Here is a 114,153-nt window from a genome sequence, read left to right as displayed (position 1 = left end):
ACCAACATTCAGTTGATTGCCGTGGATCAGATTGCCGGTGGCGATGTGACGGGTACCACAATCGCCAGAACGGTGACCGTGGCCGCGACACCTGAGCAAATCGCTTCTTTGGCGCAGGCCCAGAACACCGGGCGACTGTCTCTGGCACTGGTTGGCGCAGAGGATGACACGATCGCCTCGGCGGTCGAAGTAAACCAACGGAAACTCCTGGGCTTGGGCGAAATCGAAGCTGCACCGGAACAGACCGAGGAAAAAGTCTGCACGATTCGAACCCGCCGGGGGGCCGAGGTTGCAGAAATTCCAATCCCCTGCACAAACTGATTGAAAACAGCGACTTAAGCTTGAGGGGCCGCGTGACGACGCGGCCCCGTTTTTTGTGATTGTTGCGCATTCTCCACATAAGGAACTGTCCGGAAACCATTGATTCTTGCAATAAATCCTGAACTCGCGCAGAGTATCGGCAAGAATGGGCGCAAGACCCTAAAACGAGGCGTGATCGGAGAGGCAGGTCACATGAAAATCAGTTCCTGGCTAAAGCCGACCCTGCTGGGGTTGGCAATTGTATTGAGCCCGGTCGGCGAGTCCGCCTGGGCCCAAAATCTTCGCGTGGTTAAGAAGGGCGTGGCAGAAATGCTGGAAGTGCCCATGAACCGCGCCGTTGTGGTGGAAAGCGATGAGCCTTTCGCCGAACTCAGCATCGCGAATGCGGGTATTGCGGACATTTCGTCTCTGTCGGATCGCACGATCTACGTGTTGGGCAAGTCACCTGGCCTTACGACGCTGACCCTTTTTGACGCGACCGGCAACCTGATCGCGAACGTCAAGGTTCGGGTCGCACCGGATGTCACCGAGTTCAAGGAACGTCTGCGCCAGATTCTGCCCGGTGAGCAAATCGAGGTTCGCACCGCCAACGACGGGATCGTACTGTCGGGAATTGTTTCCAGCTCAGCTCGTTTGGCGCGCGCGTTGGAACTGGCTGAGCGCTATGCGCCCGAGCGGGTTTCGAATCTGATGGGCGTTGGCGGTGTCCAGCAGGTCATGCTGAAGGTCCGCTTTGCCGAAATGGAGCGGTCCGTGCGGAAATCCCTGAGTTCATCTCTGGGCCTTGGCGGCCTTGGCGCTGGAGTGACGGCTGGAACCGGCACTTTGAGCAGTTCAGGCGCTTTGAATAACGCTTTGGGGCTATCATCATTCGGAGGACCTCCCGGTCTGGACGGGACGATTCCGGGTGTTAATGAGAACAACGGTGCAATTCTGTTTGGATTTGGCGTCGGTTCCACGCAAGTCAGACTCCTGCTGGAAGCACTGGAACAAAAGGGCGCCGTCAGAACATTGGCTGAACCGAATCTATCGGCCCTCTCCGGTCAAGAGGCCAGCTTCCTCGCCGGTGGTGAATTCCCGATCCCGATTGCACAGGAAGACAATACGATCACGGTCGAGTTCAAGCCGTTCGGTGTCGAAATGAAGTTCCGCCCACGCGTCGTCGATGGCGATGTGATCAATCTTGAACTGATAGCGGCCGTTTCGGAAATCGACCCGTCAAACAGTATTGTGATCGGTGGTCTGGAGCTTCCGGCATTTACGCGCCGCGAAAGCCAAACAACCGTTGAGATGCGGGACGGAGAGAGCTTTGCCATCGCCGGTCTGATCCGGGATGACTTCCTTGATAGCAACTCTCAGATCCCATGGCTCGGTGACGTGCCAGTTCTCGGCACGTTGTTCCGCAGTGCCAACTATCAGCGCAGTCAATCCGAGCTCGTGATCATCGTTACGGCACATCTTGTGTCTCCGACACGGGGAGAGGCGCTTGCCCTGCCCACGGATCGGGTCAAACCGCCGAGTGAAGCCGATTTGTTCCTGTTCGGACGCACAACCCGCACTGAGCGGCCGCGTAGCGGAGCAGCCTCGGACATCGCGAAACAGGATTTCAGCGGCTCTTACGGCTACGTGCTGGAATGATTGGGAGGAAGGCACCAATGCGAAAACTGATTGTCACGTTGGGTTTGACGGTCGCCATCACCGCCTGTTCACGTGAGGCGGGTTATCAGATCGACGCCGGCACGTTCGGCAACGCGACGCTGAACAACGCCCAGATTCATAACGGGCAACTGAGCTATGCCCAGATCCTCGGAGAGCGTTTCGCCAACGAGGTTCCGAATCAGATCAACTTTGCCTTTGACAGCGCACAACTGGATGCGACCGCTCAACAAATCCTGATCCAGCAGGCTGATTGGATCAGGCAGTTCCCCGAAGTTCGCTTCCGAGTCTATGGACACACCGACGCCGTGGGTTCCACCGGTTACAACAAAAGCCTCGGATTGCGCCGTGCACAGGCGGTCGTTGCATTCTTTGCAAGTCAGGGCATTTCGCGCTCCCGCCTCGAAGCCGTTGTTTCTTTTGGGGAAACTCGGCCACTGATCGCGACATCCGATCGCGAACGCCGCAACCGTCGCACCGTGACGGAAGTGTCCGGATTTGTTGATCGTCATCGCACTGTTCTCGACGGCAAATATGCCGAGGTTATTTACCGCGAATATGTCCAAAGTGCGCGAACCCGTACCGACATTCGCACTGAGCGCCGTGCGACCGCAACAGAACAACAATAAACTGAATTGGGCGGCATCGTCGCCCAATTCCCTACAATTGGTTCTTTTCGGCCCAAATCTCGCCCAACTTCCCAGCGACGTTGTCTCCACTAGGTGACCTGCGGCCAGAATTGACCGCATCTGGGCAACGGTGGGCTGGAACACGGAAAACGCTGTTCAATCAATCCGCCGCGCCTTCGCAAAGAGGATTATGGTTATGAGCAGCGTTACGCCGCCCCCTGAAACGAGCCCCATTCTGGCCTGTACGGTCAGCCGGGATGTTCAGAATTTCGATCTGCTGATCGAGGACATGGAAGCTGCCTTGGGGGAGCGATGGGGTGATCTCGGCTTTGCCGAGGCGCTGGCCTTTTTCGGCCAACCCGAGGCGGAAACGCTTGAATTCATTGCGCTTGCCATTGATGGCGAGGACGAAGACAACCTGGTTCTGATGAGCGAAATCATCACGCAGGCAAAATCCCGAAACATCAAGGTCGTCCTGATTGCCGAGGATGTTACCCCGGCATCCCTGCACCAGTTGCTGCGCAAAGGGGCGGACGAATTTGTCCCCTACCCGCTTCCGGAAAACGAGTTGCAGGAAGCGATCGACCGGCTCAACAAGCCTGAGCCCGCGCCGCAGGTTCAGCACAATACGGCACAACTGGCGTCGGGCGAATCGAAAGAGGGCGCCCTATTCGTTGTTCAGGGACTGGCAGGCGGTGTCGGGTCGACCACACTGGCCGTGAACCTGGCCTGGGAACTGGCCACCGTTTCGGAAAAGGACGCGCCCAGCGTCTGTTTGCTGGATCTGGATCTGCAATACGGATCGGTGTCGACCTATCTTGACCTGCCGCGCCGCGAGGCCGTGCTTGAAATGCTGTCGGAAACCGATGCCATGGACGAAGAGGTGTTTGGTCAGGGTTTGCTGAGCTTCGAAGACAAGCTTCAGGTCCTCACGGCACCGGCCGACATGGTGCCGCTGGACATTATTACTCCGGAAGATGTGCAGCGCGTGATCGATATGGCCCGCGCACATTTCGACTATGTTGTCGTGGACATGCCCAAGACTCTGGTGCACTGGTCGGAAACCGTGCTTCAGGCCGCGCATGTCTATTTTGCCCTGGTCGAACTGGACATGCGGTCGGCCCAGAACGCGCTTCGTCTGAAGCGCGCGCTGCAGGCCGAGGATCTGCCGTTCAACAAGCTGCGGTTTGCGATGAACCGGGCGCCGAAGTTTACCGACCTGAGCGGCAAGGCCCGGGTGAAACGCATGGGCGAAAGCCTTGGTATCTCTATCGATCTGCAACTGCCGGACGGAGGCAAGCAGGTTCTTCAGGGTGCCGATCACGGAACTCCCCTGGCGTCTTCGGCACCCAAGAATCCGCTGCGCCGGGAAATTGCAAAGCTCGCCCAGTCGCTGCACGCATTGGGCAGCAGCGACGCCGAAGCCGCATAACTCTAGCCCGAGGGGGAGCACGTGTTTTCACGCTACAAAAAACAATCGGCCGCTGAGCCAGTCGCCGAAAAAGCGAAGGCGGCGGCCGCCGCCGAAGCTGCTGCAGCCGCATCTGCTCCAAAACCAACTGTTTCGATGCGTAAACCGGTGCAACAGCGCCCGGCCGAGCCGAAGATGGCGGACCGCGATCGCAAGCGCAAAGAGCGTTTGGGCGAGATCAAGGTCGAGTTACATCGCGAATTGCTGGAAAATCTCAACCTTGCGGCCCTCGAGCATGCCGCCGAGGCCGAGTTGCGCACTGAGATCAGCTCGATCGCGAGCGAGATCCTCGAGCAGCGCGGCGTCATTCTAAACCGAGAGGATCGGACCCAGCTCAACAAAGAGCTGTACGATGAGGTGACGGGGCTTGGCCCGCTAGAGACTTTGCTCCGGGACGACTCGGTCAACGATATTCTCGTCAACGGCCCGCAGCAGATTTTTGTGGAACGGTTCGGCAAGCTGGAACTCAGCGACATCACGTTCAAGGACGAACGCCACCTGATGCGGATCATCGACAAGATCGTGTCCGCCGTGGGCCGTCGTGTCGATGAATCCAACCCTTACGTGGACGCCCGCCTCGCGGACGGCTCGCGTTTCAACGCGATGGTGCCGCCGATTGCGGTTGATGGCTCGCTCGTCTCGATCCGGAAATTCAAGAAGGACAAGCTGGGCATTGACGATCTGGTCAATTTCGGCGCCTTCACCGAAGAGATGGCCGCTTTTCTTCAGGCCGCCGTGGCCACGCGGCTGAACATTATCGTTTCGGGCGGTACCGGTTCGGGTAAAACCACCACGCTCAACGCGCTGTCGAGCTTCATCGACAACGCCGAGCGCATCCTGACCATTGAGGATACGGCGGAACTTCAGCTGCAGCAGACCCATGTGGGCCGGATGGAAAGCCGCCCGCCCAACGTGGAAGGCAAGGGTGAGGTCAGCCCGCGCGACTGTCTGAAAAACGCCCTGCGGATGCGCCCCGACCGCATCATCGTGGGTGAGACGCGTGGCGCTGAGGTGATCGACATGCTGCAGGCCATGAACACGGGCCACGACGGGTCGATGACCACGATCCACGCCAACTCGGCCCGCGACGGGATTTCGCGTCTTGAGAACATGATTGCGATGGCAGGCATCGAAATGCCCATCAAGGCCGTGCGCAGCCAGATCTCATCCGCTGTGAACCTGATCGTTCAGGCCAGCCGCTTGCAGGACGGCTCACGCCGCATGACCTCGGTGACCGAGATCACCGGCATGGAAGGCGATGTGATCTCGATGCAGGAAATCTTTCGTTTTCAACGCGTTGGCCTGACACCAGACAACAAGATCATCGGTCATTTCACCGCCACCGGCGTGCGCAGCCACTATTCCGAGCGCTTCCGCCTGTGGGGCTTCGATCTGCCGCCGACGATCTACGAACCTACAACCATGTAAGGCACGTGTTATGCAAATCAGCACCGAACCGCTTATCTACGGCCTTATATTTATCGGCGTCTACGCTTTGGTCGGCGGCATCTATCTGGTGGCGTTTGGGAAATCGATCAGCCTGAACAGCCGCGTCAACCGGCGTCTGGACATGCTCGACAAGGGCGCCGGACGCGAGCAGGTCCTGGAACAGCTGCGCAAGGAAATGCAGCAGCACATGAAGTCCAAGTCCATTCCGCTCTATTCGTTGCTCGCGGAAAAGGCGCAGAAGGCCGCAATCGCGTTCTCCCCGGCCCAGTTGATCATGATCATGGGGCTGCTGTCCGTTCTGGCCTTTGTGGGGCTGAGCATCGGTACCAGCGCCGACACGCCGATCCGGATCGCGATTTCATGCGCAATCGGCATTGGCGCGGTGTACATGTGGATCAACAACAAGGCCAAAAAGCGTATGGGCATGATCGAAGAGCAACTGCCGGACGCTGTTGAACTGATGGTGCGCTCGTTGCGCGTTGGACACCCGTTCGTCTCGGCGATCCAGATTGTCGCCAAGGAGGTCGAGGACCCGATCGCAACCGAGTTCGGCATCATCTCCGATGAAAGCGCCTATGGTCGTGACGTCGGTGAAGCCCTCAAGGAAATGGCCGAGCGTCTGGACATGCAGGACCTGCGCTTTCTTGCGGTTGCCGTCACGATCCAGCAACAATCGGGTGGTAACCTGGCTGAGGTTCTGGCCGGTCTGGCAAAGGTGATCCGCGCCCGCTTCCGTCTGTTCCGCCGGGTCAAGGCGATTACCGCCGAGGCACAGTGGTCGGGCAAGTTCCTGTCCGGTTTCCCGCTTGCCTGTCTGCTTTTCATCCTGGTTAACGACCCGAACTATTATGACGCCGTGCTTGACCACCCTTATTTCATCCCGGCCTGTTTCTTTGTCGGCATCATGCTGACCCTGAACCTGATCGTGATGCGCGTCCTGACCAACATCAAAGTCTGAGGAGATCAAGGTGGAGTTTCTGAACCAGATCAATGACTACCTGACCACTCACCTTGGCGAGTTCGGCCCCCTGATCGTGGTCGGCGTGCTCGGGCTGTTCATGATTTTGCTCACCATTCCGATGCTGCTGAATCAGCCGGAAGATCCGCTGAAAAAACTCAAGCGCAGCACGACCCCTACGAAGCAGACGAAAGATAAGAAAGAGCAACTGCGTCAGGCCGGACGCAACGAAAAGTTGCATCGCTTTGCGACTTTCCTTGAGCCTCAGGACGCCGATGAACTGTCGGCGATGCAGCTCAAGCTGCGCCAGGCCGGTTATCAATCCAAGGACGCCGTTCGGTTCTTTCACTTCGCCCAGTTCGCACTGGGGATCGCTGGGCTGTTGATCGGCGCCGCCTTTGTGACGATCTTGTCCGGCGGGCAGGAGTTGGACTCGACGCAAATCGCGGTTCGCGTTCTGGGGCCTGGGTGTGCCGGTTATCTGCTACCCAAATATTGGGTGACCCGTCGGGTTGCGACCCGAAAGGAAAACATCACCGCCGGATTTCCCGACGCGCTGGACATGATGCTGGTTTGTGTTGAGGCAGGCCAATCGCTGGATCAGGCCATCGTGCGTGTGGCCGCCGAATTGCACGCCTCGTATCCCGACATCGCCGAGGAGTTCGAAGTGGTGGCTTATGAACTGAAGGCGGGCAAGGAAAAGGACAAGGTGCTGCGCGACATGGGAACCCGTTGCGGCGTGCAGGACGTGTCGTCCTTTGTGACCGTGATGATCCAGTCGGCCACCTTTGGTACGTCGATCGCCGAAGCTCTGCGGGTTTACGCTGGCGAGATGCGCGATAAACGGGTGATGCGGGCCGAAGAAGCCGCGAACAAGTTGCCAACCAAAATGACACTTGCCACAATGATGCTGACGGTGCCGCCGCTGTTGATCATTCTCGTTGGACCTTCGGCAAAAGGCATCATGGATCTGGGCAACATGAGTAACTGACATATGTCCAAGCCGGGTAAGAGCAGACCCGCACGATTGAAAAAGATCGCCCAGGCCATCGCTGTTGTTGCAGCGGTGGCCTCTTGCACAACTGGACAATTGCCCGACAACCCGGATGCGCCCGGCGTCGATCTTCGCGGCAAGGGCGTGGACCCGGCCGAGGTGGGTCATCGCCTTGTGGCCGCTGGTGAATATGAAGTCGCGCTCGACGCATTTACCCGCGCCGCGCTGGATCAGGGGATGACCGCGGAAATCATGACCGGGATCGGCACCGCCAACCTCGGTCTCGGGCGTCTGGGACAGGCCGAGGAGATGCTGCGCCGCGCTGTCGAAGCGGACCCGGAGTGGCCCGAAGCCTGGAACAATCTGGGCGTTCTGCTGGTCGAGCAAAACGAAATCTCCGAGGCGGCGCAGGTGTTCCGCAGGGCCTATGCGCTGGACAATGGCGAAAGTGACGCAATTCGCGACAATTTACGGTTTGCGCTCGCAAAAATGGAAAATCCTGCTAATAATACTGTTCAAGAAGAAGACTATAAGTTGGTGCAACGCGGACAAGGCGAATACGTCATCCGCAAGACACCATGATCGAGGCAGAGCAGTAAAGGACGCACAAAATGCGCCATCCTATCCTGATTCCGGCTATGCTTGCAGGCGGGCTGATCTTGTCGGCTTGTGGACAGAACGGGGACGAAACCGTCGAACGCGCGTTCCAGGATGTGAACGTCATCGACGAAACCAACCTCAACGACGTGATGCTGACCGTGGCCGACCCGAACGAAGGGGTGGCCTATTTCCAGCGCACCGCAGCCCAACACCCCGAACGGGCCGATCTGCAGCGTGGCCTTGCCATCTCGATGACCCGCGCCAAACGCAATACCGAGGCCGTGGCAGCCTGGTCGAAGCTGACCAAAATGAAGGACGCCACCACCGAGGATCGGGTTGATCTGGCCAGTGCCCTGATCCGCAACAATGAATGGGATCGCGCCGAAGAGGTGCTGGACAGTATTCCCCCGACGCATGAGACGTTCAAACGTTATCGGCTGGAAGCGATGGTGGCCGATTCCAACAAACAGTGGAAACGCGCCGACTCGTTTTATGAAACGGCCGTGGGCCTGACCACGCGTCCGGCAAGCGTGATGAACAACTGGGGTTACTCCAAGCTGACCCGCGGCAACTATTCCGAGGCCGAGCGGCTCTTTACCGAGGCGATCCGGCAGGACAAATCCCTGTTCACCGCCAAGAACAATCTGGTGCTCGCCCGCAGCGCGCAGAACAACTACGCTCTCCCGGTGATCCCGATGAGTCAGGCCGAGCGGGCGCAATTGCTGCACACGATGGCGTTGTCGGCGATCAAGCAGGGGGACGTCTCCACCGGCAAGACGCTGCTGCGCGAGGCGATCGCGACCCATCCGCAGCATTTCGAAGAAGCATCCCGCTCGCTTCAGGCGCTGGAGAACGCGTAACCCATGGCAATACCTGCGGCGGCGGCACTGTGGTTCCTGCCATTCGTGCTGCCCATTTGCTTTTACGTGGCGTTCACCGACCTGCGTGAAATGAAGATCAAGAACCAGGCGGTCGTCGCGCTGGCCGTTGTTTATGTTGTTGTCGGTCTTGTCGTGTTCCCTCCGTGGAGCGGTGACTGGCCCTCAGGGATGATCGGCCCGTTCCCTGTCGCTTTGCCGGTCTATGTCCGGCAACTGATGCACCTGTTTGTTGTCCTGCTGATCGGCATCATCCTGAACGCGGCAGGCGCGGTCGGCGCCGGTGACGCCAAGTTCTCGGCAGCGGCCGCACCGTTCATCTGGACCGCCGATTTCCGTCTGCTTCTGGCCGTTCTGATGGCCACCCTGCTGGCGGCATTTGCAGCGCACCGGATCGCCAAGTTTACCCCGCTTCGGCGCATCGCGCCCGATTGGAAAAGCTGGGATGCGGGCAAGGCCTTTCCCATGGGCCTCACGCTGGGTGGATGCCTGGCTATATATTTGATTCTTGGCGCATTTTTCGGCTCATAGCCCGACTACCTCCTGCCCAGTCTCTGCCTTTCTGCTGCCACATTGCTGGGCCATGTTCTGCCCATGCGGGTGAAACCGCAGATCAGTGACGCGCAACACGAACCGACGAGCACCGCTCATGAACATGCAGACCAGCACCGTAATGGCCCCTCCCGCCCCGAAAGGGCTGGCGGAAATGCAGCTTCCTCTGGTGATGATGCGGGACATCCTGCTTAAGACCATTTTTCGCAAGACGGTGGACACGGTCACCGAGATTGCCGAGGCGGTCTGCCTGCCCTCGTCCGTTACGCAGGAACTGGTCGATATTGCCCGGGACCAGAAACTGATCGAGGCGACGGGCACGTTGAACGCCAACAGCGGCAACGAAATGGGGTATCAGTTGACCGATGCGGGCAAGGCGCGGGCGCTGGATGCGCTCAGCCAGTCGGAATATTTCGGCGCCATGCCTGTTCCACTGGATGTCTATCGCGAACAGGTCAAGCGCCAGTCGATCCGCAACATTCAGGTCACCCGCGACCAGCTGGTCAACGCGATGGGGCATCTGGTGCTGCCGGATGAACTGCTCGACCATCTCGGCCCCGCCGTCAGTGCCGGGCGTTCGATCCTAATGTATGGCCCCCCGGGCAACGGTAAATCCTCGATCTCGAACGGCATCCGCGACGCGCTTGGCGACAAGGTCTATGTGCCGCGGGCGATCGAATATGCCGGTCAGGTCATCACCGTCTATGACCCGATTGTGCACAACGCCATCGAACTGGAACCGGACGATCCGACCCAACTGCGCCGGCGCAAGCGGTTCGACACCCGTTACGTGATGTGCGAGCGGCCCACGGTGATCACCGGTGGTGAATTGTCGCTCTCGATGCTCGATCTGGTCTACAACCCCACCGCAAGGACCTATCAGGCGCCGCTGCAGTTGAAATCCACCGGCGGCATCTTCATCGTCGACGACCTTGGCCGTCAGGCAGAGCCGCCGCAGGCGCTGATCAACCGCTGGATCGTGCCGCTGGAAGAAAGCAAGGACATCCTGGGCCTGCAATCGGGCGAGAAATTCGAGGTGCCGTTCGACACGCTCGTGATCTTCTCGACCAACTTCCACCCGAATGAGATCTTCGACCAGGCCGCGCTGCGCCGGATCTTCTTCAAGATCAAGATCGACGGCCCCAATCAGGAGAACTTCCTGAAGATCTTCGCACTTGTGGCCCGCAAAAAGGGCATACCGCTGGACGAAAGCGCGCTGGTGCACCTGCTCAAGGTAAAATACCCAACGATCAACAACATATATGCCAACTATCAGCCGATCTTCCTGATCGAGCAGATGATCGCGATCTGTGAGTTTGAGGGCATCCCCTATCAGATGACCCCGGACCTGATCGACCGGGCCTGGGCGAACATGTTCGTGAAGGACGAAAAGATCGTCAAATGATCGGTGTTGCGGGCTGTGGCCGGATGGGCGCACCGATGCTGGGCGCCCTGTGCCGCGCCGGGTTTGACGCCAGGGGGTTCGACATCCGCCCGCCGCGCGAATTCGGCGCACTTTCCGAGCATATGACGGACGATGCGGCGGCCTTTGCCGCGGGTCTGGAAACCCTTCTGACCGTTGTGCGCGATGTCCCGCAGACCGAGGATGTGTTGTTCGGCGCACAGGGCTTTGTCCGCACCGCCTCATTGCGCCGCATCATTCTCTGCTCGACCCTGTCGCCGCGCTACGTGCTGGCCCTGCGCGCGCGGTTGCCGGAACAGATCACCCTGATCGACGCGCCCATGTCCGGCGCCCAGATCGCCGCCGAAGAGGCGCGCCTGTCCTTCATGCTGGGTGGCGAGGACTCGGATCTCGACGCCGCCCAGCCGCTGTTTGCCGCGATGGGATCGCATTTTCACCGCATGGGCGGCTTTGGTGCCGGGATGCAGGCCAAGGTGCTCAACAACCTTCTCGCCGCCTCGCACACCGCGATGACACGGCTGGTTCTGGATTGGGCGGAACAGGCGGGGCTGGATCAGCGCAAGCTGCTGGACCTGATCCACACCAGCTCGGGCCAGAACTGGTTCGCTTCCGGTTTCAATCAGATCGAATTCGCCCGTGACGGGATGGACGATGACAACACCATCGGCATCCTCGTGAAGGATGTGGAAAGCGCACTCGACGCCGCCCCGGAGGACGCCGACACCGCCCTGCCCCGCACGGTGCAGGCCCTCCTCAGAACTCTCGAGCCCTATCCTTCCTCTTCTTGAGACGATCCTTGCGGAGGCACGGGCCCGCCCCTTGGCCACTGCACACAACGCGACTTTTTTGGCGTCGCTTGTCTGAGCAGCGCAAAACCGGTTCCCACTTTGGCGCGACATGCACTAGGCTCGCGCCATGCCCGCCATTCCAGCGCAAATCACAAACTGGTTTTCTTCCAAGGGCTGGTCCATCCACCCCCACCAACAGGCCATGTTCGACCGGGCGGGCGATCCGGCAACGCTGCTCATCGCCCCCACCGGCGGCGGCAAGACCATGGCCGGGTTTCTGCCGACGCTGGCGGATCTGGCGGACGGTGCGCATGAGGGGTTGCATACGCTCTACGTCTCGCCGCTCAAGGCGCTGGCGGCGGATATCAAGCGCAACCTGCGCACCCCGGTGGACGAGATCGGCCTGCCCATCCGTATCGAGGACCGCACCGGCGACACTTCGGCGACGCAAAAGAAACGCCAGCGCGCCGACCCGCCCCACATCCTGCTGACCACGCCGGAGAGCCTGGCCCTGCTGACCTCATATGAGGACGCGCCGCGCATGTTCGCCGGGTTGCGGAGGGTGGTGGTCGACGAAATCCACGCGCTTGCCGAAAGCAAGCGGGGCGACCAGCTGATGCTGGCGCTCGCCCGGCTGCAAACCTTTTGCCCCGACCTGCGTCGCGTCGGCCTCTCGGCCACGGTCGAGGACCCGCAGGCCATTGCCCGGCTTCTGGCCAGACACCCCGACCCCTGCGACATCCTGCTGGCCGATCCCGGCCCCGATCCCGATATCGCGATGCTGGAGACCGAGGAGATGCCGCCCTGGTCCGGTGGCGGCGCGGCCTACTCCATCCCGGCGGTGCTGGACCAGGTTCGGCAACACAAAACGACGCTGATCTTCCACAACACCCGCGCGCAGGCCGAGATCTTTTTCCACAACCTGTGGCTCGCCAATGACGAGGGGCTGCCCATCGGCATCCATCACGGCTCGCTCGACCGGGGCCAGCGCGAGCGGGTCGAGGCGGCGATGGTGCGCGGCGATCTGCGGGCGATTGTTTGCACCGGCAGCCTCGATCTGGGGATCGACTGGGGCGATGTGGATCTGGTGATCCAGATCGGTGCGCCCAAGAACGTCAAGCGGCTGGTGCAGCGGATCGGGCGCGCCAATCACCGCTACAACGCACCGTCCAAGGCGCTTCTGGTGCCCGCCAACCGGTTCGAAGTGGTAGAATGTGTCGCCGCGCTTGAGGCGGTCAAGGCGCATGATCTGGACGGCGATCCGCGCGGGCGCGGGCCACGGGACGTGCTGTGCCAGCACATCCTGATCGCTGCTGCAGCCGGGCCGTTCGATGCCGATGCGCTTTACACCGAGATGACCTCGGCCGGGCCTTTCGCCGACCTGACACGTGACGAATTCGACGCCTGCCTCGATTTCTGCGCCACCGGCGGCTATGCCCTGCGCGCCTATGATCGGTGGCAGCGCCTGCAGCAGCGTCCCGACGGCCAATGGCAGCTACGCGACCCGCGCGCGGCGCAGCGGATACGGATGAATCTGGGCACCATTCAGGACACCGACACGCTCAAGGTCCGGCTCAGGCGCAACCGGGGCGGTAAGCCGCTGGGCGAGGTCGAGGAAGGCTTTGCCGCCTCGCTCACCCCCGGCGACACGTTCCTGATCGGCGGGCAGATCGTCCGTTACGAGGGTCTGCGCGAGATGGTGGTCGAGGTGACCCGCCGCGCCGACAAGAAACCCAAGATCGCCACCTTCATGGGCACGAAATTCGCCACCTCGACCCAGCTCAGCGCGCGCATTCTGGACATGTTCGCGCAAGAAGACTGGCCGCAATTGCCCCGCCACACCGCCGACTGGCTGGCGCTGCAGCGCGATGTCTCGCGCCTGCCCGAACGGGGCCGGCTGCTGATCGAGAGCTTTCCCCACGACGGGCGCGAACATGTCTGTGTCTACGGCTTTGCCGGGCGCAACGCGCAGCAGACGCTGGGCCTGTTGCTGACCAAGCGGATGGAGGAAACGGGGCTTGCCCCGCTGGGCTTTGTCGCCACCGATTACGCGACGCTGATCTGGGGGCTCGATGCTTTGACCGATCCGCGCCCGCTGTTTCAAATCGACGCGCTACGGCACGGGCTGGACAGCTGGCTGGCAGGCAACGCGGTGATGAAGCGCACCTTTCGCGCCAGCGCCGCCATCGCCGGGCTGATCGAGCGCAACACCGGTGGACAGCGCAAAAGCGGGCGGCAGGCGACGTTTTCCTCGGACATCCTCTATGACACCTTGCTGAAATACGACCCCGACCACCTGCTTATGCAGATCACCCGGACTGAGGCGATGCGCGGGCTGGTGGATTTTGGCCGGATCGAAGAGATGATCACCCGAGTTGGCGACCGGATCGATCTTATGCGGCTGGAACGGGTCTCGCCCTTGGCCGCGCCGCTGTTTCTGGAGGTGGGCAAGGTCCCGGTGAAAGGCGCCGCCGAAGAGCGATTGCTGGCCGAGGAAAGCGACCGCTTGCTGCGCGAGGCGGGGCTGAACCCGGTGTGATCCGCAAAACGCGGCTTGCATCGCGCGCGCGTCTGGGCGAATGAACATATCATGAACGGATATGCCTTTTCCTTTTCCGGCCAGCGCCTCTGCGCGATGGGTTCCGGCGCGCTCTGGTGGCCGGATCAGGCGCTGCTCTGCGTCTCGGACCTGCATCTGGGAAAATCCGAGCGTATGGTCCGCCGCGGCGGATCGGCCCTGCCCCCTTACGAAACCCGCGATACGCTGAACCGGCTGGCGGCAGATCTGGATCGCACGCAGCCGCAGACCGTGATCTGCCTGGGCGACAGTTTCGATGATCTCGGCGCGGCACTGAGCCTGCCGGAGCGGGACAGATTGCAGATCGCAGCGCTTCAGGCGGGGCGGAACTGGATCTGGATCGAGGGCAACCACGATCCGGGCCCGGTCGAGCTGGGTGGCACCCATCTGGCGGACGTCACCCGGTCGGGCCTGACCTTTCGCCACATCGCGCAGCCCGACGCGCAGCGGGAAATCTCGGGTCACTATCACCCGAAGGCGAGTGTGCAGACACGCGGCCGCGCAATCTCGCGGCCTGCCTTTCTGGTGGATGAGCAACGCATCATCCTGCCTGCCTACGGGACCTATACCGGCGGGCTGCGCAGCAGCGACGCGGCTTTGTCAGAGTTGATGGCACCGGGCGCGCTGGCCATTCTGACCGGCGCAGAACCAAGACCCGTGCCCATGCCGCGCTGACGACCCGGAGCCATTCCGATGGCCAATCTGGGGCCTTCAGATAACGCCCGCTTCTTCCAGAACCGGCCTGTACTTGCGGCTGACGGGCACCAGATCGCCGTTGATCAGGCGAATGTGGACCTTTCCTGCCTCACGCTCGACGCTTTCGATCGCGTCTTTGGTCACCCAATGTGACCGGTGGGTGCAGTGCCCTTTCACGGGGTCCATCTCGTCTATCGCGTCGCCAAACCGTGACCGGATGGTAATTGTGCCTTCGGTTGTCACCACGTCCACGTTGTGATCGCGGACCGTCAGGCGCAGAATCTGGCCGTCGAACGTATTTGGCAAACGCCGGCATAGCCTCGGGCGCGCAGGCGCGTCCTGGGGCACCACCGGTTGCAGTTCGACTTCGGGAAAGGCGCGTCGGAGCACCAGAAGCCCCATGGCGAAAAGCGCGCCGAATTGGGACACTGTCAGAACGCCCGGCGCCTCCACCCCGTGATGCGTATGGAGAATCCAGGTCACCAGCCACAGAGATGGCGTGAACAGCGCCACAATCAGAACGATGACAACCACGTCCAGAAGGGCCTGCCGAACCTGTGTGCAGTGGCTATGAACGAAATTGCCTGCCCAATGCGCGATCCCACATGCCAAAAGAATGACGAATGACCAAAACAGAAACCTCTTGAGGAAGGACAGTTCGATACCGCCGAAAGGATCGATCAAATGGGCGAGTAACGCGGCGAACAGGGTCCCCGGACCAATCAGTTTTGGATAGTGCGAACCTGTGAACTCTCTAAACTCTGCTCTCATGCACCAATACTTGTACTCACCTGCCACACGGGCAGCTTGCCACAGCACGCCGCCCGCGCTCAATATCCAGATCACAATTGAAGAAAAAGTGATTTAGATTCAATTAATCAGATGGTGGGCCGCCGCAAAAAACCCGTGTGAACATCAGGTGATGCGCCGATTGCTATCAGGTTGATACCTGACCAGACAGCCAAATGGCGCAAGCCGCACCCGGAGGCGCGGCCTGGCGAGGATTGTCAGGCGGTCAGGCCCTCGGGCTCGGGCAGGCCATTTGCACGGCAGCAGGCAGTCAGCGTGTTGGCCAGCAAGCAGGCAATCGTCATCGGACCGACACCGCCCGGGACCGGCGTGATTGCACCGGCAACGGCTGCGGCGCTTTCGTAATGCACGTCACCCACCAACCGGGTCTTGCCCTCGCCCTTTTCCGGTGCGTCGATGCGGTTGATACCCACGTCGATCACGGTGGCGCCTTCCTTGATCCAGTCACCCGGCACCATCTCGGGGCGGCCCACGGCGGCAACCACGATGTCGGCGCGACGCACCACATCGGGAAGGTCCTTGGTGCGCGAATGCGCAATGGTCACAGTGCAGCTGTCACCCAGCAGCAGCTGCGCCATCGGCTTGCCCACGATGTTCGACCGCCCGATTACCACGGCGTCGAGCCCCGACAGCGAGCCATGATGGTTGCGCAGCATCATCAGACAGCCCAGCGGCGTGCAGGGCACCATCGACTTCTGGCCGGTGCCCAGCAGGCCCACATTCGAGATATGGAACCCGTCCACATCCTTGGCCGGATCGATGGAGTTGATCACCAGATCCTCGTTCAGATGCTTGGGCAGCGGCAGCTGCACCAGGATGCCATGCACGGCGGGATCGTTGTTCAGCTTGTCGATCAGCGCCAGCAGGTCCGACTCAGAGGTGTCGGCATCCAGCTTGTGCTCGAACGAGTTCATGCCGACCTCGACGGTCATCTTGCCCTTGGAGCGCACATAGACCTGAGATGCCGGATCTTCGCCCACCAGCACCACGGCCAGACCCGGAGTGATGCCGTTCTCTTCCTTCAGCCGGGCGACATGATCCGTCACCTGACCCCGCACAGTGGCCGCAAAGGCCTTACCGTCGATAACTTGCGCTACCATCCTTGGTCCTTTCCCTCAAACCTCATAAGGCCCGGGCGCTGCTGCCGGGCCGGTCAATCGGGGTCGAGCACCCGCTCTTCGCGGGCGATCGACCAATCGATCAGAATGCGCCAAAGCCGTTCGGCCAGATCGGGGTCCATCCCCGTGGCATCCGCCTTGGCGCGGACGTTTCCAACCACCTCTTCCACCCGGGCCGGAATACGCGCGGGCAGGTCCTCGCCCGGTTTCAGCTCGGCGGCGCGGTCGATATAGCCCGCGCGCGTTACCAGCATTTCGATCAGCTGCCGGTCAAGCCTGTCGATCTGGACCCGCAATTCCTGCATCGAGGTACAGTCCTGCGGCGGTGTCAGAGGGGGCATGAGAATCTCCTGCGGCCCGGGGTTCCTCCCGGGCCACGGGATGTCGTATTTGGCGGCTTAGAACAAGCCCTCGATCTCACCTGCGTCGTTGAGGCAGATGCTCTCGGCGGCCGGTTTGCGGGGCAGACCGGGCATGGTCATGATCTCGCCGCAGACCACCACGATGAAACCGGCACCCGCGCTCAGGCGCACTTCACGCACCGGAACCGAGTGGCCCGTGGGTGCACCGCGCAGCGACGGATCGGTCGAGAACGAGTATTGCGTCTTGGCCATGCAGACCGGCAGGTTGCCGTAACCGGCGGCTTCCCAGTCCTTCAGCTGGTTGCGGATCTTGGCATCGGCCAGAACCTCGTCAGCGCGATAGATGCGCTTGGCGATGGTTTCGATCTTTTCGAACAGGGGCATCTCATCGGGGTAGATCGGCGCGAAGTTCGCGGTGCCGGCATCGGCGATTTCCACGACTTTCTTGGCCAGGTTTTCCGAACCTTCCGAGCCCAGCTCCCAGTGACGCGACAGAACCGCCTCGACCCCGTGATCGGCACAGTAGTCCTTGACCGCCTGCACTTCGGCATCGGTGTCGGTGACAAAGTGGTTGATGGCGACGACAACCGGCACGCCAAACGATTTCACGTTCTCAATGTGACGGCCCAGGTTGGCGCAGCCCGACTTCACGGCGTCGACGTTTTCCGCACCCAGATCGGCCTTGGCCACACCGCCATTCATCTTCATCGCGCGCACGGTGGCGACCAGCACCACGGCCGACGGGGCGATGCCGGCCTTGCGGCACTTGATGTTCATGAACTTCTCAGCACCCAGATCGGCACCAAAGCCGGCTTCGGTGACAACATAGTCAGCCACTTTCAGCGCGGTCTTGGTGGCGATGACCGAGTTACAGCCATGCGCGATGTTGGCAAACGGGCCACCGTGCACGAAGGCCGGGTTGTTTTCCAGCGTCTGCACCAGGTTCGGCTGCATTGCGTCTTTCAGCAGAACGGTCATCGCGCCTTCGGCCTTGATGTCGCGGCAGTAGACCGGTGTGCGGTCGCGGCGATAGGCCACAATGATGTCACCCAGACGCTTTTCCAGATCCTTAAGGTCGGTGGCCAGGCAGAGGATCGCCATGACTTCCGACGCCACGGTGATGTCATAGCCTGCTTCGCGCGGGAAACCGTTCGACACGCCACCCAACGAGCAGGTGATCTGACGCAGGGCGCGGTCGTTCATGTCGACCACACGGCGCCAGACGACGCGGCGCATGTCGATCTTCTGCTCGTTGCCCCAATAGATGTGGTTGTCGATCATCGCCGACAGCAGCGAGTGGGCGCTGGTGATGGCGTGGAAGTCGCCGGTGAAGTGCAGGTTCATCTCTTCCATCGGAACGACCTGCGCGTAACCGCCACCCGCGGCACCGCCCTTCATGCCGAAGTTCGGGCCCAGCGAGGCCTCGCGGATACAGATCATCGCGTTCTTGCCGATGCGGTTCAGACCGTCGCCCAGACCCACGGTGGTGGTGGTCTTGCCCTCGCCCGCAGGGGTCGGGTTGATCGCGGTCACCAGGATCAGCTTGCCGTCCTCGCGGCCCTGCACCGAGTTGATGAAGTCCTGGCTGACCTTCGCCTTGTCATGGCCATAGGGCAGCAGGTCGTCGCTGGAGATTCCCAGCTTGGCACCGATCTCCTGAATCGGCTTCTTGTTGGCCTCGCGGGCGATTTCGATGTCGGATTTGTAGCTCATTGGGCAGGGTCCCTGATAGAATTCCGTGCATACCGATGCACACGGGCATCGACGCTGTGACTTCATTAACGTCGCAAACCGATCGGAAGGCTATAGATTCCGACATAATCAAGCCGCGAAACGGCGTATGCCGAGAACAGACGTTTCAGATCGGAGACTGCACGCAGTTTATACGCAAATCACGGTGCCCATGGGCGCTGATCGGGTACAAAAAGCTCCATCCGGTCGCCGATGGCGAGCCCGCCGGGCCGTTCCACCCAGGCGGTAACCCCGCGCCGGTCGGTGGCAGAGGGCTTGAAGGCAGCACCATGGCCGGGCGATTCCTCCTCGACCTCGCGCCCCGGCAGAACGCAAGGGCGGTTTTCCATGTCGATGGTCAGTGTCACGCCGGACGGTCCCCGCAGGCGCGAGGCGGGCGGGACGTGGGTGAAATCGGGGATGCCCCTAACCACCACATTCGCCCCCACCAGCGCCGGGTCCAGCTCTTCCAGTTCCATCCCGGCGGCGATTTCGGTCAGTTCCTCATGCGACAGGATCGACAACTGCCTGACGTTCCGGATCTCGGTGCCTTCGGGATAGAGGTTGCGCACCCGCACGCATGAGGCGCGGTTGGTCCCCTCATGCCGTTCACCCGGCGCCCCGGCGAAGCCCAGGCTCAGACGCTCGACCGGCGTGGCGCGCAGCGAGCCCCCGGCGGCGACGTGGCCCAGCCAGACCACCTCGCCCGCGTATCCGCTTTCCCTCAGCACCGGCATCCCGTCCCTCCTGTCCGCTGCGGGGCGTTCCCCTGTTGTTGCCGACAGAAGACCCCGAACGCGGTTTCTTGACAAGGCTCTACTGGCGGGCGCCGTTCTTGGGCGTCAGGGTTTTCGCAAAGTGAAGAACAGCCTGCGGAAGGGAAACAGCACCGATCCGTCGGACCGCAAGGGATAGGCCTGGCGCATCCGCTCTTCGTAAGCCGCCGTCAGGTGCAGGCGTTCAACCTCGTCCAGAACCTCAAGATACGGGCGGGCAAAGGTGCTTTCGGTAAAGAGCCGCACAGGATGCCCATGCTCTGCCGCGGGCAGGTGCTGGTGATACTCGATTTCCCACAGGCGCGCCTCTCCTAACGGGGAGAGAAGCTCGAAATACTCTTCCGGAGCCATGACTTCGGATTGCTTGGCAAGGGGCCGGTCCTTGAAAAGCGCCGCGAACGCGTCCCGCCAGCCGGTGCTCGACGGGGCCGCCTGCTGATAGGGAACCTGAACCGCCAGAACGCCGCCCGGAGCCAATCCGGCCAGCAGGCGCGGGATCAGGGTTGGATGATCGGGCAGCCATTGCAGAACAGCGTTCGAGAACAGCAGCGCGGGCCGCCGATCCGGCTGCCACGTGGCGATATCCGCCTTTTCCAGCGCTGCATAAGCCCCTGTTTCCTTGGCCTTTTCCAACATGGCAGGAGAGCTGTCGACCCCGATCAGCCTGCGGTTCGGATAGCGCGCGCTCAGCGCTTCGCCCATGACGCCGGCGCCGCAGCCCAGATCGACCATCCCGCCTTCCGGCAGTGGCCCCACCGCGTTCATCAGGTCAATGGCGGGCTGCAGGCGCACCCCGGCAAACTTCGCGTATTGATCCGGGTTCCAGTCCTCTCGCGTCATCACATCCCCCTCACAACTTGCGCAGAATGACGATTACGCAAGAAAAAGGCCGGGCAAATCCCGGCCTTTCCTTATGGATCCCACAGCCTTCACGCGGTTGGTTCCGGCTCCATCCCGCCTTCGGGCGGCGACTTCTTGGGCTTGGTCTTGGGGATCGCGGTGACGCTGGGGGCGCTGCCCTCATCCGAGCTCTGATCCTCGTCATCGCCCGCACTCGGCGGCTCGCCATTCATCACCCGCTTGATCTCGTCCCCGGTCAGGGTCTCGTATTCCAGCAGGCCCTGCGCCAGACGCTCCCACTCCTCGCTCTTTTCGACGAGGATCTCGTGGGCGCGCTCATAGCCAGCCTGAATGAAACCCTTGACCTCTTCCTCGATCATCTCCTTGGTATGCGCCGACACCGAGAACCCGGCGGTGTTGCCCTGATAGCCCTCATGCGCCTCGGCATAGTCGATATTGCCGACCTTGTCCGACATGCCCCAGCGCATCACCATGGCCCGCGCCAACTGGCTGGCCTGCATAATGTCACCTGCGGGACCGTTCGAGACATGATCCTCGCCATACTTGATCACCTCGGCGGCCTTGCCCGCCATGGTCATGGCCAGCTTTTGCTCGCATTCGTCGCGGTGATAGTTGAGCTGATCCATTTCGGGCAAGCTGACAACCATACCCAGGGCGCCACCACGCGGGATGATGGTGGCCTTGTAGACCGGATCGCATAGCGGCAGCGTCATGCCCACAACCGCATGACCAGCCTCATGATAGGCGGTCTTTTCCTTCTGGTCCTGGGTCAGCACCATCGATCGGCGCTCGGCCCCCATCATCACCTTGTCCTTGGCGTTCTCGAAATCTTCCATGGTGACAAAGCGGCGGCCGACACGGGCGGCCATCAGTGCAGCCTCGTTCACGAGGTTCGCCAGATCGGCACCCGAGAAGCCGGGCGTACCACGCGCGATGATGCGCAGGTCCACATCGGGGCCCAGAGGAGTCTTGCGGGCATGCACGCCCAGGATCTTTTCGCGGCCCTTGATGTCGGGGTTGCCGACGGTCACCTGACGGTCGAACCGGCCCGGACGCAGCAGCGCGGGGTCCAGAACGTCCTTACGGTTGGTCGCTGCCAGAATGATCACGCCCTCATTGGCCTCGAACCCGTCCATCTCGACCAGCAACTGGTTGAGTGTCTGTTCGCGTTCGTCGTTACCGCCGCCATAACCGGCGCCACGATGGCGGCCAACAGCGTCGATCTCGTCGATGAACACGATACAGGGCGCGTTCTTTTTGGCCTGTTCGAACATGTCGCGGACACGGGACGCGCCGACACCCACGAACATTTCCACGAAGTCGGAACCCGAGATGGTGAAGAACGGCACACCCGCCTCACCCGCGATCGCACGCGCAAGCAGCGTCTTACCGGTGCCCGGAGGGCCCACCAGCAGCGCGCCCTTGGGGATCTTGCCACCAAGGCGCGAGAACTTCTGCGGGTTGCGCAGGAATTCCACGATCTCTTCCAGCTCTTCCTTGGCCTCGTCGATGCCCGCCACGTCGTCAAAGGTCACGCGGCCATGCTTTTCGGTCAGCATCTTGGCCTTGGACTTGCCAAAGCCCATCGCTCCGCCTTTGCCGCCGCCCTGCATCCGGTTCATGAAATAGACCCAGACACCGATCAGCAGCAGGAAGGGCAACAGCGTGATCAGGAAGGATTGGAACCCGGATTGCGTCTGTTTCTCGGCGCGGACGGGGATGTTCTTGTCGATCAGCAGCCGGGTCACCTCGGCATCGCCGGGCTTGATCGTCACATAGTCGCGGTTGTCGCTGGTCCGGTACCGGATCTGTTCGCCATCCAGCGTCACGTTCTTGACTTCACCCGCGTCTACGGCGCTGACGAATTCTGAATAGGTCTTCTCATGGCTCTGCAAAGTGCCGCCCGGTCCGCTGAACAGGTTGAACAGAGCGAGAATCAGCAGAAACAAGACGACCCAGAAGGCGATGTTGCGTGCGTTGCCCAAGGAAATACTCCCAAATCTTTCGGCATCGGAGGAAGTTGCCGGCTAGACAACTAAAATAGAGATGATTGAGGCAGGTTCAATGCGATAAAAGGGTTGCAAGGAACTCTTCCCATTCAACCAGCAGTCCCGTCTGCCAGCCATTCGCATATCCGGCGATGGGCGCGGCCAGCAAGTCCCCGTCTTTCCAAACCGCGGGCGAGGCGATCAGCGCGGCCTGAGGACGGCCCGTTGCGCGCCAGTCGGGCATCTGCGTCAAGCCCTCTTCGCCCAACGCGCGGACGGTTGCTCCCTGGATCGTAGGGCCAGTCAGGGTCCAACGGTTGTCCCAGGGCTGGTCAACCGGCCCAGCGATGTCGCGGATGGCGTTGTATTCACGGCAGAACCGCGCCTCATCGCCGGTCCGCAGGATCAGACAGCCGCCCAGCGCGCCTGCCCGCCCCGCATGCAGAGCGGTCAGAGCTTCCTGCACGGCGGCACGGCGCGGCGGATAGGTATGCCCGGCGATCCAGCCGGTGATTGCCAGCAGCAGGCGACGGGCGATTTCTTCGGGCAGGGCGGAAAACCCACGCAGGTTCAAAAGAACGTCACCTTCGTCCGGCCGGGCCAAATTCTGCGCGGATTTCAGCGTGTAGTGATCCAGCGCGTCCCGCGCCTGCGCCAGATTCTGCGCCACCGAGGCGAGCGACTCGGCCGTGATCCCCAGCGGACCGAGATGGGTCAGAGCCTCGCGTGCCTTGATTCGATCAAAGCGGGTATCCTGATTCGACGGGTCCTCGATCCAGTTCAGACCGCGCGCGCGCAGATGGTCGCGCAGCCGGGCGCGGGTGATCCCCAGCATCGGGCGCCAGAGTGTCACCCCGTCCTGCACCCGCCGCACGGGCATGGCCGACAACCCGGTGACACCGGCAGCGCGCCCAAGCCGCATCAGCACCGTTTCCGCCTGATCGTCCGCCGTGTGCCCCAGCGCCAGCAGAGTGATCCCGTTGCGCCTGGCCCATCCGGTCAGCAGGTGATACCGCGCCTGCCGCGCCTGATCCTGAAGGTTGCCGGACCCGTCCCAGCCCTCCCAGCGCAGGGTCTCATGTGCGATGCCCAGCCGCGCGGCCAAGGCAGCCACCTGTGCCGCCTCCTTTGCCGCCTCGGGGCGCAGGCCATGATCCACGGTTGCGGCAGAGATGGCGACACCCTCGCCGTTCAATACATCAACCAACAGATCAAGCAGCGCGATCGAATCTCCACCGCCCGAGACGGCGACGCCCAGCCGGCGCGGCAGCTCAGACGGCAACTGCGCGCGCAGATCGGCGCGCAGCCTGTCGGTCTCTTGCGTCAAGAACAGCCCAGCGCCGCCATTTCCCGGCTCGCCTCGGCGACCGCAGCCGATGCAGGAAAGCGCACGCCGACCTCGCCCAGCGTGATGCAGGCCTGATCGGTCTGACCCAGACGGCCCAGCGCGGCGCCAAGCTCATAAAGTGCTTCCGGCGCCACGGGACCCTCGGAATCGCCGGTGAAACTGGCCAGAAACGCCCGTGCCGCCTCGCGCGTATCGCCCAGCCCTTTCAGCGCGCGGCCGCGCTTTAGCTGAGCCTCGGGCGCCAGCGGGCTGCCGGGATACGAACTGTCGAACTGGCCGAACATCTCGGCGGCCCGGCTAAAATCGCCGTCGTCCAGCGCCTTGGAGGCCGCATCGAATTCGGCGCGTTCGCCGACGGCAAGCTCGCTGTCATCCACGGTCGGGGTCGCGGGTTCAATCGCCGGGGCCGTCGTCTGGGTGCCGGTTTCGCCGCCCAGCGTCGAGGTTTCGCCCAAAGTGCTGATGTCGCCACCTTCAAGCTCGACCAGACGGAACTCCAGATCGCCAATGCGGTTGGTGCCATCGGCCACGATCCGCTCGATCCGCTGGTTGAGCTGTTCGGTCTGGCTGGTCAGGCGTTGCAACTCAGCCTCGATGGCATCCACACGCTCGAGCACCGAACTGCCGGACAGGTTCGGAGACGGCGACCCGGTGGTCGAGAACTCACGCTTGAGCCGCTGGATTTCCACATGCAGGACAGTCAGCTCCTGCCGGATATCCGCCAGTGTCTGCTGATCCTGCGCCCGGGCCATACCAGCCGTTGCCACGGCCGCCGCCAGAACCAAAGCCGCAATGCGCATCATCTTACCCCGTGGTTGCACCCGTCAGAACCGTCACGGCGCGGCGGTTCTTGGCATAACATGCCTCTTCGCTGCAGATCTCGATGGGGCGCTCCTTGCCATAGGTCACGGTCTTGAGCCGGTTGCCCGCAACCCCGCGCGAAATCAGGAACTCGCGGGCGGCGTTGGCCCGGCGCGCGCCCAGCGCAAGGTTGTATTCCCGCGTGCCCTGCTCATCCGCGTGACCTTCGATGGTGGCGGTGAAATCGACATTCCGCAGCAGCCAGTCGGCCTGCCCTTGCAGGATCGTCTGCGCCTCGGCGGTCAGGGTGGACTGGTCGACCGAGAACAGCACCCGGTCACCGATGGCCTGCTGGAAATAGGCCGGAGAGGTCGGGTCGCTGGCCACGCCAGCCCCGGCGCCACCCGCGCCCGCTCCGCCAGCGCCTCCGCTGCCCCAGGCCGACGGGTCGGTGTTGGAACAGGCCGCCAGCGCCACCAGGGCGATGGGGGCCACGATCTTGCCCAATAGGTTCATCTCAATGCCTCACTCGTTCTTTTGTGTTCTGCGCCTGTTTCTACCACAGGCGCCGTCTCATGTGAACGCAGCCGTTGGGCCGCGCCGATCACTTCTGCCCCGTTCCCTACTGCAACGGAGACCATGCCGGGTCGCTGCCACCGTCCGGGGTACGGACCGGGCGCAGGTTGCGGCCCGAAATGTCCACGGAATAGAGCGCCGAGCGTCCGCTGGCGCCCTGGGTTTCACGGGTGAACATGATCACCCGGCCATTGGGCGCCCATGTCGGCCCCTCGTCCAGGAACGAGGCGGTCAGCAGCCGTTCCTCGCTGCCATCGGTGCGCATCACACCGATATGGAACCGGCCCTTGTTCTGTTTGGTAAAGGCAATGTAATCGCCACGCGGCGACCAGACCGGAGTGCCATAGCGGCCCTTGCCGAAGCTGATCCGCCGCGCTTCGCCACCCCGCGCGGGCATGATGTAAAGCTGCGGCGTGCCCGACCGGTCGCTTTCGAACACGATCTGGCTGCCGTCCGGCGAATAGCTGGGCGCGGTCTCGATCGAGGGCGCGTTGGTCAGGCGCGCGCTCTGGCCCGAGCCGATATTCATCGACCACAGATCGGTGTTGCCGCCCTGGGCCAGCGAATAGAGCACCGTCTGCCCGTCCGGCGAAAAGCGCGGCGCAAAGCTCATGGTGCCTTCCTGGCTCTGCAGGACGCGGCGCTGCACCCGGCCCACATCCAGCACGTAGATGCGCGGCGTACCGCTCTCGTAGCTGGTATAAAGCACCCGATCCCCGGTTGGCGAAAACCGCGGCGCCAGCACGATGGCCGAACTGTCGGTCAGGTACTGCACATTTGCGCCGTCGTAATCCATGATCGCCAGCCGCTTGCGCCGTTGGTTCTTGGGGCCGCTCTCGGACACAAAGGCCACCCGGCTGTCGAAATAACCGCTTTCGCCGGTGATCCGGCTATAGACCTGATCGGCCACCTTGTGCGCCATGCGCCGCCAGCCGTCGGTGGTGCCCGCGAATTGCAGCCCGTTGCCCAGTTCCGCACCCGAGAACACGTCCCAGATCCGGAACCGCACCGTCAGTTGGTTGCCCGAAACGTTCACCGCCCCGGTCACCAGCGCCTGCGCATTGATCGCCTTCCAGTCGGCGAACTGCACCGGCGCCTCGAAGCTGCTGACCTGACTGATATAGGCGTCCGAGCCGATCTCGCGGAACAGACCCGTGCCGCTGAGGTCGGCAGCCACGACGCGGGCCAGTTGCGCCGAATACTCGGCAGCCGCCGGGCTGTCGGGCACGAAGTTCGGAGCCGCAAACGGCAGCGGCTCGATCACGCCCTCGGTAATCTCGATCCGCAGCGGCTGGTTCTGCGCCTGGGCGGGGGCCACCAGCAGCGCCGTGCCCAGAAAGAGGCTGGTCAGAAATTTCATCATTTGATCCGCATCCTCTCGGGATTGAAGGTCATCTCAATATTCTGCCACTGACCGTATTTCTCGGTCGGCAGGTCGTATCCTTTGGCACCACAGCGAACGATGGCGCGGCGCGCGGCCTCAAAGGCCTGCTGCGCGGCTGCGGACGAGCCGCCCGAGCTTTCCAGCAGCCGCACGCTGTTGCTGATCGGTTTGCCGTCGGGCTGCATGGCGACGGACACCACAACGGTAGTGTTCAGCGCGTCCGTGGACAATGAGCCGACATTCCAACAGTTCGAAACCGCGATCCGCAGTGCGTCCTTTTCGCCACCGGTCAGGGGCGGGCCGCTGGGGGCCGGGGCCGCCTGCGCGCCGCCCAGGGCCTCGGCCAGCGCATCCTCAACCGCATCCTGCGTGTTGGGACTGGAGTCGGGTGGATCTTCCTGTTCAGCCGTCTGCACCGGCTCGGGCTTGGGCCGTGACGGGCGCGATTTTGGACGGGGCGAGCTTTGGGCCGCCGGATCGGGGCTTTCCTCTGCCTCGGTCACGATCTGGTCGGTCGCCTCTTTCTGCGCCGTCTCTTCCTGCTCGGGTTGCTGCTCTTCGGCGCCGTCCTCGGCCGAGACCGGAGGCGTGTCCACATCGTCGGGCTTCACATCGGGGGGCGGCGGTGCCACAGGCTGCGGCGCGACCCGGTCAGCGGGCCGGGGTTGCGGGCGCGGGCCCGGAGGCAGCAGCGCCACTTCCTCGGGGTCGGGCTGCTCCAGGGTGGGCGTGTCCTCGACCACCTCGGGATCCGGGGGCTCGGCAACCACTTCGGGCTGTGGTTCCGGCTCAGGTTCGGGCTGGGCCACGGGTTCGGGAGGCGCCTGTTCCGGCTCGGGCTCGGCGGGCGCCGGCACCGCGACCTGATCGTCCGGCTGCTCAGGTTGTTGCAGGTCCGAGGGCACATCCACAACCTCGGGCGCCTGTTTCGGCGCGGTCAGCGCTGCATATTCCTCAGCCGAAATCACCGACACATCCTGCACCTCGAACGGCAACGGCTCGGACCGGAAGGTACCGCCGAACAACGCCCATCCGACCAAGGTCACATGGAGGACGCCTGAGATCTTGGTGCCGGTCTGCAAACCGCTGCCTCACTCTCCGCCTTCGTCCAGCGTCGGCCCGCCGGTATCCGTCACAAGGCCTACATTCGAAAACCCGCCCGCGTTGAGCGCGCCCATGACCTGCATGACCTGCGCATAGGGAATGCCACCATCGGCACGCAGAAACACCCGGTCACTGCTCCGTTCTGCCGCAATCGCGCGCAGTTTTCCGATCAATTCCGCGCGAGCGACATCCGTCGTCTGGATCTGCACCCGGCCATCACCGGTCAACGTCACGGTCAGCGGTTCTTCACTGTCCGAGGGCAGCGCGTTTGCGGCGGTCTTGGGCAGATCCACCGGCACGCCCACGGTCAGCAGCGGAGCGGCCACCATGAAGATGATCAACAGCACGAGCATGACATCGACAAACGGCGTGACGTTGATCTCAGCCATCGGCTGCGCCCGGCCCCGCCGCCGCCCGCGCCTGCGGCCGTTATCCGCGCTCTGCTGTACCGCCGCGCCCATGGCTCAGCTGTCCAATTGCCGCGACAGGATGGTGGCGAACTCGTCGGCAAAGGCCTCGTACCCGCCCACGATCCGGTCACTGTCCGCGCTCAGCTTGTTGTAGAAGATCACCGCCGGGATCGCCGCCAGCAGGCCCAGACCGGTGGCCAGCAACGCCTCGGCAATCCCCGGCGCCACCACGGCCAGGTTGGTGTTCTGCTGCTCGGCAATCTCGATAAAGGCGTTCATGATGCCCCAGACGGTGCCGAAAAGCCCCACAAACGGCGCGGTCGAGCCCACCGTGGCCAGCACCGGCAGCCCCTTTTGCAGCCCCTCGGCCTCTTTCGCGATCGCCACATCCATCGACCGGTCGATCCGCGCCTGCGCGCCCGCGATCAGCCCGCCATCGGTCCGGTGCGAGCGCCGCCACTCGATCATTCCGGCGGCAAAGATCTTTTCCGAACTGCCATTTGGCTGCGGCCCAATCCGTTCGAACAGCTCATCCAGCGGGTTGCCCGACCAAAAGGATTCATCGAATACCTGCGCCTCGCCGCGCGCAGACCGATAGGTGATGAGCTTCTGAATGATGATCGACCACGCCCAGAACGACGCGGCCAGCAGCATCAGCATCACTAGTTTCACGACAAGGGTTGCACGGGCAAACAGCCCCCACATGGAGAAATCGATCTCCTGCGCCAGCGCCAGCGTTTCAGCTTCCATGACCTGCTCTTTGTTGCCTGACAGCCCATTGGTTCGGGCTTGTTTTGCGAAACGCTAACGTAGATCGGGGTGAAATGCCAACAGAACCACCCCTGCCGACAAAATTGTTACAGCAATGCGCGAATCTCTGCCGGAAGCCGCACCGGCTTGCCCTCGGCATTTATGCAGACGGCAGTGACAGTCGCCCGGAAGACCTCCGTATCCCCCCGCCGCACCAGTTGCGCCATGGTCAGGCGAGCGCCCGAAATCGCCGTCATCTCGGTCTCGATCACCAGCTCATCGTCGAATTTCGCGGTTGCAAGGTATTCCGCCTCGATCTTGCGCACGACCCAGACGATGCCCGCATCCCGCATCGCGTTCTGGTCATTGCCCAGTTGCCGCACCCAGTCCGAACGCGCCCGTTCGATATAGCGCAGGTAGTTGGCATGATAGACGATGCCCCCCATGTCGGTGTCTTCGTAATAGACCCGGACCGGGAAGACATGCTTCATCACGACTGCTCCTGACGGGCAAACAACCTGAGCGCATGAGAGCTGTCCCGCGCAGCCCCCGGCAGCACCGGATCATAGGCAGCCCGGATCAGCCCGGCAATGTCGGGCCGCAGGATCGTCGCCTCGCCCGCCACGGCCAACGGAGACTGAGTGCGGAACGCGGTATCGGACCACAGCAGGACGGTCTGCACGACCTGACTCAGCGCCAGTGTCTCGGCGGGCAACTTCGACATCTGCTCATCCATGCGCAGGAACACAAACGCCGCCTTGATCGCGCCATCCTCTTCGAACCGGAACACGCGGTACTGGTTGGCATCGGCCGCGATCAGACGCTTCACCAGCGGCTTGAGATCCGGGATCAGCCGGTCGAGATCGGGGACCTCGGGCAACTCGGCCCAATCGCGAAAGAAAAACACCATGCAATTGGCGCCCAGTTCCGGATCGGTCTCGGCCATCTTGTGCCCGGCGAGTGTCACCACCGCCTCGAAGGCGCCCTTGACCACCGACAGGGTCTGATCCTCGACCCCGAACACGATGGGCACGATCGGGCGCCCCCAGCGGGCAAACACGAACTCACCGCTTTCGCGGGTAAACAGGGCTTCGATCTCTTCCGGTGTCACGCGCAGATCTTCATCTTTTTCCAAATACTCCCGCCGGAGGCATAAAATCTCCGGCGCGCGGCTTCAACCAAACAGATCGCTCTGCCGCTTCGGCATCGGCAGCCCCAGATGCGCCCAGGCCTTCTGCGCCAGCATCCGCCCGCGCGGTGTGCGCTGGATCAGCCCCTGCTGCAACAGATAAGGCTCAATTACTTCCTCAAGCGAGTCCCGGCTTTCCGACAGCGCCGCCGACAACGTCTCGATCCCCACCGGGCCACCCGCGTAATTCTCGGCGATCAGCTTCAGATACCGCCGGTCGGCACCATCCAGCCCCAGATTGTCCACCCCCAGCCGCGTCAACGCCCCATCTGCCAGATCGCGAGTGATCCGCCCGTCGCCCTCGACCACGGCAAAATCCACCACCCGGCGCAGCAGCCGACCCGCGATCCGGGGCGTTCCCCGCGAGCGCCGCGCAATCTCGCGGGCGCCTTTGTCGTCGGCAGGCGCCCCCAGCTTGCGGGCATTGCGGGTGACGATCTCGTGCAACTCGTCGACCGTGTAGAACTGCAACCGGGTCGGGATGCCGAACCGGTCCCGCAGCGGCGTGGTCAGCAGGCCCATCCGGGTGGTCGCACCGACCAGCGTAAAGGGCTGCAACTCAATCCGCACGGTGCGCGCGGCAGGTCCCTCACCGATCACCAGATCCAGCTCGAAATCCTCCATCGCGGGATAGAGCACCTCTTCCACCGCCGGGTTCAGCCGGTGGATTTCGTCGATGAACAGCACATCGCGCGATTCCAGATTGGTCAGGATCGCCGCCAGATCACCGGCCTTGGCCAGCACCGGGCCGGACGTCATGCGGAAATTCACGCCCAACTCGCGCGCCATGATCTGCGCCAGCGTGGTCTTGCCCAGACCGGGCGGGCCATGAAACAGCGTGTGATCCATCGCCTCGCCGCGCTGGCGGGCGGACTGGATGAAGATACGCAGATTGGCCCGCGCCTCGGCCTGACCGATGAACTCATCGAGTCCTTGCGGGCGCAGCGCGCGGTCATGATCCTCGGGCAGCGGCTCAGGCCGGATGGTGGGATCGGCGTCGATCATTTCTCACTCAGCCTTTCGGAGCCAGCAGTTTCAGCGCGGCGCGGATCAGGTCCGCTTCACCTGCGTCGGGGAAAGTAGCGGCCGCCTCGGCCACGGCAGCGGCGGCCTCGGACGGACCATAGCCCAGATTGGACAGCGCCGACAGGGCACCCGCCGACGCGGCAGCCGCCCCGGAGGACGCCCTTGCCGCCGGCTTGCGGGCAGACGCCGGCGCGGCCTCGACCAGCTCGACCACCTCCAGCGCCGGGCCGTCCATCGCCTCGGCCACGGTGCCGCCCATTGCCATCACGCCGGGCGCCTTGTCCTTGAGGTCCAGCACGATCCGCTGCGCCGTCTTGGGGCCCACCCCTTTGGCCGCCTTGACCGAGGCCCAATCCCCCAGCGCAATCGCGCGGCTTACGCCATCGGGGCCCAGCGCGCCTAGAATAGCCAGCGAAACCTTGGCCCCCACCCCCTGCACCGAGCAGAGCAACCGGTGCCATTCTTTCTCGACCAGCGACAGAAAGCCGTAAAGCTGCATCAGATCCTCGCGCACCACCATGTCGGTGAACAGCGAGACGGCCTCACCCGGCCCGGGCAGTGCGGCCATCGTGCGGTCCGAGCAATAGACGATGTAGCCCACGCCGCGCACGTCGATCAGGATGTGGTCTGCCGTGCGGTAGTCCAGCCGTCCCGTCAGTTTACCGATCATGCCCGCACCTCTCTCACCCGCATCGGCGCTGCCCCGCCGTAATAGGAATGGCAGATGGCAATCGCCAGCGCATCCGCGGCGTCGGCCCCTTTCGGCTGACAGCCGGGCAGTTGCAGCTTGACCATGTGCAGAACCTGTTCCTTCTCGGCATGCCCGACACCCACAACCGTCTTCTTGACCCGGTTGGGCGCATATTCCCCCACCGGCAACCCCGCCTGTGCCAGCGTCAGCAGCGCCACGCCGCGCGCCTGACCCAGCTTGAGCGTGCCAGCGCCGTCCTTGTTCACGAAGGTCTGTTCGATGGCCGCCTGATCCGGCGCATGGGTTGCGATCACCTCGACGATCTGGTTGTGCAGCGACAGCAGCCGCTCCCCCAGATCATCACCATCGGAATGGCAATGCCCGTTGGCCACGTGACTCAATCGGCTGCCATGCGATTCGATGACGCCCCATCCCAGGGTTCTCAGCCCCGGATCAATGCCCAGAATCCGCATATATCGCCTCGGCCTGCTCGGGTTTTGTTGCCTTTTATTCGAACTAGCACGAAGCAAGAACATTTTCCAAGCGCTTTGACCTCACGCCCGAAAGCGACACGGCTGTCCAACCCGCGACATCAAGGGCGAAAAACGACCCAGAACTGCCTAGAAGCGACCGTTTGGAGAGTCCGATAATCACCAACATTTCAAAGGGGTTACAGTGTTTTCGAGCATTGCAGAAACTGCATAGGACACATGCAATTTTCGTTCTTGCGCGGGCAATCGGGCGTTACTAGATGGCCGTCAGATCGAGAGATCACACTGAAAACGCAAACCAGAAGGACACAGGATATGGCTGCACTGGACACCACCCGCCCCACCATTGGCTCGTTCGGCCTCTTTGGCCGTATCGGCGCAACTTTCGCATCGGTCGTGAACGCCGTTGTTGATTGGAACGACGCCCGCGCCACCCGCAACGCGCTGTCGGATCTGTCGGATCGCGAACTGGAAGATATCGGCCTGTGCCGTGGCGACATCGACGCCGTGGCCGAGGGCAAGCGCTGAGCAAAGCCACTCACTCTCCCTGCCCCACTCCTCCCTAAGGGGCAAACAGAAACGCCGCGTGTCTCATACACGCGGCGTTTTCTTTTGTCCGGTAGGAGGTAGGGTTAGGGCAGGAACGGTCCAATCTGCTCGGCGATCAGCGCCGACAGTGGATCGGCTTGCATCACCCAGGCACCGGCTTTCTCGACCGATGTTCCCTCGTTCAAACGTTCGACACGCTGATCGTAGGAAGTCGCACCCAGGGTCGCCAGCAAGAAGCCCTTGAACAGGAAGAAGGCGACAAGAGACAGCACCATCACCCTCAGCGGGGCAGCCGACCGGACCCGGCGGGGTTTCATCACCACCAGTCCGTCTGCACGCATCTGCGCGCGATACCCGCGTGTCATGGCACGATGCTTTTTGGTCAGACGCTGAATGCGCTGCTCAAAAGGCATCTGCCTGTTGGCCATGGTAGCCTCCATAACCGGTCCCTCCATAAAAACCTGATTGAGGCTACGTATGAAATGAGCCAAAACCAAGGCAAAAGATCGTTGATGTTGGCAAATTGGCCTAAATTGCGCCTTCTTTGTGCAAAACAAGCGTCGTCCATTCACCAATCATATTCCTAGCGTGCAGATTGGTTCCATTCTGGACATAAACGGACAATACGTCATCGGCTTGTTCGTTGAGAATCCCCGACAAAATCGCATATCCGCCCGGCCGCAGATTCTCTGTCAGATCCGGCGCCAGGGCGACCAGCGGGCCTTTCAGGATGTTGGCAAAGATCAAATCATAAGGCGCATGGGCCTTCAGATCGGGGTGATCAAAGCCGGCGGCCTCAAGGCACCGGACCGCACCGTCCATCCCGTTGGCGCGCAGGTTCGCCTCGGCCACATCGACGGCCACCTCGTCGATATCGCTGGCAAGAATGTCGCCCTGCCAGACCCGTGCCGCCGCCATCGCCAGCACCGCCGTGCCACATCCGATATCGGCCACTGTCCTGGCTTCGAACCCTTCCTCGATCAGCCGGTCAAGCGCCCGCAGGCATCCCAATGTGGTGCCGTGATGCCCGGTGCCAAAGGCCATCGCGGCCTCAATCAGCAGCGGGATGCGACCGTCGGGCAGTTTGTCAGCATCGTGACTGCCATAGACAAAGAACCGTCCGGCCTCGACCGGGGCCAATTCACGGCGCACATGGGCGACCCAGTCGGTTTCCGGCAGTTCCGAAACCACAAAGGGCTTCGCCCCGAATGCCGCCGCCAGAACCGCCAGCGCGGTTTCATCCGGGGTTTCGGTGAAATAACCGCCAACCTCCCACAGGCCCGAGCCGTCCTCGACCTCAAACACGCCGACACCGGTCGGCTCGGGCGTCAGACGTTCCATCGCCTCGCCAAGTCCTTCGGCAGCGGCCTTGCCGGTCAGTGTGGTCAGAGCGGTATAGGTGGGCATCAGCGTCTCCTGAATCTGTCCGCATGCGCGTAGGACCGGGAGGGCGCGAGGTCAAGCACCGGCAGGGCCTGCCGGCTCAGCGCGACCACATAGTGCCAGCCCCAGAGCGCGGCGGCGAGCCCGACCAGAACGCTGCACAGCGCCTGCGCATATATTACGCCCGGCGCGCCAAAGGCGGCAGCCGTCCACAATGCGACCGGCAGGGTCAGCGCCCCGTCGCGGAACCAGTTGGTCAGCGTCGCGCGGCGCGGGCGGCCCAGCGCATTGAACGCGGCGTTCGAAACAAAGAGCAAGGCGGCAAAGACAAAACCGCCCGCCCCCACCTGGGTAAAGGCCACCAACACCTCGGCAGAGGGGCCCTGCAGGGCAAACCCCCGCGCGATGCCCGGCCCCGCCGCCGCCAGGATGGCCCACATCACAAGCGTATACCCCAGCCCGAACAGAACCGCGTCGCGATAGGTGCACCGCACCCGTGCATAGTCCCGCGCGCCGTAATTCTGGCCGAAGATGCCGCCAATGGCGCCAGCCAGCGAGAAGATGCCTCCGAACGCCACCACCGTCAGCCGCCCGACGACGGCCCAGCCCGCCATCGCCTGATCCCCGAACTGTGCCATGACCGAGGTCAGGACATAGTTGCCGACAGGCGCGGCAAGCTGCGTCAGGATCGCGGGCACAGCGATGAGCAGGTAGGGTCTGAGGCTGCCCAGGCAATCCCGCCGCCGGGGCCGTGCCAGCAGGTCGTGCGGCACCGTGGCGAAATAGATCGCCATGCCGAGCATCACGAAACGAAACAGCACCACGCCCAGCGCCGCCCCATCGAGGCCCAGGCCCAGCCCGTAGATCAGGATCGGATCGATCACCAGCGCCACCCCGCCCGAGGTCAGCGTGACCGACATCGAACGCACCCCATCCCCTTCGGCCCGCAGCGCGCCATTGGCGATCATCGCGGCCGCCATGATGCCCAGCGAGGGCACCGTCATCGCCAGATACCGCGCCGCCAGCGCCGCCGTCTCGCCGGTGGCCCCCGACAAGGCCAGGATCTGGTGCCGGAAGATCAGGATCAGCAGGCCAACAGCGCTCTGGATCAGAAAGGCCAGCACCAGCGCCGAGGTCGCCTGCCGTCGGGCCAGTCTCCGCCGCCCCTGCCCGATCCCCTTCGAGATCAGGGCGGTAGCGGCGATCATCAGCCCGATCCCGGCGCTGACCGAAAGAAACTGGATAGCAAAGGCAAATCCGATCGCGGCCATCAGCCGGGGCTGTTCCAGCTTGGAAATCCAGAACAGGTTGGCCGCATCGACCAGAAAGACAAAGGTAATCCCGGTGGCCCCGGTCAGGGTCATGCGCACCACATGCCCCATGGTCGAGCCGGTCAGGAACCTGCCTTTTTCACTCATGCGCCCTCATTCCGCCGGGGCCGGAGCATATTTCGACAGAATGGTCTCGTTGCCCGGCTCGGGATGGCGCGGCACCAGCAGCGACAGGCCCAGCGAGATCAGCGCCATGGCAGCGGCCAGACCAAAGACGGCGCCGGGTGAGATCACCCAGAGCAGCCCCAGAAGCGCGGGCAGGAACACCGCCGCGATATGGTTGATGGTGAACGCCACCGCTGCGGTGGGTGCGATATCCGCCGGGTCGGCGATCTTCTGGAAATAGGTCTTGAGCGCCAGTGCCAGCGCAAACAGGATGTGGTCGATCACGTAAAGCACCGCTGCCAGCAGCACGCCCCAGCCGAACCAGTAGATCCCGCCATAGGCCGCAAAGACCAGCGCCAGCCCGGCATATTCAAAGATCAGCGTTCGCCGCTCGCCGAACCGGGCCACCGCCTTGCCCAGCAGGGGCGCCACGGTCATGTTGATCATCAGGTTGATCATGTAGAGCCCGGTGAGCTCGTGAACGTCGAACCCGAATTTCTCGACCATCATGAAGCCCGCAAAGACCACGAAGATCTGCCGCCGCGCACCCGCCATGAATTGCAGCAGGTAATAGAGCCAATAGCGGCGGCGCAGGATTAGCTTCTTGGTCTGCGGCGTGGGCGCGTCGAATTGCGGATAGGCCACCAGGCAGAAAACGGCCAGAAACAGGGTCAGACCCCCGGCCGCCATGAAGACGGTGTTATAGGCCAGATCGAACCGCTCCCATGTCAGCACGATCAGCCCGTAAATCACCAGCGTCGCGGCCGAGCCCATGGCCACCAGCCAGCCCAGGGTCTGCGGCGCCCGATCCTTGGGCAGCCATTGCAGCTGCAGCGACTGGTTCACCGTCTCATAGTAGTGAAAGCCGATTGAGCTGAAGAGCGTGACGAACAGCAACCCGCCAAGGCTCGGGAACCATGCGGTCACGGCGGTGGCGACCCCCAGCAGGGCCAGCGAAATCAGCCCCAGCACCTGCTCGCGCACGAAGATGATCACGGCGATCACGCCGACGGCCAGAAAGCCCGGGATCTCGCGCACGGTATGCAGCAGGCCGATATCCGCCCCGTCGAAATTCGCCACCTCGATGACGAAGTTGTTCAGCAGCGCGCTCCACGCGTTGAACGCAATCGGCATGGTCATCGCCATGACGAAAAGCAGCACGATGGGGCGCCGCCACAGGGGCAGGTTCTCTGCCTCCGACAGAGGGATCGGTTTCAACATGAGAGTCCTCTACGCCCATTGTGCCCACTTTGCGAGGGGAAAGGTGCCTGCGCACATCTGATCTGCATCAATGCGCAGGGCGGATCGCAAAGATATATCGCAATTCATGAATTGATACGGAGCACCACATGGATCTGATCAGCCTCGTCGAACGGATCGGAGAAGCCCCGACCGCCGCCCTGTTCGGTCTGGCGACCGGCATCACCTTCGGCGTGGCGGCACAGCGCTCGCGCTTTTGTCTCAGGGCCGCCACGGTGGAGTTTGCCCGGGGCCGGATGGAAGACAAGGTGGCGGTCTGGCTGCTGACCTTTTCGACGGCGCTGGTCTGGGTGCAGGCGACGCAGATGCTGGGGCTGATGGATGCGGCGGATGCGCGGATGATGGCGGTGCCGGGCAGCTGGTCCGGGGCGATCATCGGTGGGCTGATGTTCGGCACCGGCATGGTGCTCGCGCGCGGCTGCTCGGGGCGGCTGCTGGTGCTGGCGGCCACGGGCAACCTGCGCTCGGTGGTGTCCGGGTTGATCTTTGCGGTGGTGGCACAGATGAGCCTCTCGGGCCTGCTGTCGCCCGCCCGCGACCGGATCGCCGCGCTCTGGATCACTGAGGGCGGGCGCAACATGGACCTGCTCGCCGCAACCGGCCTGCCGCCTTATGCCGGTCTCGTCCTCGGCGCGCTGATCGCGGTGCTGGCCCTGGTGCTCGCCCGGCGCCACCGCATCGGCACGGCACGGCTGATCTTTGCCTCCGGTGTGGGGTTTGCCGTGGCACTGGGCTGGGTGCTGACCTACGCGCTGGCGCAGGTTGCCTTTGACCCGGTGCAGATCGAAAGCGCCACCTTTACCGGCCCGTCGGCGCACACGCTGATGTTCTTCCTCGACCGGGACGCGGTGCTGGAGTTCGACATCGGCCTGGTGCCCGGCGTCTTCATCGGCGCCATGCTCGCCGCCTGGTTTGCCGGAGAAATGAAGCTGCAGGCCTTCGACGGCCCGGTCACCATGCGCAAGGCAATGATCGGGGCCGCACTGATGGGCTTTGGCGGCATGCTAGCCGGCGGCTGCGCCATCGGCGCAGGCGTGACCGGCGGCTCGATCTTTGTCGGTACGGCATGGGCTGCCCTCTTCTTCATGTGGGTGGGCGCGATGCTGACCGACTTCCTGATCGACCAACGTTCCGAAGCTGTGACCGCCTGATGCTTCTTCTTGCTGAAAATACGCAAATAACCCCACTGTTACCGCAGGTGGTACCGGTCGGGCATCCGCCTCCGGCGGCCGTATTTGGAACGAGAAGAAGGTGCGAAGTCAGTAGAAACTCTGTGGGTCGATATCGACGCTCAGCCGCAAGTCGCCCTTGAGCCTGAGGGGCGCGATCCAGCGGGCAATCGCCTCTTGCAGCGGCACGCCCTTGGGCGCTTTGATCAGAAGACGCACGCGGTGGCGGCCCCGTATCCGGGCGATCGGGGCCGGGGCGGGGCCGAAAACCTGCGCCCCGATCTGGCGAAGTGGCGCGTCGTTGCGGGCCATGGCGTTGCCGAGATCAAAAACCGGGCCGACCTCGGGGCCCGACAGGATGATCCCCGCCATGCGGCCATAGGGCGGCACGCCCGCCACCTGCCGCTCGGCGGCTTCGGCCTTCCAGAACCCGATCTCGTCGCCGGATAGAATCGCGCGGATCACCGGGTGTTCGGGCTGGAAGGTCTGGAGCAGCGCCTGCCCCGGCCTCTCCGCCCGTCCCGCGCGCCCGGCCACCTGCCGCATCAGCTGAAACGTCCGCTCGGCCGCACGCAGATCCGAGCCCTGTAGCCCCAGATCGGCGTCAATCACTCCAACCAGCGTCAGCTTGGGGAAATTGTGCCCCTTGGCCACCAGTTGCGTGCCGATGATGATATCCGCCTCACCTTCGGCGATCTCCTCGATCTTGGCCTTGAGCGCGCGGGCCGAGCCGAACATGTCCGAACTCAGCACAGCGATGTTTGCATCCGGAAACGCAGCCCCTGCCTCTTCCGCCAGCCGTTCGATCCCCGGGCCGACCGGAGCCAACCTGCCCTCGGCCCCGCAAGACGGACAGGTCTCGGGCACCGGTTTGGTTTCGCCGCATTGATGGCACATGAGGCGCTTGAGGAACCGGTGCTCGACCATGCGCGCATCGCAATGATCGCAGCCGATCTGCTGCCCACAGGCGCGGCAGAGCGTCACCGGGGCATAGCCGCGCCGGTTGATGAACAGGAGCGCCTGTTCGCCCTTCTCCATCCGGTCCAGCACGGCGCGGCGCAGGGTCGGCGATATCCAGGTGCCCGCCTGCATCTGCTCGGCGCGCATGTCGATGGCTTTCATCTCAGGCAACACTGCCGCGCCGAACCGGGCCGTCAACTCCAGCCGGTCGTATTTACCCGCCTCAGCATTGGCCCAACTTTCAAGGGATGGCGTGGCGCTCGCCAGTATCACCTGCGACCCGCAGATCGCCGCCCGCAGCACCGCCATGTCACGGGCGTTGTAGAGCACGCCATCCTCCTGCTTGTAGGAAGTGTCGTGTTCCTCATCGACGATGATCAGGCCCAGATGGCGGAACGGCAGAAACAGGGCCGAGCGGGCGCCCACCACCAGTTGCGCATCACCCTGCCCCACCATGCGCCAGACCCGGCGGCGCTCGGTCATGGTGGCGCCCGAGTGCCACTCGGCAGGCCGCGCACCAAAGCGGGCCTCGACCCGGGTCAAAAACTCGGCGGTCAGCGCGATCTCGGGCAGCAGCACCAGCGCCTGTTTGCCCAGCCGCAGCGCCTCGGCCACCGCCTCCAGATAAACCTCGGTCTTGCCGGAGCCGGTCACGCCCTTGAGCAGGGTGGTCCCGTAACTGTCCGAGCGCATGGCCGCGCGCAGGGTGTCGGCAGCGGCGGTTTGATCTTCGGTCAGATCCTTGCCGCACAGGTCCGGGTCGAGTTGCGGGAAAGGCAGATCGCGGGGGCTGTCCTCTTCCCGCACGGCGCCCTGTTTCACCAACCCCTTGATGACCGAGGAGGTCACCCCGGCCATCTCGGCCAGTTCTTTCAGCGTGAACGCCAGCCCGCCAAAGTCGCGCAGCAGCTCCAGCACCCGGGCTCGGGCATCGGTCATCCGGTCTGGCGCGCAGTCGCCGAGCCGGTAGATCTTGCGCATCGACGGCGGATCACCCAGCCCCGGCGCGCGGGTGGCCAGCCGCAGCATGGCGGGCATCGGCGTCAGGGTGTAATCGGCGGCGCGGCCCAGGAATGCCCGCATCTCTTCCCGCATTGGCGCCACATCTAGAACCCGGATCACCGAGCGTATCTTGGCGCGGTCAAAATCGCCCCGGCCCGGCCCCCAGACCACACCCAGCACCTTGCGCGGTCCCAGCGGCACCTCGACAAAGGCGCCGGGGAAACAGCCGCCCTCGGGCGCCTTGTAGTCCAGCAACCGGTCCAGCGGCTGCGTCGTCAGCACCGCCACCAGTTCGCCGTGATCGAAAAATTCCGGATCGCTCACCTGTCACCTTTCATCGCCGGGGGTTTCGGCAGAGGTTCCTTTGAGGTAAAGGCAAGCGCGACAGAGGCCAACCCATCAAAGGACTGCCCCATGAAATTCTTCGTAGACACCGCCGAGATCGACGCGATTGCCGAGCTTAACGATCTGGGCATGGTGGACGGCGTGACCACCAACCCCTCGCTGATTCTGAAATCGGGCCGCGACATTCTGGAAGTGACCAAGGAGATCTGCGATCTGGTCGACGGACCGGTCTCGGCCGAGGTCGTGGCCACCGAGGCCGAGGACATGATCGCCGAGGGTCGCAAGCTGGCAAAGATCGCGCCGAATATCGCGGTCAAGGTACCGCTGACATGGGCGGGTCTGAAAGCCTGCAAAACGCTCACGGGCGAAGGCCAGATGGTGAACGTGACGCTCTGCTTCTCGGTCAATCAGGCGCTGCTGGCAGCCAAGGCTGGCGCGACCTTCATCTCGCCCTTCATCGGGCGGCTGGACGACATCAACCTCGACGGCATGGACCTGATCGCCGATATCCGTCAGGTCTACGACAATTACGGGTTCGAAACCGAGATTCTGGCCGCCTCGATCCGCAGCGTGAACCACGTGGCCGACAGTGCCCGCATCGGTGCCGATGTGATCACCGCACCGCCGGGCGTGATCAAGAAGCTGGCCGACCATCCGCTGACGGACAAGGGGCTGGACGCCTTCCTGTCGGATTGGGCCAAGACCGGTCAAAAGATTCTGTAACCGTCCGACACGCCCCGGAACCAAAGGGCGCAGGGCTCCCGCGCCCCAGACCGCCCGGCTTCGCCTGACGGTATAGGGACTTGGGCCCGGCAGCGCGCCAAGGGCGCGCTGCAGTACCGATTAACCGGATAGCATTTTTGCGCTCCCCGCTGCGCCGCCAGGCGCAGCGCCCGACCCAACTGCTGATGCCTGATCCTTGATCAGGCGACCGCAGGCGGGAGCGCCACCGGCCTCTCAAACGCCACAAACCCGTGGCCGGTTTTCGCCATCCGTCGCTTTTCACGAGTCAAACCCGTCAGGCCATGCTATAACTTTCGCAAAACCAATAATGGAACCGAGATGAGCAGCAGCCCCAAACTGGAAGACAGCCTGCGCGCGGCGATTCTGGCCAAACCCGATGCCGTGCTGGAAGACAAGGACCTGATGCAAGCGCTGGTGGCCGCCAATGAGCGGGCAATGGGCGCAAACATCATTGACCTGCGCGGTATCGCCATGGAGCGGCTCGAGGCGCGGTTCGACCGGCTCGAGGACACCCATCGCTCGGTCATCGCCGCAGCCTATGAGAACCTCGCCGGAACCAATCAGATCCACCGCGCGATCCTGAGCCTGCTGGAACCGACCGAGTTCGAACCGTTCCTGCGTCTGCTGGGCGGAGAGATCGCGGATATCCTGCGGGTGGACGTGATCACGCTGGTCCTGGAATCTGCACAGCACGATCCCGATCCGGCAGTGCAGCGGCTGCAAGGCGTGCTGACCGTGGCCGAGCCCGGCTTTATCGCGGCCTACCTCTCGAACCGAAACCCGGCGCGCCCGGTCACGCTGCGCCAGTTGCAGCAGGCCGAGGCCCGCATCTATGGCGACCGTGCCCCCCGCATCCGGTCCGAGGCCTGTCTGACGCTGGATCTGGGCCCGGGCCGCCTGCCGGGCATGCTGGTCATGGGCGCCGAAGACCCGCGTCATTTCTCACCGCAGCTCGGCACCGACCTCCTGTCCTTTTTCGCCGGCGTGTTCGAACGCTCGATGCGCCACTGGCTGTCGTGAGCCTGATCTCTCCGGCCTGCCGGGACGCGCTCCAGCACTGGCTGGAGAGCCAGAAGGCCCTGTCGGGCCATGCCGAAAACACCCTTGTCGCCTATCGCGGCGATGTCACCGATTTCCTGTCGTTCATGACGCTGCATCACGGCGCTCCGCACGGGCTGGCGGCGTTAGAACGGATCTCGGTCTCGGACATGCGCGCCTGGATGGCCCAGCAGCGCGGCGACGGTGTAGGCGCCCGGTCGCTTGCGCGCAAGCTGTCGGCGGTCAAGACCTTCTATCGCTGGCTGGCCGAGCGCGAGGGGTTCGAGCCCACCGCGGTCCTGTCGACCCGCGCGCCCAAGTTCCGCAAGAAACTCCCCCGCCCGCTGGCCGAGGACGCCGCCCGCGCCATGATCGACACGGTCGAGCTGCAATCCACAACCGACTGGGTCGCCGCGCGCGATGTCGCTGTGGTGACCCTACTCTATGGCTGCGGCCTGCGGATCTCCGAGGCGCTGTCGCTGACGGGTGCCGACGCGCCGCTGCCCGCATCACTGCGCATCATCGGCAAGGGCGGCAAGGAACGGGTGGTTCCGGTCATTCCGGTCGCACGGCAGGCCGTAGACAGCTATCTGCGCCTCTGCCCGCATCCCAAGGAGGCCCAATCGCCGCTCTTTCGCGGCGTGCGTGGCGGCGCGCTCAGCCCGCGCGCGATCCAGGGGGCCATGGCTAAGGCGCGGATGCAGCTTGGCCTGCCGTCATCGGCCACGCCGCACGCGATGCGGCACAGTTTTGCGACACATCTGCTGGCCGCCGGGGGCGATCTGCGCGCGATCCAGGAACTGCTGGGCCATGCGTCGCTCTCGACCACACAGGCCTATACGGCGGTGGATACCGCCCATCTTATGGATGTCTACAACCGCGCCCACCCCAAGGCTTGAGGCACCCGGCATTCCGCACCACAAATGGGTGCAGCAACAGTTTGCAGTTCGCGCGCTTTTCCGTCATGACAGGGCCATGACACCCCGGATCCAAGCGCTCTCTGTCCACCTGCTCACCGCTACCGGCGCCGTTTTCGCAATGCTGGCCATGCTGGCCGCCGTCGAATCCAAGTGGAGCCTGATGTTCCTGTGGCTGGTGGTGGCCTTCATGGTCGATGGCATCGACGGCCCGCTGGCGCGGCACTATCACGTCAAGAAGAACGCACCCGAGTTCGACGGCGTGCTGCTGGACCTGATCATCGACTACCTGACTTACGTCTTCATCCCGGCCTTCGCCCTGTTCAAATCGGGGCTGATGGATGGCTGGACCGGCTGGTTCGCGATCATCGTCATCACCTTTGCCAGCGCGATGTATTTCGCCGACACGCGGATGAAGACCAAGGACAACTCGTTTTCCGGCTTTCCCGGCTGCTGGAACATGCTGGTGCTGGTGATCTTCGCGCTGGAACCCAATTTCTGGATCAGCCTGGTGCTGGTCACCCTGCTGGCCATCGCCATGTTCCTGCCGCTGAAATTCATCCACCCGGTGCGGACCGAGCGCTGGCGAATGCTGTCGCTGCCGGTGGCCTTTGCCTGGACCTTCTTTGCCGGCTGGGCAGCCTGGGTCGATTTTCACCCCGAAAGCTGGGCCCATTGGGGTCTGGTGATCACCAGCCTCTATCTGACCGGCGCGGGCATCGCCCAGCAACTGATCCCGGAACGCGCACGCAGCAAACGCGCCGAAAAGGTCTGAACGCTCCGGTCAGAGGACGTCCTCGACCTCATGCTCCGTGCCGTTATGGGTAAAGCTGTCGCCAGCCTGCAACCCGGCCATCGCCTTGTAGATCGGGCTTTGGGTCGAGATACCCATGTAAGTCTCGCCATCCACGTCAAAGCGCGAGGTCGAGACGCACACGACTAACCTGCGATCGTCGAAGATGACAACGGCTCCGGGCCCCACGGTATCGGTCAGGCTGAAATCGGTGTTCTCGATCACGTCGATCTTGGCGTGATGCGCCTGCACCGGCGTGTCGAAGGCCGCCGCTAGATCGGCATTCTCGCGTGAGGCGGCGATGTCATCCTTGTCATGGCCTTCCCGGTCATCCAGCCGCGAGTCCTTCATGAAGGCTTCGTAATGGGCCTTGGCCGTGGCCAGTTCCTCGGCTTCAAGCGACATCAGGCCGTCATGGATGGCCTTTTTGCGGGCGGCGCGGTCTTGTTCGGAACTCATTCAATGGCGTCCTCAAATTCGATCTTCAGCATAGGTTGGGACGCAAAAGGCATAAATGCAATGGTTTTCGCGGCTCAGATGAGCAGACCGGCAGCGCCTTCGTGACGCAGCAGCGCCACCTTGGTCTCGATCCCACCGTCACCCGAAAAGCCACCCAGGCTGGTGGCGCCCAGCACCCGGTGGCAGGGGATGATGACCGGGATCGGGTTGCCGCCGCAGGCCTGACCCACCGATTGCGCGGAATACCCAAGCTCACTGGCAATATCGCCATAGGTCAGGGTGTCGCCGAAAGGGATCGCAAACATCGCATCGCAGACCCGGCGCTGCATCTCGGACCCGTTCACCCACAACGGCAGATCGAACTGGTGCAGCTGACCTGCACCATAGGCCCTGAGCTGCGCCGCCGCCTCCTGCAACAGCGGCGTGTCCGGTTCGTCATCCTCGCCCTCCCAGACCAGCCGGGTGATGGCCCCATCCTCTTCCAACAGGCCAAGGCGGCCAAACTGCGTATCGACTGCGATCATCGGCATGATCCCACGCTCGCAGACCATCGCGCGGCGTGCAAGCGTGCGTTTGCCGTCACCTCGATACATTCATATCAATTGTTGCCGCGATTGATCTTTGCACTTACCGTTGGCGCCGAAAACGCGACATCCGTGACTTTAGCAACAGAGATTTGGGATCATGCAGCCATATTCTTATCGCGTTTGCGGGGGGCTTTTGGTGCTTTCAGCAAGCGTGGCGTTCGCCGAAATTCCGCAGCCGGTCGACCAGATGGAGCTTATGCGCCGTCTCGATGAGGACCGGCTGAGTTGTTTCAACCACGCCTTCGAGGCCGGTGACGAGATAACCGAGGCAACTTATACGATGGCGCGCGGCGTCGGCGCGCGGGTGGCAGAGGGGCAATACTTCACCCGCCTGCCCCGCGCCGATCTGGCCGATACGGGCGACTGGGCCCAGCACGAGCCGCAGCGCGAGGGCGGCCCGCAGGCGCATTCCTGCATCTCCTGCCACTCGTCCCCGCTGGCCAACGGCGCCGGGCCGCTGGCGATGAACGTGGCCATCGACCCGCTGCATTCGGGTGAGCCGGGCCAGTTTCTGGAGCGCAACACCCTGCACCTGTTCGGCCTTGGCGCAGTGCAGCGGATCGCCGAGGAAATGACGCAGGAACTCAAGGCGCAAGAGGCGCTGGTGGCGGAACAGGCCTGTGCCAAACAGGAACCTGTCACTCTGGCGCTGACCGCCAAGGGCATTTCCTTTGGCGATCTTACGGCGACGCCAGATGCGCAGGGAGAAAGCTGCACGGGCCAGATCGACTATGAACAGCTCTACGGCGTTGCCGATGATCTGATCATCCGCGCCTTTGGCTGGAAAGGCACCCACATCACCTTGCGCAGTTTCGCCCGGGGTGCAGCCCATAACGAGATGGGCATGCAGGCTGTGGAACTGGTCGGCGACGCCGATGGCGATCATGATGGGGTCACGGGTGAACTCAGCATCGGCGATCTGACCGCCGTGACCCTCTACATGGCCGCCTTGGAACGCCCGACCTCGAAACTGGAACTGGCCGATCTGGGCCTGACGGAGCTCACCGACGACGAACGCGCGCGGATCGAGCGCGGCGAGGCGCGGCTGGCCGAGGCCGCCTGTACCTCATGCCATGTTCCGTCTTTGCAGCTTGAAAAGGCGGTCTTTTCCGAGCCCAGCGCCGTACCCGGTTTTGCCGAAGAGGAGTTGCCCAGCGGCGCTGACGCGCGGGCCTTGGGTCTCGACCCCGATCGCCCGCTCTGGTTCGACCTGACCAAGGATCAGCCCAATAACCGCATCACGCTCGCAAGTGGCGAAGAGGTTCTGCTCGGTGCCTTTGCCCCGTCCGGCGACCACGGCGCCACGGTCACCTGGTATTCCGATTTCCGCCGTCACGACATGGGTCCGGCACTGGCCGATCCGGTCGACGCCTATGGCATGGGCGCGTCGGTCTGGCCGACCCGATCGCTGGCGGGTGTGGGCTCCACCGGCCCATGGTTGCATAACGGCCACGCCACCACCCTGCGCGAGGCGATCCTGGCCCATGGCGGCGAGGCCGAGGCCAGCAAGGCCGCGTTTGCAGCCATGCCGGAGGATCAGCAGCAGGAACTGATCGCCTTCCTTGAAAACCTCGTGATCGAGAATTTCGACCCCGAGGAAGAGGATCACTGACCGCATCAGCTCCGATCCCGCGCCCACGCACGGGATCGGAACATGTTTAACCAAGCGCCGCGTCGCAGCGCCCGCAGACGCCGGGATGCGCGTGCCGCCCGACATCCGGCAGGATCTTCCAGCAACGCTGGCATTTCTCGCCTTCGGCCTTCTCGAACACGACGCCCACGCCTTCGACCTCGGGCAGGCGGAAGGCCTCGGCCGGGGCCGGGTCGCCGGTCAGGATCAGGCCTGAGGTGATGCACAGATCGTCCATGTCGATCTGACCCAGCAGCGCGCGGACATCCGCATCCTCGACATGCACCACCGGCGCGGCCTCAAGGCTCGACCCGATCACCTTGTCCCGGCGCTGGATTTCCAGCGCCGCCGTCACCACCCGGCGCACGCGGCGCACCCTGGCCACGTTTTCCTCGTTCAGCGGATTGCGCCAGCTGGCGGGCGTTTCCGGGATATCGACCAGATGCACCGAGCTCTCCTCACCCGGGAACCGCTCCAGCCACACCTCCTCCATGGTAAAGACCAGGATCGGCGCCAGCCAGGTGGTCAGCCGGTGGAACAGGATATCCAGAACCGAGCGCGCGGCCCGGCGGCGCGGGCTGTCGCCATCGCAATACAGAACGTCCTTGCGGATGTCGAAATAGAACGCCGACAGATCCACCGTGGCAAAGTTGAACACCGCGCTGAACACGCCCTGAAAGTCGAAATTGGCATAGCCCTTGCGCACCTGCTCATCCAGATCGACCAGCCGGCTCAGCACCCAGCGTTCAAGCGGCGGCATATCGGCGGGGTCCTCGATCCGGTCGGCCTCGGTGAAATCGGCCAGCGAACCCAGCATGAACCGCATGGTGTTGCGCAAACGGCGATAGCTGTCGGCGACCCCTTTCAGGATCTCCGGCCCGATCCGCTGGTCGGCGGTATAGTCGGTCTGTGCCACCCAGAGCCGCAGGATATCGGCACCGTACTGCTTGACGACCTCGTCGGGCACGATGGTGTTGCCGAGCGATTTGGACATCTTCATGCCCTTCTCGTCAAGCGTGAACCCATGCGTCACAACATTGCGATAGGGCGCACGCCCCTTGGTGCCGCAGGCCTGCAGCAGCGACGAGTGGAACCAGCCGCGGTGCTGGTCGGTGCCTTCCAGATAGACGTCGGCAATACCGTCCGGCGCACCGTCCTCACGGTCGCGCAGCACGAAGGCGTGGGTCGAGCCGCTGTCAAACCACACATCCAGCACGTCAAAGACCTGTTCCCAGTCGTCGGCGTTGTAGTCGTTGCCTAGGAACCGTTCCTTGGCCCCGTCCTCGTACCAGCAATCGGCGCCCTCCTGTTCAAAGGCCGCCTTGACGCGGGCATTCACCGCCGGATCACGCAGCAGGAAATCGGGATCGGTCGGCAACGCGCCCTTCCTGGTGAAACAGGTGAGCGGCACGCCCCAGGCCCGCTGACGCGACAGCACCCAGTCGGGCCGCGCCTCAATCATCGAGTGCAGGCGGTTGCGCCCGGTCCTGGGCGTCCATTTCACCAACTCGTCGATCGAGCGCAGGGCACGTTCGCGGATAGTATCGCCCATGCCGCCCATGCCATCGTCCAGCTTGCGGTCGACGCTGGCGAACCATTGCGGCGTGTTGCGGTAGATGATCGGCGCCTTGGACCGCCAGCTATGCGGGTAGGAATGCTTGATCTTGCCACGCGCCAGCAGCCCGCCAACCTCGGCCAGCTTGTCGATCACCGCCTTGTTGGCGTCACCCTCCCCGCCCTTGCGGGATAGGATGTAGGTGCCGCCAAAGAACGGCAGATCGGGGCGGAAAGAGCCATCGTCCATCACGTTATAGGTGATGACCTGTTCCAGCATGCCCAGATCGCGGTAGAGCTCGAATTCCTCCATCCCGTGGGACGGCGCGCAATGCACAAAGCCGGTGCCCTCGGTGTCGGTCACGAACTCGGCGGCGCGGAAGTCGCGGATATCGTCCCACTCGCCATTGCCGCCCTCGGCTCCGGCCAGCGGGTGCTGCAGTTTGACCTTCGCCAGGTCGTCCAGCGTCACATCGCACAAACGGCGGTACATGTCCGGCTGCAGCCGCGCACGCTTCATCACGTCATCGGCCAGATTGTCGGCCAGCAGATACCGCTCACCGATCCGGGCCCAGCATTCCTCAGGCCGCCCGATCACTTCGTAAAGGCCGTATGAGACACCCTCGCCATAGACCACCGCCTTGTTCGACGGGATGGTCCAGGGGGTGGTGGTCCAGATCACCACATGCGCGTTGTCCAGCGTCACGTCGCCGGTATCCACAACGCGGAACTTCACCCAGATGGTGAAGCTTTCCTTGTCGTGATACTCGACCTCGGCCTCGGCCAGCGCGGTTTTCTCGATGGGCGACCACATCACCGGTTTCGAACCCTGATAGAGCGTGCCGTTCATCAGGAACTTCATGAACTCATCCGCGATCACGGCCTCGGCGTGATAGTCCATGGTGATGTAGGGATCGGCCCAGTTGCCGGTAATGCCCAGACGCTTGAACTCGTCGCGCTGGATGTCGATCCAGCCCTCGGCGAATTTCCGGCATTCCTGACGGAAATCGACAACGTTCACCTCGTCCTTGTTCTTGCCCTTCTTGCGGTACTGTTCCTCGATCTTCCACTCGATGGGCAGGCCGTGGCAGTCCCAACCGGGCACATAGCGCGAGTCGTACCCCATCATCTGGTGCGAGCGCACCACCATGTCCTTGATGGTCTTGTTCAGCGCGTGACCGATATGCAGGTGACCGTTGGCGTAGGGGGGGCCGTCATGCAGGATGAACGGCGTGCGCGCTTCTTTTTCGCGCAGGCGGTCATAGACCCCGATCTTCTCCCACCGCTCCAGCCAGGCAGGCTCGCGCTTGGGCAGACCCGCGCGCATGGGGAAATCGGTTTTCGGCAGGTTCAGCGTGTCTTTGTAGTCAGGTGTTTCGGCGCACATGTCAGGCGTCCCTTGGATGATCTGGTCTTGATTGGATCGAAGCGGTCGGTGCGAAATATCCAACACCTTTGCCCGGCGTCTCGGTTGTTTCAGAGCGCCGGGGATATAATTCGAATAATGATGGCCAGCCGGTCAAACATAGCTGGCTTATAGGGTGCCTGTTTCTATTGGTCCAGAGCTTCCGATGGCTGCGGCGATTGGCGCATGAGCGCCCAGCGGTTCAGCCACGCCAGACCGGCCAGCGCCAGGCCCAGCGCCAGCAGCGAAAACACCCGGATCAGCCCGCCCAGACCGGATATGTCGATCAGAAACACCTTGGCCACGGCCAGCCCGATCACCGCCAACCCCGCCTTGCGCATCATGTCCGACTGACGCGCCAGGGACTGGTAGAACAGCAGCGCGCCGATCACCAGCAAGGTCATCGTATAGGTATAAAGCTCGGGCTGGGTGACGCCGTTGTCGACATACATACCCGCCGCACCCTGCCAGAAATGACGAATGGTCATGCCCAGCCAGAAGGCGGAGAGCGCCAAGACAGCGACCTGACAGGCCTGCTTTACCATCGGCTGCATGGACCGGATGCGCCAGACGGCGAGCCCGATGACCAGCGCCGGAAGCAGATAGGCCACGGTCAGCGTGTTGAAGAGTGGCGGGCCAAGCACCGGGGCGGCCCCGAACTCGACCAGCGGGTTGGCATCGGACAGGGCGGCCACCAGTGCCAGCACACCGATGAACCCGAACGCCGCCGCAAGGAACACGCGGACCGTCTTCATGGCACCGCCCAGTTCCAGCCGCTGCACCTGAGCAAAGGCAAGACCCAGCCAGATCACCGACGCCAGCCCCAGCCCCCAATGACTGTCTTCTGCGCCAACTTCTCCGATGCTCTCCAGCCACCGCAGGAGCAACAGTGACATGAGGATCCCGGCGGTCGACCACGCAGCACTTTCCAGCATCAGCCGTGCCATCGGCCGGTCCATCGGGCGTAGGAACCGCAGCGACAGGACAAAGCCCGCCAAAGTCCCGCAATAGGCCAGCAGCATTTCCGGCAGCGGCGCCCAGCTGGCCCAGTCCAGCCCCGGGTCCACCACCAGACGGAACCCCAGCGTCGCGATGCCTACCGCGATGAACCAGCTCATCGGCGGCAGTGAGAACTTGCGGTCCAGCGCAGCCGCCGCCGCCACGGTCACGGCCAAAGCCACGGTCAGGGCGGCGGAACTCAGCACGATGATGCAGGCAAAGGCAAGGCAGGACAGCGCCGACAGCGTCACCAGCGCCACCCGCATCCGATCGTCACCATCCACCCGCGCGAAACGCTCGGCCAGAACCACCATCAGCGCGCCCAGTGCGATCGCATGCAGCGCCCAGGGGTATGCCCCGATCACTTCGGCGGGCTGCCAGCTGATCTCAAGCACGATGGCCATTGCCGGAGCCAGCACGGCTGCCGCACCCGCCCAGACCGCCGCATAGTCTCCGCCTCGGAACGACCGCCACGCGGCCAGAACCGAAAGCAACGCCCCCAGCCCCACCAGAACCGTTACGGCCATCGGGTAATCGGCTTCGTTCGTCTCAGCATAGGTCCCCGCAAATCTGAGGTAGAGGACACCGTCAAAACCCTGATGGAACACCAGATACAGCAACCCCGCCGCCGGAAAGACCGTGACATCCTGCAACGCTCGCGCGTTGCTGGCCCATGTCATCAACGCAATTGCCAGCCCCGCCAGCAACAGCGATGTCAGCCAGAACATGGCCTCGGTATCTACCCAATGCGCACTGGCGAAACCGGTGCTGACCAGAACCGCGCCAAAGGCCAGCCGGGTGGGAAACTCGGGCCACGGATCGCCTTTCTTGCGACGGATCACCTCGGTTATCATCTGGCCCGCATGGTCCGGGATCAGGCTGCGGCCCGGTATCACGACTGCAGCCACGGCAATCGCCATCAGGTAGACCACGAAACCGGCACCGCTTGCGGGCCCCGCCCCAATCAACCCGGCCGCACTGTAAGCTCCGATCAATGTCAGCACCGAAATCCAGGCCCACCGGCGCACGGTGTCGATCCCGAGGCCAAGCAACGCGACGATCAGGAAATAGCCATAGAGCCAGGACGGATCCTCCGATGATCCGCCCACCAGAAACGGCGCGGCAAACGCGCCCATCAGTCCGACCGCGGCCAGCAGTGGCCCATGATACCAGCCCAGAACCAACCCGAGCAGAGCAATGGTAACCATCGCGCCCAGCGCCGTTTCGGGGCCGATCAGGTCGTACATCTGCCGCGCTGCGAGGATGCCGCCAAACAGGGTCACCAGCCCGGCGCCCGAAAACACCGATGGCAGATAGGCGGTGGCCGAGGTCTCATCGTCCCCGAACCGGCGGCGCACGACCTCGCCCGCGACGATCAGTACAGCGCCAAACGCCAAGGCGGCAGCAACCCGCGCCGCCGGAGGCAGCAGCCCGTTCTCAACCCCGTACTGCACCAGAAAGATACCCGCCAGCGCCAGGGACAGGGCGGAAACCGCATAAAACCAGTTCTCGCGGAACCACTTGCCCATGGCCTGCATCCGGTCCTGACGGAAGACGACAGCCCGTGGCGGAGATGGAGGAGCACCGCTCTCGCCTTCGGGATCCCGAGCGACCTCCTCGGTCGAAGCATCCGACGGCTTTGCCGCGCGCGCCCACGGCGCGGGTTTGCGAACCGTTTCGTCCGCCACAGGCTCTTGTCTGGCCGGTACCGAACGCCTTGTTTTCTCAGGCTGATCCGCCGTTTCATCCTGGGTCCGGACTTCCATATCCACACCCGCCAGCCGTTGTTCCAGATCGTCCACCCGCCGCCGCAGGCTGGACTGGCCCACCAGCAAAACGACAATCGTGACCGGAATTGCCAGTACAATCAGACCAATCAGAACAAGCACCGGTTCCACGGGCGACCTCCAGATGACTCGCCGGCGATGCTACCTTCTGATGCAACCGGCAAATAGTCCGGTATTCCGGACAGCACATTAAGGCATCAACCAGATCGTCGGCAGGCGCGCAACCAGCGCACCGCGTTACAAACCCGCAATCGGGGCCGCAATATCCGGTCTTGCCAGCATCAGCCAGATAATCCCCAGCACCGCGAGAAAGGCCGGAAAGCCACAAACAAACCACACGCGAAAAAGAGCGAAATACCTCGTCGGCAGGCCCGTGCCCTCAGCCACAGCTACCCGCGCCAGATCGCGCATCCGCAATTGGATCCACACCACCGGCAACCAGAACGCACCGGTGAAACCATAAAGCACGAGCGACCAGAGCAACCAGCCCTCGGTCAGGCTCCACCCCAGCCGCCAGGCCAGCAATGTGCCGGTGATGGGCTGCACGATCACGGCGGTGGTGATAAAAAGCAGATCGGCCAGAACCACGATCCCGGCGGTATGGGCGACGATCTGCGCGCTCCGGCTGCGATGCGCCATCAGCATGAAAAAGGCGATGCCCGCACCGGTGCCCAGCAGCACGCAGGCGCCGATCACATGCAGCCAGCGCAGGATCAGGTCGGGATCGGTCATCGGCTCTCCAGCATCTGATGGGCGACAAGCGACAGCATGAGCGCGGGCAGGATCTTGACCAGCGGCCCCAGCGGGTCGGCCCACAGCGCGGGCACCGCCCAGGTCGCGGCGATCAGATAGAGGAGCGCGACGGCGATCTGCGCCAGACAGGCCCGCGCCGCCCATGGCCGCCACAGCACCGCAGCGCCCAACGCGATATCCACCAGCGACCAGAAGATCACGCTCGCCACCGCCAGCGCCGCCGGCCAGCCCACCCCGGTCAAAAGCGCAGCGGCCTCTGGCAACCGGATCAACCCGAAAAGCCCCGAAAGCAGCCAGAACAGGCTGAGCATGGCGATCACCAGCGGCATCAGCAGCGACATCCGCGCCGCCAGCCGGTGCTCGCGCGCCGCAACAAGCTCCGCGTAAACCTGTGACAGAGGTGCCACACCCTGCCCGCTTGTCTGCCGGTAAGGTCCGGGATCGCCCAGAACACCGTCCTGCATCACGGTCAGCGCGGTGCTGCGCAGAGGCGAGCGCCAGCCCAACGCGCCAAGCCCATCGGCGCAGCGACCGATCAGCCACGTTGCCCATCGCGGCACCGCTACCGTTACCCGCGCCGGGGCGAATCCCAGCCAGCGGCGTGTCTCGGCCACGACCTCGGCCAGCGATTGCGGCTGGTCTTCGACAAGGTCATAGGTTCCTTCGGGCAGTTCCCCGCGCACCGCCGAAACAACCGCCCGGCACAGATCGTCCATACCCACGCATTGCACCGGGGTGCGCGGCATGGCCAGCGGCTGCAATACCGGCACCCCCGCCAGCATCCTCAGCAGCCCGGTGCCGCCATAAGCCGTCTGCCCGATCACCAGCCCCGGCCTGAGCACCCATAGCCGCGCACCGGACTCGCGCAAGGCGGCATCGCCTTCGGCCTTGGTGCGCATGAAGGCGGTATTGGCCGACGGCTCCGCCCCGATGGCCGAGATCTGAACGACAGCCACACCGCGCTGCGCACACGCCTGCCCCAATGCGGCGATGGCGTGATGATGCACCGCCGCAAGATCGTCCTGCCCGCCATCCTGCAACGCACCGGCGCAATTCACCACGACATCGACCGTGTCGAGATAGGCCCGCCACGCCCCGGTCCCGGTCATCTGGCGTAAATCGCCGTCGATGACCTCGATACCGGGCAGCACTCGGCTCGCCATCGACACATCGCGCGCAAGCCCCGTGACCCGATGCCCCCCGGCCACCAAAGCCCGCGCAACCGAAGCGCCGATAAATCCGTAAGCGCCCAGAATCAGCACATGTTTCGCTGCCGTCATGCCTTGCCCGTATCCCGTCCCATTCGCTGCCACTCTACGCGCAACCGGGCCGCTGACCAGACCGGACGGAAATTCTGCGACAATCGTCGCCGCTCATGGGTGAAACAGCGTCCCGACCGCATAGGCGATGGTCGCCGCCGCTCCACCGATCGCCAGTGTCTCGCCCCCGGACCGCCACCAGGGCGCTAGCGACCAGCGGCTTTTCAGCGCGCCGATGGCAAAGAACACGCCCACCGTCATCCAGACCGAAATCGCAAAGGCCCCATCGAGCCCCGCCAGAAACGGCAGCAGAGGGATCATCCCCGCGACCAGAAAGGCCAGAAACGTCGCCACCGCCGCCTTAATTGGACGCGGATCGACACTGCCGAGCCCATATTCGCCCTCAAGCATCAAACCGATCCAGTTCTCACGATTGGCGGTGATCGCATCGGTCGCTTCCTCCAGAACCGGGCCCGAGAGCCCCTTCTGCGCCAGGATCTCGCGCACTTCGCGCCGCTCGCCCTCGGGGTAGAGCGCGATGTGACGCTCCTCGATGGCACGGATGCGGCGGATATTGTCCAGCTCGGCCTTGGTGCCCGAATAATTCCCCGCCGCCATGGAAAACCCGTCGGCCAGCACATTGGCCAGCCCCAGCGCCACGATGACAAAGGGCGACAGCCCCGCCCCCGCAACGCCCGCGACAATGGCAAAGGTCGTGACCGAGCCGTCGATACCGCCATAGACCACGTCGCGCAGCACCCCGCGCCCGGGCGGGGCGTTGATCCTGCGGGCGACCTCCTGCTGGCTGTGGCCGTGATCGGTCATGGCTGGGCCCTCCTGCATCCGATCCTGCGCGATGCGGCGGGCAGCGGCCTTGCGTCAGATCAACCCTTGGAAAACAGCCCGGCCAGCGCCCGTTTCACGATGCCCCGAGTCGACGGCTTGTGGCGTTTCGAAAACGGCAGCGGACGGCAGACCTCCATCGCCGCCACGCCGACACGGGCGCTGAGCGCTCCGTTGACCAGCCCCTCGCCAAAGCGGCGCGAGAGCTTGCTGAGGATCGAGCCGCCCAGAACCGGCTCCAGCAGGTCATCGCCAACCGCCACGGCGCCGGTCGCCACCAGATGCACGAACACCGCCCGGGTCAGGCGCCAGCTGCCCAAGACCCCGGCCCGCCCGCCATAGATTTCCGCCACCCGGCGGATCATCCGCAGCGAGGCCGTCAGCGCCGTCACTACATCCGCCAGCGCCAGCGGCACCAGTGCGGTGACGGTGGCCACCTGCCGTGCCGCCGCCTCGACCTCGCGGCTGGCGGCTGCGTCAAGCGGCGCCAGCAACTCACCCTCGGCCAGCGCCAGCAGGGCGGCGGCATCGAATTGCTCGCCCGCCCGCTCGGCCAGCCGCTCGCGGCCCCAGCGGGTCTCATCCCGGCCCTTGTAGAAGGCGGTCAACCGGTCGGTGACGGCACGCGCCTGCGCCAGATCCTCGGCGGCCAGCGCCTCATCCGCCGCCTGCCGCAACCCGTCCACCCGCGACAGGCGCGCAACGGCGGCAATCTCGCGCAAGGCGATGATCAGCGCGACCAGCACCAGAGCACCGATCAGACCGGTGACGATCCACCCCAGGACCGGTGACCGTGCAACCAGCGCTGTGGCGAAATCCCACGCCGCGACCGAGACCGCCGCCCCGACCACCGCCAACGCCAGCCCCCAGAACCACTTGGCCAGCGCCGATGGCCGATGGGTGACAACCCGCGCAGCCGCCTGCATCGCCTGCCCCTGCGGCGGCGCCACATCGGGCACCGGCGGCGCCTCGGCCACGCTTTCGGCTGGCAGGTCATCGTCTTCGAGGTCGATCAGAACCGGGCCCTTGGCCATCCTCAGTCCTCCTTGCGCCAGACATAGGCAATGTCGGGCAGATTTTCTTCATTTTGGGCCCCGTCGCCCCGGGCAACTTCGCGGAACCCTTCGCGCAGATAGAAGCGCCGCGCGCCGGTGTTGGCCGCAAAGGTATGCAGCCGGAGGAGGTCACGCCCGGCCTTGGCCTCATCCAAGAGGCGTTTGCCAATCCCGCGCCTCTGCGCCCGGCCCGCCAGATACAGCGCGCAGACATGTTCGCCGTCGCGCGCCAGAAACCCGGCGACACCCGTGCCATTTTCGGCCACCGTCACCCATCCCCGATCGATCATCGTGCCGCAAAAGGCGATGGTCTCGGCCCGCGAATAGAGCTTGGGCATCCAGTCATTGTCGCGGGTGAAGGCGTACAGAATCTCTCCGGTGGCACCGGCATCCAGGCTGCGGGCGGGGCGCAACAGGACGCTCACAGCCGGTCTCCGATCAGAAACTGGGCGGCCCGGTCCAGCCGGATATGCGGCGGGCCATCGCCGGGGGCAAGGGTCAACGACGCAGGCGCAAAGGCCATGAAGCCGTAATCCGCATCCAGCCACCCCTCGGCCCCATCCCGCGCAGGCCCAAGCAGGTGCGACGGGTCCTCGGGCAGGGCTCCGGGGTAAAATGCCGCCTGCTTCCCGCTCTCCAACAGGCTGCCCCGCACACAGGGCAGGTCCTGCCCGTCATGAGCGCGAATCTCTTCGGTCGTGGCGCGCAAAGCCGCCAGAGACAGCGCCGCCGTCTCGGCCCCGGCAAAGCGGGCCCGGTCGCGGGCCTCGCGGGTCAGCGCCTCCATGATCGCGGTCAGGCGGGGATGCTGCAGGTGGTGCAGATGATCGGCCTTGGTGGCGGCAAACAGGATCTTCTCGACCCGCTTGCCCAGTAACAGCTGGCTCAGCCACGCATTCCGCCCCGGGCGAAACGCCGCAAGGATATCGACCATCGCCCGGCGCATATCCTCGACCGCCTTCGGCCCCTTGTGGATCGCCCCCAGCGCGTCCACCAGCACCACCTGCCGGTCGATGCGCGAGAAGTGGTCGCGGAAGAACGGTTTGACGACGCGCGACTTATAGGCCTCGAACCGCCGCTCCATCTCGCGGTGCAGCGTGCGGCGGCGCGAGGGCGCCTCGACCGGGATCGGTGCAAAGGTCAGCGCGGGCGACCCGGCCAGATCGCCGGGCAGCAGGAACCGGCCCGGGGTGCAGTCGTAATAGCCCCGCGCCCTGGCGGCCTTAAGGTAAGCGGCAAAACTTTTCGCCAGATCCTGAGCCAGCACCTCGTCATGCGAGGCGGTCGGGTCCACCTCGCGAACCCGGCCCATGAATTCCTGCGCCGTCTCGCGCCCGGCAATCCGCTCAAGCGTTTCCTTCGACCAATTGTCATAGCTCTTATCGAGCAGGGCCAGATCCAGCAGCCACTCCCCCGGATAATCCACGATATCCAGATGGACCGTTCGCGGCCCCTGCAACCCGCTCAGCAGGCCCGAAGGCCGCACCCTGAGCGACAGGCGCAGCTCCGACACCGCGCGAGTGCTGTCGGGCCAATGCGGCGCGGTCCCGGTCAGCGCCCCCAGATGCGCCTCGTAATCGAAACGCGGCACCGTGTCGTCGGGCTGAGGTTGAAGATACGCGGCCTCGATCCGCCCCTCCTGCGCCGCAACCAGTCCTGGCATCCGCCCCCGATCAAGCAGATTGGCCACCAGAGAGGTTATGAACACCGTCTTGCCGGATCGCGCCAGACCGGTGACACCAAGACGGATCACGGGCTCAAAGAATGTCCCGGAAATCGTGTCGCCCACGCTTTCGGCGCTGCGCACCAATGTGTCGGCGATGGAGGATATGACCAAACTGCTGCCCCTGATCGTTTGCCCCAAGATAGGCAGCGGCCAAAGAACTTGCCAGCCTCCCCGCACCTGACGCGGCTGCACCGGCTTTTTGCGAGGCTCTGCCTCGCGCTCCGGGATATTTGTGAACAGAAGAAGCAAGGTGCGTTCTGCCCTTCTTCTTCTGTTTAACAAAAATCCCGGGGGAGTCGCGGCTTGCCGCGGCGGGGGCAGCGCCCCCTTCCAGCGCTGGACTTGCAGGCAGCCACGCGATACCAGCGCCGCCATGCCACGTTATGCGTTGAAAGTCGAATATCAGGGGGCGCCCTTCGCGGGCTGGCAACGGCAGAAGGATCTGCCGTCGGTTCAGGGCGCCATCGAGGATGCGCTGGCGCGCCTCGAACCCGGGGCCCACACAATCGCGGCGGCGGGGCGGACCGATGCGGGCGTGCATGCGCTGGGTCAGGTGGCCCATTGCGATCTGGCCAAGGACTGGGACCCGTTCCGCCTGTCCGAAGCACTGAACTATCACCTGAAACCGCAGCCGGTGGCCATCGTCGCGGCGGCGCAGGTCGCCGAGGACTGGCACGCGCGGTTTTCGGCGGTCGAGCGTCAATACCTGTTCCGCATCCTGATGCGCCGGGCGCCCGCGACCCACGATCAGGGTCAGGTCTGGCGGATCAGTCACCGCCTGGACGCGGCAGCGATGCAACAGGCCGCCGACACACTGATCGGACGGCATGATTTCACCACCTTCCGCTCGTCCATCTGTCAGGCCGCGAGCCCGGTCAAGACGCTGGACGAGTTGCGGGTGGAGGAGGTGGCGGGCTTCTCGGGCCCCGAGATCCACTTCCACGTCCGCGCCCGGTCCTTCCTGCACAATCAGGTGCGCAGCTTTGTCGGCACGCTCGAACGGGTCGGCGCAGGCGCCTGGACGCCGGATGATGTCCGGGACGCGCTGCAAGCGGCGGATCGCGCCGCCTGCGGTCCGGTCTGCCCGCCGCAAGGCCTCTATCTGGCGCGGGTGGGGTATCCGGAACCGGTATTCAACTGATCAGAATGCCCGCAGCAACAGCCCCGTTGCAATGACCGCAATCAGCAGCCCGGCCAGAAGTTCGATCGCCGGGGCCAGAATGACCGCGTAGCGCGCCGCCGAGGCCGAGGCAAACAGCCCGCCGCGCAGCCCCAGAGACGTCCACCCCACCAGCGTAGTGACGGTTGCGGTGCCCAGCGCCATCGCAAAAGCGCCCGCGACCCCGATCAGGGCGATCCCCATCTGCCAGGTGAGGATCAACACGAACAGGGCCCCAGTACAGGGCCGCGCCGCGATGCTGGCGATCAGCACGACCGCCTCGCGCACCGAGCTTACCCGCGCAACATCCTCCGGCGCCGGCCCATGGGCGTGTCCGCAGCTTGAGCAGACCTCGGCATGATCGGGGCTATCGGTCCGCGCCGCGAACCCGCGCAGCGCCCGGACCATCAGCCAGATGCCGATGGCCGCGATTGCGCCGTAGCTGACCGGCGCCATCACCTGCTCGGTTGTCTCCACCAGCCGGGCGCGGGACAGCTCAAAGATCAGAACACCCGCATAAACCAGCACCACCGCCGTTACCGCCTGGCCGAGGCTGGACAGCAGGCTGATCAGCGTCAGGCGCAGAAACGGCACCCGCCGCCCCAGCCCGTAGCCGCCGATCAGCACCTTGCCGTGGCCCGGCCCGATGGCATGAAAGAACCCGTAGGCGAAACAGACCGACATCAACAGCGCCACCGCCTCGGGCTGCCCGGCCCGCACCGCACGCAGGGCGCGGGCGATCTGGTTCTGGAACTCGCGCTGCTCGCCTGCGGCCCAAAGTGCCAGTTGATCGAACCCGCCGCTGGCCCACAGCCAAAGCAACAGGGTAAAAGCCAGCGCGACCGGAACGATCAGGAACCGGGACATGAAATGCGGATCTCGGTGGCGAATTCGACGCCGATCAGGGGAATGTCGTTCTCTTCCAAGTCGGCATTGGCGTCGATCGTCAGCAGAAAGGCCTGCATCTCGGCCAGACGCGCGTCGATATCCGGCTCGATCCGTTCCAGCGCGCAGGACACCGGCCCCGACACGACGACCGGGCGGGCGACCTCATAGGCCGTGTAATAGCTCTCGTCATAGGCCTTGACCGACAGGTCGCTGGCGATGACCGGCTCCGCCGTCACCTCCCGCAGATGCGTCGTCACGATCCGGCCCGCTTCGACGGTGGCGGTCGGCTCCTGCGGGCCCGAGAGCGGCACGCGCAGGCCTTCATTCGCGACCACCAGATCGCCGTCATAGCCCTCGACCCATTGCGCATCGAACCCGGCGAGAGCCTTGACCTCCTCCCCGGTCAGAACCCCGTCGCCGTCCTGGTCGAGCCCCATGTCTTCGAGGATCAGCAGCGAGTAGAACTCGTCATAGGCCCAAGTCACCCGAACATGGGTCAGCCGGGCCTCATCGTCGAAGATCAGCTCGAACCCGGTGTCGATGAAGACATGCGGGTGGGCCACGGCCGAGAGGGGCAGGCAACAGGTCGCGAGGATGGGCAAGATGCGCATGGGGTGAAGATAAGCCGCGCAATCCGGATCGGCAATCGCAACCGGAGTATTGGCCGCAGAATCCCGCCGGTCCACAGACCCTTGCGCCGGGTCATCTAGCGCTTGAGCGGATGCAGAACCAGCGTCTGCAGGGCGGTGGCCACCGGCCCTCTGGTGTCATGCAGGATCGACTGCGACATCCCCACCCCGGTGCCGTGCCAATGCGACGCCGATTCCGACGCCAGCCAATTGCTTTCCGGCTCACGATGCACCTGCAGCGTCAGGTCGGTGTTCATGAAGCCCAGCCGCGTGGGCGGCTCGTTCCACGAGATCCCGTTGCCGCAATCGGCCAGCGCGCACATGGACTGGATCGGGGACGGCACCTCATCGGCCAGCAGGGGCGGCACCCGCATCCAGATGGTCTTGGGGCCGGGTTTCAGCTCCTGCCCCTTGGGATAGGCCATCTCAATGAAGTTCCCGAAGGCCGGTTTGTCATGCAGGCTGCCGATCAGCAGTGTCTCACCCTGTTCGGCATCCTCGAACCGCAGAGGCGTCACCGGCGCGGTCGGCACCTCGCCCAGCTCCTTGCGAGTCAGATGCATCGAGGTTGCGGCGATGCATAAGGTCCCGTCGAGGTCATGCACCTCAACCTTCGTGGTGGCCAGCGTCCTTGTGTTGCGGACGGTCTCGGACCTGACCCGCAGCCCGGCCAGAGGTAGCGGGCGCAGCACATCCAACGTCAGCCGGGTCAACATCTTGTCGGGGCCAACAGCGGCCTCGGCCGCACGCGCCACAAGACCAGTCACCGGCCCGGCATGGCAATGATCCACAGACCACGGGCCCCGCGCCGGATCGTTGCCCAGAAACAGCCCGTCCCGGGTTTCGGTGAAATAGGCCAGCCCGGTCATGCGCCTCAGACCTTCTCCTGCGTGTGTTTCTTCAACTCGGCCCGGGCCACCTGACGGCGGTGCACCGCATCGGGCCCATCGGCCAGCCGCAACGTGCGCACATGGGTCCAGGCGATGGCCAGCGGCGTGTCCTGACTGACACCCTGCCCGCCGAACATCTGCACCGCCTCGTCGATGACCTTCAGCGCCACGCGCGGCGCCACCACCTTGATCTGGCTGATCCAGGGCGCTGCTGCCCGCGCATCGCCCTGATCCATGTACCACGCGGCCTTGAGGCACAGCAGGCGGGCCATCTCGATCTCCATCCGGCACTCGGCGATGATGTCGTAATTCGCCCCCAACTGCGCCAGCTTCTTACCGAACGCCTCGCGCTGCATCGCGCGTTTGCACATGCGTTCCAGCGCGATCTCGGCCTGACCGATGGCGCGCATGCAATGATGGATGCGCCCCGGCCCCAGACGCCCCTGCGCGATCTCGAACCCGCGCCCCTCGCCCAGCAGGATGTTCTCAGCAGGCACGCGCACATCCGTGAACCGGATATGCATGTGCCCGTGCGGGGCGTCGTCGTGGCCATAAACCTCCATCGGGCGCAGCACCTCGATGCCCGGAGTATCGGCGGGCACCACGATCATCGACTGGCGCTTGTGCTTGGGCAGCTCCTCGCCGCCCGTCTTGACCATCACGATATAGACCTTGCAGCGCGGATCACCCGCGCCGGACGACCACCATTTCTCACCATTCAGAACATACTCATCCCCGTCCCGCACACAGGACATCGAGATATTGGTGGCGTCCGAGCTGGCCACATCCGGTTCGGTCATCAAATAGGCCGAGCGGATCTGACCCTCCAGAAGCGGCTTCAACCACTCGTCCTTCATCTTCTCCGAGCCGTAGCGTTCGAATACTTCCATATTGCCGGTATCGGGCGCCGAGCAGTTGAAGACCTCGGCCCCCAGCGGCGTCTTGCCCATCTCTTCGGCGAAATAGGCGTACTCGACCGTCGTCAGCCCGAACCCCTTGTCGCTGTCGGTCAGCCAGAAATTCCACAGCCCCTGCGCCTTGGCCCTCGCCTTCAACCCCTCAAGGATCTCCGTCTGCCGCTCGGTATATTGCCAGCGGTCCCCCTTGCCGATCTCGGCCTGGTATTCCTCCTCCAACGGCATGATCTCATCCCGCACCATCGCGGCCACCCGGTCGAGCAATTTGCGGTTCTCGTCCCGCATTCCGAAAGTCATGTTCATGAAAACGTCTCCCTTGCCCGCCGAACAGGGCTTTACCTTGGGCAAAAGGATGACTTAGCTGCGCCGGTAAAGTCCAGTTGCGTGACGGAACGTAACGCAGGGAATATGAGGGAGGGTCCAGTGGCATTACTGATCGATGGCGGGCTGTCGGGATGGATGACCGACGCAGAGATCGCGGGTCAGGTGCGCACGCAACTGCCCGGTGCGGATGTGCGCACACCGGATACGCTTGGCAACGTGGATGAGATCACCATGGTCGCGGTGGTCACGCTGCGCGACGGCCAACCCGCGAAGCTGCCGAACCTGCAACTGGTGCAAAAGCTGGGGGCAGGCGTCGAGACCATCGTGAAGCATCCGGCCCTGCCCGACCATGTCCGGGTCGCGCGGCTGAAACCCGATGCCCCGGCGCGCGAGATTGCCGAATGGTTCCTCGCCTACATCCTGCGCGCCCACCGCAACATGCCGGTTCACGAGGCTGAACAGGCGACATCAACCTGGACCCCGGTCGAGCCGCGCTACACCCCCGACACGGTGATTGGCGTTCTTGGGTTGGGCCATATCGGCGGCCGCACCGCGCGAATGCTACGGGATATCGGGTTTCAGGTGAAGGGCTGGAGCCGATCCCCCAAGGACATTGACGGCGTTGACTGCCGCCACGGTTACGACAGCCTGCCGGACCTGCTGGGCGCATGCGATCATGTCTGTGCGATCCTGCCGTCCACCCCGGAAACCGTGGGCCTGTTCAACGCGAACCTGCTCTCGGCCATGAAACCGGGCAACCAGTTGTTGAACGCGGGCCGCGGCGATCTGATCGACGAAACGGCACTGATGCAGGCGCTCGATGCCGGGACACCGGGCCATGCGGTGCTCGACGTGGTCAGCCAGGAGCCGCTGCCCGCCGACAACCCGCTCTGGTCGCACCCGCAGGTCACCATCACCCCGCATGTCTCGGGCTGGCATCTGGGCGACGCGCTCAAAGACGTGGCCGAGAACTACCGCCGGCTGACCGCAGGCGAGCCGCTGCTGCACGAGGTCGACCGCGCGCGCGGGTACTGATCCCTCAGCTCAGGTGACGGCCGAAGAAATCCATCGTCCGGGCCCAGGCGAGTTCCGCCGCCGCCGCGTCATAGCGGGGCGTGGTGTCGTTGTGGAACCCGTGGTTCACCTCGGGATAGAAATGTACCGAGAACGCTTTCTGGTTTGCCTTCAGCGCCTCGGAATAGGCGGGCCAGCCCGCATTGATGCGGTCGTCCAGCCCGGCATAGTGGATCATCAGCGGCGCCTCGATTGACGGCACATCTTCGGCCACCGGTTGCCGACCGTAGAATGGCACCGAACCGGCGAGATCGGGATAGGCGACCGCCAACGCGTTGCAGACCCCGCCGCCATAGCAGAACCCGACCGCCCCGACCTTGCCGGTCGACCCGTCATGGTCGCGCAGGAATTCGAACGCGGTAAAGAAATCCTCCATCAGCTTGCCGCCATCCAGCGTTTTCTGCATCGCGCGGCCTTCATCGTCGGTGCCGGGATACCCGCCAAGCGGCGTCAGCCCGTCCGGCCCAAAGGCCAGATACCCGGCCTTGGCGCAGCGGCGGACGACGTCCTCGATATAGGGGTTCAGCCCCCGGTTCTCGTGCACCACGAGTATGGCGGGCAGCGGTCCGGTCTGCCCCGCGGGCCGAGCCATCAGCCCCTTGATCTGCCCATGCCCGTTCGGGCTGTCGAACTCGGCGATTTCCGTTTCGATTTCGGGATCGTCCGGCGCCACCTGCTGGGCCAGCGCATAATCGGGCTGCAACTGCTCCAGCAGCATCGCCCCTGTCACCCCGGCAGCAGCATACCGCCCTGCCTGCGTGATGAATTCCCGTTTGGACAATGTTCCATGCACATAGCCGTCAAAGATTTCCAGAATGCGCTGGTCAAAGTCGCTCGCCGATTTCCGGCGCCCGGTGCGAGGATTCCCGTCCATGGTCAATCTCCCTGTTGCCCGTCAATTCTACCACGGGACGGCCGGAAACAGGGTAAATAATGCGGGAAGCAGGGGCAGTGGTCACTCAATGCCGCCCACCCGAAAACGGCAGGCCGCCGCCATGCCCGGCAGCGGCCGCTTCATCAAAACTCAGCCGATGAAATCGTTGTACCCGGCCTCGTCCATGTAGTCGTCCATCTGCGACAGGTCCGAGGCCTTGACCTTGAAGAACCACGCATCCCCCGTCGGGTCTTCATTGACCATGCCGGGGTTGTCGACCAGCACCTCGTTCACCTCGACGATCTCCCCGTCGAGCGGCGCCAGAATGTCCGAGGCCGCCTTGACCGACTCGATCACCACGATCTCGTCATCCTTGCTGACCTCGTCGCCCACATCCGGCAGTTCCACGAACACCACATCGCCCAATTGCTCGGCGGCATGGGCGGTGATCCCCACAGTCACCACATCGCCATCGGCCACCAGCCATTCGTGTTCCTCGGTATACTTCATGTCCCTCTTCCCCTTGGACTTCGCATTGATCTTTTGTGTTCAGCGGCAGCGGGCCACACGTTCCGGTCCCGCCCCCTGTACCGCAGGCTCAGGGCGTCAGCACCCAATTGCCGCTGGCATCCCGGCACCGGCGGGTGCGCACCTGGTTCGAGGCGTCGGCCCCTTTGGGCAGGATAAAGTGCTGAAGATGGGCGCAATTGTCCCGCATCTCACGCACCCGCACCGTGCCCTTGGCGCCGGTCGCCTCGTTCTGCCACTCCGCCTCCTGGCCCGCACTCGGCGCTCCGTCGGCAAACAGCGAATTCGAAGCCGCGTTCACCATCTCGAAATCCGCCGGGCTCAACCCCATTTCCGCGATGATTCGCGACAACGGCTTGGCCTCGGCCATAACAGCGGCCCCGGCCAGTGCCGACGCCGCCAAAACCGCAGTTATCAACCTTTTCATGACTGCCTCACCCATCTGAAATCCATTTACCGTCAAGGTTATACTGCCTGCCCCGGCTTATCCAAGCCCCGCACCGCAATCTTCAAATTATCCCGAACAAACCTATCCGGGCCTCGCCGCTAGGACCGCCCCGCCTTTGCCCCCATAGTGCCCCGGAAACGACAAGAGGCATCCGATGGCACATCCGACCTATTTCGCGCCCACCGGCGGGCATCCGGGGCAGGACCAACTGCTGACCGACCGCGCCATGTTCACAGAAGGCTATGCGGTGATCCCCAAGGGAACCATGCGCGATATCGTGACCAGCGCCCTGCCCTTCTGGGCCGGCACCCGGCTCTGGGTGCTGTCGCGCCCGCTCAGCGGATTTGCCGAGACGTTTTCGCAATATATCATGGAGGTGCAGCCCGGCGGCGGCAGCGACCGCCCCGAGACCGACCCGGCCGCCGAGGGCGTGCTGTTCGTCGTCGAGGGCGCGGTGACCCTGACCCTTGGCGGTGCGGACCATGTGCTGGAACCCGGCGGCTACGCCTATATCCCGGCGGGCAGCGACTGGAGCCTGCACAACCGCGCCGGTCCCGTGGCCCGCTTCCACTGGATCCGCAAGGCCTATGAGGCGGTGCCCGGCCTGGCCGCCCCCGACCCGATCATCACCAACGAACGCGACGTCGCCCCCATCCCGATGCCCGGCACCGAGGGCCGCTGGGCCACCACCCGCTTTGCCGATCCCGAAGACCTGCGCCACGACATGCATGTCAACATCGTCACCTTCGAGCCCGGCGGCGTGATCCCCTTTGCCGAGACCCACGTGATGGAACACGGGCTCTACGTGCTCGAAGGCAAGGCCGTCTACCGCCTCAATCAGGACTGGGTCGAGGTCGAGGCCGGCGACTACATGTGGCTCCGCGCCTTCTGCCCGCAGGCCTGCTACGCGGGCGGCCCGGGCCGGTTCCGCTACCTGCTCTACAAGGACGTGAACCGCCATATGCCGCTGTCGCTGGCGGGGCGGTGAACAGGCCCCCCAAGCTGCGGTGCGCCGAGTTGAGGGTTAAACCAGAGCCGACTTTGGGAAACCTCGAATCCTTGATAGGTCAAGCTATGGAGATCAAGGATCCAGACGAAAAGGCAGAGGCCCGAGCGGTCGGAATCTGGCTTGCCCGGGGTTTTGTCCTCACGCTGATCGGAGGTGTTCTTTGGGCCTTTCCAATTGGAAATCAGTGGGTTCGGTTTCTGGCAGCGGTCGTTGCGGTCGTCCTGACCATCCTTGCGTTTTCACTCGCAAGCCTGTCCGCAACGATAACCAGAAACATCGTTGGAAGACTCCTCAAACTTCACGCGCACCCGCGGATAGTATTCGGCATGGGGTTGGCCATCCTGGCCTGTTACATAGCTCTCATGATGGCGGTTTTTCTCTTTGGGACGTCCCTGTTCCCGGGCACCCCGTAATTCCACTCAAAGCTTACAGCCACGCCCTGAGCGCTACGGCGGCGTTCAAGTCAACGGATCGGAGGGGACGCAGAGGTCAGTTCGCCCGGATCGATTGCGGCGTGCGCTTCTCTCGCAAGAACCGGCTTCAACCGGGACCTCCAATCAGCAGATCGTCACTTCGCGACGAGATACGAAAGAACGCCGTTTGAATCCCTGACCAAAGCATTGCCGTTTTCGCTCGACACGTCTTCGCTTTGCCAGATGACGGACCCGTCCATCTCTCGCACCCGGTGCAGCGCGTCGGAAAGCTGCTCAACGCGGATGCTGGGGATCCATGACGCGTTCTGATCGAATTGACATTCAACCGCGGATCGAAACCCAACCTGCAGTCCCGCACGGCTGATCGACTGGGTGGCTTTCTCCGCACATTCTGATGGCAGGATGCTCCATTCGAACAGAGTGCGATAAAACTCCTCGGGATATTCGCCCACCCGCACGTGATAGGCTTCAGTGCCGAACTGTCTTTTCGGCGCAGGAAAGCCGTGCCGGGACAGGGAAATACCGGCAAGAGCTCCGTTCGGATCGCGCAAGAGGCAGTTGCGCCCCACACCCGGAACCTCGAACGGGGCTTTCTCGACAATGCCACCCAGGCCAACGGCCGTCTCGGCGGCTGAATCGACATCCTGCACTTCGACATAAGGAATCCAGCCGTGGAATTGCGCGCTATCGTTCTGCACGAATCCGGCCCCGGCCTCATCACTGCAAAGCGCCAGAATGAAGTCTCTCTCACCCCCGCCCCAGGCGAAATCCGTTGCGTGTTCGATCACATAGTGCCAGCCGGCAACCTTCTCATAGAATGATCGGGACCGGAGCGGATTGTCGGTGAACAGATCGTGCCAAACGATCCGGCCTGTCTTGTCTGAGGTCATCGCGTTTTCCCAAGGAACGCAGGATGGCTAACGTTCATCCGCTTTGCGTTCGTTGACCTGGGTCAATGATACCGGACACGGCGGAACGCAGCGGCCTCGCGCTCCCAGGAAGGCCGCCCGACATGGACGCCCCACGTCAGTGACGCGGCATCCAACCGCTCGCCGCTAGTCCTGCATCCACGGCAGACCCTCCGCCTTCCATCCGCTGATCTTGCCGCGATGGCCGCTCTCGTCTTTCTCACCCTCGAACCCGCTGCGAATATTGGTGCAATGCAGGTTTATCCCGCGAGACTGCATCTGCCGCGAAAACTCCTGCACCGCCATGAATGACCGATCACCGGTGCGGCACAGAAAGAAAAAGCGTTCGGGCATTTCCCCGATAAGCATTTCTTCCAGATCGGACAGAAACCCGAGGTTCGGGGCCATCTGCGGCCAAATCTTCCACTCCACACACAAAAGGCGGCGGTCGATCGAGGTCAGATCCGGCTTGCCGGAAAAGGACCATTCGGGCCGCGAACGGACGTCGACGACCACGGCGCTGCCTTGCGTTTTCAACCCGGCCCACGCCTCTTGCGGGGATACTTCATCAACAACACTGTTTTGAATTCCAAGCTTCGAAGACATTCCAGACTCCACCACTAATCTGCATTGCGCCTCGACATAGAGGGGGTATTCTGACCTACAAGCGACCTCACTTAACGGCTCCCGTCAACGTGATCACCCCGATAGGTCGAGCGCTTTTTCGCGACTTGACTATGTGAATTGAATTGCGGCTCCGAAAGCCGTCGGAGCCGCAGATTTCTTACCAAAAAACATGTTCGGATCAGCACTTTATTCGGTGATCACCGATACTAATAAACCAGAAGGCAATCCGCATTGCGCTTCTTGAAATCAGAATATCTGCTCCCCCGAACACGCGCGAATAAAATGAAATTGAGGTCACGTTTTTGTCTTTGAATAATTCCATGAGGGTCGGTGTTCCATCTCCTTGCCGCCTGAGCTGTCCCGCCACTCCACCAAGGCGCCCTTCGGAACACACCTGTCTACCGGGGCTTCTCAGACACCCCTTAATTTGTTCAAATCACTCCAATGGTTCGAGTCATTCGGGAAGTCACATTATGAAAACACGTAACGCATTTGCGGCACTGGCCGCCGTAACCGTCATCGCCATGCTCGGGGCAACCGTCGCCGCCGCGCAGGATCAGACCCGCACGGTTCACGTCCTCAGCCGCACCTGGGCGGTGACGCAGGTTTCCGAGGAACCGGTGATCTACCGCGCCACGCGCGACCGCAACAACCTCAACCCGTATGGGCCCCCGGCACGTCTGCGCACCACGCAGGCCATCGCCGCCATCCAAAAGGCCACCGGCTGCCGGGTGATCCGGTCCAGCATGTATCAGAACATCTCGGGCCAGTTCTTCTCGCAGGTCAGCTGCGGCTAACGCGAGCGGGAAACGGGCATTGAGGTCCCCCATCCCTCCTGCCATAGCTTGGCCATGAAACTCGCGATCAACGGATTCGGCCGCATCGGCCGCACGATCCTGCGGCAGCTTCTGGCCCTGCCGCAGGGCTCGGATGTCGAGCTGGTGCAGATCAACGACATCGCCCCGCTCGAAACCTGCGCCTATCTGTTCAAATACGACAGCACCTTTGGCCCTTATCCGGGCACGGTTCAAGCCGGGGACGAGGCGCTGGAAATCAATGGCCACACCATCCCGATGACCCACAGCCCCGACATGACCCGCGTGGATTTGTCCGGAATCGACGTGCTGCTCGACTGCACCGGGATCGCACGCAGCTCGGACGTGGCCAGCCGAGGCCTGACGGCGGGCGCAAGCAAAGTGCTGATCTCGGGCCCGTCCCCGGCGGCTGAGGTGACCATCGTGCTGGGCGCCAACGAGGATCAGCTGGGCAATGCCCGCATCGTCTCGAACGCGTCGTGCACCACCAATGGGCTGGCGCCGCTGGTCAAGGTGATCGACGGGATCGCGGGCATCGCCTCGGCCCACATGACCACGATCCATTGCTACACCAACAGCCAGCCGATGGTGGACGCCCCGCGCGGCGATCTCGCCCGCTCGCGCGCCGGCGCGCTGTCGATGGTGCCGACCACTTCCAGCGCCACCCACCTGATCGACACGGTACTGCCGCATCTGGCGGGCCGCATCTCCGGCGCCGCCGTGCGGGTGCCAACCGCCAGCGTGTCAGCGGTGGACCTGATCGTGCAACTGGAACGCGGCATGAGCGCCGAGAGCTTCGACACCGCGCTCCGCGATGCGGTAACCGCCTCTCCGGTTCTCGGCTGGACCGATCAGCCGCTGGTCTCCTCCGACCTGCGCACCCGCCCCGAGTCGCTGGTCATCGCCGGGCCGGAAACCCGCATGGTGGGCGAGAACCAGGTGCGGGTCTTCGGCTGGTACGACAATGAATGGGGGTTCTCGGCCCGCATGCTCGACGTCGCGCGCCTGATGGCACCGGACGTCTGAGGCGCTACCGCCCCGGCAAACTGCCCGAACCGTGACCGGCCATGCCGCCCGAGACCTCCTCGGTCGACTCATCCGCCAACTCCTCAGGCAGGACCAGGTTCAGCACGATGGCAATCAGCGCCGCAGGCAACAGACCGCTGGTCATCAGAATGCGCACGGTGTCGGGCAAATGCTGCACCGCGCCGGGCTCAAGCTGCAAACCCAGACCGATGGAGAGCGAAATGGCGAAGATCACCATGTTCCGCCGGTTCCAGTTCACATCCGACAGCATCGAGATACCGGCCGCCACCACCATGCCGAACATCACGATCACGCCGCCGCCCAGCACCTCGATGGGCACGGTGCGGATGATCGCACCAACCTTGGGCACCAGCCCGCACAGGATCAGGAACAGCGCGCCACAGGTCACCACATGGCGGCTCATCACCCCGGTCATGGCGATCAGGCCGACATTCTGGCTGAACGAGGTGTTCGGGAACGCCCCGAACAGGCCCGCGACAGCCGAACCCACACCATCCGCATAGGTCGCCCCCGCGATCTCGGTATCGGTGGCCTCGCGCCCCGCGCCACCCTTGGTGATACCCGAGACATCGCCCACGGTCTCGACCGCCGACACGAACGCCATCAGGCAGAACCCGATCACCGCCGCAGCCGAGAACTCGAACCCGTATTTGAACGGCACCGGCAGAGCGAACGCGGCGGCCCGGCCCCAACTGCTGCCGATGGCCTCAAAGGTCACCATGCCCACCATCAACGCATAGATGTAGCCGACGACCAGCCCGATCAGCACCGCCGAGACCGACAGCATCCCCTTGGTGAAGAACTTCAGCCCCAGCGTCGCCAGCACCACCACCAGCGCCGCCGACCAGTTGAGCAATGAGCCATATTCCGGCGTCCCGATCGCAGGCACGCCACCCGCGGCATACTGGATGCCCACCTTGACCAGCGCCAGACCGATCATGGTGACCACCAGCCCGGTCACCAGCGGCGGCAACGCGAAGCGGATCTTGCCGATCACCGCGCCGAGGCAGGCGTGAAACAGCCCGCCGATAATGACGCCCCCGAACAGCGCGCCCAGCGCATCGACACCCTTGCCCGCAACCAGCGGGATCATGATCGGCAGAAAGGCAAAGCTCGTGCCCTGCACGATAGGCAGCGCGGCGCCCACCGGCCCCACCGTGATGGTCTGCAACAGCGTGGCGACACCGGCAAACAGCATCGACATCTGGATCAGGTACAAAAGCTCCGGGAAATCCGGCGAGTTCGAGCCGAACCCGAACCCTGCGGCCCCCGCCACGATGATGGCGGGCGTCACGTTGGAAACGAACATCGCCAGTACATGCTGGATACCCAGCGGCACCGCCTTGTGCAGCGCAGGTGTGTAATTCGGATCGCGGAGCTGTTCCGGCGTTCCTATCGAAGTGTCGGCCATGATCTCACTGTCCTCCCTGTTGGATCTCATGGGGGTCTTGCCGCTTATTGCCCGGCGGCTTCATCTATTCGGCCACAACCTCATAAGGGTCGTCGAACCAAAACTCTTCCAGATTGGCGCCGCCACCGATCCGGTCCACCACCGCGAACAGGCCCGGCCCGTGCAGCGGCGTTAGCACCCCGTGCCAGGTGCCGCGATGATAGTTCACGACCTGCCCCGCTTCGGTGACAAAGGCGCGCGGGCGGCCCGGCCTGCCATCCTCATCCGGCGCCACGATCACCAGAAACGGCTGATGCGTCATCGGGATGAAGGCCTGGCTGCCCTCGGGGTGCCGCTCGACCATATCCAGCCGATAAGGCAGCACGCGCGGATTGGCGTTGAACAGGCTGATCCCGGCGCGGCCCTCGGCGAAATCCAGCGACGCGCGGTCGTGATAGCGGCCACACTGCCCCTGATTGATGATCTTGTCTGGCTCCCCGGCACAGTCGATCAGGTCTCCGTAAGGCGCAAAACCCGCCGCCGAGATCGGCTCAACGACAATCCGGCTCATGACGGCAGCAGGTCGCGCAATCGAAACGCGGCGATACGCTCGACCTGACGACAGGCCTCGGCAAATTCCGTGTCGCGGTCCTGATCGATCCGGCGCTGGAACGCGGCAAGGATCGAGGCCTTGTCATGATCCCGCACCGCGATGATGAAGGGAAAACCGAACTTCTCCGTGTAACGCTGATTAAGCGCGGTGAATGCCTCCCGCTCCTCATCCGTCAGCGCGTCGAGCCCGGCTGAGGCCTGCTCGGACGTACTCTCGGCCGTCAGCCGCTTTGCCTGCGCCAGCTTGCCCGCCAGATCCGGATGCGCAGTCAGCACGCCCAGCCGTTCGTCCCCGGAGGCCGACCGGAACATGCGCGCCAGCGCATTGTGCAACCCGCCAGCGGTGTCATGCGCGGGTCCGAGTTCCAATTCATAAGCCCGTTCGGCAATCCAGGCGGAATGCTCAAACACACCGCCATAGGCCGCCACAAACGCATCCCTGTCCATCTGCGACGGGCGCGGATGAGCAACCGGCGGATGCTCCGCCGCCCAATGCTCGGCAATCTGCAGCCGCGTGGCGAACCACACGTCCTGATGCCCCTGCGCATAGTCGAGAAAGCGCTTCAGCGCCATCACCCGCCCCGGACGCCCGATCAGGCGGCAATGCAGCCCAACCGACATCATCTTCGGCGCCCCCGCCTCGCCCTCGGCATAAAGCCCGTCGAACGTGTCCTTGAGATAGGCATAGAACTGATCGCCCGAGTTGAACCCCTGCGGCGTGGCAAAGCGCATGTCGTTGCAGTCGAGCGTGTAAGGCACGATCAACTGATCCCGCCCGCCCATCTGCACCCAAAAGGGCAGATCGTCCGCATAGGTATCGGCGATATAGTCGAACCCGCCCTCCTCGGCGGCCAGCCGCACCGTGTTGACAGAGCAGCGCCCGGTATACCAGCCGCGCGGGCGCTCCCCGACAACCTCGGTATGCAGCCGGATCGCCTCGTCCATATCGGCGCGTTCGTCCGCCTCGGCGGCGTCCTTGTACTCGATCCATTTCAGCCCGTGGGACGCGATCTCCCATCCGGCCTCCTTCATCGCCGCCACCTGATCCGGAGACCGCGCCAGCGCCGAGGCGACGCCGTAGACGGTGACGGGAATATCCTTCATCAGCCGGTGCAGCCGCCAGAACCCCGCCCGCGCGCCGTATTCATAGATAGATTCCATGTTCCAGTGCCGCTGACCGGGCCATTGCGCCGCGCCCACAATCTCGGACAGGAACGCCTCGGATGCCGCATCGCCATGCAGGATGCAGTTCTCGCCCCCCTCTTCATAGTTCAGCACGATCTGCACGGCGATCCTGGCACCGTTCGGCCAGCGCGCCTGCGGCGGCTGGGCGCCATAACCGATCATGTCGCGGGGATAGCGGGGGGGCTGCATGGTGGTGTCCGTCTCCGGGGTTGATGTGGTCCTGACGAGCAATAGCGCGTTTCGGACCGAAAGATTTTCAAATCAAACAGAACGCTGTTTCCGATTCTTCTTATAATCCCATAGAAACAGGACGCTCGGCTGAGAGTTTCAAAAACTTCCTGAGACTGTGTCAAATGGTTCGCGTTTGCCAAGCCGCGCCGCTTGCGGCACATCTGATGGCCAAGGCAGGAGGATTGGACCATGGCAGGATATCTGACGACCCACGTTCTGGACACCGCAACCGGCTTGCCCGCCGCGGGGATGAAGATCGTGCTCTATCGGCTCGAAGGCGAGAACCGGACCAAGCTGGCCGAGCGGGTGACCAACGACGACGGGCGAACCGACACCCCAATCCTGCCACAGGACGCGTTCCAAACCGGAGAATACGAGCTGGTGTTCTTCGCCGGGGACTACCTGCGCGCCGGGCCGCTGGATGCACCCGAGCCGCTGTTCCTCGACCAGATCCCCATCCGCTTCGGCATGTCGGACGCCGAGGCGCATTACCACGTGCCCCTGCTGCTCTCGCCCTACGGCTATTCCACTTACCGAGGCAGCTGAACCGGGCCAACAGGGGCTCCCGCCCGTCGGACTGGCCTGAAAGGCCAGCCTCCCGTTGGGCCCGGCGCCGCGCCTTGCAGGCGCGGCGGGGTTGCGCCCACGCTCATCGTACCGCCCTATGGAGCAGCCCCCGCCGGGCCCGTCAGGGCCCGGCGCCCGGCCCAACGCTGTACGGCGCCCGCAAGGCGCAAACAGAGGCGGGAGCGCCCCGGCCCCTCAGCCCGCCTGCTTTTCCGCCTCGCGCACGGACACGCCGATGCGGGCGGTCATGAACTCCATGAACAGCCGCGTTTTCGGGTCCTGATGCCTGCGATGTGTATAAAGACACGCCATCTGCACCGGCACCGGCGGTGTCTGCGTGGCCACCGGCACCAGGCTCCCGGATTTCAGATGCGCTGCGATCTCGAACACCGGCTTCAGCACGATGCCCTGCCCCGACAGCGCCCAATCCGTCAGCACGTCTCCGTCGTCGCATTCGAACTGGCCCGAGACCGCAAAGCGTTTCGGCCCGTCCGCCGTCTGCAACACCCACTGGAACTCGGTCGCGCCGGGAAAGCGCAGGTTTAGGCACTCGTGACCATCGGCGATCAGTGCCTCCCCCGACTCGGGCATGCCCCGCCGTTCGACATAACCCGGCGCCGCGCACAGCACCCGCTGGCAATCGGCGATCTTGCGGATGCGCAGGGTACTGTCCTCGGGCTGGCCGATGAAGAACGCCAGATCCAGCCCCTCGGTCGTCAGATCCACCGAGCGGTCTGTCAGCCGCAACCGCACGTCGATCTCGGGATATTCCGCCAGAAACTCCGGCACTTGCGGCGCCAGCAACCGCCGCCCGACCCCGAAGGGGGCCGCCACGAACAGCGAGCCGCGCGGCGCCTCGGTCAGGTGCATCACCTTGGCCTCGGCGTCATCCACCGCCTCAAGCACCGCCACCGCGCCGGGATAAAAGGCCTGCCCCTGCTCGGTCGGCGTCAGGTTGCGCGTGGTACGTTGGAACAGCCGCACGCTCAGATGATCCTCAAGCTGCGAAATGCGCGCCGAGGTCACCGCCGGCGAGATCCGCAGATCGCGCCCGGCGGCGGACATGCTGCCCAGCTCGTAGACCCGGACAAAGGTGCGTATGTTGTCGAGATAGGACATCTTTTCGGAAATTTTTGATACAGCTTGGCAATATACGGGAATACCGAAGAAAACCCAGCTTGCCTAGTGTGGCGCCAATCAAGCGGAGACTGCCCCTATGTACGACCTTGCCGCCTTCTGGGACTGGATCGCCTTTGCGGTGCGCTGGCTGCACGTGATCACGGCGATCGCCTGGATCGGATCGTCCTTCTATTTCATCGCGCTGGACCTGGGCCTGCGCCAAGCCCCCGATCTGCCGCCCGGTGCTCATGGCGAGGAATGGCAGGTGCATGGCGGCGGCTTCTATCACATCCGCAAATACCTGGTGGCGCCCGAGCAGATGCCCGAGCATCTGACCTGGTTCAAATGGGAGAGCTATGCGACCTGGCTGAGCGGCGCCGCGCTTTTGATGATCGTCTACTGGGTGGGCGGCGAACTCTATCTGATCGACGCTTCCAAGGCCGATCTGGCGCTGTGGCAGGGCATCCTGATCTCGGCCGCTTCGCTGACCATCGGCTGGCTGGTCTACGACTTCCTGTGCAAATCGGGCCTGGGCGAACGCCCGACCCTGCTGATGGTGCTGCTCTTCGTGCTGCTGGTCATCATGGGCTGGGGCTACAACCAGATCTTCACCGGCCGCGCCATGATGCTGCATCTGGGTGCCTTCACCGCGACGATCATGACCGCAAACGTGTTCTTCATCATCATGCCGAACCAGCGCGTCGTGGTCGACGACCTCAAGGCCGGGCGCACGCCCGACCCGAAATACGGCAAGATTGCCAAGCTGCGCTCGACCCACAACAACTACCTGACGCTGCCGGTGGTGTTCCTGATGCTCTCCAACCACTACCCGCTGGCCTTCGCCACCGAGTACAACTGGATCATCGCCAGCCTCGTCTTCCTGATGGGCGTGACCATCCGGCACTATTTCAACTCGATGCACGCCCGCACCGGCAACCCCACCTGGACCTGGCTGGCCACCGCACTGCTGTTTCTCGCCATCATCTGGCTGTCCACGGCGCCGATGCACCAGACCCTGGAAGAGGCCGAGGCGCAGCCCCTGACCGCTTACGAACAGCGCTATGCCGCAGCCCCCGGCTTTTCCGAGGCGCATGACGTGGTGCTGGGCCGCTGCTCGATGTGCCACGCGCGCGAGCCGGTGTGGGAAGGCATGCTCTGGGCGCCCAAGGGCGTGCTCCTGGAAACCGAGGCCGACGTTGCCCGCAACGCGCAGGCGATCTATCTGCAGGCCGGCATCAGCCACGCGATGCCACCCGCCAACGTGACCTTCATGGAACCCGAAGACCGCGCCGCCATCATCCGATGGTTCCGGGGCGCAAACGGCTGACCGCTGCGGCCCCCCACCTGACCCCGTGACCCAAGATAGGCGCCAAGGCTCTTTTCATCCCGGCGCCCGGATGATCTAACTGACGGATATTGAGCCGCGAGTCAGTTGCGCGGCAGCGGATATTCGCGAGTTGGGGCAGTTTGGAGCCGTGCCATGACATCGAAAAGGCCGTGGAATGCCTTGAAGCGCGGGCTGTTCATAATCTGCGTTCTGGCATTGGCTGACTCGGCAGGCGCACTGGAAACAACCCTGTCCACGCCCGGCGCATCCAGCGACCTGCGGGACCGGATCGCCGAGACCTCCTCGGTCCTGACCGCCGAGGCGCGCGGCCTCGAAACCCCGCTCGAACTGTTGTCGGCGTCGCTCTCCGATTACCGGACACTGGTGCAGATCCTCTATGACGAAGGGTATTTCAGCCCGGTCGTCAGCATCCGCCTCGACGGGCGCGAGGCCGCCAATATCGACCCGCTCAACTCACCCGCGCAGGTGAACCGGATCGACATCGCGGTACAGACCGGCCCGGCCTTCCGTTTCGGCACCGCCCGGATTGCACCGCTGGCACGCGGCACCGAGCTTCCGGACGGGTTTGCCCGTGGCGCCCCCGCCAATACCAGCATCATTCAGGACGCCGCGCGCGCCGGAGTGCTGGGCTGGAAGAATGTGGGCCACGCCAAGGCCGATATCGGCGACCAGAGGATCACCGCCCGCCACAGCCAGGCGACGCTGGACACCGATATCGAGCTTCTGCCGGGTCCAAAACTGACCTTCGGCAGGATGTTCATACAGGGCGACAGCGACGTGCGCGCCCGGTCCATCGAACGCATCGCGGGCTTTCCCACGGGCGAGGTCTATTCGCCGGACAAGGTGCAACGGGTGGGCACCCGCCTGCGCCGGACCGGCACGTTCAGCGTGGTTTCGCTGCAGGAACGCGAAACCCCCAACCCCGACGGCTCGCTGGATTTCGATGCCACCTTCGAGGACATGCCCAAAAGGCGGTTCACCTTCGGGGTCGAAATCTCATCGCGCGAGGGGCTGGATGTCAGCACCACGTGGCTGCACCGCAATCTCTTTGGCGGTGCCGAACGGCTGCGGTTCGAGGCTAGCATACGCAATATCGGCGGGACCGAGGATATCGACGGCCGCATCGGTCTGCGTCTGGATCAGCCCGACCGGCTGGGACCGGATGACAGCACCTTCTACGTCGCCGAGATCGAGCGCCGCAACCGCACCCATTACAACGTCACCCGCGCCGCACTGGGCTATGGTGCGCGCCGCACCTTTTCCGACCGGCTCTATGCCGAGGCATCGGTGGCCTTCGCCTACGCGGATGCCGACGACGCCTATGGCGAGGGGCGCAAGTTCCGCTACCTGGTGTTGCCGCTGCGCTCGGAATGGGATGAGCGCGACAGCAAGGTCAGCGCCACGCGCGGCTTCTACCTGGACGCGCAGGCACAGCCGTTCCTTGGCCTCTCCGACAGCGACTCGGGCCTGCGCCTCTATCTGGACGGGCGCGGCTATTGGGATATCGGCACCGCCGGGCGACTGGTTCTGGCCGGGCGGGTGCAGGTCGGCTCGGTCATCGGACCATCGGCGGACAATGTCAGCCCCGATTTCCTGTTCTTCTCGGGCGGCGCCGGAACCGTGCGCGGTCAGGCCTTCGAAAGCCTCGGCATCCCCGTGAACGGCCAGACCGCCGGCGGGCGCTCGTTTCTCGGCCTCTCTGCCGAGGTACGCGGCCGCGTGACCGATGCGCTGTCGCTGGTGGGGTTCTATGACTACGGCGCGGTGGACAGCTCCTCGTTCGTCAGCGGCGATTCCGCCCATCATTCCGGCGCCGGTCTGGGCGTCCGCTACGATCTGGGCGGCTTCGGCCCGCTGCGCTTCGATCTGGCCTATCCGGTGCAGGGCCCGGATGATGACGGGCTGCAATTCTATATCGGCATAGGACAGGCCTTCTGATGCGGCGCGCGGCTCTCCCCCTTGTGATGGTCGCCATGACCGGAGCCTTTCCGGCAGGCGTGCAAGCGCAGGACAGCGGCGGCCTGCTGGTCGATTTCCTCGAAAGCAACCTGTCGGGCGAAAACCGCAACATCAAGGTGCGCGGGCTGTCCGGCGCGCTCAGCTCGCAGGCCACCATCGAGCAGATCACCGTGGCCGATGACGAGGGCATCTGGCTGACCATCAACAACGCGGAACTGGACTGGAACCGTCTCGGTCTGCTGCGCGGGCGGTTCTCGGTCAACGCGCTGACGGCCGAGGAAATCCTGATCGACCGCCCCCCCGGCGTGACCACGACCGACGAACCGCTGCCGACGCCCGAGGCACAGCCGTTCCAGCTGCCCGAACTGCCGGTGGCGGTCGAACTGGGCGAGATCCGGGTGGACAGGCTGGCGCTTGGCGAGCCGCTGATCGGCCTGGCCGCCGAACTGGAGGTCAACGGCGCCCTGTCGCTGGCCGATGGCGCGCTGGATACCGATCTGGGCGTGACCCGTCTGGACCGCCCCGGCGACGCGATCACGCTCAAGGCCCAGTTCCAGAACGAAGGCAGCCAGATCGGGCTCGATCTGCAAGTGGCCGAGGATTCCGGCGGCCTGATCTCGACGGCCCTGAAGCTGCCCGGCCAGCCACCGCTGCTGCTGTCGGCCAAGGGATCCGGGCCGATCACCGATTTCACCGCCGACATTTCGCTGATCAGCGAGGATACCGAGCGGGTCACCGGTCAGGTCCGCCTGCGCGAGGCCGAAATCCCCGGCGGCGAAACCGCCGCCAAGGGCATCGCCTTCACCGCCGATCTGGGCGGCGATGTCACCCCGTTCCTGACGCAGGAGTTCGTCCCCTTCTTCGGCGTCCGCACCCGGCTCTATCTCGACGGGCGCAGCGACCCGGACGGCCGGCTGGAGGTCTCCGCGTTCGAGGTCACCTCGAACGCCCTGCGGCTGAAAGGCGAACTGGCGCTCGCAGCTAACGGCGATCTGGAAAAGGCCGCGCTGCAGGGCCGTATCCTGCCCCCGGATGGCAAGCGTGTGGTGCTGCCGGCGGGCGACGGAAACACTACACTGGCGGCGGCACAGGTCTCGGCGCTCTTCGACCAGACAAACGGCAATATCTGGGACCTCAGCCTGACTGCCGACGGGCTTGAAACGCCAAACCTGCAACTGGACCGGGCCCGGCTGACCGCGCAAGGGGTACTGGAACAGGGCGCAACTCCCCAGCTCGAGGGCGACCTGCAATCGGTGCTCGACGGGCTCGTCTTTGCCGACCCGGCCCTGAACCAGGCGGTCGGTCGCCGCATCACGCTCGACGGGCTGTTCGGCCTGCGCCAGGACAACGCGCTAGAGCTTTCCGGCTTCGAACTGGTGGGCTCGGACTATACGATCAGCGCCGATGCCGTGATCGACGGGCTGAACAGCGGCTTCGACATGGATGGCACTGTGGCGCTGCTGGCCTCGGACCTGTTCCGCTTTTCCGGCCTCGCGCAGATGGATCTGGCCGGGGCCGTGTCGGCGGAACTGACCGGCAGCGGCGCGCCACTGGGCGGCAGCTTCGACGGCCAGCTCTCGGTCCAAGGCCGCGATCTGGCCACCGGGCGCGCCGATATCGACCCGCTGATCACCGGCGAAACCACGATCTTTCTGGACGCAGTCCGCGACGAACAGGGCCTGACCATCCGCAAGGCGACGCTCGACGGCACCGCCCTCAAGGCCGAGGCCTCGGCCAAGGCGTCCAGCCCCGCTGGCGTCCTGACGCTGGACGGCTCCGCCAAGGTCGACGCGCCGGATCTGGCGGTTTTCTCGGCACTGGCCGGGCAGGATCTGGGCGGCACCCTTCAGGCCTCGGTCGAGGGCAAGGGTGCGGTCGAGACGCTGGAATTCGACGCCCAGGCCGAGATCACCGGACGCGACCTGAAAACCGGCATGGCCGAGATCGACCCGCTGATTTCGGGCCGCACCACCATCTCGCTCGACGCCGCCCGGACGCCCACACGAATCATCCTGCGCAAGGCGATCCTCAACGGCACCGCACTCAATGCCGATGTGGCCGCAACCGTGACCGACCCCGAAGGCTCCCCCTCGGTCGAAGGCCGCGCCACAATCGACGCGCCCGACCTGTCGCCGTTCTCGGCGCTCGCCGGGCAGGATCTGGGCGGCGCCATTCAGGCCTCGGTCGAAGGCAAGGGCACGGTCGAGACGCTGGAATTCGACGCCCGGGCCGAAATCACCGGACGCGACCTGAGAACCGGCATGGTCGAGATCGACCCGCTGATCTCGGGCCGCACCACCATCTCGCTCGACGCCGCCCGAACGGCCACCCAGATCATCCTGCGCAAGGCCATCCTCAACGGCACCGCGCTCAAGGCTGATGTGGCCGCAACCGTGACCGACCCCGAAGGCTCCCCCTCGGTCGAAGGCCGCGCCAAGATCGACGCCCCCGACCTGTCGCTGTTCTCCGCACTGGCGGGGCGCGAACTGGGCGGCGCCGTCAGCGCCGATGCGGATGGGCGCGGCGCGGTCGAAGGGCGGGTCTTCGACCTGCGCCTGAACATGGATGCCACCGACCTGCAAAGCGGTCTCGCCCAAGTCGACCGCCTGATCGAAGGCCACACGACACTCACACTCGATGCCGCCAACGATCAAAGCGGGCTGAATGTCCGCAATTTCGCCCTGAACGGCGCCGCGCTGACGGCGCAGGCGCGCGGTTTGCTGAGCCAACAGGAGGGCGTGCTGAACTTCTCTGCCGCGCTGGATGAGCTGTCGCGCATTTCAACCAGTGTCTCGGGACCGCTGCAACTCACCGGCAACGTCTCGCCCACCAGATCCGGGTACGAGGGCGATCTGCGCCTCGAAGGCCCCGACAGCTCCTACGCCAATCTGGTGGGACACGTGAACACCGATGGCACCGCCGATCTGGATTTCGACGCCCGGATGGACCGTTTGGAACGCTTCGTGCCCGATTTTCCCGGGACCATCACCGCCACCGGCAACGCCAAGCGAAATGACGGCATCTGGACCATCGACACCAGCGCCAGGGGCCCTGCCGAGATCGACACCACCGTGGGCGGCACCTTCGACGAGGGCACAGGCGAGGCCGATGTGACGGCAAAGGGCACGATCAACCTCGGGGTGGCGAACAAATACATCTCGCCCAACAAGATCGGCGGCACCGCCCGCTTCGATCTCGCCCTGCGCGGCACACCCGGTCTGGATGCGGTCAGCGGCACGATCACCACCTCGGGAACGGCGATGGCCATCCCCGGCGCGGGGCAGACCATCGAGGGGATCGGCGGCACCGTCACGCTGGCAAACAGCCGGGCCACTATCGCGCTGAACGGCGGGCTGCGCGCAGGCGGCGGGTTCACGGTCGCCGGTCCGGTCGACCTGACGCCGCCCTTCAACGGCCAGATCACCACCACGCTGAACGAGCTGATCCTGACCGACCAGATCCTCTACGAAACCTCGCTCAACGGCCAGATCGTGATGTCCGGCCCGCTGGCGGGCAACAGCACGCTGGCAGGGCAGATCCGCTTCGGCGAAACCAATATCAACCTCGCCGCCGCCACCGGCGCGGTCGGCGCTGCCCCGATCCCGCCGATCCGCCATGTAGGTGAGCCCCGTCCGGTCTATGTCACGCGTGAGCGGGCCAAGCTGGTCGACACCGGCAACGGCAAGGGCAAACAGTCGCGGATCGCGCTGGATATTTCGCTGCTGGCGCCACAGCAGGTCTTCGTGCGCGGGCGCGGCCTGAATGCCGAACTGGGCGGAAACATTCGCATCCGCGGCACCACCGCCGCGGTCGTACCTTCGGGCCAGATCGAGCTGATCCGCGGTGTCTTCAACATTCTGGGCCGCAGGCTGGACCTGACCCGGGGCACCGTCACGCTACAGGGCGACCTGACGCCCTATGTCGATTTCGCCTCGACCAACAGCACCTCGGAAGGCACCGCCACGATCTCCATCGAAGGTCCTCTGGACGGCCCCGAGGTTAAGGTAACCTCCGACCCCGAACGCCCGTCGGAAGAGGCGCTGGCCCTCCTGCTCTTCGGCAACCAGTTCACCGAGCTTTCGCCCTTCGTCATCGCCCAGATGGCCGCGTCACTAGCGCAGCTCAGCGGCGTGGGCGGGGATTCGACCAAGGGTCTGCGCGACTCCACCGGCGCCGACACCATTGACGTCGGCGCGGATTCGGGCGGCGCGGGCCGGCTCGGTGCCGGGGCCTATCTGGGCGAGAACCTCTACACCGATTTCACCGTCAACACCCAGGGCGATACCGAGGTGAACCTGAACCTGGACGTGACCGACAATTTCACCCTCAAGGGCACCGTGGACGGAACCGGCAGCACGGGTCTGGGCATCTTCTTCGAGCGGGATTACTGACAGGCCACGGGTGGCTAACGGCGGATGCCGATGGGGCGGCCGATCTGGGGCGCGGGCTCCAGCCCGTTGTGGTCCTTCAGCATCCGCGCCAGCCGCGCCACGGCCCAGTCCGGATACGGGGCCGAGCGTCCGGTATCGTGGCTGACATTCATGAACAACCCCTCCTGCGTGGCACAGAGCGCACCGTCCGCTTCCGCAAACATCTGCGCAAAGTAATGCCCCCGCTTGTGATCGTGATCGAGCAGCCGGATATGGTAATTGAACCGCTCGCCCTGCCGCACCTCGCGCAGGAACTGCAGGTGCGACTGCAGGATATAAGGCCCCTGCCCGGAATGCGTGACCATATCGCCGCCCATGCCCAGATGGTCGGTCAGCATCACCTCGAACGCCATATCGAACGCGACACCGTAATAGCCCACATTCATGTGGCCGTTATAGTCGATCCACTCCGGCCTCACGTCGAAACCGGGCACCACCACGGGTGCCGGATAAGGGCCGTCATGGCCGCCGGGCGGGGTCTGGGTCATCGCTCCCTCCTGTCGTTCACCGTCAGCTTGCCCGTCTCGTAGGCGGTGTCCAGAGGCACCAAAGAAAAAGGCGGCCCCATTGGGACCGCCTCAACAACGTTCATCGCCAGCGCGTCTATTCTGCCGCGATGGCCTCGACCTTTTCCACCCGGATCGCCGAGAACTTGAACTCGGGGATCTTGCCATAGGGGTCGATGGCCGGGTTGGTCAGGATATTCGCCGCCGCCTCGACATAGGCGAACGGGATAAACACCATATTCTCGGCAATCGCCCGGTCGGCCCGCGCCATGATCTCGATCGAGCCCCGCCGCGTGGTCAGCCGCACCATGTCGCCAGGCTCGATCCCCATCAGCTTGAGCGTCCGGGGGTTCATCGAACAGTTCGCTTCCGGCTCGACGGCATCCAGAACGTTGGACCGGCGGGTCATCGACCCGGTGTGCCAATGTTCCAGCTGACGCCCCGTGGTGGCGATCATCGGATACTCGTCATCCGGCGCCTCATCCGGCGGGATCACGCTGGCCGGCGTGAACTTCGCCCGCCCCCCCGCGCGCGGGAACCCGTCCCCGAACACGATCGCCTGACCGGGATCGGTCTCGCTCAGCGACGGATAGGTGATGGTCTCGGTCTCCAGCCGCTCCCAGGTGATGTTGTCGAGCGATTCCATCGTCAGCTTCATCTCGGCAAAGACCTGGGACACATCCGTGTACTCCCAGTTCAGCCCGATCCGCTGCGCCAGCTCGACCGTGATCGCCCAATCCTCGCGCGCCTCGCCCGGAGGTGCCACCGCGGGCCGCACCCGCTGCACCTGACGGTTGGTGTTCGACACCGTGCCGTTCTTTTCATAGAGCGCCGAGGCCGGCAGGATGATGTCGGCATAGTTTGCCGTCTCGGTCAGGAAGATGTCCTGAACGATCATCAGATCCAGCTTGGCCAGCGCCTCACGCGCGTGACCCACATCCGGATCGGACATCGCCGGGTTTTCGCCAAGAATATACATGCCCTTGATATTGCGGGCATAAATCTGGTCGATGATCTCGGTGACGGTCAGGCCTTTCTCGTTCGAGAAATCCTCCGACCCCCAGACAGAGTTGAACTGAGCGCGAATACCGTCATCGGTGACCGATTTGTAATCCGGCAGGAACATCGGGATCAGGCCCGCATCGGACGCGCCCTGCACGTTGTTCTGCCCCCGCAGCGGATGCAGACCCGCACCCGGTTTGCCGACATTGCCGGTCATCAGCGCAAGGCTGATCAGGCAGCGCGAATTGTCAGTGCCGTGGATATGCTGCGACACGCCCATGCCCCAGAAGATCAGACCGGCCTCGGCATTCGCAAAGATACGGGCCACGCGGCGCAGCTGATCCGGTTCGATGCCGCAAATCTCGGACATCTTCTCGGGCGTGAAGGCGCGCAGGTGCTCTTTCTCGGCCTCCCAGTTCTCGGTCCAGCGGTGGATATACTGGCTGTCATACAGCTCTTCCTCGACGATCACGTTCATGATCGCGTTCAGCATCGAGACATCGGCACCCGGCCGGAACTGCAGCATCTCGGTGGCGAATTTGCGCATGCCGACGCCGCGCGGGTCCATCACGATCAGCTTGCCGCCGCGCTTGGTGAACTGCTTGAAGAAGGTGGCCGCAACCGGGTGGTTTTCGATCGGGTTGGCCCCGATGATGATCGCCACATCCGCGTTTTCGATCTCGTTGAACGTCGCGGTCACCGCGCCCGAACCCACATTCTCGATCAGCGCCGCCACCGAAGAGGCATGGCACAGGCGGGTGCAGTGGTCGACATTGTTATGCTTGAACCCCTGCCGGATGAACTTCTGGAACAGATACGCTTCTTCGTTGGTGCACTTGGCCGAGCCAAAGCCCGCAACGCTGCGCGGGTCTTCGTCCCTCAGCGCCGTGAGCTTGGTGGCGGCCAGATCCATCGCCTCTTCCCAGGTCGCTTCGCGGAAATGGGTCGACAGATCGCCCGGATCGACGTTCAACCCCTTCTCAGGCGCATCCTCGCGCCGGATCAGCGGCTTGGTCAGGCGATGCGGGTGGTGAATGTAGTCAAAACCGAACCGGCCCTTGACGCACAGGCGGCCTTCGTTCGCGGGGCCGTTGATGCCCTCGACATACTTCACCTTGCCATCCTTGACCTTCAGCGAGACTTTGCAACCCACGCCGCAAAACGGGCAGACGCTCTCGGTCTCGGAATCGTAATCCTTGCTGTCGCCAAGTTGCCGATCGTCAAGCACCGTGGCAGGCATCAGAGCACCGGTCGGACAGGCCTGAACACATTCGCCGCAAGCGACACAGCTCGAGGCCCCCATCGGATCGTTCTGATCGAACACCACCTGCGCGGTATGCCCGCGACCGGCCATGCCGATCACGTCATTCACCTGCACATCACGGCAGGCGCGGACGCAGAGGTTGCAGTTGATGCAGGCATCCAGATTGACGCGCATCGCCACGTGGCTGTCATCCAGCAGCGGGATTTTCTCGGGCTCCTTCGCCGGGAATCGGCTCTCCGAGACGTTATTAATCCCGGCCATGTCCCAGAAATGGCTCGACGCGTCATGCGGCTGCTCGGGCTGATCCGCCACCAGCAGTTCCATCACCATCGCGCGCGACTTCTCGGCGCGGTCGGTGTCGGTCTTGACCACCATCCCGTCCACCGCCGGGCGGATGCACGAGGCGACCAGCGTGCGCTCACCCTCGACCTCGACCATACAGGCCCGGCAGTTGCCATCGGGCGTGTAACCCGGCGCAGGCTTGTGACACAGATGCGGGATCACCAGACCCCGGCCATTGGCCGCTTCCCAGATCGTGGTGCCCTCGGGCACGGTGACGTCATCGCCGTTCAAGCTGAAGGTGACGGTCTTGGTTGGGCTTGCATCAAGCATGGCGCACCTCCGTGGCGAACGTGAAAATGAGGGCGGCGCCCGGCCCGAGGGGTGGGCGAGAAGCGCCCGCCCCATGGGGGCGGGTCGGGCGCTGCCCGGCGGTACCCGCCGGGCTAGAGATCGGATCGAAGCGCATCCTCAGATCTCCTCCGCAAAATGCTTCATCACCAGCCGGATCGGGTTCGGCGCTGCCTGCCCCAGACCGCAGATCGAGGCATCACCCATGACCTGACACAGATCCTCCAGCAGGTCCTGATCCCAGCGCTCGGCCTCCATCAGCTTGACCGCCTTTTCACACCCCGCCCGGCAGGGCGTACACTGGCCACAGCTTTCGTCCTCGAAAAACCGCAGCATGTTCAGCGCCGCATCGCGGGCGGTGTCCTGATCGGACAGAACCACCACGGCGGCGGAGCCGATAAACGTGCCCAGCGGCTGCAACGTGTCAAAGTCGAGCGGGACGTCGTCGATCGAAGCAGGGAGAAGACCCGACGACGGCCCGCCCGGCTGATACGCCTTGAACGCATGACCCTCGGCCATCCCTCCGGCGGCCTCGATCACATCCAGAATGGTCGAGCCTGCGGGCAGCAGGTAGACCCCCGGCTTCGCCACCCGGCCCGAGACCGAATAGCTGCGCAGACCGGTGCGGCCGTTCTTTTGAACGGAATTCAGAACCCCCGGGCCCTCCCGGCACACCTTGGCGACCCAATGGAGCGTCTCGACATTGTGCACGAGCGTCGGGCGATCAAAGACCCCCACCTGCGCCACAAACGGAGGACGGTGACGCGGCAGGCCCTTCTTGCCCTCGATCGACTCGATCATCGCGCTTTCTTCGCCGCAGATATAGGCACCGGCCCCCCGGCGCAGGTCGATATAGCCATTGGCGACGATACCGGCCTCTTCCAGCGCTGCGATCTCACGGCGCAGGATCTCCAGCACCGCCGGGTATTCGTCGCGCATGTAGATAAAGCAGGTCTCGGCCTCGACCGCCCAGGCGGCGATCAGCATGCCCTCTAGGAAGACATGCGGCGTGCGTTCCAGATAGTAGCGATCCTTGAAGGTGCCCGGCTCGCCTTCGTCACCATTCACGGCCAGATAGCGCGGACCATCGTTCATGCGGACAAAGCCCCATTTCTTGCCCGACGGGAAACCGGCCCCGCCGAGCCCCCGCAGCCCCGAGGCCAGAACCTGTTCCTGTACCTGCTCCCAATCGCCGCCCTCGCGCAGCTCTCTCAGCTTGGCATAGCCGCCATCCGCGGAATAACTGGCAAAATCCTCATACTCGGGCAGATGCGCATGGGTGTCCCCCACCGCGATGGCGGCATCGACCTTTTCCGGGGTCGCATGGTCGATATGATTGTGCCCGATCTCCAGCACCGGCGCGGTGTCGCACCGGCCCATGCAGGGCGCCCGCAGCACACGCACTTGTGAGGCATCCAGCCCCTCTTCCAGCGCCTTTTTCAACTGCTGGGCACCGGCCATCTCACACGACAGGGAATCACAGACCCGGATGGTCAGCGCGGGCGGCGGCACCTCATCCTCTTTCACCACGTCGAAATGGGCATAGAAGGTGGCGGTCTCATAGATCTCGGCCTGCCCGATCCGCATCTCGACCGCCAGCGCGGCGATGTGATCGGCGCTGATATGGCCATGGGCATCCTGAATCAGGTGCAGGAACTCGATCAGCAGGTCGCGCCGGCGCGGACGGTCGCCCAGCAGACGCTGCACTTCGGCCTGCGCCTCATCCGTGAACTGACGGCCCTTGGGCGTGCGCCGCCCCTTGCCTTTACCTGACTTCCAGACGCCCTTTGGCGCGCCTGATGGCTTGGTATCCAATGGTGCCATGATGCCCTCCGATTGAGATCCCCGTCTCTCATCAGCTCATCATATCGTCAAATCGCAAAACTCAATCGCACGATAACGACAAATTATCACCTTAAAGAGGATACCACACGCCGCAACGCCGCCACTGTCGGCAGCTCCGGATCGCGATCCAGGGTCGCCAGACAGATCGGTTTCGACACCTCCGGCTCGACCAGCGGCAACACCGTCGTCCCCGCCGGATCGCCCAGCGCTCGGATCAGCACGCGCGGCACCACCGCCGCGGCCAGCCCCTCGCGCGCCATCACCATGGCGGCGGTAAACCCGCTGGTCTCGGCCACCACGCGCGGATGCAGGCCCAGCTCGGCAAAGATACGGTCCAGAATGCGGCGGTTCTGCATCTGCGGCTCCAGCAGGCACAGCGGAAACTCGGCCACCCGGGCCCAGGGAATCGGGCCGGTCTCGTCGGTCATATGCGACGGCACCAGCAGGACGTAGCTCTCTTCATACAGCGGCTGCACATGCCGCAGATCGGTGCCGATACTGTCGCCATAGGTGATGCCCGCGTCGATCCTGCCATCGTCCAGACCCTGCTGGATCGCGGTCGAGGACATCGAATCGATCCGCGCCACGATCTTGGGATGCGCCTGATGCAACCGGCGCACCAGCCGCCCGGTAAAGGCCAGCGCCGTCGGGATCACCCCGAGGATAAGCGCGCCGGAGATCTCGCCCCGGATCGACGCGACCTCCTGCTCCAGCGCCTTGGTGTCGCCCAGAATGCGGCGGGCGCGTCGCACGATCATCTCGCCCTCTTCGGTCAGGCCCTGAAACCGGTTAGCGCGGCGCACGATGGACAGGCCCAGCCGATCCTCCAGATTGCGGATGCGCATCGAGAACGCAGGCTGCGAAATCCCGCATTCCTCGGCCGCCTTGGCGAAATGGCGATGCCGCGCCAGGGCGCTGAGCAGTTGCAGGTCACGCAGTTCGATCACTTGGGTAGTCCTCGGGCCGGGTCCGGCCTTACAATAGCGATGGCGGCACCGGACGAAACCCCTGTTGCCGCAGGGCGGCGAAGCCCGCCGTTGACAGAAATGCGATTCGCTCAATATCATTCGCATACTAACGAGATTGACCTTCGGGGGGAGATCGGACGTTTGCACTATTTCGCGCCGACCGAGTTGGACGAAGCACTGGACCGCCTGTCCGCGGGTCAGGTCCGGATCGTCGCCGGAGGCACCGATTTCTACCCCTCGCGCAGGGACGGCGCACCTCAGACCGACCTGCTGGACGTCACCCGCATCGCCGGGCTGAGCGGTATCACCCGCAACGACACCGGCTGGCGCATCGGCGCCGCAACCCGGTGGAGCGATATTGCCCAGGCCGATCTGCCCCGCGCCTTTGCCGGGCTTCAGGCCGCCGCGCGCGAGGTGGGTGGCATCCAGATCCAGAACGCCGGAACCGTGGCGGGCAACCTGTGCAACGCCTCGCCCGCTGCCGACGGGGTGCCGCCGCTCCTGACGCTCGGGGCGCAGGTCGAGGTCGCCTCGGCCAACGGTCTGCGCACCCTGCCCCTGACCGATTTCATCACCGGCGTGCGCCGCACCGCTCTGACCGGGGATGAGATGGTGACCGCGCTCGTGCTGCCCGAACCGCCCGCCGGGGCGGTCGGCAGCTTCGAAAAGCTGGGCGCGCGGCGATATCTGGTGATCTCGATCACGATGACGGCGGCTCTGATCGCGCTGGACGATACCGGGCGGATCGCGCACGCCCGGGTGGCGGTCGGCGCCTGCTCGGCAACCGCCCAGCGCCTGCACCACTTGGAGGCCGAGCTGATCGGGATGACACCCGACGCGGCGGTCGTGACCCCGAACCATCTTCATCCGCTCAGCCCGATCGACGATGTGCGGGCCAGCGGTGCCTACCGGCTGGACGCGGTGGCCGAGCAATGCCAGCGGGCCATCAAAACGGCGGGAGGGTCTGATGGACTGGCGGGTTGAAAACGACACTGTCGGCTTCTCGCTGAACGGCCACCCCGTCAGCCCCCGCCCCCGCGTGGGCGAACGCCTCTCCGAAACCCTGCGCGAACGGCTCGGGGCGCGCGACGTCAAGATTGGCTGCAATGCCGGTGATTGCGGCGCCTGCACCGTGCTGGTCGATGGCGATCCGGTCTGCGCCTGCCTGATGCCCGCGCATCAGGCCGAGGGACGCGCGGTCGAAACCCTGGCCGGGTTCATGCAGAACGATCCCCTGATGCAGCAACTGGCCGACAGCTTTCAGGCCCACGGGGCGGCGCAATGCGGGATCTGCACACCGGGCATGATGGTCGCCGCACTGGCCCTCCTGCGCCGCACGCCTGACCCAGACGAGCTCGCGGTCAAGGACGCCCTCGGAGGCGTGCTCTGCCGCTGCACCGGATACCGCAAGATCATCCGCGCGGTGATGGAGGTGGGAACCACTCCGCCGCCTCCCCCCACCGGAGAGGTCGGCGCCGCCATCCCGCGTCTGGACGGGCTGGCCAAGGTCGCAGGGAATGAGCTTTACGGCGACGACGTCGCCCCTGCCAGAACGCTGGAGGTTCGGCTGATCCGCTCGCCCTACCCCCGCGCCGGGTTCACACTCGGCGGTCTCGACGCCTATGTCGCCGCCACCGACGGCATCGAAACCGTCCTGACCGCCGCCGACATACCGGGCCGCAACCTGTTCGGCACCATCCCCGACTTCATCGACCAGCCGGTCTTCGCCGAGACCGAGGCGTGGTTCCGCGGCGACCCGGTCGCCGCCGTCGTTGGCACCCCCGAAGCGTTGGCCACCCTCGACCCGGCCCGGTTCCCGGTCACATGGGACGAACGCCCACCGGTCGACGATGTCCACGAGGCCATGGCCCCCGAAGCCCCCCTCCTGCACGACGGGCGCGAAGGTAACCTGATGTGCGCCGGGCTGGTGCAATGCGGCGATCCCGAGGCCGCACTGGCACAGGCGGATACGGTGGTCGAAGGCCACTACCGCAGCGGTTTCGTCGAACACGCCTATATCGAGCCCGAGGCAGGTTTCGCCCAAATGGCCGACGGGCGGGTCGAGGTCCATGCCTGCACCCAGGCCCCGGTAATGGACCAGGAATCACTCGCCGATATCCTCGGGACGGACCGCTCTCAGGTCCGCATCATCCCCACGGCGGTGGGCGGCGGCTTCGGCGCCAAGCTCGATCTGTCGGTGCAGCCCTATCTGGCGCTGGCCACGCTCAAGACCGGCAAGCCGGTCCGCCTGACCTATTCCCGCACCGAGTCGATGCAGGCCACCACCAAGCGCCACCCCTCCGACCTCCACCTTCGCATCGGCGCAACCCGGGACGGGCGGCTCAGCGGGTTCACCTTCGACGGCCTCTTCAACACCGGCGCCTATTCCAGCTGGGGGCCGACCGTGGCCAACCGCGTGCCCGTCCACGCCTCCGGCCCCTATCGCGTGGCTGATTATCGCTCCGAGGCCAAAGGCATCCACACCCACAACCCGCCCGCCGGCGCCTTCCGCGGCTTCGGCGTGCCGCAGGCGGCCATCGCGCAGGAATGCCTGTTCGACGAACTGGCCGACACGCTGGGCATCGACCGGCTGGAGTTCCGCATCCGCAACGCGCTGGAAAACGGCACCCCGACCGTGTGCGGGCAGGTGTTCGACCAGGGCGTCGGCATCCGCGCCTGCCTCGAGGCGCTGCGCCCCGCCTGGGACACCGAACGCACCGCCGCCGCCGCGTTCAACACACAGAACAACACGCTCAAACGCGGTGTCGGCGTGGCGGCGGGCTGGTACGGCTGCGGCAACACCTCGCTGCCCAATCCCTCGACCATCAAATCCGGCATCCGCGCCGACGGCACCGTCATGCTGCACCAGGGCGCCATGGATATCGGCCAGGGCGCCAACACCGTCATCGCCCAGATATTCGCCACCGCACTCGGGGTGCCCGTGGACAGCCTGCACCTGATCGGCCCCGACACCGACGTCACCCCGGACGGCGGCAAGACCTCGGCCTCGCGCCAGACCTATGTCTCGGGCAACGCCGCGCGGCTTTCGGGCGAAGCGCTCCGGGCGCAGATCCTCTCCCGCGTCAACGCCAGCGCCGAGGCGCAACTGGAGATCCACACCGGCACGATCCGCATCACCGACCGGGGCGACACCCACGACATCGACCTCACCGCCCTGCCCCCGGACGCCGAAGGCTACGTCCTGCGCGCCGAGGAAACCTATGACCCGCCCACCAGACCGCTCGACGAAAACGGACAGGGCATTCCCTACGCCCAGTTCGGCTATGCCGCGCATCTGGCGGTGATCGAGGTCGACACACGGCTCGGTACCGTCAAACCGCTCCGCTTCACCGCCGCCCATGACGTCGGCCGCGCCATCAATCCGCTGCTGGTCGAGGGCCAGGTCGAAGGCGGCATCGCCCAAGGCCTCGGCATGGCACTGATGGAGGAATATCTCCCCGGCACCACCGAAAATCTGCATGACTACCTGATCCCCACCATCGGGGACATCCCGCCCATCGACACCATCATTATCGAGGAACCGGACGCCCACGGCCCCTATGGCGCCAAGGGGCTGGGCGAACACGCGCTGATCCCAACCGCCCCGGCGCTGCTCAACGCCATCCGCGATGCCTGCGGCGTACAGATCACCAAGGTTCCCGCCACGCCCGCGCGCCTGCGGGCCGCCATCCGAGAGCAAAGCCATGACCGCTGAGCGCATGAAACCGGAAAAGATCCGCTGCGACGCCTGCCCGGTGCTCTGCTACATCGCCGAAGGCCGCTCGGGCGCCTGCGATCGCTACGCCAATCACGGTGGCGAACTTGTCCGACTCGACGCGCTGACGGTGATCGAACACACCGACCAGAAACTGGTGCCCTTCATGAAGGACGCCCGCCCCGACGAATGGGATGGCGACATCCTGCAAGGCAGCCGCCCCTTCGTCACCGCCGTGGGTGCCGGCACCACCTATCCCGACTACAAACCGGCCCCCTTCATCGTCAGCCAACAGGTCGCGGGCGTCGACATGGTCACCGTGGTGACCGAAGGCATCTTCTCCTATTGCGGGGTCAAGGTGAAGATCGACACCGACCGCCATATCGGCCACGAGCGCGATGTAGTGCGGGTGCAGCGCGAACCCATCGGCCACGTGATGACCTCGGAATACGGCTCCAAGATGCTGTCGCTCGGCGGGGTCGAGCATCTTACGGGCGGTTCCAAGAAAGAAGGCCGCGTGACATGCGACGCGCTGCTCCGGCTCTGCAACCGCGAGGCGGTCGAGATGGTAATCGGCGAGCCCGGCCACGAGACGACCGTGATCGTGCAGGCGGGCCAGGCCCCCATCATCAACGGGATCGAGGAAAAGCTGATGCGCGTCGGCTGCGGTTCTGCCGCCATCGGCATGTTCGCCAAGCAGTGGATGGGCCATGCGGACGAGGTGGTGGTGGTCGACGATCACATCACCGGTGTGCTCAGTGAGCATCAAGCGGGCAAGATGCTGGACGTGCCGCCCACCGGCATCCGCATCAAGGGCCGCCGCTCGACCCCGGGGCGCTATTTTCAGGTGGCCGAACCCGGCACCGGCTGGGGCGGCACCGACATCACCGACCCGCTGGTGATCCTGAACACGTTCAAACCCGAGGTCGCCTGGCCCGGTCTGCGCCTGCTGATGGTCTCGACCACGGGTGAGCAATATGCCTATTTCGAACTGGACGCCGACCTGACCCCACAACCGGTGGAAACTCCGCAAGCGCTCAAGGCCTCCGCCGACCTGATCGCCGAAAATTGCGAGCCCTCGGTCTGTTCGGTCCTGTTCATGGGCGGCGCGGGCGGCTCGCTGCGCGCGGGCGTGACCGAGAACCCGGTGCGTCTGACCCGGTCGGTCAAGGACTCGCTGGCCTATGTCTCCTGCGGCGGCGCCGACAGCTATGTCTGGCCCGGCGGCGGCATCACGGTGATGGTGGATGTGCTGGACATGCCCACGCAATCCTTCGGATACGTCCCCACCCCTGCGCTGGTCGCCCCCATCGAGTTCACCATGCGGGTCAGCGACTATCAGGCGCTCGGCGGGCATATGGACCAGATCACTCCGGTCGCACAGGTGGTCTCGGACAGCGACCGCAAGGTGACGCCCGAGGACACGAAGTCCGACCCGATGAACCGCAAGAACTATCGCTGGGCCAGGTGATATGGGACCGGTGGCCGCCATATTGCCCTGCGGGACCCGGCTGCATCTGCAGCACGGGCCGATCGACCTGGTTATCGGGGCAGATGGCAGGCGCGCCCGCGCTTTCGAGGCCGCCCGCGCCCGGTTCGACACCATCCTGCAGGAACTGGTTGACGAGTTGCAAACGCTGCGCACGCCGATGACACCGGACGCGCCGGAACCGACAGGCCGCGTCGCGCGCCGGATGGACCGGGCCGCCCGCCCCCATGCCGCCAGTTTCGTCACCCGAATGGCCGCCGTCGCAGGTGCCGTCGCCGATGAGGTGCTGGATGCCATGACGCAGGCCGCGCCACTACGCCGCGCCTATGTGAACAACGGCGGCGACATCGCCATTCATCTGACCGGAGACGAGACATTCTCGATGGCGATGCGCGGTCTCGGCGGTAGGGACCTTGGCCGCATCACCCTCCACACCTCGGACGGGATCGGAGGTCTCGCCACCTCGGGCCTCGGCGGGCGCAGCCTCAGCCTCGGCATCGCCGACAGCGTCACGGTTCTCGCCCGCAACGCGGCAGCAGCGGATGTGGCCGCAACGCTCATCGCCAACGCGGTGGACCTGCCCGGCCATCCGGCAATCCGGCGCGTCGCGGCCCGCGAGCTGCGCGACGACAGCGATCTGGGCAGTCGGCTGGTCGTGGTCCAGTGCGGCGATCTGACCGAAAACGAGGTTTGGCGGGCTGTACAAAACGGACATAGGGTGGCCCAGGACATGTACAAAACGAACATAATACGCGCCGCGCACCTGAGCTTGCGCGGCAGGTCCTGCCAAGCAGGAGGCCTCGATGTGATCGCCCCGAGCCGAGCCGAGGTCGCCGAACATGCCTGATGTCGTGCTGCGAAAAACGGTCTCCTCGCTCGAAGAAATCTACCACGAGGGCGGCCCCGTCTCTGACACTCCCCTGCGCCGCGCCTCGGTTCTGGCCATCATATCCAACCCGTTCGCCGGGAGTTATGTGACTGAAATTCAATCGTTTATGGAAGACCTCAAGCCCCTCGGCCTGCAAATGGCGCAAAAGCTGCTCGACATGCTGGGTGGGCCTGAGACCGTTGAAGGCTACGGCAAAGGCTCTCTGATCGGCGAGGGTGGGGAGCTGGAACATGGCGCGCTGTGGCACGCACCGGGCGGATACGCCATGCGCCAGCTTCTGGGCAAGGCCAATGCAATCGTGCCTTCTTCCAAGAAAGTCAGCGGGTTAGGCGCGCGCCTCGACGTGCCGATCACCCATATCAACGCCGCCTATGTGCGCAGCCACTTCGACAGTATGGAGGTCGGCTGCAACGACGCCCCGCGTGCAGACGAACTCGCCTTCGCACTGGTGATGACGACCGGCCCGCGCATCCATTCCCGCTCCGGCGGGCTCGAGGCCTGGCAGATCGAGGGAGAGGACGGACTGAGATGACCAAGATTCGCAAGATCGCCGTGAATGTCGAGGAAACCTATATCGAGGCAGGCCGCGACATCGCCCCGCCCACCCGCAAGGCCGTCGCGGTGGCGGTGATCGAAAACCCGTGCGCCGGACGTTATGTCGAGGACCTGTCCGAGTTGATGGAAACCGGCGCCGAGCTGGGCGCCCTGCTGGGCCGCCGCTGTGTCGAGGCACTGGGCATCGCCCCGGAACAGGCTGAAAGTTATGGGAAATCCGCGATGGTGGGCGAGAATGGCGAGCTGGAACACGCCGCCGCTATCCTGCATCCCAAGCTTGGCGCACCGCTGCGCAAGGAGGTCGAGAAGGGCGCGGCACTGGTGCCGTCGTCCAAGAAGATGGGTAGCCCCGGACAGGTACTGGACGTACCGCTGGGCCACAAGGACGCGGCTTATGTCCGCAGCCATTTCGACGGCATCGAGGTCCGCCTGAACGACGCCCCGCGCGCGGGTGAAATCATGGTCGCCGTGGCCGTCACCGACAGCGGCCGCCCCCTGCCCCGCGTCGGCGGGCTGACGGCGAATGAGGCCGAGGGGAAGGACGGTTTGCGCTAATCGCATGACCCAACGTCACTTTGGCACTGACAACCACGCAGAAGCCGGGCACAACTGGCCGCGAAACAAGATCAACAGGAGGACATGACATGACCCTGATCAGACGCACCGTGCTGGGTGCACTTGCCGCCCTGCCCCTTGCGGCACTGGCCCCGCAGGCACACGCGGCGGACACCATCGTGCTGGGCGAAGTAAACAGCTACACTCGCCTCCCAGCCTTCACCGAGCCCTACAAAAAAGGCTGGCAACTGGCGGTCGAACAGATCAACGCGGCAGGTGGCGTGAGTGGCAAGCAGCTTGAGGTGATCAGCCGCGACGATACCGGCGACCCGGCCACCGCGATCCGGATTGCCGAGGAGCTGGTCTCGAAAGAAGGCGCGGTGCTGATCTTCGGTACCTTCCTGTCGAATATCGGCCTGGCGGTCTCGGACTTCGCCAAGCAGAAAGAGGTGCTGTTTCTGGCCTCGGAACCGCTGTCGGATGCCATCGTCTGGTCCAAGGGCAACAAGTATACCTACCGCCTGCGCCCCTCGACCCACATGCAGGCCGCGATGCTGGCTGAAGAGGCCGCCAAGCTGGATGCGGTGAAATGGGCCACCGTGGCGCCGAACTATGCCTACGGGCAGGACGCCGTGGCCGCCTTCAAGCGCGAACTCAGCAAGCTGCGCCCGGACGTGGAATTTGTCGAGGAACAATGGCCTCCGGTCTTCAAGATCGACGCGGGCAGCACCGTGCGGGCGCTTGAGGCCTCGAAGCCCGACGCGATCTTCAACGTGACCTTTGGCGGCGATCTGGCGAAGTTCGTCCGCGAAGGCTCGCTGCGGTTCCTGTTCGAGGATCGCGATGTCGTCTCGCTGCTGACCGGTGAGCCAGAGTATCTGCAACCGCTGGCGGGCGAGGCGCCCGAAGGCTGGATCGTCACCGGCTACCCGGCCACCGATATCACCACCGACGAGCACAAAGCCTTTGCCGACGCCTATATCGAGAAGTTCGGGGAAGAGCCCAAGACCGGCTCGATCGTGGGCTACAATTCGGTGCTGGCCATCGCTGCCGCGCTGGAAAAAGCGGGCTCAACCGATACCGAGGCGCTGCTAGCCGCTATGGAGGGTTTGACCGTCGAGAGCAGCCCGACCGGCCCCTTCACCTTCCGCGCCGCCGACCACCAGTCGACCATGGGCGCCTATGTGGGCAAGACCGGGCTGGTCGATGGCAATCCGGTGATGGTGGACTGGTCATACGCCGATGGCGCGGATTATCTGCCGTCTGAGGAAGAAGCCGCCGGGATGCGGCCTGCGGAATAAAGCCCCTGCGGCGGGGCGCACAGAGCCCCGCCGCCGGACACATGAAACGGGGACCAAGACCGAATGGGCTTTTATTTCGCGCAGTTGCTGACCGGGCTGGCCAACGCCTCGTCCCTGTTTCTGATCGCGTCCGGGCTGTCGATCATCTTCGGCGTTACCCGGATCGTGAATTTCGCCCATGGCTCGTTCTACATGGTGGGCGCCTATCTGGCCTACACGTTGGTGACGATGTGGAGCGGCAGCGTGCTGGGTTTCTGGGGCGGCGTGATCCTTGCCGCCGTTGCCGTGGGTCTGCTGGGGCTGGTGATCGAGTTGACCATCCTGCGCCGCATCTACAAGGCACCGGAACTGTTCCAGCTGGTCGCCACCTTCGGCGTCGTGCTGATCGTGCAAGATGCCACGCTGGCGATCTGGGGGGCCGAGGACCTGCTGGGTCCGCGCGCACCGGGCCTCGACCGCGCGGTGCGGATCATGGGCGAGCCGATCCCAGAATATGACCTTGCCCTGATCGCCATCGGCCCCGCCGTTCTGCTGGCGATCTGGCTGCTGTTCCACCGCACCCGCTGGGGCGTGCTGGTTCGCGCCGCCACACAAGACCGCGAGATGGTGGGGGCGCTTGGCGTCAATCAAGCCTGGCTGTTCTCTGCCGCCTTTGTGCTGGGCGCGTTCCTTGCCGGTCTCGGCGGCGCGCTGCAGATCCCGCGCGAGGCGGTGTCGCTGCAGATGGACCTCTCGATCATCGGCGAGGCCTTCGTTGTTGTGGTGATCGGCGGCATGGGCAGCGTCTCGGGCGCCTTCGTGGCTGCCGTCCTGATCTCGGTCCTGAACGCCTTTGCCATTCTGGTCTTTCCGCAAATCTCCATCGTCCTGCCCTTTGTCGTCATGGCGGTGGTGCTGATCGTGCGTCCCTATGGTCTGTTCGGCAAGCCGGGCAGCGAGCATGGGTCGCCGGAGGAACCGGACCAGCCTCTGGCGCTGGTGAGCCAGCGTTCGGCCATGGTGATGGCCACCGCTGTCGCAATGCTGGCGCTGAGCCCGGCGGTCGCCGCAGATTTCACCATGATCCTTCTGGTCGATGTGATGGTCGCCACGCTCTTTGCCGTATCGCTGCATTTCATGATGGGCATCGGTGGCATGGTGAGTTTCGGCCACGCCGCTTATTTCGGCGTCGGCGCCTATGGGGCGGCGATGGCCGTGAAATTCTTCGGCTTCGGTATGCTTCCGGCAATGGTCTTCGGCCCCGTCTGCGCGGCGATGGCGGCGATCTTCTTCGGCTGGTTCTGCGTCCGACTGTCAGGCGTGTATCTGGCCATGCTGACCCTGGCAGCGGCACAAATCCTCTGGGGCGTCACCTTTCAGTGGCAGGACTTCACCGGCGGGGATGATGGCATCCTTGGAGTGTGGCCCGCGAAATGGGCAAGTTCGGATCAGGTCTATTTCTACGTGGCCTTCGTGCTTTGCATCGGAGGCATCTGGTTCCTGCGCCGCGCGGCGCATTCGCCCTTTGGCTACACCCTGCGCGGCATCCGCGACAGTCAGACCCGGGCCGAGGCGATCGGCATCAACACCAACCTGCACCAATGGATGGGCTTTGCACTTGCCGGAGGGTTCGCCGGTCTCGCCGGTGTAGTCTTTGCCTTTTCCAAGGGCAGCGTCTTTCCCGACAGCCTCGGCATCGCGCAGAGCATCGACGGGCTGATCATGGTGCTTCTGGGCGGCATCCACGCGCTGGCCGGGCCGATCTTTGGCGCGGTCGCCTTTGTGATGATCGAGGACTGGGTGACGCGGCTGGATTACTGGCGGTTCATCTTCGGCGCCATCATCCTGATCGTCGTGCTGCTGGCGCCTGACGGCATCGCGGGCGGGGTCCGGCGCCTGTTGCGCGCCGTGAAAGGAGGTGCCGCGTGATCCATGTTCTGGAGGTGCGGGGCCTGTCCAAGAGCTTTGATGGCGTACATGCGGTTAGGGGCGTGGATTTCGATCTGAACGAGGGTGAGTTCCTGGCCCTGATCGGTCCCAACGGCGCGGGCAAGACCACCTGTTTCAACATGCTCAACGGGTATCTGAGGCCGGATGCAGGTTCGGTCCGGCTGCGCGGGGCCGAGCTAATCGGGCGCCCGCCGCGCAAGATCTGGCGATTGGGGGTCGGGCGAACCTTTCAGATCACGGCGACCTTTCTGTCGATGACGGTGCTGGAGAATGTGCAGATGGCGCTGATCTCGCATCATCACCGGGTGTTCGACCTGTTCTCGCTCGCCACACGGCTCTATGTCGATCAGGCGATGGCGCTGCTGGAGCTGGTGTCGATGCAGGATCAGGCGCGGCGAGCCTGTTCGGAACTGGCCTATGGCGACCTGAAACGGCTGGAACTGGCCATCGCGCTGGCGCATGAGCCCGCGCTCTTGCTGATGGACGAGCCCACCGCCGGGATGGCACCCTCGGAACGCATCGCGCTGATGGCGCTGACCGCCGAGATCGTGGCCAAAGGTGGTGTCAGCGTGGTGTTCACCGAACACGACATGGACGTGGTCTTTGCCCATGCCCACCGTATTCTGGTGCTGAACCGGGGCGAGTTGATCGCCGAGGGCAACGGCGCCGAAATCCGCGCCAACCCGCTGGTGCAAGAGGTCTATCTGGGCGGCGGCACGGCCTTTGCGCAGGAGGGCGCCCATGCTTGAGGTCACCGGCCTGAACGCCCGCTATGGCCGCGCGCAGATCTTGAACGGCGTGGCGCTGAGCCTTGGCGAGAACGAGGTGGTGGCGCTGCTGGGCCGTAACGGCGCGGGTAAATCCACCACGATCAAGTCGATCATGGGGCTGGTGCAGCAGATCGACGGGCGTGTCACCTATGACGGGCAGGAGATTTTGGGCAAGCCCTCACACGTCATCTGCCGCGCCGGTTTTGGCTACGTGCCCGAGGATCGGCGGGTGTTCGGCGATCTGACGGTCGAAGAGAACTTGGAGGTCGGACGCCGCGCCCCGCGCCCGGATGCGCCGGAATGGACGCTGGAGCATCTTTATGAGCTGTTCCCTAACCTGCGCGAGCGCCGCCGCAATCTGGGCAAGCAGCTTTCGGGCGGCGAGCAGCAGATGCTGAGCATTGCCCGCACCCTGATGGGCAATCCGAAACTGGTGCTGCTGGACGAACCCTCGGAAGGGATCGCACCGGTGATTGTCGAGCAGATGGCGCAGGTTATCGCCGAGTTGAAACGCGAGGGGTTGTCGGTGCTCTTGTCCGAGCAGAACCTGCATTTTGCCCGCGCCGTCTCAGATCGGGCGTATATCATCGAAAAGGGCGCCATGCGGTACGAGGGCAGCTTTGCCGATCTTGACGCCAAGCCCGAAGTTTCGAACGCCTATCTTGCGGTTTGACCGAGGAACAGAGAATGACCGACAACAGCGCGACTTATGTTCTGGACGATCAGGTGGGGTATCTTTTGCGGCTGGCCAGTCAGCGGCATGCCGCGATCTTTCAGGCCCATACGCTTGAGGGGCTGACGGCCACGCAATTCGCCGCCATGGTGCGGATTTCCGAGCAGGGCAAGTGTTCGCAGAACCGCTTGGGGCGGCTTGCGGCGATGGATGTGGCGACCATCAAGGGGGTGGTCGACCGGCTGCGCGACAAGGGGCTGACGATCAGCGAACCGGACCCTGACGACAAGCGCCGCACGCTGATTTCGCTCTCACCCGCCGGAGAGGCTCTGCTGGCGCGGATGCTTGAGGCGGGGCATACGATCACCGCCGACACGCTGGCGCCGCTCAGCGTCTCGGAGCAGCGCAGTCTGGTGCGGCTTCTGCGCAAGATCACCTGAGGTCGAGGCCTAAGAAGACACGATCTCGGGAAGGCGGGTAGCGGGCGGGGTGTTGCGGCTGCGCTCGGACCGGATGACACCGTCGATGACGGTCATGCCGACCCCGGGCAGATTGCCCAGTTGCACCGACTCGAGCAACGTCGCGCCCGGCGCGTGCTGCGCCTGATCCATCAGCACGAAATCGGCACAATAGCCCCGCTCGATCAGACCGGTATCCAGCTCGCGCTGCCGCGCCGTGTTGCCATTGGCAAAGCAGAACGCGATCTCGGCCGGGACATTGCCCAGCGAAGACAGCATCGCCACCATCCGCAGAATGCCCAGCGGCTGCACGCCCGAGCCTGCGGGACCATCGGTGCCCAGAATGATCCGGTCCATCTGTTTCAGCTCGCGCGCGGTGTTCAGGGTCAGAAGCGCCGCGCGTTCGTTGCCGTTATGCACGATCTCCAGCCCCGCCGTGCAGCTTTCGCAGAGGCACGTGATCTGATCGTCCGGCAGGGCGGAATGGCCGCCATTTATATGGCCGATCACATCCGTTCCGGTCTCAAGCACCATATCCGCGTCGATGAGGCCCGAGCCCGGAATCGACGGCCCGCCGGTGTGAATCGTGGACTGGATGCCATATTTGCGCGCCCAGTCGACCATTTGCCGCGCGGTCTTGCCATCCTTGACGGTGCCCAGGCCGACCTCGCCCAGCAGCTTGACTCCAGCATCGGCCATCTCCTTGAAGTCCTGCTCGACCATGCCGTGTTCGATGACCGGCGCGCCGGCGTGAACCTTGACGCCCGAGGGGCGGAAATTTTCGTACCAGCGCTGCGCCGCGATCGCCATCGCCTTGAGGCCCACAACGTCCTTGGGCCGCCCGGGCATATGCACCTCGCCCGCAGAGATCAGCGTCGTCACCCCACCATGCAGGGTCGAGTCGATCCAGTGCAGCTGTTGCTGGCGCGGTGTGTAATCGCCCACCACCGGGTGCACATGGCTGTCGATCAGGCCCGGCGCCAGCGTCACGCCATTGGCATCGACGAGCGTATCGGCCTCTTCCGTGTCCAGGTCGCTCTCATACCCCCAGTCGGCAATCTTGCCATCCACCGCGATCACGCAATCGCCGTCATGGATCGGCTGTTCCATCTTGCCTGACAGGATCAGGCCAATATTCCTGATGACTAGCTTACCGGACATCGCACCCTCCCCTGACGGCCCGCCGCTTGTCGTTAGCATACCAACAGGTGCGGCCAGCCCGTCAAGCACCATGCGGGGATTTCAAGTGGGGAAAGTGGAAAACCGGGTCAGGTGTTAAAGAGGAAATGCATCACGTCACCATCCTTGACGACATAGCCCTTGCCCTCGGCCCGCATCTTGCCCGCCTCTTTCGCGCCCTGCTCGCCATTGCATGAGATGAAATCGTCGAAGGCGATGGTCTCGGCGCGGATGAAGCCCTTTTCGAAATCCCCATGGATAACCCCCGCGGCGGCCGGTGCCGCCGTGCCTGTGCGGATGGTCCAGGCGCGGGCCTCTTTCGGGCCTACGGTGAAATAGGTTTCCAGCTTGAGCAGGTCGTAGCCCGCGCGGATCAGACGGTCGAGGCCGGGCTCGGAGAGGCCCATTTCCTCGAGGAACATCTGCGCTTCGTCCTCTTCCAGCAGGCTGATCTCTTCCTCGATCTTGGCGCTGATGATCACATGCGCGTTGCCCTGCGCTGCTGCCATTTCGGCCACGCGGGCGGAGTATTCGTTGCCCTCGGCGGCCTCTTCCTCGGAGACGTTGCAGACATAGAGCACCGGCTTGGTGGTCAGCAACTGCAGCATCTTCCAGGCCTTGGCGTCCTCATCGCTGACCTCGACCATGCGGGCGGGTTTGCCATCCTCGAGCATCGCCTGCGCGATGGTCAGCAGGCGCTCCTGCTGCTGCGCCTCCTTGTCGTTGCCCTTCAGCTTGCGCACGAGGTTGGCACGGCGCTTTTCAATGCTTTCCAGATCGGCCAGCATCAGCTCGGTCTCGATGGTCTCAGCATCGGCCACCGGATCGACACGGCCATCCACATGGGTCACATCGCCATCCTCGAAACAGCGCAGCACATGGGCGATGGCGTCGGTCTCGCGGATATTGGCCAGGAACTGGTTGCCCAGCCCCTCGCCCTTACTGGCGCCCTTCACCAGGCCGGCGATGTCGACAAAGGTCATGCGCGTGGGGATGATCTGGCGCGAGCTAGCAATCGCGGCCAGCTTGTCCAGCCGGTCATCGGGCACCGCAACATCACCGACATTGGGCTCGATGGTGCAAAAGGGGAAATTGGCCGCCTGCGCCGCAGCCGTCTTGGTCAGCGCGTTGAACAGGGTCGACTTGCCCACATTCGGCAGACCCACGATTCCCATTTTAAAGCCCATTCCGGCCTCCTGCATTCCAATCGACGGCTGCTTCTATGCAGCTTGGTGTTGATGCGCAAGACACACTGCCGCTTAGTTTCATCCGCTCAAATTGACAGCTCACTTATTTGTGCAGACACTGTGCGTCCGTGAACATTGAAATCCATGGGACCGCGTAACCAGTTAACTACCTAATTTTTCCAGTTGAAGCTCATGACAATGAAACACCTCTTCACTTCACTTGCCATCCTTGCCGGTGCAACCTCCGTACAGGCCCAAACCCTGATCGTGGGTGCGGGTTATGCCGATTTCTCCTTTAGCCAGTCCTTGGACCAGGGGCTGATATCGCTTGAATACCAGCATAGGCCGTTCCATCAAGGCGAGCGCCTCAGCACTGGTCTGGGCGGGGCCCTGTCCGTGCACGAAAACGGCGACGTGCATGTCGGGGCAGGCGTCTACGGCATTTATTCCTTCAACCAGCGCTGGTTTGTGGAAGGCAGCGTGATGCCCGGCTTTTTTTCCGAGGCCGATGAAATCAATGACCTTGGCGGCAGCTTCCAAATCCGAAGCTTGCTGGGTTTGGGGTACACGTTCGACAATGGCAATCGCTTGTCGGTGGCGATTACCCACAAATCGAATGCCAGCACGAACGATTCCAATCCGGGGGTAAATGCAGCCTTGCTGCGGTATCACTTCGCGTTCTGACACAGGAAAGACGGCGGGCGGGATTGATTTTCCCGGTCAGTTTCTGCACATCGGGTCGAAAGCTGATCGCAAGGAACTCCGATGACCCGTATCGACGCCAAATTCGCCGCCCTGCAAGCCCAAGGGAAAAAGGCCTTTGTCGCCTATGTGATGGCGGGGGACCCGGATTATTACACGTCGCTTGAGGTGATCAAAGGCCTGCCCGGGGCCGGCGTGGATGTCATCGAGCTTGGTTTGCCGTTCACCGACCCGATGGCGGATGGCCCCACAATCCAGGCCGCCGGTCAGCGCGCGCTGGATGCCGGGATGACGCTGGACCGGACACTGGAACTGGCGCGCAGCTTTCGCGAAGCCGATGACACCACGCCGATCGTTCTGATGGGTTATTATAACCCGATCTACAGCTGTGGTGTGGATGCGTTTCTGGAAAAGGCCAAGGCCGCAGGCATCGACGGACTGATCGTGGTGGACCTACCCCCCGAAGAGGATGACGAGCTGTGCCTGCCCGCGCAGGCGGCGGGGCTGAACTTCATCCGCCTTGCCACACCGACGACCGACGACAAGCGCCTGCCGCGCGTGCTGCTGAACACCTCCGGCTTTGTCTATTATGTGTCGATCACCGGCATCACCGGCGCCGCCGAGGCCGAGGCGGGCGATGTCGGCCCCGAGGTGGCCCGGATCAAGGCGGCAACCGATCTGCCCGTGATCGTGGGCTTTGGCATCAACACGCCGGACAAATCGCGTGCCATCGCGACCATCGCAGATGGCGCCGTGGTCGGCTCGGCCATTGTCAGCCAAATCGGCGCACGCAAACCTGTGGGCGAGGTGCTGGACTTTGTAAAAACCTTGGCTGACGGCGCACATTCGGTCTGATCTGACCCAAAATTATCCCTCACAACGGCATCTGCAGGTGCCCTTCGGTGCAAGGGCCACGTCGCCGCGCGTGCGCAGGGGCCCGCCCGGCGACGTTTCCCGGGCCGTAACTATCTGAAAACATGACAATAAGTCCTCAATCACTCGATGCGGCAAATATCCGCATGATGCTTTCTTGCGCCCGATCTCAAGAATTGGTAAAAAAGATTAACCAATTTTAGGGAGCTGCCGCGCAATGCCCGTCATCACCAATATCGAAGACCTCAGACGTATCTATGAACGCCGGGTGCCCCGGATGTTCTACGATTACGCCGAAAGCGGCAGCTGGACCGAGCAGACCTTTCGCGAGAACAGTTCGGATTTCGAACAGATCCGGCTGCGCCAGCGGGTTGCGGTTGATATGACCGGGCGCTCCACTGCGTCGACGATGATCGGAGAGGATGTGGCAATGCCGGTGGCGCTGGCCCCGGTGGGTCTGACGGGCATGCAGCACGCGGATGGCGAGATGAAGGCCGCCAAGGCCGCCGAAGAGTTCGGCGTGCCCTTCACACTTTCCACCATGTCGATCAACTCGATCGAGGATGTGGCCGAACATACCTCTGCCCCGTTCTGGTTTCAGCTCTACACCATGAAGGACGAGGATTACGTCAGCCGCCTGATCCAGCGTGCCAAGGATGCCAAATGCTCGGCACTGGTGATCACGCTGGACCTGCAAATCCTCGGCCAGCGGCACAAGGATCTGAAGAACGGCCTGTCAGCGCCACCAAAGCTGACCGCCAGCACCATCGCCAACCTGATGACCAAATGGTCCTGGGGCCTTGAGATGCTGCGCGCCAAGCGGCGGGAGTTCGGCAATATCGTTGGGCATGTCGAGGGCATCTCGGACGCCTCCTCGCTGGGGGCCTGGACGGCGGAGCAATTCGATCCGTCGCTCGACTGGAAGAAGATCGAAAAGCTGATGGAGCAATGGGGCGGCAAGGTGATCCTCAAGGGGATACTGGACGCCGACGATGCCAAGATGGCCGCAAAGCTCGGGGCAGACGCCATTGTTGTGTCGAACCATGGCGGGCGGCAACTGGACGGCGCGCTGAGCTCGATCCGGATGCTGCCGCAGATCATGGATGCGGTGGGCGGCGATATCGAGGTGCATCTCGACAGCGGCATCCGCTCGGGCCAGGACGTACTCAAGGCGCTCAGCCTGGGCGCGCAGGGCACCTATATCGGGCGTGCCTTCGTCTATGGGCTGGGTGCGATGGGGCAGAAGGGCGTGACCGCTGCTCTGGAGGTGATCCAGAAGGAGCTGGATACCACCATGGCGCTCTGTGGTGAGAAGAACGTCGCCGGTCTGGGCCGCCACAACCTGCTCGTCCCGGAAGATTTTGAGGGGCGGTGGCAAGCCTGAACCCGGCGCCCGGAGACATCATGGAGGGGTTCAGGACCGGAGATGCCTGCCCGGATACTGACCTGCCAACAGCCGTGCCCATAGCGGCACAAGCACCGCCGCAACCGCGAACATTATGGTGGCGATCACATAAAACGACACGCGCAACCCAAATCCTTCGGCCACATAGCCCATCATCACCGGCCCGAGGAAAAACGCCGCATAGCCCAGGGCCGCCGCCTGTGAGATCGCCGCCAGCCGCAGCCGTGGCGGCACCGCCTGACCGACCAATCCCAGGGCCAGAGGGCCAACGACCGAAACCCCCAGACCGCCCAGCAGGAATCCTGCGTAGGCGACCGGGATATCCGGCGCGATCCCGGACAGCGCAAGCCCCGCGCCAGCGATACAGGACGCAATCACCATCGTGCGGATCGGCGGCCAGCCCGCACCGATTATGTGGCCACCAAGCCGCCCGACCGCCATGCCGGTTGCCAGCAGCGCCGGACCCATCGCCCCTTCGGCGGGGCCGCCGCCCAAGGTACGTTCCACATGCAGGGCCGACCATCCTTCCGAGGCCGCCTCGCCCAGAAACGCAGCGAGCACCACCAGCCCACCAACCCAGACAAGCCCATAGGGCATGCCTGCCGCCTCAGCCCGTTCATCTTCATGCTCCGGGCGATCCGGCAGCTTCATCCAGATCATGAGGACCGCTATGGCCGCCGCCGTTCCCGCAAAAATCGCCACGGGTCCAAGCCCGGCCTCGCGCGCGCCACCCACGCAGACGGCAGCAATGGCGTAGAACAGCGAAAAGCAACCATGGTTGAGGTTCATCAGGCTCCGGCCCGTCTCGGCCTCTGCCTCGCTGACCTCGGAATTGGCCAGCACGTCGGCCACGCCCGACCCGCCCGCCGCCAGAAACAACGCCAGCCCCAGCACAACAGGGCTCTGTGCCACCCCTACCAGTATGAACCCGCCCGCCATCACGGCGGCGCCGGCGATCATCGCCCATGTCCCGAGCAGCCGGTAGACCAGTGGCGCCAGCCACATCGCCATCAGCGCCCCGGTCGAACCCATCAGCACCAGCGTGCCCCAGAACCCGTCGCTTACGCCCACCTGCGCCTTGACCACTGGCATCTGGGCCGAGAAACTCGCCCAGCCCAGCCCGATCACGACAAAGCCGGCAAGCGCCCGGCGTGAGGCATAGAGATCGTCCCAAATCCGCATATGCCACCGCTGACACAGCCAATTGCGCCCGTCTAGCCAAAAGCGGCGCATTTTAGGCCTTTTCAACCTCATCAATCCGGTCTAAACGGCAGCCTTCACGCGGGGTGACAGCCTTGGAGGCACCCTGCCCTAACATTGGAGATTTATCATGGCTGGTGAGATTCCTGATCTCGTAGCTCTGGAACGGACGGGGACAGGCAAGGGCGCCGCTCGTCAGGCACGCCGCGATGGCATGGTTCCGGGCATTGTGTTTGGTGGCGACAAAGATCCGCTGCCGATCCAGATCCCGTTCAACGAACTGTTCAAACGCCTGAAGGCGGGCCGGTTCAAGTCGACCCTGTTCAACCTGAAGGTCGAAGGCCAGGAAGACGTCCGCGTCATCTGCCGCGACGTGCAGCGTGACGTGGTCAAGGACCTGCCCACGCATCTGGACCTGATGCGCCTGCGCCGGACCACCAAGATCGCGCTGTTTATCCCGGTTGAGTTCCTCAACGAGGCCGACGCGCCCGGCATCAAGAAGGGCGGCGTTCTTACGGTTGTCCGCCCCGAGGTGGAACTGGTCTGCACCGCCGGTGACATCCCCGAGAAGATCACCGTCGATCTGACCGGCATGAACATCAACGATGTCGCAACCATCTCGTCGGTGGAGCTGCCCGCAGGCACCAAGCCGACCATCGACCGCGACTTCGTGATCGCCAACATCTCGGCACCGACTGGCCTGACGACCAGCGAAGACGAGGACGAAGGTGGCGAAGAGGCCGAAGTCGAAGCAGTGGAAGTCGAGGAAGAGGCCGAAGAATAATCTCTTCACCGATCCGCACGATTTCGAAACGGGGTCCTTCGGGGCCCCGTTTTGATTTTGCGGAGGCACCCATGGCCCGATGCACCTGTCTGGATTTTTGCGCGAATCCGGTGCATTGAGACGCGGGAACGAAAGATCACGCGAAGGACCGCACCATGAAACTCTTTGTCGGACTGGGAAATCCCGGCGGGAAATATGCCCGCAACCGGCACAATATCGGGTTCATGGCCGTGGACCGGATCGCCGGGGATCACGGGTTCGGGCCGTGGAAGTCCAAGTTTCAGGGTCAGATCGCCGAAGGGCGGTTGGGCAGCGAAAAGGTGTTGCTGCTGAAACCCGGCACCTTCATGAACCGCTCCGGCCAGTCGGTGGGCGAGGCGATGCGGTTCTACAAGCTGGATTCAACGGATGTGACCGTGCTGCATGACGAGCTGGACCTGGCCCCCGGCAAGGTGCGGGTCAAGGCCGGTGGCGGGCATGCCGGGCATAACGGGTTGCGGTCGGTCCATGACCATATCGGTGCGGCGTATGACCGGGTGCGGCTGGGCATCGGCCATCCGGGCCGCAAAGAGCTGGTCTCGGGCTATGTCCTGCACGATTTCGCTCGCGCGGATGAGGACTGGCTCGAGGATGTGCTGCGGGGCGTCTCGGACGGTGCACCGCATCTGGCGGCGGGCGATGGCGGTAAGTTCATGAACGCGGTGGCGCTGCGCACCGCGCCGCCGCGTTCGTCGACCACACTGAAGGCAAAGACGCCTGCGGAAGCCGGAGGGCGTCCCGCCGCGCCGGAGGCCGAGCCCGATACGCGCTCGGCCATGCAGAAACTTCTGGACAAGTTTCGTTGAGCCTCAGGGACGCGCTGCGGCGTCAGGCCCGGGCTTGTGCGTCGCTGGGCTCGCCCTTCATGGAACGGTTGTTGACCGGTCTGTCCGAACATTGGCCCAAAGACAGCGCCCTGGCCCACGCCTGCGCGGCGTGGGACGGAGAGGATCTTGGCCCCAGCGGCGCCTCGCTGCCCCTGCGCATTGCCGCCGGGCTGCACGCGGTGGTGCTGCGCGGAGATGATCCGGCGCTGGCGGCAGTCTATCCGCCGAACTCGGTCACAGACGCTGACCTCGTTGAGGCCGTGTTGAACGCTATCGACACACAGGCCGACTTCCTTTGCGAGTGGATACAATCGCCACCACAGACCAACGAAGTGCGGCGTAGCGTGGCCCTGATCCCCGCCGCCCATTGGGTCGCCGCGCATCACCCGATGCCCATGATGGTGTCCGAGCTTGGCGCCAGCGCCGGGCTCAACCTGATGTGGGACCGGTTTGCGATCGCAACGCCCGACGGTCGGCTTGGTGCAGAGCACTCCGCCCTTGTGCTGTCGCCCGACTGGGCTGGCCCGCCTCCTGCCGCACAGGCCATCTCGGTTCGGGACCGGCGCGGGGTCGATCTGAACCCGATCGACCCGCATGATGCGGATGGTGCGCTGCGGCTGCGGGCCTATCTCTGGCCGGATCAGCCGGAGCGTATGCGCTTGACCGGCGCGGCAATCGCCGTGCAGGACGCCACTGTGGACCGGGGCGACGCCATCGACTGGCTGGCCGACCGCCTGCCGCAGCAGCCCGAGGGCACGCTGCATCTGGTCTATCACACTGTCGCATGGCAGTATTTCCCGCCCGAGGCTCAGACCCGGGGCACCGCATTGATCGAGCAGGCGGGCGCGTCGGCCACGCCCTCAACTCCGGTTGCCTGGTTGAAGATGGAGGCAGATGGACGGAGCCCCGGTGCATCGCTGACCCTGCGCTTGTGGCCCAGCGATCACCATGTCACGCTCGCCCGCGTCGATTTCCATGGCCGGTGGATCACATGGACCGCACCGGCCGCAATTTCCGCAACGTAGCGATTGCACCGGACCGCCGCCCGCGCTCATCTATGCAGGCAGTGAGGGAGGGCACGTGATGCGCACATTCGGCAAATGGCTGGGCCGCATTCTGCTGGCGCTGGTTTTGGCCGCCGCCGTTGTCGGGGTCTGGAAACGGGACGAGATCCGGCGGCTGATGGCCGTGAACTCGCTGTTTTCCGAGGACAAGATCGTCTTCAACTTCTCCAACATGAACGCCGCCTTTCTGACCGCCGAGCTGCCGCGCGGCGACGGGCAGACCTCGGAGTTGCGCCATGGGGCCGAATTCGATCTGCCGTCGGGTGCTGAGGACTGGATCACCGAGCGGGCGGTGACCTCGCTTCTGGTGATGCAAGGCGGCGAGATCCGGTACGAGGAATATTTTCTCGGCACCGAACCCGATGATCGCCGCATCTCATGGTCTATCGCCAAAAGCTATCTGTCGGCCCTGTTCGGCATCCTGCTCGACGAAGGCGCCATCGCTTCGATGGACGAGCCGGTGGTCAAATATGCCCCCAAACTCAAGGGCAGCGCCTATGAGACCGCCACGATCCGCAACGTGCTGAACATGGCCAGTGGGGTGACCTTCGACGAGGACTACCTGGACTACAATTCCGACATCAACCGGATGGGCCGGGTGGTGGCTCTTGGTGGAGAGTTGGACGACTTCGCCGCCTCGCTCAAGGACAGTTTCGCGACGCCGGGCGAGACCTGGCAATACGTTTCCATCGACACCCATGTGATCGGCATGGTGATCCGGGGCGCCACCGGGCGCAGCGTTGCTGAATTGATGGCAGAAAAGATCATTGCGCCGCTGGGGCTGGAGCAGGACGGGTACTACATAACCGATGGCGCCGGTGTGGCCTTCGTTCTGGGCGGGCTCAACTTTACCACCCGCGACTATGCCCGATTCGGCCAGATGATCCTGCAGAATGGCAACTATGGCGGGCAACAGATAGTCCCTGCCTATTGGATCGCCTGGTCCACCGCCCCCAGCGCCCCGACGGCCCCGGGCAAGATCGGCTACGGGTTTCAGTGGTGGATCCCGGTGGGCGCTCATGAGGGCGAGTTCATGGGGCGCGGCGTCTATGGCCAATACCTCTATCTGGACCAGTCCCGGGATGTGCTGATCGTAACCACTGGGGCGGACCGGAAGTTCCGCGAAAAGGGCGTGAACAACGCAAATGTCGAGATGTTTCGCAAGATCGCGCAAAGCCTGTAGACTGGCGGCATGAAAAAAGACGACAGCGTCAACGTTCTGGGCGAGGTACTGGCCCCCTGCTCGACCAACCCGCTGACCGGGTTCTTTCGCGATGGTCAGTGCAACACCTGCGCCGAGGATCAGGGCAGCCACACCGTCTGCGCGGTGATGACGGCCGAATTCCTGGCCTATTCCAAGTATGTCGGCAACGACCTGAGCACCCCACGCCCCGAGTTCCACTTTCCCGGTCTGAACCCCGGTGATCATTGGTGCCTTTGCGCCGCCCGATTCCTTCAGGCCCATGACGAAGGCTGCGCGCCGCAGGTGAACCTGGCGGCCACGCATCAGCGCGCGCTGGAAATCGTGCCGCTGGAGATTCTGAAACGTTATGCCGAGGAAGACACCTGATCGCTCTCGGGCTCGCGCTCCTGCAGGTCGTCCGCCATCAGATTGTCGATGAACAGCCCCAATAGCTGAGACCGGCCATGAACGCCCGCTTTGCGGTAGATCGCATTGGTTTGCGCTTTGACCGTCCCCTCGGACGTGTTGCGCAGGGCGGCAATCTCGGCGGTTGTCATCCCCTTGATGGCAAAGAGCGCCACGTCGCGTTCAGCCGGAGTCAGATGCCAGGCGGTGAAGCTCTCCTCCAGCAGATCGGAAAACGCGCTTTGCGCCGCTTTCAGGCGGGTTTTCATCCGTGCGGCCTCGGCCACGGATTGGCGCAGCACGACAAAGCCCACCACGATCCCCAGGATAAGGCCCAGAGCCGCCCCAATCTCGATGATCTCCCGCGCATGCCAGTTGATCGGCCCGATCGGCAGGCCCAGGACGCTGGACAGAATATCGAACACGAAGAACAGGGCGCAAGCCACCTGAACAACAAGCAGCGCGATCACGAGGAGATTGCGCGTCATGGCGACGATCCCCGATGCGTATCAATCGTCATCGTCATCATCGTCGTCGTCATCGCCGCCGCCCGGGCCGGAATTGCCCCCGCCAGACCCGGAGTTGCCGCTGCCCGAGCCGGAGTTGCCACTTCCGGATCCCGAATTGCCGCTCCCCGATCCCGAGTTGCTTCCGCTTGAACCGCTGCCGGGCGAAAAGATGCTCGACTCGCCCTTATCGCGGCGTACCCAATAGTCGCGCAGGATCTCGCCGGTGGCCGGGTTGACGATGATCTCGCGCTCCATGGCCCTGCCCGATGCCTTGATCCGGCTGCGCCCCAGGAATGTTCTCGACACGGAGATCCGGTCGAACCCCTGATCATGCAATTGCCGGACGATGCTGTCCTCGACCGGGCCCGCAACCGCAGTTCCGGCAAGCGCCAATCCCAGCACAATGACGTAAACTGAGCTTCTCATTCCGCCGCCCACATGGGGAAACCGCCCATGTGGCGGTTTCCTGTCTCTCTCACCATGCCAGAGACCGGGCGCTTTGCGAAGCACCGGCGGGACCCTCAATCATCATTGCTGCCCGGGCCGGAATTGTCGTCATCGTCGTCATCATCATCGTCGTCGTCGCGATCATCGTCCCCACCGCCGCGCCCACTACGGTCGTTATCATCGTCGTCGCCGCCACGGCGCCCGCTGCGATCATCATCATCGTCGTCATCATCATCCCGACCACCACGCCGGCCCCGATTGTCGTCGTCGTCATCGTCGTTCCGGCGGGCGTCCCTGGTGAAGTCGCGATCCCTGGTGGAAATCTC

The 114,153-nt window shown here is 64.0% G+C and carries 107 protein-coding genes (2 of these 107 only partly in view); 50 read left to right on the top strand and 57 right to left on the bottom strand.

Annotated features, from left to right (window positions below; translation table 11 throughout):
- From cpaB to pdeM, 14 genes are all read left to right on the top strand, one after another.
- Nucleotides 1–321 carry the 3' portion of a Flp pilus assembly protein CpaB gene (cpaB, locus tag AB3N21_RS01830; protein WP_367933610.1) on the top strand. 543 nt of this gene lie to the left of the window's left edge, so only the last 321 of its 864 coding nucleotides appear in the window; the start codon falls outside the window, past its left edge; the stop codon is at nucleotides 319–321.
- A 192-nt stretch (nucleotides 322–513) separates the two neighbouring features.
- Entirely contained in the window at nucleotides 514–1,959 is a 1,446-nt protein-coding gene (locus AB3N21_RS01825; protein ID WP_367933609.1) for a type II and III secretion system protein family protein, read from the top strand.
- 17 nt (nucleotides 1,960–1,976) lie between these two features.
- On the top strand, nucleotides 1,977–2,606 hold the full coding sequence (locus AB3N21_RS01820; protein WP_367933608.1) for an OmpA family protein: 630 nt from the start codon (nucleotides 1,977–1,979) through the stop codon (nucleotides 2,604–2,606).
- 196 nt (nucleotides 2,607–2,802) lie between these two features.
- Complete coding sequence (locus tag AB3N21_RS01815; RefSeq protein ID WP_367933607.1) at nucleotides 2,803–4,038, top strand: CpaE family protein; 1,236 nt, start codon at nucleotides 2,803–2,805, stop codon at nucleotides 4,036–4,038.
- 21 nt (nucleotides 4,039–4,059) lie between these two features.
- Nucleotides 4,060–5,505, top strand: a complete 1,446-nt coding sequence (locus AB3N21_RS01810; RefSeq protein ID WP_367933606.1) for a CpaF family protein — start codon at nucleotides 4,060–4,062, stop codon at nucleotides 5,503–5,505.
- A gap of 10 nt (nucleotides 5,506–5,515) precedes the next feature.
- Entirely contained in the window at nucleotides 5,516–6,484 is a 969-nt protein-coding gene (locus AB3N21_RS01805) for a type II secretion system F family protein (RefSeq protein ID WP_367933605.1), read from the top strand.
- Between the two features lie 10 nt (nucleotides 6,485–6,494).
- Entirely contained in the window at nucleotides 6,495–7,475 is a 981-nt protein-coding gene (locus AB3N21_RS01800; RefSeq protein ID WP_367933604.1) for a type II secretion system F family protein, read from the top strand.
- A 3-nt stretch (nucleotides 7,476–7,478) separates the two neighbouring features.
- Nucleotides 7,479–8,060 carry a tetratricopeptide repeat protein gene (locus AB3N21_RS01795; RefSeq protein ID WP_367933603.1) on the top strand — a complete coding sequence of 194 codons (582 nt, stop codon included), beginning with the start codon at nucleotides 7,479–7,481 and terminating at the stop codon, nucleotides 8,058–8,060.
- 29 nt (nucleotides 8,061–8,089) lie between these two features.
- Nucleotides 8,090–8,938, top strand: a complete 849-nt coding sequence (locus AB3N21_RS01790) for a tetratricopeptide repeat protein (RefSeq protein WP_367933602.1) — start codon at nucleotides 8,090–8,092, stop codon at nucleotides 8,936–8,938.
- 3 nt (nucleotides 8,939–8,941) lie between these two features.
- Complete coding sequence (locus AB3N21_RS01785) at nucleotides 8,942–9,487, top strand: prepilin peptidase (RefSeq protein WP_367933601.1); 546 nt, start codon at nucleotides 8,942–8,944, stop codon at nucleotides 9,485–9,487.
- Nucleotides 9,488–9,605: 118 nt separating this feature from the next.
- Nucleotides 9,606–10,913 (top strand): ATPase, encoded by a 1,308-nt coding sequence (locus AB3N21_RS01780; protein ID WP_367933600.1) that lies wholly within the window; start codon nucleotides 9,606–9,608, stop codon nucleotides 10,911–10,913.
- Entirely contained in the window at nucleotides 10,910–11,719 is an 810-nt protein-coding gene (locus tag AB3N21_RS01775; RefSeq protein WP_367933599.1) for an NAD(P)-dependent oxidoreductase, read from the top strand. Before AB3N21_RS01780 ends, AB3N21_RS01775 begins: the two co-directional genes overlap by 4 nt.
- A 127-nt stretch (nucleotides 11,720–11,846) precedes the next feature.
- Nucleotides 11,847–14,258, top strand: coding sequence for a ligase-associated DNA damage response DEXH box helicase (locus AB3N21_RS01770; protein WP_367933598.1), 2,412 nt, complete (start codon nucleotides 11,847–11,849; stop codon nucleotides 14,256–14,258).
- Between the two features lie 51 nt (nucleotides 14,259–14,309).
- A complete protein-coding gene (pdeM, locus tag AB3N21_RS01765; protein ID WP_367933597.1) occupies nucleotides 14,310–14,972 on the top strand; it encodes a ligase-associated DNA damage response endonuclease PdeM in 663 nt (220 codons plus the stop codon).
- A 36-nt stretch (nucleotides 14,973–15,008) separates the two neighbouring features.
- On the opposite strand, the gene AB3N21_RS01760 is transcribed toward pdeM, so the two are convergent.
- The 19 genes from AB3N21_RS01760 to ruvC all read right to left on the bottom strand — a co-directional run bounded on the left by AB3N21_RS01760 (nucleotide 15,009) and on the right by ruvC (nucleotide 32,391).
- Nucleotides 15,009–15,827 (bottom strand): LytTR family DNA-binding domain-containing protein, encoded by an 819-nt coding sequence (locus AB3N21_RS01760; RefSeq protein ID WP_367933596.1) that lies wholly within the window; start codon nucleotides 15,825–15,827, stop codon nucleotides 15,009–15,011.
- Nucleotides 15,828–16,000: 173 nt separating this feature from the next.
- Nucleotides 16,001–16,903 carry a bifunctional methylenetetrahydrofolate dehydrogenase/methenyltetrahydrofolate cyclohydrolase FolD gene (gene folD / locus AB3N21_RS01755; RefSeq protein WP_367933595.1) on the bottom strand — a complete coding sequence of 301 codons (903 nt, stop codon included), beginning with the start codon at nucleotides 16,901–16,903 and terminating at the stop codon, nucleotides 16,001–16,003.
- 53 nt (nucleotides 16,904–16,956) lie between these two features.
- The gene (locus AB3N21_RS01750; RefSeq protein WP_367933594.1) at nucleotides 16,957–17,262 is read right to left on the bottom strand and encodes a chorismate mutase; all 306 of its coding nucleotides are present in this window, start codon (nucleotides 17,260–17,262) and stop codon (nucleotides 16,957–16,959) included.
- 57 nt (nucleotides 17,263–17,319) lie between these two features.
- On the bottom strand, nucleotides 17,320–18,996 hold the full coding sequence (locus tag AB3N21_RS01745; RefSeq protein WP_367933593.1) for a formate--tetrahydrofolate ligase: 1,677 nt from the start codon (nucleotides 18,994–18,996) through the stop codon (nucleotides 17,320–17,322).
- A 179-nt stretch (nucleotides 18,997–19,175) separates the two neighbouring features.
- The gene (locus AB3N21_RS01740) at nucleotides 19,176–19,751 is read right to left on the bottom strand and encodes a sulfurase (protein WP_171173543.1); all 576 of its coding nucleotides are present in this window, start codon (nucleotides 19,749–19,751) and stop codon (nucleotides 19,176–19,178) included.
- A gap of 105 nt (nucleotides 19,752–19,856) precedes the next feature.
- Nucleotides 19,857–20,630 (bottom strand): methyltransferase domain-containing protein, encoded by a 774-nt coding sequence (locus AB3N21_RS01735; RefSeq protein ID WP_367933592.1) that lies wholly within the window; start codon nucleotides 20,628–20,630, stop codon nucleotides 19,857–19,859.
- A gap of 89 nt (nucleotides 20,631–20,719) precedes the next feature.
- Complete coding sequence (ftsH, locus tag AB3N21_RS01730) at nucleotides 20,720–22,636, bottom strand: ATP-dependent zinc metalloprotease FtsH (RefSeq protein WP_171173541.1); 1,917 nt, start codon at nucleotides 22,634–22,636, stop codon at nucleotides 20,720–20,722.
- 76 nt (nucleotides 22,637–22,712) lie between these two features.
- Complete coding sequence (tilS, locus tag AB3N21_RS01725; RefSeq protein ID WP_367933591.1) at nucleotides 22,713–23,966, bottom strand: tRNA lysidine(34) synthetase TilS; 1,254 nt, start codon at nucleotides 23,964–23,966, stop codon at nucleotides 22,713–22,715.
- Entirely contained in the window at nucleotides 23,963–24,787 is an 825-nt protein-coding gene (gene ybgF, locus AB3N21_RS01720; protein ID WP_367933921.1) for a tol-pal system protein YbgF, read from the bottom strand. The genes tilS and ybgF overlap by 4 nt, the downstream gene beginning before the upstream one ends.
- A gap of 4 nt (nucleotides 24,788–24,791) precedes the next feature.
- Complete coding sequence (gene pal / locus AB3N21_RS01715; RefSeq protein WP_367933590.1) at nucleotides 24,792–25,304, bottom strand: peptidoglycan-associated lipoprotein Pal; 513 nt, start codon at nucleotides 25,302–25,304, stop codon at nucleotides 24,792–24,794.
- Between the two features lie 106 nt (nucleotides 25,305–25,410).
- On the bottom strand, nucleotides 25,411–26,727 hold the full coding sequence (gene tolB, locus AB3N21_RS01710; RefSeq protein ID WP_367933589.1) for a Tol-Pal system beta propeller repeat protein TolB: 1,317 nt from the start codon (nucleotides 26,725–26,727) through the stop codon (nucleotides 25,411–25,413).
- Entirely contained in the window at nucleotides 26,724–27,830 is a 1,107-nt protein-coding gene (locus AB3N21_RS01705) for an energy transducer TonB (RefSeq protein WP_367933588.1), read from the bottom strand. The genes tolB and AB3N21_RS01705 overlap by 4 nt, the downstream gene beginning before the upstream one ends.
- A gap of 9 nt (nucleotides 27,831–27,839) precedes the next feature.
- Nucleotides 27,840–28,313 (bottom strand): protein TolR, encoded by a 474-nt coding sequence (gene tolR / locus AB3N21_RS01700; RefSeq protein WP_367933587.1) that lies wholly within the window; start codon nucleotides 28,311–28,313, stop codon nucleotides 27,840–27,842.
- A gap of 3 nt (nucleotides 28,314–28,316) precedes the next feature.
- Entirely contained in the window at nucleotides 28,317–29,012 is a 696-nt protein-coding gene (tolQ, locus tag AB3N21_RS01695) for a protein TolQ (protein ID WP_171173535.1), read from the bottom strand.
- A 107-nt stretch (nucleotides 29,013–29,119) separates the two neighbouring features.
- The gene (ybgC, locus tag AB3N21_RS01690) at nucleotides 29,120–29,503 is read right to left on the bottom strand and encodes a tol-pal system-associated acyl-CoA thioesterase (protein ID WP_367933586.1); all 384 of its coding nucleotides are present in this window, start codon (nucleotides 29,501–29,503) and stop codon (nucleotides 29,120–29,122) included.
- On the bottom strand, nucleotides 29,503–30,123 hold the full coding sequence (locus tag AB3N21_RS01685) for a hypothetical protein (protein WP_367933920.1): 621 nt from the start codon (nucleotides 30,121–30,123) through the stop codon (nucleotides 29,503–29,505). Before AB3N21_RS01685 ends, ybgC begins: the two co-directional genes overlap by 1 nt.
- Before the next feature lie 63 nt (nucleotides 30,124–30,186).
- On the bottom strand, nucleotides 30,187–31,206 hold the full coding sequence (gene ruvB / locus AB3N21_RS01680) for a Holliday junction branch migration DNA helicase RuvB (protein WP_367933585.1): 1,020 nt from the start codon (nucleotides 31,204–31,206) through the stop codon (nucleotides 30,187–30,189).
- A gap of 7 nt (nucleotides 31,207–31,213) precedes the next feature.
- A complete protein-coding gene (ruvA, locus tag AB3N21_RS01675) occupies nucleotides 31,214–31,897 on the bottom strand; it encodes a Holliday junction branch migration protein RuvA (protein WP_367933584.1) in 684 nt (227 codons plus the stop codon).
- Nucleotides 31,894–32,391 carry a crossover junction endodeoxyribonuclease RuvC gene (gene ruvC, locus AB3N21_RS01670; protein WP_367933583.1) on the bottom strand — a complete coding sequence of 166 codons (498 nt, stop codon included), beginning with the start codon at nucleotides 32,389–32,391 and terminating at the stop codon, nucleotides 31,894–31,896. The genes ruvA and ruvC overlap by 4 nt, the downstream gene beginning before the upstream one ends.
- A 333-nt stretch (nucleotides 32,392–32,724) precedes the next feature.
- On the opposite strand from ruvC, the gene AB3N21_RS01665 reads away from it, so the two are divergent.
- Complete coding sequence (locus AB3N21_RS01665; RefSeq protein ID WP_171173530.1) at nucleotides 32,725–32,937, top strand: DUF1127 domain-containing protein; 213 nt, start codon at nucleotides 32,725–32,727, stop codon at nucleotides 32,935–32,937.
- Nucleotides 32,938–33,041: 104 nt separating this feature from the next.
- Here the strand turns inward: AB3N21_RS01665 and AB3N21_RS01660 are convergent, their stop codons facing one another.
- From AB3N21_RS01660 to AB3N21_RS01645, 4 genes are all read right to left on the bottom strand, one after another.
- A complete protein-coding gene (locus AB3N21_RS01660; protein WP_171173529.1) occupies nucleotides 33,042–33,386 on the bottom strand; it encodes a hypothetical protein in 345 nt (114 codons plus the stop codon).
- Nucleotides 33,387–33,486: 100 nt separating this feature from the next.
- The gene (locus AB3N21_RS01655) at nucleotides 33,487–34,365 is read right to left on the bottom strand and encodes a 50S ribosomal protein L11 methyltransferase (RefSeq protein WP_367933582.1); all 879 of its coding nucleotides are present in this window, start codon (nucleotides 34,363–34,365) and stop codon (nucleotides 33,487–33,489) included.
- Nucleotides 34,365–35,759: an MATE family efflux transporter gene (locus tag AB3N21_RS01650; RefSeq protein ID WP_367933581.1), complete on the bottom strand. Its 1,395-nt coding sequence runs from the start codon at nucleotides 35,757–35,759 to the stop codon at nucleotides 34,365–34,367. The genes AB3N21_RS01655 and AB3N21_RS01650 overlap by 1 nt, the downstream gene beginning before the upstream one ends.
- Nucleotides 35,760–35,765: 6 nt before the next feature.
- Nucleotides 35,766–36,998, bottom strand: a complete 1,233-nt coding sequence (locus tag AB3N21_RS01645; RefSeq protein ID WP_367933580.1) for an MFS transporter — start codon at nucleotides 36,996–36,998, stop codon at nucleotides 35,766–35,768.
- 128 nt (nucleotides 36,999–37,126) lie between these two features.
- On the opposite strand from AB3N21_RS01645, the gene AB3N21_RS01640 reads away from it, so the two are divergent.
- A complete protein-coding gene (locus AB3N21_RS01640; protein ID WP_367933579.1) occupies nucleotides 37,127–38,188 on the top strand; it encodes a YeeE/YedE family protein in 1,062 nt (353 codons plus the stop codon).
- 108 nt (nucleotides 38,189–38,296) lie between these two features.
- On the opposite strand, the gene AB3N21_RS01635 is transcribed toward AB3N21_RS01640, so the two are convergent.
- On the bottom strand, nucleotides 38,297–40,492 hold the full coding sequence (locus AB3N21_RS01635; protein WP_367933578.1) for a primosomal protein N': 2,196 nt from the start codon (nucleotides 40,490–40,492) through the stop codon (nucleotides 38,297–38,299).
- Between the two features lie 90 nt (nucleotides 40,493–40,582).
- Here AB3N21_RS01635 and fsa point away from each other — a divergent pair, with 90 nt between their 5' ends.
- From fsa to AB3N21_RS01615, 4 genes are all read left to right on the top strand, one after another.
- Nucleotides 40,583–41,236: a fructose-6-phosphate aldolase gene (fsa, locus tag AB3N21_RS01630; protein WP_367933577.1), complete on the top strand. Its 654-nt coding sequence runs from the start codon at nucleotides 40,583–40,585 to the stop codon at nucleotides 41,234–41,236.
- A 339-nt stretch (nucleotides 41,237–41,575) separates the two neighbouring features.
- Nucleotides 41,576–42,277: a DUF484 family protein gene (locus AB3N21_RS01625; RefSeq protein ID WP_367933576.1), complete on the top strand. Its 702-nt coding sequence runs from the start codon at nucleotides 41,576–41,578 to the stop codon at nucleotides 42,275–42,277.
- Nucleotides 42,274–43,194 carry a tyrosine recombinase XerC gene (locus AB3N21_RS01620; RefSeq protein ID WP_367933575.1) on the top strand — a complete coding sequence of 307 codons (921 nt, stop codon included), beginning with the start codon at nucleotides 42,274–42,276 and terminating at the stop codon, nucleotides 43,192–43,194. The genes AB3N21_RS01625 and AB3N21_RS01620 overlap by 4 nt, the downstream gene beginning before the upstream one ends.
- Nucleotides 43,195–43,270: 76 nt before the next feature.
- Nucleotides 43,271–43,987, top strand: coding sequence for a phosphatidylcholine/phosphatidylserine synthase (locus AB3N21_RS01615; protein WP_367933574.1), 717 nt, complete (start codon nucleotides 43,271–43,273; stop codon nucleotides 43,985–43,987).
- Between the two features lie 9 nt (nucleotides 43,988–43,996).
- On the opposite strand, the gene AB3N21_RS01610 is transcribed toward AB3N21_RS01615, so the two are convergent.
- Complete coding sequence (locus AB3N21_RS01610) at nucleotides 43,997–44,464, bottom strand: hypothetical protein (protein WP_171173519.1); 468 nt, start codon at nucleotides 44,462–44,464, stop codon at nucleotides 43,997–43,999.
- Between the two features lie 74 nt (nucleotides 44,465–44,538).
- The gene (locus AB3N21_RS01605) at nucleotides 44,539–44,994 is read right to left on the bottom strand and encodes a methylated-DNA--[protein]-cysteine S-methyltransferase (protein ID WP_367933919.1); all 456 of its coding nucleotides are present in this window, start codon (nucleotides 44,992–44,994) and stop codon (nucleotides 44,539–44,541) included.
- A 193-nt stretch (nucleotides 44,995–45,187) separates the two neighbouring features.
- Here AB3N21_RS01605 and AB3N21_RS01600 point away from each other — a divergent pair, with 193 nt between their 5' ends.
- A complete protein-coding gene (locus AB3N21_RS01600) occupies nucleotides 45,188–46,663 on the top strand; it encodes a di-heme oxidoredictase family protein (RefSeq protein WP_367933573.1) in 1,476 nt (491 codons plus the stop codon).
- Nucleotides 46,664–46,709: 46 nt separating this feature from the next.
- Here AB3N21_RS01600 and ileS read toward each other — a convergent pair whose 3' ends face one another.
- The 8 genes from ileS to AB3N21_RS01560 all read right to left on the bottom strand — a co-directional run bounded on the left by ileS (nucleotide 46,710) and on the right by AB3N21_RS01560 (nucleotide 58,173).
- On the bottom strand, nucleotides 46,710–49,622 hold the full coding sequence (gene ileS, locus AB3N21_RS01595; RefSeq protein WP_367933572.1) for an isoleucine--tRNA ligase: 2,913 nt from the start codon (nucleotides 49,620–49,622) through the stop codon (nucleotides 46,710–46,712).
- A gap of 164 nt (nucleotides 49,623–49,786) precedes the next feature.
- Complete coding sequence (locus AB3N21_RS01590; RefSeq protein WP_367933571.1) at nucleotides 49,787–52,537, bottom strand: DUF2339 domain-containing protein; 2,751 nt, start codon at nucleotides 52,535–52,537, stop codon at nucleotides 49,787–49,789.
- 126 nt (nucleotides 52,538–52,663) lie between these two features.
- Nucleotides 52,664–53,158: a DUF2269 family protein gene (locus tag AB3N21_RS01585; RefSeq protein ID WP_367933570.1), complete on the bottom strand. Its 495-nt coding sequence runs from the start codon at nucleotides 53,156–53,158 to the stop codon at nucleotides 52,664–52,666.
- Nucleotides 53,155–54,459, bottom strand: coding sequence for an SDR family oxidoreductase (locus tag AB3N21_RS01580; RefSeq protein WP_367933569.1), 1,305 nt, complete (start codon nucleotides 54,457–54,459; stop codon nucleotides 53,155–53,157). The genes AB3N21_RS01585 and AB3N21_RS01580 overlap by 4 nt, the downstream gene beginning before the upstream one ends.
- Nucleotides 54,460–54,552: 93 nt before the next feature.
- Nucleotides 54,553–55,263 carry a VIT1/CCC1 transporter family protein gene (locus AB3N21_RS01575; RefSeq protein WP_367933568.1) on the bottom strand — a complete coding sequence of 237 codons (711 nt, stop codon included), beginning with the start codon at nucleotides 55,261–55,263 and terminating at the stop codon, nucleotides 54,553–54,555.
- Nucleotides 55,264–55,322: 59 nt separating this feature from the next.
- Nucleotides 55,323–56,315, bottom strand: coding sequence for a YcjF family protein (locus AB3N21_RS01570; RefSeq protein ID WP_367933567.1), 993 nt, complete (start codon nucleotides 56,313–56,315; stop codon nucleotides 55,323–55,325).
- 2 nt (nucleotides 56,316–56,317) lie between these two features.
- Complete coding sequence (locus AB3N21_RS01565) at nucleotides 56,318–56,761, bottom strand: N-acetyltransferase family protein (RefSeq protein WP_367933566.1); 444 nt, start codon at nucleotides 56,759–56,761, stop codon at nucleotides 56,318–56,320.
- Nucleotides 56,758–58,173, bottom strand: a complete 1,416-nt coding sequence (locus tag AB3N21_RS01560; RefSeq protein WP_367933565.1) for a YcjX family protein — start codon at nucleotides 58,171–58,173, stop codon at nucleotides 56,758–56,760. The genes AB3N21_RS01565 and AB3N21_RS01560 overlap by 4 nt, the downstream gene beginning before the upstream one ends.
- Nucleotides 58,174–58,435: 262 nt before the next feature.
- On the opposite strand from AB3N21_RS01560, the gene truA reads away from it, so the two are divergent.
- On the top strand, nucleotides 58,436–59,203 hold the full coding sequence (gene truA, locus AB3N21_RS01555; protein ID WP_367933564.1) for a tRNA pseudouridine(38-40) synthase TruA: 768 nt from the start codon (nucleotides 58,436–58,438) through the stop codon (nucleotides 59,201–59,203).
- Here the strand turns inward: truA and AB3N21_RS01550 are convergent, their stop codons facing one another.
- The 4 genes from AB3N21_RS01550 to AB3N21_RS01535 form a co-directional block, all read right to left on the bottom strand.
- Nucleotides 59,204–60,088 (bottom strand): nickel/cobalt transporter, encoded by an 885-nt coding sequence (locus tag AB3N21_RS01550; protein ID WP_367933563.1) that lies wholly within the window; start codon nucleotides 60,086–60,088, stop codon nucleotides 59,204–59,206.
- The gene (locus AB3N21_RS01545; protein WP_367933562.1) at nucleotides 60,073–60,720 is read right to left on the bottom strand and encodes a DUF1007 family protein; all 648 of its coding nucleotides are present in this window, start codon (nucleotides 60,718–60,720) and stop codon (nucleotides 60,073–60,075) included. The genes AB3N21_RS01550 and AB3N21_RS01545 overlap by 16 nt, the downstream gene beginning before the upstream one ends.
- 95 nt (nucleotides 60,721–60,815) lie before the next feature.
- On the bottom strand, nucleotides 60,816–61,607 hold the full coding sequence (locus AB3N21_RS01540; RefSeq protein ID WP_367933561.1) for a thioesterase family protein: 792 nt from the start codon (nucleotides 61,605–61,607) through the stop codon (nucleotides 60,816–60,818).
- Between the two features lie 5 nt (nucleotides 61,608–61,612).
- Complete coding sequence (locus AB3N21_RS01535; RefSeq protein WP_367933560.1) at nucleotides 61,613–62,848, bottom strand: acyl-CoA dehydrogenase family protein; 1,236 nt, start codon at nucleotides 62,846–62,848, stop codon at nucleotides 61,613–61,615.
- 120 nt (nucleotides 62,849–62,968) lie between these two features.
- On the opposite strand from AB3N21_RS01535, the gene AB3N21_RS01530 reads away from it, so the two are divergent.
- A complete protein-coding gene (locus tag AB3N21_RS01530; RefSeq protein ID WP_367933559.1) occupies nucleotides 62,969–63,904 on the top strand; it encodes a 2-hydroxyacid dehydrogenase in 936 nt (311 codons plus the stop codon).
- Nucleotides 63,905–63,908: 4 nt separating this feature from the next.
- Here AB3N21_RS01530 and yghX read toward each other — a convergent pair whose 3' ends face one another.
- From yghX to AB3N21_RS01515, 3 genes are all read right to left on the bottom strand, one after another.
- Entirely contained in the window at nucleotides 63,909–64,817 is a 909-nt protein-coding gene (gene yghX, locus AB3N21_RS01525; protein ID WP_367933558.1) for a YghX family hydrolase, read from the bottom strand.
- A gap of 150 nt (nucleotides 64,818–64,967) precedes the next feature.
- On the bottom strand, nucleotides 64,968–65,327 hold the full coding sequence (gcvH, locus tag AB3N21_RS01520) for a glycine cleavage system protein GcvH (protein WP_367933557.1): 360 nt from the start codon (nucleotides 65,325–65,327) through the stop codon (nucleotides 64,968–64,970).
- Nucleotides 65,328–65,415: 88 nt separating this feature from the next.
- Nucleotides 65,416–65,772: a hypothetical protein gene (locus tag AB3N21_RS01515; protein ID WP_367933556.1), complete on the bottom strand. Its 357-nt coding sequence runs from the start codon at nucleotides 65,770–65,772 to the stop codon at nucleotides 65,416–65,418.
- A gap of 175 nt (nucleotides 65,773–65,947) precedes the next feature.
- On the opposite strand from AB3N21_RS01515, the gene AB3N21_RS01510 reads away from it, so the two are divergent.
- Nucleotides 65,948–66,781: a bifunctional allantoicase/(S)-ureidoglycine aminohydrolase gene (locus AB3N21_RS01510; RefSeq protein ID WP_367933555.1), complete on the top strand. Its 834-nt coding sequence runs from the start codon at nucleotides 65,948–65,950 to the stop codon at nucleotides 66,779–66,781.
- Nucleotides 66,782–66,867: 86 nt separating this feature from the next.
- The gene (locus AB3N21_RS01505; protein ID WP_367933554.1) at nucleotides 66,868–67,215 is read left to right on the top strand and encodes a hypothetical protein; all 348 of its coding nucleotides are present in this window, start codon (nucleotides 66,868–66,870) and stop codon (nucleotides 67,213–67,215) included.
- A 155-nt stretch (nucleotides 67,216–67,370) separates the two neighbouring features.
- Here the strand turns inward: AB3N21_RS01505 and AB3N21_RS01500 are convergent, their stop codons facing one another.
- Nucleotides 67,371–68,126 (bottom strand): VOC family protein, encoded by a 756-nt coding sequence (locus AB3N21_RS01500; protein ID WP_367933553.1) that lies wholly within the window; start codon nucleotides 68,124–68,126, stop codon nucleotides 67,371–67,373.
- Between the two features lie 165 nt (nucleotides 68,127–68,291).
- Nucleotides 68,292–68,750, bottom strand: coding sequence for a rhodanese-like domain-containing protein (locus AB3N21_RS01495; protein ID WP_367933552.1), 459 nt, complete (start codon nucleotides 68,748–68,750; stop codon nucleotides 68,292–68,294).
- Nucleotides 68,751–69,244: 494 nt separating this feature from the next.
- Between AB3N21_RS01495 and AB3N21_RS01490 the strand changes: the two genes are divergently transcribed.
- Nucleotides 69,245–69,568, top strand: a complete 324-nt coding sequence (locus AB3N21_RS01490) for a hypothetical protein (protein WP_254446443.1) — start codon at nucleotides 69,245–69,247, stop codon at nucleotides 69,566–69,568.
- Nucleotides 69,569–69,622: 54 nt separating this feature from the next.
- Nucleotides 69,623–70,612 (top strand): type I glyceraldehyde-3-phosphate dehydrogenase, encoded by a 990-nt coding sequence (locus tag AB3N21_RS01485; protein WP_367933551.1) that lies wholly within the window; start codon nucleotides 69,623–69,625, stop codon nucleotides 70,610–70,612.
- A gap of 4 nt (nucleotides 70,613–70,616) precedes the next feature.
- On the opposite strand, the gene AB3N21_RS01480 is transcribed toward AB3N21_RS01485, so the two are convergent.
- The 3 genes from AB3N21_RS01480 to puuE all read right to left on the bottom strand — a co-directional run bounded on the left by AB3N21_RS01480 (nucleotide 70,617) and on the right by puuE (nucleotide 74,009).
- On the bottom strand, nucleotides 70,617–72,044 hold the full coding sequence (locus tag AB3N21_RS01480) for a nucleobase:cation symporter-2 family protein (RefSeq protein WP_367933550.1): 1,428 nt from the start codon (nucleotides 72,042–72,044) through the stop codon (nucleotides 70,617–70,619).
- Between the two features lie 64 nt (nucleotides 72,045–72,108).
- Nucleotides 72,109–72,594: an ureidoglycolate lyase gene (locus AB3N21_RS01475; RefSeq protein ID WP_367933549.1), complete on the bottom strand. Its 486-nt coding sequence runs from the start codon at nucleotides 72,592–72,594 to the stop codon at nucleotides 72,109–72,111.
- Nucleotides 72,591–74,009, bottom strand: a complete 1,419-nt coding sequence (gene puuE, locus AB3N21_RS01470) for an allantoinase PuuE (protein WP_367933548.1) — start codon at nucleotides 74,007–74,009, stop codon at nucleotides 72,591–72,593. Before puuE ends, AB3N21_RS01475 begins: the two co-directional genes overlap by 4 nt.
- Nucleotides 74,010–74,240: 231 nt before the next feature.
- Here puuE and uraH point away from each other — a divergent pair, with 231 nt between their 5' ends.
- The gene (gene uraH, locus AB3N21_RS01465; RefSeq protein ID WP_367933547.1) at nucleotides 74,241–74,597 is read left to right on the top strand and encodes a hydroxyisourate hydrolase; all 357 of its coding nucleotides are present in this window, start codon (nucleotides 74,241–74,243) and stop codon (nucleotides 74,595–74,597) included.
- Nucleotides 74,598–74,813: 216 nt separating this feature from the next.
- On the opposite strand, the gene AB3N21_RS01460 is transcribed toward uraH, so the two are convergent.
- Entirely contained in the window at nucleotides 74,814–75,737 is a 924-nt protein-coding gene (locus AB3N21_RS01460) for a LysR family transcriptional regulator (protein ID WP_367933546.1), read from the bottom strand.
- A gap of 97 nt (nucleotides 75,738–75,834) precedes the next feature.
- Here AB3N21_RS01460 and AB3N21_RS01455 point away from each other — a divergent pair, with 97 nt between their 5' ends.
- From AB3N21_RS01455 to AB3N21_RS01445, 3 genes are all read left to right on the top strand, one after another.
- Nucleotides 75,835–77,064: a urate hydroxylase PuuD gene (locus AB3N21_RS01455; RefSeq protein ID WP_367933545.1), complete on the top strand. Its 1,230-nt coding sequence runs from the start codon at nucleotides 75,835–75,837 to the stop codon at nucleotides 77,062–77,064.
- A gap of 153 nt (nucleotides 77,065–77,217) precedes the next feature.
- Nucleotides 77,218–79,023, top strand: coding sequence for an autotransporter assembly complex family protein (locus AB3N21_RS01450; RefSeq protein WP_367933544.1), 1,806 nt, complete (start codon nucleotides 77,218–77,220; stop codon nucleotides 79,021–79,023).
- 35 nt (nucleotides 79,024–79,058) lie between these two features.
- The gene (locus AB3N21_RS01445) at nucleotides 79,059–83,435 is read left to right on the top strand and encodes a translocation/assembly module TamB domain-containing protein (RefSeq protein ID WP_367933543.1); all 4,377 of its coding nucleotides are present in this window, start codon (nucleotides 79,059–79,061) and stop codon (nucleotides 83,433–83,435) included.
- Between the two features lie 14 nt (nucleotides 83,436–83,449).
- Here the strand turns inward: AB3N21_RS01445 and AB3N21_RS01440 are convergent, their stop codons facing one another.
- From AB3N21_RS01440 to AB3N21_RS01425, 4 genes are all read right to left on the bottom strand, one after another.
- On the bottom strand, nucleotides 83,450–83,962 hold the full coding sequence (locus AB3N21_RS01440) for a thioesterase family protein (RefSeq protein ID WP_367933542.1): 513 nt from the start codon (nucleotides 83,960–83,962) through the stop codon (nucleotides 83,450–83,452).
- A gap of 115 nt (nucleotides 83,963–84,077) precedes the next feature.
- Nucleotides 84,078–86,858, bottom strand: coding sequence for a formate dehydrogenase subunit alpha (gene fdhF, locus AB3N21_RS01435; RefSeq protein ID WP_367933541.1), 2,781 nt, complete (start codon nucleotides 86,856–86,858; stop codon nucleotides 84,078–84,080).
- Between the two features lie 138 nt (nucleotides 86,859–86,996).
- Nucleotides 86,997–88,700, bottom strand: a complete 1,704-nt coding sequence (locus AB3N21_RS01430; protein ID WP_367933540.1) for an NAD(P)H-dependent oxidoreductase subunit E — start codon at nucleotides 88,698–88,700, stop codon at nucleotides 86,997–86,999.
- An 86-nt stretch (nucleotides 88,701–88,786) separates the two neighbouring features.
- Complete coding sequence (locus tag AB3N21_RS01425; protein ID WP_367933539.1) at nucleotides 88,787–89,668, bottom strand: LysR family transcriptional regulator; 882 nt, start codon at nucleotides 89,666–89,668, stop codon at nucleotides 88,787–88,789.
- A 99-nt stretch (nucleotides 89,669–89,767) separates the two neighbouring features.
- Between AB3N21_RS01425 and AB3N21_RS01420 the strand changes: the two genes are divergently transcribed.
- The 11 genes from AB3N21_RS01420 (at nucleotide 89,768) to AB3N21_RS01370 (ending at nucleotide 102,005) form a co-directional block, all read left to right on the top strand.
- The gene (locus tag AB3N21_RS01420; RefSeq protein WP_367933538.1) at nucleotides 89,768–90,673 is read left to right on the top strand and encodes a xanthine dehydrogenase family protein subunit M; all 906 of its coding nucleotides are present in this window, start codon (nucleotides 89,768–89,770) and stop codon (nucleotides 90,671–90,673) included.
- Nucleotides 90,657–93,404, top strand: coding sequence for a molybdopterin-dependent oxidoreductase (locus AB3N21_RS01415; protein ID WP_367933537.1), 2,748 nt, complete (start codon nucleotides 90,657–90,659; stop codon nucleotides 93,402–93,404). Before AB3N21_RS01420 ends, AB3N21_RS01415 begins: the two co-directional genes overlap by 17 nt.
- Entirely contained in the window at nucleotides 93,394–94,875 is a 1,482-nt protein-coding gene (locus AB3N21_RS01410) for a 6-hydroxynicotinate reductase (protein ID WP_367933536.1), read from the top strand. Before AB3N21_RS01415 ends, AB3N21_RS01410 begins: the two co-directional genes overlap by 11 nt.
- A 1-nt stretch (nucleotide 94,876) precedes the next feature.
- Entirely contained in the window at nucleotides 94,877–95,740 is an 864-nt protein-coding gene (locus AB3N21_RS01405; protein WP_367933535.1) for a UPF0280 family protein, read from the top strand.
- Nucleotides 95,733–96,314, top strand: coding sequence for an amino acid synthesis family protein (locus AB3N21_RS01400; protein WP_367933534.1), 582 nt, complete (start codon nucleotides 95,733–95,735; stop codon nucleotides 96,312–96,314). Before AB3N21_RS01405 ends, AB3N21_RS01400 begins: the two co-directional genes overlap by 8 nt.
- Nucleotides 96,311–96,892 (top strand): amino acid synthesis family protein, encoded by a 582-nt coding sequence (locus AB3N21_RS01395; protein ID WP_367933533.1) that lies wholly within the window; start codon nucleotides 96,311–96,313, stop codon nucleotides 96,890–96,892. The genes AB3N21_RS01400 and AB3N21_RS01395 overlap by 4 nt, the downstream gene beginning before the upstream one ends.
- 89 nt (nucleotides 96,893–96,981) lie before the next feature.
- The gene (locus AB3N21_RS01390; protein ID WP_367933532.1) at nucleotides 96,982–98,193 is read left to right on the top strand and encodes an ABC transporter substrate-binding protein; all 1,212 of its coding nucleotides are present in this window, start codon (nucleotides 96,982–96,984) and stop codon (nucleotides 98,191–98,193) included.
- Nucleotides 98,194–98,256: 63 nt separating this feature from the next.
- Nucleotides 98,257–100,101, top strand: coding sequence for an ABC transporter permease (locus tag AB3N21_RS01385; RefSeq protein WP_367933531.1), 1,845 nt, complete (start codon nucleotides 98,257–98,259; stop codon nucleotides 100,099–100,101).
- Entirely contained in the window at nucleotides 100,098–100,871 is a 774-nt protein-coding gene (locus tag AB3N21_RS01380) for an ABC transporter ATP-binding protein (protein ID WP_367933530.1), read from the top strand. Before AB3N21_RS01385 ends, AB3N21_RS01380 begins: the two co-directional genes overlap by 4 nt.
- Complete coding sequence (locus AB3N21_RS01375) at nucleotides 100,864–101,565, top strand: ABC transporter ATP-binding protein (RefSeq protein ID WP_367933529.1); 702 nt, start codon at nucleotides 100,864–100,866, stop codon at nucleotides 101,563–101,565. The genes AB3N21_RS01380 and AB3N21_RS01375 overlap by 8 nt, the downstream gene beginning before the upstream one ends.
- Before the next feature lie 14 nt (nucleotides 101,566–101,579).
- Nucleotides 101,580–102,005: a MarR family winged helix-turn-helix transcriptional regulator gene (locus tag AB3N21_RS01370; protein ID WP_367933528.1), complete on the top strand. Its 426-nt coding sequence runs from the start codon at nucleotides 101,580–101,582 to the stop codon at nucleotides 102,003–102,005.
- A 9-nt stretch (nucleotides 102,006–102,014) separates the two neighbouring features.
- Here the strand turns inward: AB3N21_RS01370 and AB3N21_RS01365 are convergent, their stop codons facing one another.
- Entirely contained in the window at nucleotides 102,015–103,184 is a 1,170-nt protein-coding gene (locus AB3N21_RS01365) for an amidohydrolase family protein (RefSeq protein ID WP_367933527.1), read from the bottom strand.
- 107 nt (nucleotides 103,185–103,291) lie between these two features.
- Entirely contained in the window at nucleotides 103,292–104,389 is a 1,098-nt protein-coding gene (gene ychF / locus AB3N21_RS01360) for a redox-regulated ATPase YchF (protein ID WP_367933526.1), read from the bottom strand.
- A 198-nt stretch (nucleotides 104,390–104,587) separates the two neighbouring features.
- Between ychF and AB3N21_RS01355 the strand changes: the two genes are divergently transcribed.
- The 3 genes from AB3N21_RS01355 to AB3N21_RS01345 all read left to right on the top strand — a co-directional run bounded on the left by AB3N21_RS01355 (nucleotide 104,588) and on the right by AB3N21_RS01345 (nucleotide 107,348).
- On the top strand, nucleotides 104,588–105,073 hold the full coding sequence (locus AB3N21_RS01355) for an acyloxyacyl hydrolase (RefSeq protein ID WP_367933525.1): 486 nt from the start codon (nucleotides 104,588–104,590) through the stop codon (nucleotides 105,071–105,073).
- A gap of 81 nt (nucleotides 105,074–105,154) precedes the next feature.
- Nucleotides 105,155–105,946, top strand: a complete 792-nt coding sequence (trpA, locus tag AB3N21_RS01350) for a tryptophan synthase subunit alpha (RefSeq protein ID WP_367933524.1) — start codon at nucleotides 105,155–105,157, stop codon at nucleotides 105,944–105,946.
- 235 nt (nucleotides 105,947–106,181) lie between these two features.
- Complete coding sequence (locus AB3N21_RS01345) at nucleotides 106,182–107,348, top strand: L-lactate dehydrogenase (protein WP_367933523.1); 1,167 nt, start codon at nucleotides 106,182–106,184, stop codon at nucleotides 107,346–107,348.
- Between the two features lie 30 nt (nucleotides 107,349–107,378).
- On the opposite strand, the gene AB3N21_RS01340 is transcribed toward AB3N21_RS01345, so the two are convergent.
- Entirely contained in the window at nucleotides 107,379–108,551 is a 1,173-nt protein-coding gene (locus tag AB3N21_RS01340; protein WP_367933522.1) for an MFS transporter, read from the bottom strand.
- A gap of 148 nt (nucleotides 108,552–108,699) precedes the next feature.
- On the opposite strand from AB3N21_RS01340, the gene AB3N21_RS01335 reads away from it, so the two are divergent.
- The 5 genes from AB3N21_RS01335 to AB3N21_RS01315 all read left to right on the top strand — a co-directional run bounded on the left by AB3N21_RS01335 (nucleotide 108,700) and on the right by AB3N21_RS01315 (nucleotide 112,853).
- Nucleotides 108,700–109,353: a 50S ribosomal protein L25/general stress protein Ctc gene (locus AB3N21_RS01335; protein ID WP_367933521.1), complete on the top strand. Its 654-nt coding sequence runs from the start codon at nucleotides 108,700–108,702 to the stop codon at nucleotides 109,351–109,353.
- Between the two features lie 155 nt (nucleotides 109,354–109,508).
- Entirely contained in the window at nucleotides 109,509–110,198 is a 690-nt protein-coding gene (gene pth / locus AB3N21_RS01330) for an aminoacyl-tRNA hydrolase (protein ID WP_367933520.1), read from the top strand.
- Nucleotides 110,195–111,244: a DUF2332 domain-containing protein gene (locus AB3N21_RS01325; protein WP_367933519.1), complete on the top strand. Its 1,050-nt coding sequence runs from the start codon at nucleotides 110,195–110,197 to the stop codon at nucleotides 111,242–111,244. Before pth ends, AB3N21_RS01325 begins: the two co-directional genes overlap by 4 nt.
- A gap of 58 nt (nucleotides 111,245–111,302) precedes the next feature.
- Nucleotides 111,303–112,466, top strand: coding sequence for a serine hydrolase domain-containing protein (locus AB3N21_RS01320; protein WP_367933518.1), 1,164 nt, complete (start codon nucleotides 111,303–111,305; stop codon nucleotides 112,464–112,466).
- A 9-nt stretch (nucleotides 112,467–112,475) separates the two neighbouring features.
- Nucleotides 112,476–112,853 (top strand): DUF2237 family protein, encoded by a 378-nt coding sequence (locus tag AB3N21_RS01315; RefSeq protein WP_367933517.1) that lies wholly within the window; start codon nucleotides 112,476–112,478, stop codon nucleotides 112,851–112,853.
- Here AB3N21_RS01315 and AB3N21_RS01310 read toward each other — a convergent pair.
- The 3 genes from AB3N21_RS01310 to AB3N21_RS01300 form a co-directional block, all read right to left on the bottom strand.
- Nucleotides 112,832–113,359 carry a helix-turn-helix transcriptional regulator gene (locus tag AB3N21_RS01310; protein WP_367933516.1) on the bottom strand — a complete coding sequence of 176 codons (528 nt, stop codon included), beginning with the start codon at nucleotides 113,357–113,359 and terminating at the stop codon, nucleotides 112,832–112,834. The genes AB3N21_RS01315 and AB3N21_RS01310 overlap by 22 nt on opposite strands.
- A 21-nt stretch (nucleotides 113,360–113,380) precedes the next feature.
- On the bottom strand, nucleotides 113,381–113,806 hold the full coding sequence (locus tag AB3N21_RS01305) for a hypothetical protein (protein WP_367933515.1): 426 nt from the start codon (nucleotides 113,804–113,806) through the stop codon (nucleotides 113,381–113,383).
- Between the two features lie 95 nt (nucleotides 113,807–113,901).
- Nucleotides 113,902–114,153: the 3' end of a PepSY domain-containing protein gene (locus AB3N21_RS01300; RefSeq protein ID WP_367933514.1), read on the bottom strand. Its footprint extends 267 nt past the window's final position; the window shows 252 of its 519 coding nt (coding positions 268–519); the start codon falls outside the window, past its right edge — the gene reads right to left on this strand; its stop codon occupies nucleotides 113,902–113,904.

The organism is Ruegeria sp., from assembly GCF_040830605.1.
Taxonomy (GTDB): Bacteria; Pseudomonadota; Alphaproteobacteria; order Rhodobacterales; family Rhodobacteraceae; genus Ruegeria.
This window is presented reverse-complemented; position numbering and strand designations above follow the sequence as displayed.

Excerpts from the sequence above, each read along its gene's own strand:
- AB3N21_RS01320 (WP_367933518.1), top strand. The coding sequence starts at position 111,303 with ATGCGCACATTCGGCAAATGGCTGGGCCGCATTCTGCTGGCGCTGGTT.
- AB3N21_RS01795 (WP_367933603.1), top strand. The coding sequence starts at position 7,479 with ATGTCCAAGCCGGGTAAGAGCAGACCCGCACGATTGAAAAAGATCGCC.
- AB3N21_RS01345 (WP_367933523.1), top strand. The coding sequence starts at position 106,182 with ATGCCCGTCATCACCAATATCGAAGACCTCAGACGTATCTATGAACGC.
- AB3N21_RS01375 (WP_367933529.1), top strand. The coding sequence starts at position 100,864 with ATGCTTGAGGTCACCGGCCTGAACGCCCGCTATGGCCGCGCGCAGATC.
- AB3N21_RS01775 (WP_367933599.1), top strand. The coding sequence starts at position 10,910 with ATGATCGGTGTTGCGGGCTGTGGCCGGATGGGCGCACCGATGCTGGGC.
- AB3N21_RS01340 (WP_367933522.1), bottom strand. The coding sequence starts at position 108,551 with ATGCGGATTTGGGACGATCTCTATGCCTCACGCCGGGCGCTTGCCGGC.
- AB3N21_RS01395 (WP_367933533.1), top strand. The coding sequence starts at position 96,311 with ATGACCAAGATTCGCAAGATCGCCGTGAATGTCGAGGAAACCTATATC.
- AB3N21_RS01745 (WP_367933593.1), bottom strand. The coding sequence starts at position 18,996 with ATGAGCTACAAATCCGACATCGAAATCGCCCGCGAGGCCAACAAGAAG.
- AB3N21_RS01505 (WP_367933554.1), top strand. The coding sequence starts at position 66,868 with ATGGAGATCAAGGATCCAGACGAAAAGGCAGAGGCCCGAGCGGTCGGA.
- AB3N21_RS01790 (WP_367933602.1), top strand. The coding sequence starts at position 8,090 with ATGCGCCATCCTATCCTGATTCCGGCTATGCTTGCAGGCGGGCTGATC.
- AB3N21_RS01515 (WP_367933556.1), bottom strand. The coding sequence starts at position 65,772 with ATGAAAAGGTTGATAACTGCGGTTTTGGCGGCGTCGGCACTGGCCGGG.
- AB3N21_RS01310 (WP_367933516.1), bottom strand. The coding sequence starts at position 113,359 with ATGACGCGCAATCTCCTCGTGATCGCGCTGCTTGTTGTTCAGGTGGCT.
- AB3N21_RS01585 (WP_367933570.1), bottom strand. The coding sequence starts at position 53,158 with ATGACCGATCCCGACCTGATCCTGCGCTGGCTGCATGTGATCGGCGCC.
- AB3N21_RS01475 (WP_367933549.1), bottom strand. The coding sequence starts at position 72,594 with ATGAGCCGGATTGTCGTTGAGCCGATCTCGGCGGCGGGTTTTGCGCCT.
- AB3N21_RS01545 (WP_367933562.1), bottom strand. The coding sequence starts at position 60,720 with ATGCGCATCTTGCCCATCCTCGCGACCTGTTGCCTGCCCCTCTCGGCC.
- AB3N21_RS01660 (WP_171173529.1), bottom strand. The coding sequence starts at position 33,386 with ATGGCCAACAGGCAGATGCCTTTTGAGCAGCGCATTCAGCGTCTGACC.
- AB3N21_RS01365 (WP_367933527.1), bottom strand. The coding sequence starts at position 103,184 with ATGTCCGGTAAGCTAGTCATCAGGAATATTGGCCTGATCCTGTCAGGC.
- AB3N21_RS01405 (WP_367933535.1), top strand. The coding sequence starts at position 94,877 with ATGGGACCGGTGGCCGCCATATTGCCCTGCGGGACCCGGCTGCATCTG.
- fsa (WP_367933577.1), top strand. The coding sequence starts at position 40,583 with ATGAAATTCTTCGTAGACACCGCCGAGATCGACGCGATTGCCGAGCTT.
- ileS (WP_367933572.1), bottom strand. The coding sequence starts at position 49,622 with ATGTGCGCCGAAACACCTGACTACAAAGACACGCTGAACCTGCCGAAA.
- AB3N21_RS01400 (WP_367933534.1), top strand. The coding sequence starts at position 95,733 with ATGCCTGATGTCGTGCTGCGAAAAACGGTCTCCTCGCTCGAAGAAATC.
- AB3N21_RS01645 (WP_367933580.1), bottom strand. The coding sequence starts at position 36,998 with ATGTTGAAACCGATCCCTCTGTCGGAGGCAGAGAACCTGCCCCTGTGG.
- AB3N21_RS01805 (WP_367933605.1), top strand. The coding sequence starts at position 5,516 with ATGCAAATCAGCACCGAACCGCTTATCTACGGCCTTATATTTATCGGC.
- AB3N21_RS01370 (WP_367933528.1), top strand. The coding sequence starts at position 101,580 with ATGACCGACAACAGCGCGACTTATGTTCTGGACGATCAGGTGGGGTAT.
- AB3N21_RS01665 (WP_171173530.1), top strand. The coding sequence starts at position 32,725 with ATGGCTGCACTGGACACCACCCGCCCCACCATTGGCTCGTTCGGCCTC.
- AB3N21_RS01785 (WP_367933601.1), top strand. The coding sequence starts at position 8,942 with ATGGCAATACCTGCGGCGGCGGCACTGTGGTTCCTGCCATTCGTGCTG.
- AB3N21_RS01390 (WP_367933532.1), top strand. The coding sequence starts at position 96,982 with ATGACCCTGATCAGACGCACCGTGCTGGGTGCACTTGCCGCCCTGCCC.
- AB3N21_RS01650 (WP_367933581.1), bottom strand. The coding sequence starts at position 35,759 with ATGAGTGAAAAAGGCAGGTTCCTGACCGGCTCGACCATGGGGCATGTG.
- pdeM (WP_367933597.1), top strand. The coding sequence starts at position 14,310 with ATGAACGGATATGCCTTTTCCTTTTCCGGCCAGCGCCTCTGCGCGATG.
- AB3N21_RS01445 (WP_367933543.1), top strand. The coding sequence starts at position 79,059 with ATGACCGGAGCCTTTCCGGCAGGCGTGCAAGCGCAGGACAGCGGCGGC.
- ychF (WP_367933526.1), bottom strand. The coding sequence starts at position 104,389 with ATGGGCTTTAAAATGGGAATCGTGGGTCTGCCGAATGTGGGCAAGTCG.
- AB3N21_RS01655 (WP_367933582.1), bottom strand. The coding sequence starts at position 34,365 with ATGCCCACCTATACCGCTCTGACCACACTGACCGGCAAGGCCGCTGCC.
- AB3N21_RS01820 (WP_367933608.1), top strand. The coding sequence starts at position 1,977 with ATGCGAAAACTGATTGTCACGTTGGGTTTGACGGTCGCCATCACCGCC.
- AB3N21_RS01480 (WP_367933550.1), bottom strand. The coding sequence starts at position 72,044 with ATGGCCGACACTTCGATAGGAACGCCGGAACAGCTCCGCGATCCGAAT.
- AB3N21_RS01315 (WP_367933517.1), top strand. The coding sequence starts at position 112,476 with ATGAAAAAAGACGACAGCGTCAACGTTCTGGGCGAGGTACTGGCCCCC.
- tolB (WP_367933589.1), bottom strand. The coding sequence starts at position 26,727 with ATGATGAAATTTCTGACCAGCCTCTTTCTGGGCACGGCGCTGCTGGTG.
- pal (WP_367933590.1), bottom strand. The coding sequence starts at position 25,304 with ATGAACCTATTGGGCAAGATCGTGGCCCCCATCGCCCTGGTGGCGCTG.
- AB3N21_RS01305 (WP_367933515.1), bottom strand. The coding sequence starts at position 113,806 with ATGAGAAGCTCAGTTTACGTCATTGTGCTGGGATTGGCGCTTGCCGGA.
- tolR (WP_367933587.1), bottom strand. The coding sequence starts at position 28,313 with ATGGGCGCGGCGGTACAGCAGAGCGCGGATAACGGCCGCAGGCGCGGG.
- AB3N21_RS01570 (WP_367933567.1), bottom strand. The coding sequence starts at position 56,315 with ATGGCCAAGGGCCCGGTTCTGATCGACCTCGAAGACGATGACCTGCCA.
- ybgF (WP_367933921.1), bottom strand. The coding sequence starts at position 24,787 with ATGCGCATTGCGGCTTTGGTTCTGGCGGCGGCCGTGGCAACGGCTGGT.
- AB3N21_RS01535 (WP_367933560.1), bottom strand. The coding sequence starts at position 62,848 with ATGAACATGACTTTCGGAATGCGGGACGAGAACCGCAAATTGCTCGAC.
- ruvC (WP_367933583.1), bottom strand. The coding sequence starts at position 32,391 with ATGCGGATTCTGGGCATTGATCCGGGGCTGAGAACCCTGGGATGGGGC.
- AB3N21_RS01770 (WP_367933598.1), top strand. The coding sequence starts at position 11,847 with ATGCCCGCCATTCCAGCGCAAATCACAAACTGGTTTTCTTCCAAGGGC.
- AB3N21_RS01410 (WP_367933536.1), top strand. The coding sequence starts at position 93,394 with ATGACCGCTGAGCGCATGAAACCGGAAAAGATCCGCTGCGACGCCTGC.
- yghX (WP_367933558.1), bottom strand. The coding sequence starts at position 64,817 with ATGGACGGGAATCCTCGCACCGGGCGCCGGAAATCGGCGAGCGACTTT.
- AB3N21_RS01750 (WP_367933594.1), bottom strand. The coding sequence starts at position 17,262 with ATGCCCCCTCTGACACCGCCGCAGGACTGTACCTCGATGCAGGAATTG.
- gcvH (WP_367933557.1), bottom strand. The coding sequence starts at position 65,327 with ATGAAGTATACCGAGGAACACGAATGGCTGGTGGCCGATGGCGATGTG.
- AB3N21_RS01415 (WP_367933537.1), top strand. The coding sequence starts at position 90,657 with ATGGACTGGCGGGTTGAAAACGACACTGTCGGCTTCTCGCTGAACGGC.
- AB3N21_RS01385 (WP_367933531.1), top strand. The coding sequence starts at position 98,257 with ATGGGCTTTTATTTCGCGCAGTTGCTGACCGGGCTGGCCAACGCCTCG.
- AB3N21_RS01455 (WP_367933545.1), top strand. The coding sequence starts at position 75,835 with ATGTACGACCTTGCCGCCTTCTGGGACTGGATCGCCTTTGCGGTGCGC.
- AB3N21_RS01500 (WP_367933553.1), bottom strand. The coding sequence starts at position 68,126 with ATGACCTCAGACAAGACAGGCCGGATCGTTTGGCACGATCTGTTCACC.
- tolQ (WP_171173535.1), bottom strand. The coding sequence starts at position 29,012 with ATGGAAGCTGAAACGCTGGCGCTGGCGCAGGAGATCGATTTCTCCATG.
- trpA (WP_367933524.1), top strand. The coding sequence starts at position 105,155 with ATGACCCGTATCGACGCCAAATTCGCCGCCCTGCAAGCCCAAGGGAAA.
- AB3N21_RS01550 (WP_367933563.1), bottom strand. The coding sequence starts at position 60,088 with ATGTCCCGGTTCCTGATCGTTCCGGTCGCGCTGGCTTTTACCCTGTTG.
- ruvA (WP_367933584.1), bottom strand. The coding sequence starts at position 31,897 with ATGATCGGTAAACTGACGGGACGGCTGGACTACCGCACGGCAGACCAC.
- AB3N21_RS01510 (WP_367933555.1), top strand. The coding sequence starts at position 65,948 with ATGGCACATCCGACCTATTTCGCGCCCACCGGCGGGCATCCGGGGCAG.
- AB3N21_RS01430 (WP_367933540.1), bottom strand. The coding sequence starts at position 88,700 with ATGGCACCATTGGATACCAAGCCATCAGGCGCGCCAAAGGGCGTCTGG.
- AB3N21_RS01440 (WP_367933542.1), bottom strand. The coding sequence starts at position 83,962 with ATGACCCAGACCCCGCCCGGCGGCCATGACGGCCCTTATCCGGCACCC.
- fdhF (WP_367933541.1), bottom strand. The coding sequence starts at position 86,858 with ATGCTTGATGCAAGCCCAACCAAGACCGTCACCTTCAGCTTGAACGGC.
- puuE (WP_367933548.1), bottom strand. The coding sequence starts at position 74,009 with ATGCAGCCCCCCCGCTATCCCCGCGACATGATCGGTTATGGCGCCCAG.
- AB3N21_RS01605 (WP_367933919.1), bottom strand. The coding sequence starts at position 44,994 with ATGCCGATGATCGCAGTCGATACGCAGTTTGGCCGCCTTGGCCTGTTG.
- AB3N21_RS01355 (WP_367933525.1), top strand. The coding sequence starts at position 104,588 with ATGAAACACCTCTTCACTTCACTTGCCATCCTTGCCGGTGCAACCTCC.
- AB3N21_RS01575 (WP_367933568.1), bottom strand. The coding sequence starts at position 55,263 with ATGACCGATCACGGCCACAGCCAGCAGGAGGTCGCCCGCAGGATCAAC.
- AB3N21_RS01485 (WP_367933551.1), top strand. The coding sequence starts at position 69,623 with ATGAAACTCGCGATCAACGGATTCGGCCGCATCGGCCGCACGATCCTG.
- AB3N21_RS01610 (WP_171173519.1), bottom strand. The coding sequence starts at position 44,464 with ATGAGTTCCGAACAAGACCGCGCCGCCCGCAAAAAGGCCATCCATGAC.
- folD (WP_367933595.1), bottom strand. The coding sequence starts at position 16,903 with ATGGTAGCGCAAGTTATCGACGGTAAGGCCTTTGCGGCCACTGTGCGG.
- AB3N21_RS01495 (WP_367933552.1), bottom strand. The coding sequence starts at position 68,750 with ATGTCTTCGAAGCTTGGAATTCAAAACAGTGTTGTTGATGAAGTATCC.
- AB3N21_RS01640 (WP_367933579.1), top strand. The coding sequence starts at position 37,127 with ATGGATCTGATCAGCCTCGTCGAACGGATCGGAGAAGCCCCGACCGCC.
- pth (WP_367933520.1), top strand. The coding sequence starts at position 109,509 with ATGAAACTCTTTGTCGGACTGGGAAATCCCGGCGGGAAATATGCCCGC.
- AB3N21_RS01460 (WP_367933546.1), bottom strand. The coding sequence starts at position 75,737 with ATGTCCTATCTCGACAACATACGCACCTTTGTCCGGGTCTACGAGCTG.
- AB3N21_RS01490 (WP_254446443.1), top strand. The coding sequence starts at position 69,245 with ATGAAAACACGTAACGCATTTGCGGCACTGGCCGCCGTAACCGTCATC.
- AB3N21_RS01780 (WP_367933600.1), top strand. The coding sequence starts at position 9,606 with ATGAACATGCAGACCAGCACCGTAATGGCCCCTCCCGCCCCGAAAGGG.
- AB3N21_RS01420 (WP_367933538.1), top strand. The coding sequence starts at position 89,768 with ATGCGATTCGCTCAATATCATTCGCATACTAACGAGATTGACCTTCGG.
- AB3N21_RS01335 (WP_367933521.1), top strand. The coding sequence starts at position 108,700 with ATGGCTGGTGAGATTCCTGATCTCGTAGCTCTGGAACGGACGGGGACA.
- truA (WP_367933564.1), top strand. The coding sequence starts at position 58,436 with ATGCCACGTTATGCGTTGAAAGTCGAATATCAGGGGGCGCCCTTCGCG.
- AB3N21_RS01615 (WP_367933574.1), top strand. The coding sequence starts at position 43,271 with ATGACACCCCGGATCCAAGCGCTCTCTGTCCACCTGCTCACCGCTACC.
- AB3N21_RS01450 (WP_367933544.1), top strand. The coding sequence starts at position 77,218 with ATGACATCGAAAAGGCCGTGGAATGCCTTGAAGCGCGGGCTGTTCATA.
- AB3N21_RS01740 (WP_171173543.1), bottom strand. The coding sequence starts at position 19,751 with ATGCCGGTGCTGAGGGAAAGCGGATACGCGGGCGAGGTGGTCTGGCTG.
- ybgC (WP_367933586.1), bottom strand. The coding sequence starts at position 29,503 with ATGAAGCATGTCTTCCCGGTCCGGGTCTATTACGAAGACACCGACATG.
- AB3N21_RS01540 (WP_367933561.1), bottom strand. The coding sequence starts at position 61,607 with ATGACCGGGCTGGCCTATTTCACCGAAACCCGGGACGGGCTGTTTCTG.
- ruvB (WP_367933585.1), bottom strand. The coding sequence starts at position 31,206 with ATGATCGACGCCGATCCCACCATCCGGCCTGAGCCGCTGCCCGAGGAT.
- AB3N21_RS01825 (WP_367933609.1), top strand. The coding sequence starts at position 514 with ATGAAAATCAGTTCCTGGCTAAAGCCGACCCTGCTGGGGTTGGCAATT.
- AB3N21_RS01735 (WP_367933592.1), bottom strand. The coding sequence starts at position 20,630 with ATGACGCGAGAGGACTGGAACCCGGATCAATACGCGAAGTTTGCCGGG.
- AB3N21_RS01580 (WP_367933569.1), bottom strand. The coding sequence starts at position 54,459 with ATGACGGCAGCGAAACATGTGCTGATTCTGGGCGCTTACGGATTTATC.
- AB3N21_RS01625 (WP_367933576.1), top strand. The coding sequence starts at position 41,576 with ATGAGCAGCAGCCCCAAACTGGAAGACAGCCTGCGCGCGGCGATTCTG.
- uraH (WP_367933547.1), top strand. The coding sequence starts at position 74,241 with ATGGCAGGATATCTGACGACCCACGTTCTGGACACCGCAACCGGCTTG.
- AB3N21_RS01815 (WP_367933607.1), top strand. The coding sequence starts at position 2,803 with ATGAGCAGCGTTACGCCGCCCCCTGAAACGAGCCCCATTCTGGCCTGT.